The organism is Nocardia sp. CA-145437, from assembly GCF_050956485.1.
GTDB lineage: Bacteria > Actinomycetota > Actinomycetes > Mycobacteriales > Mycobacteriaceae > Nocardia.
The window spans coordinates 5,395,411-5,510,753 of sequence record NZ_CP191204.1; the positions used below are offsets into that span (position 1 = coordinate 5,395,411).

Consider the following 115,343-nt stretch of genomic DNA (forward strand, 5'->3'; position numbering starts at 1 on the left):
GGCGGACGCCAGCAGGCTGGGCAACGAGAAGCCGACACCCACACCGATGATCAACCAACCGGGCAGCAGCTGGGTCAGGTAGTCGACCTCGGTCCGGGCGCTCACGGCCAAGGCCACCGCACCCACACCGACCAACGAATTACCCAGAGCCACCAGGTAACCGGCCGACCAGCCGCGCCCGGCCAGGCGCTGCCCCACCGCGGCGAACACCGGCACCATCAGCGGGCCGGGAGCCACCGCCAGACCGGTGGCCAGGGCGCTGTAACCCGCGCCGCCCTCGAGTCGTAGCACGACGCTGGGCAGCACCGCGCCGAAGGCGGTGCAGAACAGCAGGGCGGTCACATTGGCCCAGAAGAAGGTTCGAACCTTCATCAAGCTCGGATCGACGATGGGCGACGCATGGGTGAGCACCCGGGCGATCGCGAGCGCCGCGGCAACGGCGGCCGCCGCGAAGGCGATGAGCGTCGAACTCCCCGACCAACCCCACTCCTGCCCCTTCACCAGCGCGAGCGCCAGCGCGCCGAGACCGATCGCCAGGATCAGCGCTCCGAACAGGTCCGGAATCCGGGTCACCGTCACGTCTTCGGTCTCCGGCAGCAGTGCGACGGCCCCGATCAGCGCGATCACGCCCACCGGCACGTTGACGAGGAACACCCACTGCCACGACAGCTTCACCAGCGCACCGCCGACGACCGGCCCGACCGCGGCGGCCAGAGAGGTCGAGGTGGCCCAGATCTTCACCGCGCCCGCCCGGCGTTCGGCCGGAAGAGCCGTGAGGAGCAGCCCCAGGCTGGTCGGTGTCAGCAGGGCCGCGCCGACCGCCTGCAACACCCGGAATCCGACCAGCCACCACAGCGTCGGACCGACAGCGCACGCCACGCTCGCGAGCGTGAAAACCGTGAGCCCGACCAGGAATCCGCGCTTGCGGCCGAAACGATCGGCCAGCCGGCCGGCCGGAATGAGCAGAGCCGCGTACCCGATGGTGTACGCGTTGAGGATCCAACTCAGATTCGACAGCGTCGAGCCCGGATAGCCCTCACCGATCGCCTTGAAGGCGACGTTGACGATGAATGTGTCGAGCATCGCCATGAACGCCGCCGAGCACAGCACCAACAGGATGAGATTCGAACGGTCGCGTACCTGGGGCTGCGTCTCCGGGGCAGCGGACACGATCTGACTTGATTCCACCATAGTTAGCCACCGTAGGGGCTGACTACCGTGAGATCAAGTCAGACGAAGGCATCGTGCTTGCCGCGCCGGATCAGCTGCAGCGCTGGGGCTTTCGACTGGGATCGAGACCGGGACGGCGGGTTGCGCCATCTCGGACCGATGCGCTGGGCATCCATGTCCTGCCGATTGCGGACACGACGAAGCGCCGGTACATCGCATGCACAGGTTGGCCCATTACTTTTCGGCGGGCACCAGGAAATGCTCGACGACACGGTGGATCTTGCCCTCGACGGTCTGGTCACCGAGGCGCATGGAAGTGTTCGCCGTCCGCAGCACGGCGTCTAGCTGGAACGCGGCGAGATCGGTATCCAGGTGCGCGATTTCGCCTCGTTCGACGGCGCACGCCAATTCCGCGGACAGCACGTCCACCCATTCCTGCTGATACTGCGCGAGCTTGTCGCGCAACACGCCGGGGCGGCTGTCGTACAGAGCGAGATTCGCCGCCTGGAAACAGCCACCCTCGAACAAGGGCTGTTCGGCATAGGCGATCCAGCGTTCGATCAATGCGCGAAAGCGTTCCACGCCACGTGATTTCGCATTCGCCGGGCGAATCACGAAGTCGATGAACATGCGGCGGGCATGCTCGATGGTGGCCAGCTGCAGAGCTTCCTTGGTCCGGAAGAGGGTCTGAATACCGGCCTTGCTGAGCCCCACTTCGGCGGCGAGCCGCCCGAAGCTCAGCGCCTCGAGATTGTCCAGCGATGCCATGTCCACGGCGTGAGCGAGGACGGCCTGCCTGGTCCGAGCGCCGCGCAGGAGTCGCTTGTCGGTGATCTCACCGACAGCGTCCGATGCCGTGGCACCCACGGCCGGCGTCATCGAACTAGACATACATCCGATCGTACGTTACCTACCTGCCCCGCCGGAGCGGTCCCACGCCCAGACCTAGGACGCGGCCTCCACCCGGAACGCCAGTTCGCGCACCATGATCGTCGACAGGATCGCCTGACCCGAGGTCGAGAAGTGAATCTTGTCCTCGCTCAACAGATTCGGGCGATCGTTGAGTGGATGATCCTCGGAATCGGCCAGCACCGCGTCGAACTCGGCGGCCAGCTTCCGGGTGATGTCATTGAGCCTGGTGAGCCGCTCGGTCCAATCCGCGAAGACCGGGATCACGAATGCCCGCCCCAGGGTGAACACCGCGAGCTGAGCGCCGGTGCCCGCGGCGAACCGATACATCTCACGCAGTCCCGCCTCGATCCGCTCCCAGTCGGGACTGCGGCGCACGATGTCGTTCGCACCGCTGTTCACATGCAGCAGGTCGGGCTTGAAGTCCAGGATCCGACGCCCCTGCCCCTCGAGCGCCTGCGCGGTCGTGGCCCCGACGCGGGCCGTATTGAGGTAGGCCAGATCCGGATTCACCATCCGGAGCACGCGTTCGACCCGCGCGGGCCATCCCAGGTTCGCATAACCGGGCGTCGGATCACCCGCACCGACCGACAGGCTGTCTCCGAGCACGGCATAGCGGCGCCACGGTGCGCCGAAGAGCAATGCGGCGAGGTCGGTCGGCGCGAGAACGTGAGGGTCGGTCTCCTCGGTGAGAGGCTGCGCAATCGTCGTCATGAAACTAAGCATACGGTCGACCATTTACATTCTCAACGGATGCGGAGACGCCCCATCCGCGACTTCTCCTGAGCGACACGCGCGGAGTGATACCGCGAAAATCGCACCTTGCGTGGCGGCAACCCGTCCTCCGGACCGGGTGCGTCACGACTCCCCGAGCCCCTGGTGAGGCGCACATAAGCTGGAACCAGGGACACCGAACCGGCCCCGCGGAGTAGCGTGCGGTCCATGAGCGCATGCGAGGTTTGCGGTAACGATTACGCCATGCCGATCGTCGTCGAAGCTCAGGGAGTGCGGCACGTCTTCGACTGCTTCGAATGTGCGATCCACCGCATGGCACCCATCTGCGAGCACTGCAACGTCAAGATCATCGGTCACGGCGTGGAGTCGGAGGGCCGATTCTTCTGCTGCGTGCACTGCGCCGTATCCGAGGGTGCCATAGGCCTGGTCGACCACATCTGAAAGCCGGCACACCAGCGGCCGAACGCCCTTGCGGCGCTTCGGCATTCCGGGCTGCGCACCGCGACTGCGGTGGGGCGGGCGGGGCTCGAACCCGCATGTAGGCCCCGGGCCAAGGTGCCGTTGCACCGCCGCGCACAAGCTTGGGCCGGCCGCGTTCGCGATCCCAATCGCCGATCGGCCGGTCAGCGCAGCATGCGTTCGGCACCGCCGATGAGAAAGGACACCAGGTCCTCATAGAAGTCGATGAGCTCCACATCGCTCATCTTCGGGCTGCTGGACCACAGATCCACGCGGCTGAGCGACTGCAGAAAACTCATCACCGCGATCGGCCAGCGCTGCGCGATCCGTTCGTCGGGCGTATCGGGCAGCGCGCGGCCGAGCTGGGCTCGCAGCCGCTGGGCAAGCTCGTCCTGCGGGGTGTCGGCGATCGCCGGCCGGGTGTAGTCGCGGGACACGTCCACGACGATCTTGGTCCAGCGGATACCCCGAACCCGATGTGCGAGTAGCAATTCCAGGTACGGATCGGTCAGCGCCCGCACGACCGCCTCGAGGTCGGGCGCGGGGCCGGCCTCGAGGCGGTCGATCCGCTGCGAAATCGACTCCACCACCGCGGAACCCAGGTCCAGCAGCACCGCGGACAGCAGGTCTTCCTTGGTGCCGAAGTGGTAGTTCACCGCAGCAGCACCCTGTCCGGCGGCGGCATTGATCGCGCGGACCGACACGGCGTCGACGCCGTAGTCGGCGAAGAGCTTTTCCGCGGTGCGGATCAGGTGCGCCCGGGTGGCATCACCCTGCCGGTTCGGCAGCACGCGATTCATGCCGGCCAGGCTACCCGCCCCGATGGGACGGGCCTGCTCAGAAATGGCGGTCGAGCCATTCGACGATCATCGCGGTCGTGGTGTCCGGATCCTCCAGCTGCGTCCAGTGGCCGGTGTCGATGATCCGGCGCTCGAACGTCTCGAAGTACTGCAGCAGGTTGTTGCTGAGCATCGGGTGGCAGATCGGGTCGCGGCGTGCCGCGATCATCAGCGCGGGCACGTCCACCTGCGGCACGCCGTCCGGGAAACGCTCGGTATGCACTTCCCAGTTCCGGAGGATGCTCCGGTACCAGTTCAGGCCGCCACGGAAACCGCTGCGCGCGTACGCATTCGCGTAGTATTGCAGCTCCTCCGGGCTCATGACGACCTCGCCCGGCCACGTCGACTCGTCGTCGTGCAGCCAGTGGATGTACGACATCGACTCCGGATCGTGCTGTCCCGAGCGCGACAGGTTTGTCCCGTTGCCGGTGTCGCGGCGCATGAAGAACCGGAACGTGGCCGCGGGGTCCTTGTCGAGCAGATCCTCGCACTCCCGTGTCTGGAAGTACGCCACGTAGTTTCGCGGTCCGTACACCTGCTCGTAGAGCTCGATCGGATTGTGCTCCGAGAACCCGAACGGGGTGTTCAGCGTGATCACGCCGGCGACCGAATCGGGCCGCAGGTACGGCATCGACCACGACACCATGCCGCCGAAGTCGTGACCGACCACGACGGCCTTCTCATAACCGGCGTCCTTGATCAGCGCCGCCACATCCGCCGTGGTTTCGGCGATGCTGTACTGACGGGGATCCTCCGGCCCGGTCGACTGACCGTAGCCGCGCATATCGGGTGCCAGGACGTGGAATCCGGCGTCCGCGATGGGCTGCAGCTGGTGCCGCCACGAGGCCGCCAGCTCCGGAAAGCCATGGCAGAGAACGACGCACACGTCGCGGGTGATCTTCTCCGGCACCACCTCGAAGACCGCGAGGCGGGCCCCGTCGGTGTCGACGAACCGCGGTTCCGGGAGGAATACGTCAGACATTTGCAATCGCCTTTGCAGACTCGAGGCCACGTGGGAAACCCACGATTGTGACGGTTCATTTCAGCTTCTTGATCATTCGATCGAGAAGTGACGGCCGGAAGCGACCGTCCCACTCAACGGATGAACTTCCACTCGAGGCCCGGAACGGATGTCCTGTGCGGCCTATGGTGCTGGCATGAGCGCAGCCGTCGATGGGCCGGATCTGATCGCCGCTCTGGGCGACGAGATCCCGAGGGATCGCTTCGTCACCGACCCCGACATCGTCGACCGATACCAGCACGACGAGGCAGCGTGGGCGCCCTACCACGATGCCCTCGCGGTGCTGCGCGCCCGATCGGCGGCCGAGGTCCAGGCGCTGGTGCGGCACTGCCGGCGGCACGGCATCCCCGTCGTACCCCGCGGTGCGGGAACCGGACTCTCGGGCGGCGCCAACGCCGTGCCGGGATGCGTGATCGTGTCGCTGGAGCAGATGACGGCGGTCAAGCGGATCGACCGGCTCGAGCGGATCGCGGTCGTCGAGCCGGGCGTCGTCAACGATGACCTGCGGGCGGAGTGCGCCACCGAGGGGCTCTGGTATCCGCCGGATCCGGCCAGTTCGCCGTGGTCGACCATCGGCGGCAACGTCGCGACCAACGCCGGCGGCATCTGCTGCGTCAAATACGGCGTCACCCGCGACTATGTCCTCGGTGTCGAGGTCGTCACCGGTACCGGCGAGCTGGTTCGGTTGGGTCGGCAGACCGCGAAAGGCGTTGCCGGATATGACCTCGCCGGGCTGATGGTCGGATCCGAGGGCACGCTCGGCATCATCACGGAGATCACCGTGAAGCTGCGTCCGCTACAGCAACAGCAGCGGACGATCGCCGGCTACTTCGACTCCCTGGTCGACGCCGGAAAGGCCATCCGGGCCGTCGCCGACGCGGGATTGACGCCGTCCGCGCTGGAGCTCGTCGACAAAAGGTGCCTGCAGGCCGTCGATGACTGGAAGCAGATGGGCATCTCGGCCGAGGCGAACGTGGTGCTGCTCGGCCGCATCGACACCCCCGGCGCCGTCGGTGACGACGAGGCCGAACGGATGGTGCGGTCCTTCACCGAGGGCGGGGCGACGTGGGCGGCGGCGTCCACCGATCAGACCGAGGCCGACGCGTTGTTCGCAGCGCGACGCCTCGCCTACCCGGCGATGGAGCGCCTCGGCCCGGTGCTGACCGAGGACATCTGCGTACCGAAAAAGCATGTGCCGGACATGCTGGCGAGGATCGAACAGATCGGCGACGCGCATGAGGTGGTCATCGCGAACATAGCGCATGCCGGCGACGGCAACCTGCACCCGCTGCTGATCGTCCCGCCCGACGACGACGCGCAGCGCATCCGCGCGCAGGCTGCGTTCGACGACATCATCACGGCGGGGCTGGAATTCGGCGGCACGGTCACCGGCGAGCACGGCGTTGGGCTGTTGAAGATGCCCGGCCTCCGGCAGGAGCTGTCCCCCGCGGTCCTCGACATGCACCGTGCGGTCAAGACCGCGCTGGACCCCGACGGGATTCTCAACCCCGGCAAAATCTTCCGGTAGGTACGCCGGCGCTGCGCTGCCGTTCCGCCCCCGCGGACCGGTGTTCCGGATTCGCTGACCCCCAACCCTTCTCGAAGCGGCTCCGGGCCTCAGAAGGTGAACTGATCGCCGTAGGCGGTGGTCTGTACAACCCCCCGCACGGTACCCACCGTGGCCGTAACGAAGGGGACGGCCGACACCGGCGAGGCGCATTGGGCGACATTCAACGCGGCGTTGTCGAAAGAGATGCGGTACGGGAACACGGTGGTGTCGTCCAGGGCCGACGTCGCCGTTGTCGCGACGGTGACCTGGCCGGGCCCCAACGTGGCCGTCAAGACCTCTATCAGACCCAGTACTCCACCGACACTGGGTCCGAGGTCGATGCTGGGTGGACTGGCACTGGTTGGGGTGGCAGTGGTCGTGGTTGGGGTGGTGGTGGTGGTCGTGGTGGTCGTAGTGGTCGTGGTTGTCGTGGTTGTAGGGGTCGTCGTGGTGGTTGGGGCAGCGGCTGGGCCGGTAGTGGTTATGGCGAAGCCGACCGGGCGGGTACTGGGTGGGATGGCGCTGGGGGTGATGACGGAAGCGATGGACGTAGTCGGCACGGGAGTGGCCGTCGCGATCGGCGCGCTGACAGGGCTCGCAGGGATCACTGTCGGGGCAAGGGCGCCGACCAAGCCTTGATTGGGCTCAACTCCGACGGTGAAGCCGCCGGCCACAGCGATCCCGCAGCCCAGGATGAACCCTGCGACGGCCTGACCGGACGTGATCGGGCCACCCTCCACATTGACCGAGTAATCGCCGGACAGCTGCGCGGCATGCGCGAACGTCATGAGGAAATTCGGAGTCCGGTTACCGGGCAGATTCACCCCGACGCTGTCGACGGATGCCGTCAGATGAACTCCCGAACCGGTTACCTCCGAGCCGAGCGGCTGGGCTCGGCCCAGGTTGGTACCCCAGACCCACACGCCCAGGGTTGCCACGGCCGTGCCCGCCGCGGCGACGATTAGTAGACGCCGCAAACCTGGATCCTTTCTCGAAGATGTGCGCTAGCGCTTCTTCCAAAGTCCGATATCACAGGAACACCGCTGTTGGCTGGCAATAGAGCCTATCGGAGACATCAGGCTGAGGAGCAGTGCGGCGATAAGGCGTGTCGATCAGGGAATTCCTGCCGACGAGCCGATACCCGCCTATAAATACACTGCCGGAAAACAGACCGGGCTCAATGGATCACGCGCAACCCGCCGACCGGCACGGCGCAATCCGCACCCCTACCAGTGCTTTCGAGTGGTTCGAGTGGCGGACCTTTCGCCATAGCCATGATCTTGGGTGTCCGAATGCTGCGGTAGGCCACACGGCTCGCGCGTTCGTTCGCGACAGCAACGTCTCGATGTATCCGCCGATATGGTCGCGGGTGAGGTCGGACGCTTCGATCGGAAGTGCCTCGGAGAGAAGGTAATCGGCGAAGTCCAGCGAAGCGCTCCCCAGGGTGCGATGGCACGCCCGCAATCTATTTCATGGAAGAGCTCTGTTCTAGGTCGAAACCTCTCCAGAAACAGCAAAACCCCCTGCTCAGAGGGGGTAAGTGGGGCGGGCGGGGCTCGAACCCGCGACCAATGGATTATGAGTCCACGGCTCTAACCGACTGAGCTACCGCCCCAGACCGCTGCAGATCACCGCGGGCTCCGCGAGATGCTACCGCTTCGGTGGGGGCGATGCCCAGTCGGACCTATCAGGCGGCGGTGGGGCCGTCGGCGATCTTGTTGAGTTCGAGTTGGTAGTAGAGGATGCCGAGGCCGAAGACGAAGTTGAGCAGGAAGCCGAGGAGGGGGTTGCAGGTGGGTTCGAGGCCTGCGGCTTGCTGGGACTGGCTGATGCGGGTGCCGGTGCGCCAGAAGCTGATCAGGGCGGCGATGCCGGTCCAGGAGAGCAGGATCATCACCAGGAGGGGGCCGGCGACGGGGGCTTCGGGGTCGCGGCGGAGTTCGGCCATCTCCTTGTGGATCTTGTAGTACCAGACCAGGAAGTAGATGCCGAGGGTCAACAGCGGCCAGACCAGCCACACCAGCACGGGGTTGCGGGGTTTGATCGGTGTGGCGAGGGCTGTGGTCATGGGGTGAATCCTTTTGTTGTCGTGCGATTTTCGTGTCCCGGTAGAAGCCGGCTGCCAGAACGTATCCACAGAATCGTGACCTGATCGTGAAGCGTTAATCTGAGGCGACCACCAACGACAGGGAGGCACAGGATGTCGAGTCTGTTCGGGAACGTGCTGAAGGCGCATCAGTGGATCTACGAGAACAGCCACGGGGCGATCGGGCACAAGTTGCTGTTCGGGAATCCGACGCTGCTGCTGCGGACGGTGGGGCGGAAGACCGGTCAGGAGCGCACGAATGCGCTGACCTATGCCACGGACGGCAAGAACTATCTGGTGACGGCTTCCAACGGCGGGTCGCCGCGGCCGCCGGGCTGGCTGGCGAATGTGAAGGCCCGGCCGGAGTGTGTGATCCAGATCGGGACCTCGCGGATTCCGGTCACGGCCACCGCCATCTATCCGAACAATCCGGACTACGCGCGCCGGTTCCAGCTGGCCGACAAGGTGAACAAGGGCCGCTATACGCAGTATCAGACCATGACATCGCGGCCGATCGCGGTGGTGGTGCTCACACCGCGCTGAAACGCGGAGCAGGTAGACCGACCCGCTAAGGGTCGGCTACCCTGCTGGGCAGAGGGGAGTACTTCCCACGAACCATTCCGGTCAGTACGGGCCGCGCCGTCGCGTCCCCCGGGTGGTTGCCCACGGTATCCGCGGGTGAAGGAGACCTCGGCTGGTTTGCCATGTCCGAGGAGGTCCCATGAGTGCTACCCCCACTCTCCTAGCCGCTACCCCCGTCATCGACAGCATCGGAACCCCCTGGTTGTGGGGTGGAACGATCGCCGCGGTGCTGGCGCTGCTGATTCTCGATTTCACGCTCACCCGCCGCCCGCACGAGGTGTCCATGCGGGAGGCCATCGGCTGGACGGCCTTCTACATCGCTCTGCCGGTCGCCTTCGGCGTGTTCCTGTGGTTCAACAACGGCGGCACCCCCGCGGTCGAGTTCTTCACCGGCTACCTGCTGGAGAAGTCACTGTCGGTGGACAACCTGTTCATCTTCATGCTGCTGCTGTCGGCGTTCGCGGTCCCGGCGGCGCTGGCGCAGCGGGTGCTGCTGTACGGCATCGCGGGCGCGCTGGTGTTGCGCGGCATCTTCATCGCCCTGGGCGCGGCCGCCCTGGCCACCCTGGACTGGGCGTTCCTGCTGTTCGGCCTGATCCTGCTGGTCACCGCGCTGAAGCTGCTGGCCGACGCGGCCGGCGGACACGAGCAGGAACTGGACGTCGCCAACATGAGGTCGGTGCAGCTGCTGCGCCGCATCTGGCCGGTCACCGACGACTACCGCGGCACCAAGATGACGGTGCAGGAAGCCGACCCGGACCGGCCCGGCCGGTTCCGCCGCGTCCTGACCCCGCTCGTTCTGGTCGTGGCCGCCGTCATGGCCACCGACATCGTCTTCGCCGTCGACTCGGTCCCCGCGGTGTACGGCGTCACCGGCGACCCGTTCCTGGTCTTCGCCACCAACGCCTTCGCGCTACTCGGCTTGCGCGCACTGTATTTCGTCCTGCACGCCGCCCTGTCCCGCCTGGTGCACCTGGCCTACGGTCTGGCCGCCATCCTCGCCTTCATCGGCGTGAAGCTGGTCCTGCACTGGGCCCACGGCATCTGGAGCGGCGTTCCGACCATCCCCACCGCCGCCTCGCTGGTGGTGATCGTGGTGGTGCTGACGACGGTCACCCTCACCAGCATCTACGCCACTCGCGGCGAGGAGAGCGAACCCGTAGCCGACCCGCGGTGAGCCAACGCGGCGTCACCCGATGCCGCCGAACCGGCTCCCGCGTCCACTGCTCGATCCAGTCGATCGGGCGGTGGACGCGTGGCTAACCGCCGCCGCCACCGCACCCGCCGCCACCACCGCCGCCGCAACCCCCTCCGCCGCCGCCACCGCCGCAACCTCCGCCGCCGCAGCCGCTGCCACCGCCGCAGCCGCTGTGCCCGCCGCCGCAGCCACCGCCGCTACCGGGGTCCCCGCCCGCGCCGCAGTTGATCACACCGCCGCTGCTGTTGACGGAACCGCCGCTGTAGGCCGAGCCACCGGCCCAGCCTCCCCCAGCACGCCACCTCTCCCTCCGGCGCTTCACCTCGAGATCGGACCGGATGCCCTCTATGAGCCCGTAACTCAGCGCGCTCACGAAGCCGATACACAGGATCACGGAAATTATGATGCCGATCATCGCCGGCCTCCTCCCCCGTCTCGCGGCAGCCGTGACCGCGAGATATAGCCGAAAAATACGCTCGGGGAATCGCTTCGACCAACCTATTTATCAGGCCCTGCCCTGTCACCGGATTCGACGTAGCGTGTAGCCATGTTGCTGAACCGTTCTCGGCGTCCGAGCATCGAACAGGTCAATCGGGTGGTCGACGCGCTGGAGATTCCGGAGGCGGTATTCAAGACCTGCCCGTGGCAGCCCCGGGAGCTGGTGGAGACCGGATTGCGGCAGTGGTTGCGGTGCTGCGGGGCGGCCATGCGCGACGATCGGGTGATCGGGATGCCGTCGCACGCGGTGGACGAGGCGTGGCACGGGCTCATCCTGTGCACGAAACGGTATGCGCGCCTGTGTGATGACGCGTACGGACGATTCCTGCACCACTTCCCGGACGGGGAGGGCACGGGGTCCGGGGACCCGATGGCGGAGCAGTTGGGACGCACCGTCGTCGCGTGGTCGTTCGTGGCGCGACCGGGCGAGGAATGCGTGCTGTGGAACCTGGACAGCGTTGTGGGAGTGGACCATCCGTGGGGAATCCCCACCGAGCGGGTCCACTCGATCGAGGCGGAGTTGCGGGCGGGCTAGTTGCCGCCTCCGCCGCAACCACCGCCGCCACAGCTGCTGCTGGAGCTGCTGCCACCGCCGCAGCCGCTGTGTCCGCCGCCGCAGCCGCTGTGCCCGCCGCCGCAACCGTGGTGGCCGTGGCCGGTGCCGCCGTGGTGATCGTGGCCGCTGCTCCCGTGGTGCCCGTGGCCGCTGCTCCCGACTCCCCAGCGCCTGTCGCGTCTTCCACGTGCTCGATCGCGTTCACCTCGGTTGGTGACCACCGCCACGACGACCAGCGTGAACACGATGAAGACAACAATGAATCCGACAGCGAACATCGTCGGCCTCCTCCCCCGTCCCGCCGCCCCTGTGGCTGCGAGGCTGAGGCGAAAGCTACGCGGGGAGGGGCCGGTGCGACAAGCGCATTTGCCGAGGGGCTCATCACTGATGCGAGCCCCTCGACGGCGGGTACTCCCTATGTCAGCTTCACGCGCGCCGCGAAGAAGCGGGCGACGGCGGGGGCGAAGCGGTTGAAGCGGTACTGCAGCCACGCCTCCGGCGTCACCGGCACCACGTCGCGACCGTTCTCGACGGCCTTGACGATCTGGTCGGCGACCTTCTCGGGGCCGTAGCGACGGGCCGCGTACAGCTTGTCGTAGCGCTGCTGCTTGGCGGCTTCCTCCTCGGCGGAGACGCCCGAGAAGCGGGTGTTGGCAACGATATTGGTGTGCACGATGCCCGGGCAGATGGTCTGCACACCGATCCCCTGGCCCGCCAGTTCGGCGCGCAGGCAGTCGGAGAACATGAAGACCGCGGACTTGGAGGTCGAGTAGGCCGCGAAGCCACGCTGCGGGGTGTACGCGGCCATCGACGAGAGGTTGACGATATTGCCGCCGAGGCCGCGGTCGGCCATGGCCTTGCCGAAGGCGCGGCAGCCGTTGATGACACCGTGCAGGTTGATGTCGAGCACCCGGTTGAATTCGGCCGCGGAGGTGTCGAAGAAGTCGCCCGCGGCGCCGATGCCGGCGTTGTTGATCAGGATGTCGGGCACGCCGTGCGCGGCGATGACCGCGTTCGCGTGCTCGGCGACCGCTTCGGCGTCGGACACGTCGAGCTGGTAGGCGTGCGCGACACCGCCGATCCCGGCGATGAGGTCCGCGGTCTCCTTGGCGGAGTCCAGGTTGATGTCGGACAGCACGACCTCGGCGCCCTTGCGCGCGAAGGCGAGGGCGGTCTCGCGGCCGATGCCGCTGCCGCCGCCGGTGATCACCAGCAGCTGGTGGTCGAAAGGCCGCTGCTCCGAACCGACCTCGGCCCGGCGCAGCGTGCGCGGCGTGTCCCCGGTGCGGAGCGAGTCGATGAGCTCGATGGTGGAGGTGGCCAGCAGTTCGGGGTGCGAGAACGGCAGCCAGTGCCCGCCGCCGACCTCGCGGCGGTACAGGTTGGGCGCGTACTCCTTGGTGTCGGCGTAGCCCGCGGGCCGCACCGCCACATCGCGGCGCGCGATGACCAGCTGCACCGGCACCTCGGTGCGGCGTTCGCGCGGATCACCCAGGCGCTGCAGGATATTGGCGCGGTAGATGCGCATGCCGTCGAAGAAGTCGCGCCGGAATTCCGGTCCCAGCTTGATGTTCTCCGGCGAGGTCTGGTTCATCAGGCCGACGAAGCGCGACCACATCTTCTCGGTGCCCAGCGGCTTGAGCACCACCCGCGGCACGCCCGGCGTCATGAACAGACCGGTGTACAGCGAGGACAGCAGCTGGGTGAACGGACCCCACACCTTGCCCTGCGACATGCGCGAGCGCACCCACGCGCCCAGGTGGTCGAGGTTGGGCCCGGACACCGAGGTGAAGGACGCGACCCGGCCGACCGCCTGCGGCTCGCACACGGCCTCCCACATCTGCACCGAACCCCAGTCGTGGGCCAGGATGTGCACGGGCGCATCGGGACTCACCGCGTCGGCGACGGCGAAGAAGTCGGCCGCGAAGTGTTCGAGCCGGAAGTCCTCGGTGCGGTCGGTGCGGGTGGAGCGGCCGTGGCCGCGGGTGTCGTAGGTGACGACGTGGAAGCGGTCGGCGAGCAGCGGCACGACCCGGTCCCACAGGTGGTTGTCGTCGGGCCAACCGTGCACCAGCACAATGGTTTCTTTCACTGTCCCAGCGGCGGACGGCTCACCGTATTCGTAGACGGCGATATCGAATTCGCCCGAGCGCACCAGGCGCTCGGCGGCGGGGACGACGGTGGCTTCGGTCACGATCTTCTCCTCGTTGAGACGGTGCTAGAGGTCCAGCACCAAACGGTCCCCGCCGCAACGGGATACACAGATGAGCATGTCGCCGGCCGCGCGCTCGGCGTCGGTGAGCACGGTGTCGCGGTGGTCGACCTCGCCGGAGCGCACCCGCACCACGCAGGTGCGGCAGAAGCCCTGGCGGCACGAGTACGAGCTGTCCGGACGGGCTTTGAGCACTTCCTCGAGCACCGACTTGTCGGCGGGCACGTCGAGCACCTCGCCGGTGCGGGCCAGTTCCACCTGGAAGGCGGTGCCGTTCACCACCGGCGGCGGCGAGAACCGTTCGGAATACAGTTCCACGCCGGGCATGCCACGCACGGTGTCGGCGATGACCTGGGTCATGACGACCGGTCCGCAGCAGTAGACGGAGGTGTCGGGACCGACGCCGGGCAGCAGGTCCGCGGCGGTGGGGATGCCGTGCTCATCATCGGTGCGCACGGTGACCCGCGACCCGAACGACTCCACCTCGGACAAGAACGGAATGGTGTCGCGGGACCGCCCGGCATACACCATGGTCCAGTCGACGCCGAGCCGATCGGCCATCCGGATCATCGGCAGGATCGGCGTGATCCCGATGCCGCCCGCCACGAAATGCACTCGCGCGGCGGAGGATCCGTAGCCGGGCAGTACGAACGGGAAGGCGTTGCGCGGCCCGCGCACGGTGATCGTGGTGCCGACCCGCACCTCGTCGTGCACCTCGAGGGAGCCGCCGTTGCCGTCCGGAATGCGCCGCACCGCAACGCGATACGCGTGCCGGTCGGCGGGGTCCCCGCACAGCGAGTACTGCCGCACCTTGCCCGAGGGCAGTTCCAGATCCAGGTGCGCGCCGGGCCGCCAGGCGGGCAGTTCCCGCCCGTCGGGGGCGGTCATCAGCAGGCTGATCACGTCGGTGTCGTGCGCCTCGACGCGGCGTTCGACGACGACCAGCGGAATCCGCCAGGCGTCGACCCGCACATCGGGTTCGTACCGGTTGACGAAAGTGCTCCAGCGCAAACGACTCTCGGCGATGAAGTCCAGGACCCGGGTGGTGCGGTCGGCGCGCCCCTTGCCGAACAGGTCCTGTGGTGGTGTGACGGGGACGGGCCGGATAGCCGCGCTCACGATGCCATCACACGCGCTGCCGGGGACTGCGCCAGATAGGCCACGGCCTGCGCGGTGGACCCGACGCCTTCGGGGCTGTAGCCGGGCTTGAAGGTGGACAGCGCGCTGATCAGCAGCGACGGGATGCCGGGCACCGAGCCGCGCCACATGCCCGCGAAGATCCGGGCGACCAGCATCGGATAGCGGTGGTTGGGCAGCGTGGGGTCGGCGTGCACCAGGTACTTGGTGCCGCGCAGCAGCAGCGCGATGAAGATCGGGAACACGATCAGCATGAGCGCTCCGCGGCGCACGTAGCCGATCTCGAAGTACTCGGCCACGTCGTGGGCGACCATGCGGTGCTCGACCTCTTCGGCCCCGTGCCAGCGGAACAGGTCCAGCATCTGCGGGTCGGCGTCGAACTGCTCGAGGTCGGCGTTGATCACCCAGTCGCCGAGGAAGGCGAAGAAGTGCTCGAGCGCGGCGATGACACCGAGCCGCTCGACGAGCTGTTGCTGCTGGGCGGCCGTGGTGCCGAGCCGGCGCGGGCCCAGCGTCTTGCGGAACAGGAACTCGGCCTGTCGCACGTACGGCTCGACATCGATGCCGTGGGCGGCCAGCACCTCTTCGAGGGCCCCATGGTGGCTCTCGGCGTGCATGGACTCCTGGCCGATGAACCCGATCATGGCCTCGCGCAGCTTCTCGTCCTTGACCAGTTCGAGGGCTTCGCCGAAGGTCACCAGGAACATGCGCTCGCCTTCGGGCAGCAGCATGCTCAGGGCATTGAGGACGTGCGAGGCGATCGGTTCCTGCTTCATCCAGACCGGTTCGGTCTGCGACCAATCGAACCGGACATTGCGGGCGTGCAGGGCTACCTCTCCGGGTTCGGTCACCTCTCGGCGGCCCAGCTTCGGAAGTAGCTTCATCGGTACTCCTGGTCTCGTAGCGATTTGCTGCGTGAGCGTAGCAACATTCTACCTATGTATGAAACCAGGAGTTACACCTAGATTTTTCGGCCCCGATCAGCTATCGACGTGCACGTGCGGGCGCTGCGACCGGCGCGGGATGGCCCGGCGCAGGATCTCCCGGGTCACCGGCGCGACCTCGCCCTCACCGAAGAACATGAACCGCACCAGATTGACGAGCGGGTTCCCCTCGGTCCATTCGAAGTAGACGTGCGGGCACTCCCCGGTCCGGTCCCGGATGGCGATCAGGATGGACGCGATGCAGTTCGGCACGGCCGCGGCCTCGACGGTGAGGATGTGATAGTCCTCCACATCCACCTCGGTCACGTGCAGCGTGGTGCTGAACTCCGAGGGGTCCTTCACGATGACCTCGAGGAAGAGGATGGGCTCACTGTCGGGAATGTGGCTCTCCCGGCGCTGGTCGGCTTCCTTCTCCGCGTACTCCTGCGGCGAGCGCCCGTCGGTGATGTCGTGGGTGACGATGCGGATCTCGCCGCGCTCGGCCAGCTGGTCGATCACCGCGCAGGCCTTCTCGTCGAAGATCACCTCGACGGCCCGCAGCTCGAACGCCCGGCGGATGCGCGAGGCGAACGACACCACCAGGGTCGCCAGCACGAACAGGATCGCGAGGTGCAGACCTTCCGGCTTCTCGATGATGTTGTCGATGGTGGTGTAGACGAAGATCAGCGACACCAGCCCGAAGCCCAGCACCCGCGAATACTGCTGCTTGCGCCAGGCCGAAATGGACACCGCCACCGCCGCGGAGGTGATCAGCACCAGCACACCGGTCGCGTACGCGGCGCCCTGCTGGTCCACGCTGGCATCGAAGTACCAGGTGATCCCGAAGGCGATGAGCGCGAAAACCAGGGTCAGCGGCCGGATCTGACGCGCCCACTCGGGAGCCATACCGAAGCGCGGGAGGTAGCGCGGGACCAGGTTCAGCAGGCCCGCCATGGCCGACGCGCCCGCGAACCACAGGATCGCGATGGTGCTGATGTCGTAGACGGTGCCGAACGCGTTGCCCAGATGCTCATGCGCCAGATATGCGAGCGCTCGCCCGTTGGCCTGCCCGCCCTCCTGGAACTCCTGCTCCGGAATCAGGATGGTGGTGATGAAGCTGGTGACGATCAGGAAGCCGCTCATGATGAGCGCGGCCGTGGTCAGCAGCTTGCGGGTGCCGATGATGCGGCTGCGCGGAAAGTCCTTGGGGTCGGCCGGATTGCCCTTGATCTGCGGCATGACCGCGACACCGGTCTCGAAGCCGGACAGACCCAGCGCCAGCTTCGGGAACACCAGCAGCGCGACGCCGATCATCGCGAAGATATTGCCGTGCTCGGCCGTCAGCAGATGCGTCCAGTTGGTCACCAGATGCGGGGCCTCCAGCACCTTGACGATGCCGACCACGGCCACCACCAGGTTCAGCGACAGGTACACGCCGACCAGTCCGACCGCGATGCCGATGGCCTCGCTGAACCCCTTGAGGAACACCGCCGCCAGCAGCGCCAGCAGGACCAGGGTGATGGTCATGTTCTGGTCGGCCAGCCACTCGGGCACGTACGGGTTCTCGACGATGTGCGCCGCGCCGTCCGCGGCCGACAGCGTCATGGTGATGGTGAAGTCGGTGGCCGCGAAGCCCAGCAGCACCAGGATGAAGACCTTGCCCCACCAGTTGGGCAGGAAATTGGCGAACATGGCGATGGACCCGCCGCCCTCGTGGCTCTCCGTGGCCACCCGCCGGTACACCGGTAGTGCGCCCAGCAGGGTCAGCGCGACCAGCACGATGGTCGCGAGCGGGGACAGCACGCCCGCGGCCAGCGCGGCGATGCCCGGCTGATATCCGAGTGTCGAGAAGTAGTCGACACCGGTCAGGCACATCACCTTCCACCAGGAGTGCTGATGCTCCTTGGGCGGCTTCTTCACCATCGGGCCCTGGATCTGCGAGTGGTGCTCCCCCGCGTCTTCCAGTAGCCAGTTCGCGAAGCGCGAGCGCGGCCGTACATCGGTCGTGGTCAAGGAGTCCTCCCCGGATCGCTGCGGTCCGGTTTCCCGTAAATCTTCCGAAATGACGTGATGAATGTACTCACGGCAAACCGGGCACGGTCCGAGCCCGCGCCGTGAGTCGATCAGGGGAATGTGCTAGCCGAGATAGGCCGCGATGGCGTCGGTGATGGCCCGCGCGAATCGGGCACGGCCGTCCGGGGATTCGATGAGGGCGGCATCGCCGGGATCCCGCATATTGCCGCATTCGACCAGAGCCGTCGGCCGCTCGGAGAAGTTCAGCCCGGCCAGGTCGGGCCGCGGGTTCATGCCGTCGGAGCCGACGTAGGTCGAGGGCGTGAAGCCCGCCCCGGACAGGGTGTCGCGCAGCCGGGTGGCCAGCTGCACCGACGGCCCGGACTGAGCGTCGTTGAGGGCGGGCGAGGAGTAGGCGACGTGGAAGCCGTGCGCCCCGGCGGGCGCGCCGTCGGCGTGGATCGACACCACGGCGGCCGCCCCGACCCGATTGCCGAGGGTGCCGCGGTCGTTCACGCAGGGGCCGACGCCGGTGTCACTGTCGCGGCTCATGATCACCTGGAAGCCGCGGGCGGCGAGCTGATCGCGCACCAGCTGGGCCACCGCCCAATTGAATTCGTGCTCGGTGTAGCCGTCGTCACCGCTGGTGCCGGTGGTGTTGCAGGGCTTCATGCCGCCGCGCCCGTCGGGCACCTTGGCATTGATCTCATCGGCGTGGGCAGCGCCGCCGCCATTGTGGCCGGGATCGATCACCACGGTCCGGTTGGCGATCGGAAAGATCGGGAGGGCAGGCAGATCCGCTTTCGCGGGGGCGTCCTGCGCCGGGCGCGACTGCGAGACCGGGACGGCTTGGCTCTGCACGCAGCCCGCGAGCAGCAGCGCGCCGCAGAGTGCCGCCATGGACTTCCAGTGTCGGTGTCGCACGCCTCGACGATAACGGTTGAATCACGAAGAGGTAAGTCAGTGTTCGAGTTTGCGCAGGATCTCGTGGAGGGTGCGCAGGTCGGCCGGGGTGAGGTCGGCCAATTCCGCGGGCGCGGGGTCGGGTGTGGCGAGCGCGTCGGCCACCACCCGCTCGCCGGCGTCGGTGAGCGAGATCAGCTTGCTGCGCCGGTTGGTCGGGTCGATCTCGCGGGTCACCAGTCCGCGCTCCTCGAGGTCGTTGACCACCACCGTGGTGGCGGGCGCGTCCATGGCGGCCGCCCGTGCCAGATCCTTGGCGCTGAGCGGTCCGGGCCGCAGTCGCCGCAGCACCCGGATCCGGCTGAACGGCATGCCGGTTCGCTCGGTCACCGCGCGTTTCCAGCCGTCGCGGGTGTCCATCACCAGGTGGGTGAGCTGCCGCCAGACCTGGTCGGTGGTGGGCGTGTCATCCGGCATGAACGGGGACCTTCTGTTCCAGCAGGGGCGCGATCCGGTCTCGCGAACGGTACGCCCAGTCGGTATTGGCGGCGACGCCGAGCGCGGTGACGGCCACGGCGAATCCGCTGATGGTCCACCACAATCCCGCGCCGGTGAGCGCACCACACAGTGCCACACCGAGACTCACCCCGACCTGGCGGCTGGTGGAGGCCACCGCCGCGGCCGCCCCGGCCCGATCGAGCGGCATCCCGCTGACCGCGGTGGTGGTGATGGGCGCGTTGACCATGCCGAATCCGATGCCGAACAGCACGAAGGTGACGATCAGCTGCCAGATCGGGGTGTCGGCGCGCAGCAGGGTGAGCAGGACCGCGGCCACGCCCATCAGCGAACCGGAGGCCAGCAGCGACGGCCGGGTGCCGTAGCGGCCCACCAGTCGTCCCGACAGCGGCGAGAAGAACAGCATGCCCAGCGCCATCGGCAGGTACAGCAGTCCGGTGTGAACGGCCGAGAAGTGCCGTGTCCCTTGTAGATACATCGACATGCTGAACAGGAACGCGCCGAGCCCGGCGAACGAGCAGACCGCGATGACGGTGGCCGAGGAGAACGGGAAGCTGCGGAAGAAGCGCAGGTCGATGAACGGCGACCGGTGCCGCGACTCGTGCCACACGAATCCGGCCAGCGCGGCCGCCGCGATGACGAAGACCGCGGGCTCGGCTTCGATGAGCCCGAACACCAGCGTGAACAGCACCACGATGGCCAGCAGCTGTCCGATCGGGTCCATGCCGCGCGGATTGGCCGACTTCGATTCCGGCACGAAGATCGTGGTGAGCGCGAACGCGACCGCCACGATGGGCAGATTGATCCAGAACACCGACTGCCAGCCCAGACTGTCGATGAGCACACCGCCGACCATGGGCCCCAGCGCCGTCGAGATGCCGACCACCGCACCCCACACCCCGACCGCGCGCGCCCGCTCCACGCGCCCGGTGAAGGTCGTCGTAATGATCGACATGGCAACGGGATTCAGCATGGACCCGCCGATGGCCTGCACGAACCGCGCCCCGATCAGGATCTCGATGCTCGGCGCGAGGCTGCACAACAGCGATCCGGCAGCGAAGGTGAGCAGCCCGATCCGGAACACCCGCTTGCGCCCGAACCGGTCCGCCGCCGCACCCGACAGCATGAGCAGGCTGGCCAGCGTCAGCGTGTACACGTCGACGATCCACTGCAACCGCGACAGCGGCGCGCCGAGATCGTCGCGAATGGCCGGGATGGCGACGTTCACGATGGTCGCGTCCATGGACGAGATCAGCAGGCTCAGGCAGCAGGTGACCAGGATGATCTTCTTACGCCGCGCGTCGAGCCCCTCAACAGTTGTAAGCACACAATCATTGTGTGTTCACAACTGTTCCGGACGCAAGGTCTCGCACTGTGGCCCCGATCACACCCCGATCACCCGCACCGAGAGGACACTCGACACCCATGACGGGAAACGTGAAGCGGCGATCGGTCATCGCCGCGATGCTCACCGCCGGACTGGTCACCGCGACACCGGCCGCGGCGCAGCCCGCGCCCGTCGCTGCCACCGAGTACCCGTGGCGTCAGCTCATGGTCGACACCGGGCGCGAGTACTTCCCGATCGACTGGCTCGAGGCGCGGGTGCGGGAGCTGTCGGCGCTGGGGATGAACACGCTGCATCTGCACCTGTCCGACAATCAGGGCTTCCGGCTGCGCAGCGACACCCATCCGGAGGTGAACTCGGCGCAGACCTATTCCAAGGACGAGATCCGCGCGCTGGTGTCCTACGCCGAGGGCTACGGCATCACGGTGGTGCCGGAGATCGACATGCCCAGCCACATGGGGCAGATCCTCGCCCATCATCCGGAACTCCAGCTGGTGCCGGCGCACACCACACCGGCCGAGGCCCAGCAGGATTCGCTGCTCGGCGGACCCGAGACCAAGATCGATCTGTCCAACCCGGCGGCCTATCAGCTCATGGGTGATCTGCTGCGCGAATTCCTGCCGCTGTTCCCCGGCCCGTACTGGCACCTCGGCGCGGACGAGTACGTCAGCGACTTCGATCGCTATCCGCAATTGAGCCCGTACGCGGTGCGCGACTACATCACCTGGGCGTCAAGCATTCTGGCCGAGACGGGCAAGACGCCGATCGTCTGGAACGACGGGCTCCAGTGGCCAGGCGCACTCGGCCTCGACCCGTCGATCATCATCGACTACTGGTCCGCGGGCACCGCGCCGTGGATCCGCACCGGCCGCGGCCCCGCCGAGCTCGCGGCGAATGGAAACCGCTTGGTCAACGCCGGTTTCACCCCCACCTACTTCGTCACCGGCGGACCCGCATCGGGCCTGAACACCCCGCCCGCCCTGCTGAAACTGTGGAATCCCGGCATCTTCGTCGACCTCAGCACCCTGCCTGCCGCGAGCCGATCACAACTGATCGGCTCGGGCGTCTTCGTGTGGTGCGACGACCCCACGGCCATGACCCCGGACGAGATCTCCGGTCCCCTGTCGGAACGGCTGGTCATCATGGCCGACAAGCTGCGCGGGCGGTAGCACCGAGTCCCGGTGTCAGTGCTTGGGATTCACCTCGGGCATCAAGGCCGACCACGCCGCGAGCACGTCCTCGGTCTGCTGATCGGGGGTGCCGTAGGTGTGGGCGGCGACCGTGAAGCCCGGGCCGAAGGAGACCGACGACACCTCCGGGTCGCCGACATCGGCCCAGCCCCACTTGGTTCCGTACACCAGCGGCAGTCGAGCGGTGCCCCAGTCCTGGCGGGTGCCGTCGGCGGCTCGGTCGGCGGGCTGTTCCATCCACGCCAGGATGGGGCTGTCGGGTTCGTCGCGGATCTTGGCGGCGAGGAAGTCGGCCACGTCGGCGGTGCTGGTGGTCGAGAATTCCCAGTCGCCGTGGCTGTGGGTGGAGCGCAGGTGGTACTCGGCGGCCTCGGCGTCGATGGCGTACGCGTATTTGGCCTCGATGCGGTCGGCGGCGCCGTCGTCGGATTTGCGGATCATGCGTTCGCTCAGGTCGCGGTCCTCGGCGGAGCCGTCGCCGTGTTCGAGGGCGTAGTCGGCGAGGTAGAGCTTGGCGAGGGACAGGGCCGCGCGCTCCTCGTGCTGGTTGGCGGTGCCCCAGCCCGCGCCGGGGACCAGGGTGCGCACCGAGAGCGCGGTGCGGGGCGGGACGCGGGACAGGTCGAAGGCGCCGGGGTCGAGCGCGGGTTGTGCGCTCGCGGCTCCGCCGGCGCAGACGCCCAGTGCCAGTCCGACTCCGGTCGCCACAATCTCGACCACACCCGCCCGCCTGCCCATCGCCCACCTCCGTGTCGCGTTGTACCCGGTGTCACCTTGCTCCGCGGCGCCGGGCGCACGCTCACGACACGCCGATGACGGTCAGACCGTGAGCAGGGTGCGACCCAGTGCGGCACGCGATCCGATGGCGGTGTGCGCTGCGGCCGCCTGGTCGAGCGGGAAGGTCTGGCCGATCACGACTTCCAGGCGCCCGGCGGCGACTTCGGCGTGCGCGCGCTGGTGCAGCGCGAGCCAGTCGGTGTCCGGGGTGGTGAGCTCGAACAGCGTCACGACGGTGACGTCCTGGGCCGCAGCGGATTCCGCGTCCACCGCGGCGAAGCCACCCGCGGCGTTGCCGTAGGCGATGAGCAGACCGCCCGGCGCGACGGCGGCCAGTGCCGCGCGCCCGATCTCGCCGCCCGCGCCGTCGAGGACCACCGCGACGCCGCCGGTGCGTTCGCGCACCCGCGCGGCCCAGCCGGGCTCGGAGTAGTCGATCACCTCGTGCGCGCCGAGTCGTTGCGCCAGCGCGAGTTTCGCCTCGCCGCGGGCGGCGGCGATCACCCGCGCTCCGGCGGTGCGCGCCAATTGGACCAGCAGCGTGCCCAATCCGCCCGCGGCGGCGGTGACCAGCACCCGCTGCCCCGGTTCGATGGCGGCCCGGTCGGCGATGGCGAGCACGGTGCGGCCGTCGTGGACCAGGGCGGCGGCCTGCTCGAAACTCAACTCGGCGGGGATGGCCGCGAGGGTGTCGGCCTTGGCCAGGGCTCGTTCGGCGTAGCCGCCGATGGGCAGGCCGCCGCCGACGCCGCTGGCCGCGGTGGGGGTGGCCACCCGCTTGCCGACCCACGCGGCGTCGACGTCCGGGCCGACGGACTCGACGGTGCCGGTGACCGCGCCGCCGGGGACGAACGGCGGTTCGGCCGGGAAGTAGTCACTCGCCGCGCCGCTGCGCAGCATCGTGTCCAGGAACATGACGTCGGCGGCGGCGACCCGCACCACCACTTCGCCGGGCCCGGCGACGGGGTCGGGAACCTCGCCGACCTTCAGCACCTCGGGTCCGCCGAACTCTTCGACCTGCACCGCACGCATCTCGTTGCCTCCCTGCCGCTTCCGACGACCGCTTCGACCGGCCGTCACTGCATCCAGCATCGAACCTCGACATATGTTGAGGTCAAGGCCGGGCGGCGAACGTTCACTCCGGGCGAACACCAGAGATCCGTTGTCCCAACGGGTGGGACGGATGTTTGCCCGTGGGTACGCGCTCGGGTAGCGCCGCTGACCGGGGGCGCTTATGCTGCGTCCGGCAGAACCGAATCCGCTTGGCGGTCCGCGCATTTGGCACGGTATTCCGCGAAGCGGGCGCGGTCGGGGGCATCGGGGCGTCCGCCCTGGTGGACGTAGTTCGGAAGTGCGGAGCGTGTCGGAATCAGTCAATCCGCCGAACGGGGAACAGCACACCGTTCGGGGTCAACGCCCGCCGTATCTGACGACGGCCGTCTCACTGGTAGCCACCGCGATCCTGGTCGCGGTCGCGGTCCTGCTGTCCCCCAGCGAATTCCGGATACCACTGGCCATCGGGGCGAGTGTGGCGGCGTTGTTGCTGACCGGAGCGCTCAGCGCGGCCGCCTACTACCGGGACCGGGTGCACGCGGTGCGCCGCGAGGCCCTCGCCTACACCGCGCAGGCCGATGCCCATGTGGCCGCGACCATGTCGGCCGCCCAGGCGCGAATCACCGAGTCCGAGGCCCGAGTTCACGACATCCGTGAGCACGCCGCCGAACAGGCCCGCTCCGCCAAGGACAACGAGCACCGCCGGGCCGCGGCCCTGGCCGCGTTCGCCGGGGCCGCGGGCCGCATGCAGGCGATGAGCACCTCCATGCTGGCCGAGCTACGCGAGATGGAACACCGCCACGCCGACCCGAAGGTGCTGGCCGACCTGCTCGAACTCGACCACCGCACCGCCCAGGCCGGACGACTGGCCGACAGCATCGCGGTGCTCAGCGGCGCCCGGTCCGGCCGCCGGTGGGCGAAACCCATTGCCATGGAGTCGATCCTGCGCGGGGCCATGGGCCGCGTCGCCGGATACCAGCGGGTGCGACTGCGCGCGGTCACCGAGATCGCCGTCGCGGGCCACGCCGCCGAGGGCGTCATGCACGCGCTGGCCGAACTGCTCGACAACGCCTGCAACTTCTCCCCGCCCACCACCGAGGTGCACGTCTACGCCGCCGAGGTCCCGGCCGGCGTGGTGATCACCATCGAGGACAGCGGCCTCATCATGAGCGAATCCGCGCTCCGCAGAGCCGAATCCGCGGTGGCGGGCCCCCGCGCCGACACCGACCTGTCCTCCCTCTCCGGTACCCGCCTGGGTCTGGCCGTGGTCGGGCACCTGGCCCGCAAGCACGACCTGACCGTCAGCTACCGGCCCTCCGCCATCGGCGGCACCGCCGTGGTGGTGGTCATCCCCCGCGAACTGACCACCCGCCTGGAACGCCAGTCCGGCACCCTGTCCCGCCTCACCCCGGTGGCCGCCGGCCCCGCGGAACCCCAGCTCACCCGCGTCCCAGCGCGCTCGGATGACTCGGCCGCCGAACCCGCGTGGGCGGGCTCGGCCACCGCACCGGGGCGCGGGACCGAGCTCGCCGGATCGGCCCGCACCGGATCCTTCGACCCGGCGAGCGCGGAACGATCCGAGCCCATCGCGGCCGCGGCCGATTCCACCGCGGCGAACCACGCCGATCCCGCCGGCCCGGCCCGCACCGCCCCGAGCGGTCCGGCGCAGTTCCCCGCGCACGGCAATGACCAGGGTCATCAGCCGGATGAATCCGGCACGCACGCAGCGACTTCCAGCGGGCTGCCCAAGCGGCAGCGCGGCAGCACCCTCGCCGCCGTCCACCCGGAGGGCCTCGCCGTTCCGGCGGCCCCGCCGCCGCCGCGTCCGCCGGCCGCTCCGGCGTCGATGGCCGCCTTCCAGCGTGCCGTCTCCGGTCGGGAGACCCCCGCCGACGCAGGGTCTTCGCCGCTCACCAACCTCGATCCGCCCGCGGGCGGCCGCGTCCCCACCGTCTCGACCCGGCCGGATCCGCTCGGCCTCGACGGCTCGAGCGACGCCTCCTTGCTGCCGAGGTCACTGATGGACGCCGTCCGGCGCGGGATCGATCTGCGCGACAACGCCTCCGCGGCTTCGCCTTCCGCCGGTCGGACCGCACAGCTCCCCGACGGCGAGCCCGGCACCGGCGCTTACCCTGCCCCTGCGAACCCCTGGGAGACCGATCGATGACACCGTCCGCCACACATCTGGGCTGGCTGTTGGAACAGTTGCTGGTGCGCACGCCGCGGGCGCGGCACGCGCTGCTGCTGTCGGGGGACGGTTTGAAGATCTGTCATACGCCCGGGCTGGGGAACGACAGCGCCGATCAGCTGGCGGCGATCGCGGCCGGGATCCAGAGCCTGTCGCACGGGGCCTCGGTGGAGTTCGGGGACGGGCGCGGCGGCGTGCGGCAGTCGATGACCGAGTTCTACGGGGGCATCCTGTTCATCGTGGAGGCCGGGGTGGGCGCGCACATCGCGGTGGTCGCCGCGGAGGACGCCGACGCCGGACTGGTCGGCCACAATATGCGCGAGCTGGTCGAACAGCTCGGCGAGCATCTGGCCGCCGCCCCGCGAGTACCGGGGGCGAGCGTGCCGTGACCAGGCCAGACGAGGATCCGGATCGGCTGTACACGCTGACCGGCGGTCGCAGCCAACCGGATTCGGACGCCTTCGACCTGGTCACCCTGGTGGTCAGCGAGAGCGCTCCGGTGCGCGGCATGCAGTCCGAGCATGCCGCCATCCTCGATATGTGCCGCGCGCCGACCGCGGTGGTGGAGATCGCGGCCGAGCTGCGCCTGCCGGTGGGCATCACCGTGATCCTCCTGTCGGACCTGCTGCACGCGGGCAAGATCACGGTGCGTCATCCGGATCACGCGTCGCGGCAATGGAATTGGCTGCCCACTACCGACACGCTGGAAAAGGTGCTCGTTGGACTCCGCAAACTCTGACCTCCGCCCGTCCCGGGCCGAGGCTCCGCTGCCCGCCGACGCCCGTCAGGGCCTGAAGATCGTCATCGTGGGCGGCTTCGGCGTCGGCAAGACCACCATGGTGCGCTCGATCAGCGAGATCCGCCCGCTCGACACCGAGGCCACCATGACCCAGGTCGGCCAGGGCGTCGACGACCCGGCCGGGATACCCGGAAAGTCCACCACCACGGTGGCTTTCGACTTCGGCCGCATCACCATCGACAACGAGCACGTGCTCTACCTGTTCGGCGCGCCCGGCCAGGAACGCTTCTGGTTCCTGTGGGATCGGCTGTTCACGGGCGCGCTGGGCGCGATCGTGCTGGTGGATCAGCGCCGGATCGCCGACTCCTGGTACGCCATCGACCGGCTCGAACATCAGGGCACGCCGTTCATCGTGGCCTGCAACAGCTTCGGGCCCGGACCGTCCATGGCCGAAGTGCGGGAGGCGCTGGATCTGGGCCCGCACATCCCGCTGGTCGAATGCGATGCCCGCGTGCGCGATTCCTGCAAGAACGTCCTGATCACCCTGGTCGAGTTCCTCTACCACCCGGAGACCGTCTCATGACCTCGCCCGTGCAGGGCGGCTGCCCGGTGCCGCACGCCGCCGCGGCGGCGGTGCCGCTGAGCGGCCCCCGCTTCCACACCGACCGCAACTCCCTCTATCGCGAGATCCGCCGCGACCACGGCCCGGTCGCCGCCGTCGAGCTGATCGGCGGGATCCCGGCCTGGCTGGTGCTCGGCTACCGGGAGATGCATCAGGTCACCAGCTCGCCCGAACTGTTCCCCCGTGATGTGAGCCTGTGGAACCAGTGGCCCAACATCCCCCCGGACTGGCCGCTGCTGCCCATGGTCGGCACTCCGATGCCGTCGATCTACTTCACCGCGGGCGCGGAGCACCGCCGCCACCTGGCCATGGTGGAGCCGGCGCTGGAATCGGTGGACAACTTCGAATTGCGCAGGGTCGCCGAGGGTTTGGCCGATCAGCTGATCGACGCCTTCTGCGGGCGCGGCTCCGCGGACCTGGTCGCCGAATTCGCCGAACCGCTGCCCGTGCTGGTGCTGGCCGCGCTGCTGGGTTTTCCGGAGGTCGAGGGCCCCGGCCTGGCGCGCGCCATGAAGGTGATGGCCGACGGCGGCGCCGACGCCCAGACCGCGCACCTGCAGTTCATGCAGTACATGCAGCACCTGCTGGCCATGAAGAAGGCCGCGCGCGGCGACGACCTGGTCTCGCGCATGCTCGCGCAGCCGGGGCAGTTCACCGACGAGGAGTACGTCAACGACCTGATGGCCGTCACCGCCGCCGGGCATCTGCCCACCGCGGACTGGCTGATCAACTCGGTGCGGCTGATGCTCACCGACGACCGGTTCGCGGCCGCGCTCGGCGGTGGCCGGCGCAGCGTCGACCAGGCCATGAACGAGGTGCTGTGGGAGGACTCCCCCAACTCGATCCTGGCCGGGCGCTGGGCCGCCCGCGACACCCGGCTGGCCGACACCCAGATTCGCGCCGGTGATCTGGTGCTGCTCGGGCTGGCCGCCGCGAACACCGATCCGCATGTGCGCCAATCGGTCGGCGACGGCATCAACAGCGGCAACAACGCCCACTTCGCGTTCAGTCACGGCGAATACCGGTGCCCGTTCCCGGCGCAGCAGATCGCGGAGACCGTGGCGCGCACCGGCATCGAGGTGCTGCTGGACCGGCTGCCCGACATCGATCTGGCGGTGCCCGCGGCGAGCCTGGTGCGCCGGCCCTCCCCGTTCCTGTGCGGAATGACTTCTCTGCCCGTTGTTTTCACACCTGTTCGTGCTCTCGGAGGTTTCCAGTGAGTTCCCCCTGCCCGCATGCCATCGCCATCGATCCGATGGTCGGCGATCTCGCCGGTGAGACCACCCGTCTGCGCGCCGCCGGACCGATCACCCGCATCGACCTGCTGGGCGCGCCCGCCTGGACCATCACCGATCACACCGTGGCGCGGCAGCTGCTCACCGACACCCGGTTGGTCAAGGACATCAACGCCTGGAAGCTGTTCAGCGAGGGCGTGATCACCCGGCAGTGGCCGCTGATCGGCATGATCGACGCCGGGCGGTCCATGTTCACCGTCGACGGCCCCGAACACCGCCGCCTGCGCATCAAGACCACCCAGGCACTGACCCCGCGCCGCCTCGAAGAGCTGCGCCCCACGGTCGAACGGCTCACCAAGGAGCTGCTCGACGACCTCGACGCGGCGGGCGGCGAGGGCGCGGTGGTCGACCTCAAGCAGGTCTTCGCCTACCCGCTGCCCATGCGCGTGATCTCCGAACTGATGGGCGTGCCGCGCGAGGACCACCCCATGCTGCTGGACTGGTACAAGAAGTTCTTCTCCATGATGACCCCGCAGGACGAGCGGCTGCGGGTCATCGACGACATGGACGTCTACTTCACCGAGATGGTCCGCCGCAAGACCGCCACCCCCACCGACGATCTCACCAGCGCCCTCATCCTGGCCGACGAAGGCGGCGAGCCGCTCACCGAGGAAGAGGTGGTCGGCAACCTCAAGGCGCTGGTCGCGGCCGGGCACGAGACCACCGTCAGCCTGATCCTGAACACGGTGCGCGCCTTGCTGACCCGGCCCGAACAGCTGGCCCGGGTGCGGTCGGAGGAAGTGGAGTGGAAGCAGGTCGTCGAGGAGTCGCTGCGCTTCGACGGGCCGGTCACCCATCTGCTGATGCGGTTCGCCACCGAGGACATCACGGTCGGCGACACCGTGATCGAGCAGGGTGAGGGCGTGGTCATGTCGTACCGCGCGATCGGACGCGACACCGGCGTATTCGGTGACGACGCCGACGAATTCGACATCTCCCGGCCGACCGCGCACCGCAATATCTCCTTCGGCTACGGCCCGCACATCTGCCCCGGCGCGGCGCTGGCGCGGCTGGAGGCGGCCATCGCGCTGCCCGCGCTGTTCGACCGCTTCCCGGCGCTGCGGCTGGCCGGCGCGGATGCGGACATCGTGAACCTTCCGGTCATGACGCAGAACGACATCGCGGCGCTGCCGCTGCACCTGGTCTGACCGCTCGCCCACGTGCCGGGACCCCGATTCCGGCGCGTGCGGCCGTGTCCGCCACGGGCGAATTGGGGTGTTTCGGCTCGCTCATCACCGGCCTTCGCCCTGCTACCGTCGATGCAGCGGAACCCAACGACAAGGAGAATGTCATGGGCGGCATCATCACGATGATCATCATCGGCCTGATCGCGGGCGCGATCGCCCGGCTGATCGTCCCCGGCAAGGAGGACTTCGGCATCATCTGGACCGCGGTGCTCGGCATCGTCGGCGGCTATGTCGGCGGAACGCTGGGCAGCCTGCTGTTCTCGCCGCACGAGTTCAGCGTGCATCCGCCGGTCAAGCACGCCTTCCTGGGCGCGATCGTCGGCGCGATCGTGGTGCTGGCGATCTACAAGTGGATCCGCGCACGCGTCTGAGCGCATCGCGTATCGAAGACCACCGCTCGGGGCGGCGCCGCTGGAAGGCGGCCCCGCCCCTTGTGGTTTCGGCGGCGTTGCACGCGATGAGGGGTCCGTACAAGGCCGCCGCCGCCACGACGCCGTCCCCACGGCGCCCCCGGGTCGCAGGTGGTCTACGCCCCAAGCTTTCTACGTACCTACTTAGTAGATACGTAGAAGTTAGCAGAAGGTTGCGGCCGGATCAACGGGCGGATTTCCTTCGCGGGCGGGCTGCGATCAGCCGCAGCCGATCTCGCGGTAGGCGGCCGGAGTAGTGCCCATCTCGACCCGGAAAGCGCGATAGAACTGCCGCTCATTGGTGAAGCCGGAGCTGTGCGCGACCGCTGCCACGGGGAGATCCTTTCGCGCGGTGAGCAATCCGCACGCGTACTCGATCCGCATCCGGCGCAGCAGCGTCGCCGGGCCCTCCTCGAACTCCTCCAGCACCCGGTACAGCGTGCGCCGCGACACCCCGCAGCCCGACGCGATCGACTCCACGGTGAGCGACGCGTCGAGGCAGTGCTTCCGGAGGAAATCCAGCACCTGACGGCGGGTGAGGGTCTCCGACGCATCGCCCGGGATCGAGCGGCCGGCGGTCAGCGCGATCGCGGAGGACAGCAGATCCACCGTCGAACCGGCCAGCACCGCGGCCTGCGCGGGGTCGGTGTTCTGCAATTCGGTCAGCTCACGCAGGAAGCTCGTGACCACACCGGCGGGACTGGTCCCCGCCACCGTGGTCGCGGTCGGGATCTCCGACGGGGCGATGCCGGAGCGCTGCCGCAGCCGGCTCAGCGGCACCTGGACCGCGGACATCTCCCACGCGCCCTCGAACTCCCAGTGGTACGGGCGAGTGCTGTCGTAGAACACCATCTCACCCGGGCCCACCTCCGCGACCCGGCCGTCCTGATGCAGCCGGCCGCGGCCCGCGATCTGAATACTGGTGTGCAGGAACTCGTCATCGGTGCGGGCGATCAGGGTGCGGGTGCGATGAACCCGCTGCTTGCTCGCGCCCAAGGTGGACAGCTCGACCTCGTTGTAGCGGCCGTGCACGATCCAGCCCTGGAAGCTCTCGCTCTCGCCGGGCGATACCGCCAGCGGCACATACGCTTCGCTGAGCCCCGCCTCCCATTGCTCGAACAGCCGGCCCGCATCGGCCCCCTCGCCGCCGCGCACCTCGACTCGCCGGACCCCCTGCACCGCACCTACTCCGATCGATCCTTCACCACGCTTTTCAACATTTTGTCATGGCCGGATTCGAGCCCCGAACAGCGCCAGGCCCTTCGACGCCGTCCGGCTCGCCGCGGGCGCGGCGCTCGTCACGCCGCGGTGTTCTCCTCCGTCACCGCGTGCCGGGTCGCGGCACGGGCCAGGGCCGACCAGTTCTCGGCCTGCTCGGCGGCCAATTCGGCGAGGAAGGCGGCGTGATAGGCCGGGAGATCACCGATCAGCTCGGCCCAGGTCGCGGGATCGGCGGGGATGGTCGCCAGCAGGTCGAGCAACTGCCGGCCGGATTCGGTGCGGTGCAGCGCGGGGTCCGAGGTACGCAGGGCCGACGGCTGATCGGCTCCGGCGGCCGGGACCGAACAGCGTTGGATCGGACGGGAATCGGCCTGCGGGATGCGCTCCGGGCGGCGATGAATCTCGCCCGGCGCGGCGACCGGGGTCGGGCAGGGGCGCGGCTGACAGGTCGGCAGCACAGCGGTTCTGCGCCGCACGGCCGCGATCGTGCGCTCGGACAGACCGAGTGCCATGCCCAGCCGGCGGTCCGACCAGTCCGGGTAGTACATCAGCACCTGTTCGGCGGCGGCCTTGCGATCGGCGGCGGACAACGGCAGGCCGTGCGCGGTGTTCAGCCGGATGGCCAGCAGCAGCGCCTGTCCGTCGTCGCCGTCGAAGTAGACCGCGTCGATCCACTGCGACCCGCTGCACTGCGCGGCCCGTACGCGATGGGCGCCGTCGATGACAGTCATGCTCGGCCGGTGCACCACGATCGGCGGCAGGGCCGCGGCGACCTCCGACAGCGCGGCGACATGCCGGGCGTTCTCCCCGGATTGCCGCAGCGTCGCGCCGATGTGCACGCGGTCCAGGGGGATTCGGACGATCTCGGCGGGATTCGGCTCGAGTCCGCGGACATTCGCGCCCCGATAGGTGCGCAACCCCATCGATCGCACCATTCGAGCCGCCAGCCACTGCCGGATACCGGTGAGAAGACGTAGCCACCACGCATTGTTCGGTCCGAGCACTGTTGCCGCCTCCCTACGCCGAGCAGCCACGACCGCCGGAGCCGCAACAGCGTCTCCGGGCAGGGCCTGTCAACGACGCGCCAGGCGGCCTCACGGGGAGAACCGGCAAGATTCCCGCTCGCGCGGGTGCGTACTGGCGGCAGTGTAGCGATCCGGACATACCGTGATCAATTGAGCAAATCCCCCGCCCACCTGCGTATTTCCCCCTTGATCACGCTGACCTGCCGCAAACCCGCGACGCGCGGCGAACCGCTGTTATATACCCAACAAACATTACTGGTGGTTTGTTTGCTGGCCGGCTAATCCACCAGGTCCGGGTCCCGAACGGTCACCAACGCGGCCGTCGTGTACTGATCCAGCGCCATCAACACCGCCCGCGCCCGCACCACCCGCCACCCACCGTCCAACGCCCGCAACCGCAACACCCCCGACGTCCGCGACTGCGCCAGATCCCGGCTCATGGCCTTCGCGATCCCCAGATCCTCGGGATGAATCCCCGGCTCCGGCTCCCCCGCCAACGACTGCCACGCGATCCCCGGCATCGCCGGCCCCATCCACCGCAACAACCGCAGATTCCGCAAATCCACGATCGCCCGATAATCCCCTTCCGCCGCAGCCGCATCCAACACCCGATGCTCCAGAATGACGGGCGGCGGCGCCGAACTCACCTCGGTCGCGTCCCCGATGTCATGCGTAACACCCCGCATGAAGATCTCCGGCACCTCGGCGGACGTGCGCTCCTCGAGGATCCGGCAGGAGAAGTGCGCCGCCCGCAACGCACCGTCATCCCGCCGCACGGTCCACACCGCCTGATGCTCGGTCCCGGGAGCCGACCGCACAATCTTCGCCAGCGCATCGGATTCGTCGCTATTGGTGATCACGCGGGCGAACACCCCCGCGATGGCATGCTCCCGAGCCCGGTTCTCCGGCGCGACCCCGTACAGCTCGAGCAGATCATCCGACCGCGTGGATTTCGACGTCGAGAGGTTGAAGTACCACGCCCCCACGCGATCTCGCGGCGGCAGTTCCTCCTCGACCGGGCCCGACCACAACAGCACCGCGTGCACTCGTTCCGGTGTGATGTGCAGCGGCACCGTCACCGTGCGCCGCCGCCCGTCCTCGCTCACGACATCCACCGACCCGAGGCGGGCCAAGGTCGCCGCCACCGCGCCACGAATGGCCGAGAGAGTCTCCCGCTGCCGGAACATCTGGGTGAGCGGGACGAATTTCCTTGGCGCACTTCCGAGTCCGACCACCGTCGGCTCGCCGCCGCCGAAGGTCTCGATCAACAGCCACCGTGTACCGCTCACCACATACTCCCCTCTCGTCCCCTGACCATGAGTACACGAGTCTTCCCCAGCGCGGCACCGGCCGGCATTCGTTACTCGAGTCAGGCCTTCCCCCAAGACTTTTCACCGAGCGGTCCGCGTTGAGCCGTTCCCGCCAAGTTTCACGTTCGGCCTGCGAGCGATCGGCGGCGGGGTTAATTTGGTCATGCGTCCAGGTTTTTCGGGGAAAGCAGTACTTCGATGCGAAACATCATTCTGATCACCGCTTCTATCGGTATCTCACTCGCCATCGCGGCCGCGCCGGCGGCCGCCGAACCACTCACAGTTGAAGGCCCCGGGGTTGCCCAGGCCGATCCCACCGCACTGGATCCCGGCATGACCTGCCTCGAGGGATTCCTCAAAGGCTGGGCCAGTTCGGCCGCCACCGGCTCGGTGACGGGTTCCGCGCTCGGGTTCCTCGGCGGTTCCGCCGCAGGCCCCGAGGCCGGTCTCGCCGCAGGTCTGACGAACGGGATCATCACAGCCCTGACCAGCGGCTCCGGCGGCGGACTCGCCACCTGCGCCCTCGACGAACTGGCCAATGGGGGCGGCGACGCCTTCCTCGGCTCGACGACCGGGCCGGGCCGGGGATATCTGACGGGCTCCGCCAGTGGGTCCGCGTCCGGATCCGCCACCAGCGACCTGCCGGGTGCGGTGATATCCAGCATCCTGTCGGGACTGCTCGGCGCGGCGACCAGCGGCTCGAGTTAGCGGGCCAGTCGCACGAAAAGGCCTTCACCGACCGGTCGATCGGTCGAGGAAGGCCTTTTCGGCGCGGTTTGATCAGTAGGTCGGGAGGACGTAGTCCTGGGTCTGGTCCAGCATTTTCATCATGATGGGGCGGAACAGCTTGGTGGTCATCAGCTTTCCGACCTGCTGCATCATCTTCAGGCCGAGTTTCGAGGTGGGGAGCATCATCTGGATGCCGCCGCCGGGGAGCTCCTTGGCCTTCTCCAGGAACGGGGTGACCTGCTCCTCGTAGCGGGCCAGAGCGCCGTCGATATCGGCTGGGGTAGCGGCGATTTCGCCCGCCAGCAGGTAGGCGCCGACGATGGCCATGGCGGTGCCCATGCCGGTCATCGGGGAGCCGCAGAAGCCGGAGTCGCCGAGCAGGGTGACGCGGCCCTTGGAAAGCGTGGGCATGTCGACGCGGACCAGCTCGTCGAAGTAGAAGTCCTCGGTGGTCTCCAGGTGCTCGAGGGCCTCGGGGACCAGCCAGCCCGCGTCCGCCAGCATGTCGCGAATCAGCGTGCGCTGGGCCGGGATATCGCGGCGCAGCGCCGGGTCGGCGTCGGTGCGCAGGGTGATGATGGCCTTCGAGGTGGCCGGGTCGAAATCGGGGCGCAGGCCGAGTGAGGCGCGCGGCACCACGTGCATGGACATCCAGTCCTGCTCCACGCCCGCCGGGGTGGGGATCGTGTAGAAGGACATGTAGCCGCCCAGGTAGGTGGTGAACTCCTCCTCCGGGCCGAACACCAGCTTGCGGGTCCGGGAGTGCACGCCGTCCGCGCCGATCACCAGGTCGTAGCGCTCTTCGCGGCCGGAGGCGAATCCGACCGTGGCCCCGTCGCCATCCTGGTCGATGGTCTCGATCCAGTCGCCGTAGCGGTAGTCGAGTTCGCCTGCGGCACCGGCGAGTTCGGTGAGCAGCACATTGTTGAGGTCGCCGCGGCTGATCTCGATGTCGGCCACCGGACCCTTGCCGTCGAACATCTCCATCGACATCCGGTACACCGACGACCCGTCCGCCTTGACGATCGCCATCCCCTTCTCGTGCAGCAGGCTCTTCTTGATCCCCTCCATCAGCCCCATCCGCTCGGCCACCTCCCGGCTGGGCCCACGCAGGTCGACAGCCTGCCCGCCGGGCCGCGGCGCGTCCGCCCGCTCGACGACGGTGACCGCGATGCCGGCCCGAAGCAGCTGCAGGGCAACAGCATTGCCGGCAATGCCGCCGCCGGCGACCAGGACGCGGAGGGTGTTGGCGGTGGTGCTCATGGGGTGTCTCCCGGTTCGTGGTGAAGAACGTTTGTCTAAGACATATGTCTACACGAGGTCTGACACGTTTGTCTAGAACAAATGTCTAATACGGTGGCGAGCGTAGGCTCGAACACGAATCGACGCCGGTGAGAGGACATGAACGTGACGACCCGTAGGGGACGGATCGAGCTGTCGATCGGGGCAGTCGTGGCGGTGAGCCTCTGGGGCGAGTGGGAGAACTGGCGCGCCTCACGCAGATTCGTGGGGTCCGCTCCCGGCACCACGGAGGCGGTCGTCGTGCTGGGCTACCGCAACGCGGGCACCCGGGCCAATGTGATGAACCGCTGGCGGGTGCGGGCGGGACTGCGGTCCGTCGACCCGGCCGCGGCCAGTAGTCGGCTCGTCCTGTGCGGCGGCGCGTGCGCGGGCCCGACCCCCGAAGCCGCACTGATGGCCGACTACGCCACCACCCACGGCTATCGCGGGCCACTCACGGTCGAACCACAGAGCCGAAGCACCTGGGAGAACATCGCTTTCGCCCTCCCGTACCTGGAGAGCGTCGACCGGATCAAGATCGTCTCGCTCCCCTACCACGCCGAGCGAGGCCGGTCCTACCTCGTCCGCCAACGCCCGGACCTGGCCGAGCGGCTCGTGCGCGGCGCCGAGTACCGGTTCGGCGAATGGATGCCACTGAAACCCCTACTCGCCCTGTACGGCCGAGGAAAACCGGTGTCATGGCCGATCTCGTTCTCACACCGGAGCGGCGCGACCAACTAGCCGCCCTGCTCGGCGACGAACACCAGCCGCGAACGCAATTCCCCCACGTTGCCGAGTATTTGACGACAGCGCCGATTTGCTGTCGGGCACCGGCGACGACGCCGCGGACGCCGCCTTCGACCTTCGCCTGGTGCACTACCTGACCAGCGGCGAGTCCCGGAACCCGTACTGGGACATCGTCGCGGCGTCCGTGGGCGAACGCGACGGTCGCCGAGTGGTGAACGGCGGCAAGACATCCGGCCGCGGACACCTCGCCTACGCGCAGTCGATCCTGCAGGCGACCCACGCGTACGCGATTCCCCCGCCGCGGACGATCGCGTGGGTTCGCGAGTTCTGCGGGACCAGAACGGTGGTGGAGCTCGGCGCGGGACGCGGCTACTGGGCCGCCAGCTCGCCGGCGAGCGATACGAATAGATAAAGCGGTACGCTGAAGTTGCTACAGGTTTGTTGGCGGATAGCGCCGACTCTCGACTGTCTGGCCTGGCTGAATCAACTAGGGCGGGGTACCAGCTCGGGCGGGGGTTGGACCGCAAGCAAGTACACCGTTTGCCAGTCGGGTGGTCACGGGACGGCACAATGGACGACACGTCAGTAGGTGGCAGAGACACCACCTCAGCGGAGGTGTTCGGGCGCTATCGGCTGTTGTCCCTGCTGGGGCAGGGTGGCATGGGCCAGGTGTGGCGGGCGCATGATTCGCTGACCAACCGGGTGGTGGCGGTCAAGGTGTTGCCTGAGCGCTTCGCCGATGACGAGGAGCTGCGCGAACGGTTCCGCCGGGAGTGCCGGGCGGTGGCGCAGCTGACCGAGCCGCATGTGATCCCCATCCACGATTTCGGCGACATCGACGGTCGGCTGTATCTGAATATGCGCTTGATCGAGGGCACCGACCTGCGTGAAGTGATCAGCCGAGAAGGTGCCTTGTCGCCGCGGCGGGCAGTGGCGATCTGCGCACAGGTGGCCGGCGCGCTGCAGGCGGCCCACGACGTCGGGCTGGTCCATCGCGATGTCAAGCCCTCCAACATCCTGCTGGGGGCCGATGAGTTCGCCTACCTGATCGACTTCGGGATCGCCCACGCCGCCGATGACCGTACGCTGACCACGATCGGCGAAACCCTCGGCACCGTCGCCTACATGGCGCCGGAGGAGCTCACCGCGGAGGTCAAGGCCGATGCCCGAGCGGACGTGTACGCGTTGACGTGCGTGCTGTATCAGTGCCTGACCGGCCAACCACCGTTTGCGAGCGCAGCGGGGGTGCAGGGTGTGATCGCCCATCACCTGCATACCCCGCCGCCGCGACCCAGCACCATGACACCCGATGTACCGGCTGCGTTCGATGCGATCATCGCCAAGGGAATGGCCAAAGACCCCGACGATCGTTACCAGACCGCGCGCGAGCTGGCCGCGGCGGCCCGCACCGCGGTGGGCGATTCCGCGGTCAGCAGCACCGGGGGCATGGCTGCGCGCCATGGGCGGCGAATCAGATTGTCGCCCAAGACCGCCGGGCTGCTCGCCGCCGCGGTCGCGGTCACGGTGGTGGCCGCCATCATCGGCGTCCGCCTCGGATCAGGCGGTGGCAACTCGCCCACACCTATCACCTCGGGCTACTCGGCCCAGACTCCGCTGCCGTTCACCGGCGTCAGCTTGCCCACCGATGTGGCTGTCGACGCAGCGGGCAATGTGTACGTCACCGACATGGGTAACGATCGGGTGGTGAAATTGGCGGCGGGCGCATCGACGTCGACCCCGCTGCCGTTCACCGGCCTGAATAATCCCCAGGGTGTGGCGGTCGACGCGGCTGGCAACATTTACGTCACCGACACGAGTAACAATCGGGTGGTGAAATTGGCGGCGGGCGCATCGACGCCGACCCCGCTGCCGTTCACCGGACTCAAGGATCCCCAGGGTGTGGCCGTCGATACGGCGGGCAACGTGTACGTCAGCGACCGGGGTAACGATCGCGTGGTGAAGTTGGCGGCGGGCGCGTCGGCGCCGACCCCGTTGCCGTTCACGGGGCTCCAAGATCCCCAAGGGGTGGCGGTCGACACGGCGGGCAACGTATACGTCACCGAATTGAGTACCGAGCGGGTCGTGAGGTTGGCGGCGGGCGCGTCGACGGCGACCCCGCTGCCGTTCACCGGACTCAAGGATCCCCAGGGTGTGGCCGTCGACACGGCGGGAGACTTGTACGTGGTCGATTGGGGTAATCAATGGGTGGTGAGGTTGGCGGCGGGCGCGTCGACGCCGACCCCGCTGCCGTTCACCGGCCTGAAGAATCCCCAGGGTGTGGCCGTCGACACGGCGGGAAACGTCTACATCACCGACCAGGGCACCGATCCGGTGGTGAAACTCCCGGTCGGCTGAGCCCCCGTTCCGCCGCCTAAGGGTGTCAACCTCCGCGCCGCAGATCTGTTGAAGTCCGAATCTCATTTGCTGTTCGGGTGCGCCGTCGGTCGCCCAGCGCGCGGCGTGGCAGAACGAATACCTGACTGCCAAGGGCGTATTGGCGAATATCCCTGAACCACAACGTGTTTCGGTGCCGGTGATCGACAACCCTATACCTTCCGCAAGTTCATGGCGTTATTGCCCGATGACGCGGGGCTTTCCGCGCGGGTGGTGGCCGATGTTCTCCAGCACGCGGATCCGGCGATGACCCAGCGGAAGTACATGGCGCAGGGCAAAGTTCACCACGGGGCGGCGGCAATCTTGCACGAGGCGGCCGGCTGCACGAATCCGGCGGACCATGATCACGACGGGAATGGATCGATGCCGAGTTTCATGAAACTTTCTTGAGGAATTCGGGCCCGGAAACGGGAAAGGCCCCGACCTTGCGGGGTGAACCGCTGGTCAGGGGCCTTTTCGGCTCCCCCATCTGGACTCGAACCAGAAACCTGCCGATTAACAGTCGGCTGCTCTGCCAATTGAGCTATAGGGGATTGTTTCCCTGGCTGGCCCTTCCGGACCGGCCGGGGAAAACTTTAGCGTATCGGTTGTACAGTTCCCAAATCGTGGCTCTACCTGCGGGAATATGGACGGGGGCGAGATGGGGTGCCGGATCGACAGGGGCGGGGTGGGGGCGGGCAGGGCCGGAGGCGGGATGGTATGTGCGAAGAGTCGCGGGTCCGCTGGAAACGCGTCCGTTCTGTCCTTCTGTTCGCGCTCGGGGCCTGAAGTTGTCGGTGGCCTCATGTATTGACTGGAGTCATGAAGCCCGCTGCGGAGGTCGCTGCGATGAGTTGCCGGTCCTACCGGCTGCCGTCATGCGCGAACGCGGCGAAACTCGCGCGGGTCGCGGCGGTGTTGCCGGTGTGGCAGGCCGGGCTCGGGCGGGCCCAATCGGCGGTGCGGCGACAGTTGTTCACCACCGGTGTACTGCCCCGGTGGGTGGACACCAAAGGCTGGGACGACGGCTTATCGCAACGGCAGTGGGACTCGGTCGGTCAGCAGGCGGTGGCCACGCACCGGTCATGGCTGGGCAGCTGCGAACGCGTGTTTCGCGACCTCGTCACCGGCTCAACTCTGCCCGAGAAGGTCGCCGAGGATCTGCTGTACGTGAACAAGGCCAACGCCTGGTACCGGCAGCCCGGCCTCGGGCAGGACGGGGCCCAGGCCGGGCAGATTCAGATGTCGAAGCACCGTGTGATCGCGGCCGAGATCTTGACCCTGGCCCGCACGATCATGCGCCAGGTCCGCAAGCGTGTCGGGGCTCCGGATCTGCGGCGTGTCCGCACCATGGTGATGGACGGCAAGATCGCCGTCGTCGAATCCCCGAAACACGCTGGCACACACGCTTATTGGGTCCGGATTTCCACCCTGACAAGAAACAAGCCGGTGTGGATCCCACTGCGCACCCAAGCGGCGTTCGAGGCGCGCCTGGCGCGCCCGGGCGCGGTGGTGGCCAACCACTGCCAAGTCATCATCACCGGGGAGGGCCGGGTCGAGTTCCGGCTTGTCGTGAAAACCAGGAAAGCGATACCCGGTGACGAGCGGACCCGCGACCTGGGCGTGGACTGGGGCATGGCGACTTTGTTCGCGACCAGTGCCGGTACCTTGCACGGGCGCGACTTCCTGGACCGGTTGCGCGCCTACGACGCCCGTCTGCAACCGCTGGTCGCGGCGTTGAACCGCCAGCACATCCGGTTGCGGGATTCGCGTCGTTACCGGGCTTTGGTCCAAGACATTCGCGGGTTCGTCACCAACGAGGTCAACCGGTGCTTGAACCGAATCCTGAACCCAGACAAGGGCGGCGCACCCGATGTCGCCCGAGTCATCGTGGAGAAGCTGGACTTCCGCGGTCTGGCCCAGGCCGGCAAACTGTCCAAACGCCTGCGCCGACTGCTCGCGTTCTCGGGCCGGGCCGCGGTCGACACCAAACTCGCTTCCCTGCGTGAGGATCTCGGCATCGAGATCCTCGAAGTCCCTGCCGCGTACTCCAGTCAGGAATGCGGCAGCTGCGGATACACCGCCAGAAGCAACCGTCGAACCCAAGCACGCTTCCGGTGCCGGTTCTGCGGGAGAACCGTCCACGCCGACATTGGCGGAGCCCGAACACTGCTGAGACGTTCTCACCTAGTGGGCTCCGACTCGTCTCGGAATCGTGGACAAGTCCTGAATGCCCTCGACGAACGATTTCAGTCCCGTTGGGGCTGGACGTTCGCCGAGATCGCTCAGCGACAGCGTCACGGGGCGGCGCGAGTCACGCCCACTGCCGATCCTCCGGACACCACCGGAGGACGACAAAAAGACAACGGATTACCATTCGTGTCTGACCCTATGGGAGGAGCTTCTCGGGATGCTGCGGTTGATCATCGGTGTGGCGGCTGGGTATGTGCTGGGCGCCAAGGCCGGGCGGGTTCGGTATGAACAGATCAGCAAGACGACCCGCGCGATCAGTGAGAGTCCTGTCACGCGCAAGGTCGTGTTGATGGGGCGGCAGAAGCTCGCGGACAAGCTGAACACCCAGCCGAAGCTGGAACCGATGGTGCCGCTGGACGAGCGGACCACCATCCTCGTGCCGCAGGATCAGCTGCGGCGGTGAGGGATTGGGGCTTTGCCCCTTGCCCCCTGATGGGGGCTGCGCCCCCACACCCCTGCCCTGGGGCGGCGAGCTTCGCCGCCTGCCGGGTGGGTGCGGTGTGGGCGGCGTCGCTAGACGCCTGCGAAGTCGCCTGAGTTGCCCATGGCCTGGGTGAGGAGGCTCTTGCGGTACTGCTCCAGCGCGACCAGGTCGCCGAACAGGGCCATGTAGGCGTCGGGCTGCTCGGTGGAGGAGATGCGCTGGAGTTTGGACTTCAGTTCGGCGATCTGGCGGCCGACCCAGGATTCCTGGGTGCGGGCCAGGACGCCGGCGACGAAGCGAGGGATGTCGTCGGCGGATTTCACCGGGAGCGGTTCGGCGGCCAGTTCGGAGACCATGGCGCGCAGGGTGAGGTCGTCGGTGTTGTCGGCGACGGCGGTGACCCATTCCGCGCCGGTGAGGCCCGCGGCGGTGCCGCCGGCTTCGGCGATGGCGGCGCGGACGGCGAGGAACGCGGGGTGGGTGAAGGCTTCGGGCTCGAGGGCGTCGAAGACCGCGCCCGCGAAGGCGGGGTATTGCAGGGCGGCGGCGAGGGTTTGACGCTGGGGCAGCAGGGCCGGGTCCGTGGGGTTGGGACGGGCGGCGGGGCCGGGTGAAACCTCGTGGTGGGGTTGACGTTCGGGGATGCCGGGCTTGGCGCCGGTGCGGGCGCCCTTGCGGGCCTCCTCACCGACGCGGCGGACCACCTGCTGGATGTCGTCCCAGCCGACCCAACCGGCCAGTTTGGTGGCGTACGCCTTGCGGAGGGCGAAGTCCTTGATCTGGGAGACCACGGGGACGGCGCGGCGCAGGGCCTCGACCTGGCCTTCGGGGGCGTCGAGGTTGTGTTCGGCGAGCAGGCCGCGGATGACGAACTCGTACAACGGGACTCGGCGGGCGACCAGGTCGCGGACCGCGCCGTCGCCGTTGCGCTGGCGCAGTTCGCACGGGTCGAGGCCGTCGGGGGCCACCGCGATGTAGGTCTGGCCGGCGAGCTTCTGGTCGCCGGAGAAGGCCTTGAGGGCGGCGGCCTGGCCGGCGGCGTCGCCGTCGAAGGTGTAGATGATCTCGCCGCGCCAGAAGTTGTCGTCCATGAGCAGGCGGCGCAGGATCGCGAGGTGGTCGTCGCCGAAGGCGGTGCCGCAGGAGGCGACCGCGGTCTTGACCCCGGCCAGGTGCATGGCCATGACGTCGGTGTAGCCCTCCACGACCACGGCCTGATGCCCCTTGGCGATCTCCCGCTTGGCGTGGTCGAGCCCGAACAGCACCTGGGACTTCTTGTACAGCAACGTTTCCGAGGTGTTGATGTACTTGGCGGTCATGGTGTCGTCGTCGTAGAGGCGGCGGGCGCCGAAGCCGATCACCTCGCCGCCGAGATTGCGGATCGGCCACAGCAGACGGCGGTTGAAACGGTCCATCGGGCCGCGCTGGCCCTGCTTGGACAGGCCCGCGGCCTCCAGCTCCTTGAACTCGAAACCCTTGCGCAGCAGGTGTTTCGTGAGGGTGTCCCAGCCGCCGGGGGCGTAGCCACAGCCGAACTGATGGGCGGCATTGTGGTCGAAATTACGGTCGGTGAGGTACTTGCGGGCCGCCTCGGCCCCGGGCTCGCCGAGCTGTGAGATGTAGAACTCGTGCGCGGCCGCGTTGGCGGCGACCAGCCGGGCGCGGGTGCCGCGGTCGACGCGGACCGAGGTGCCGCCGCCCTCGTAGTTGATCTTGTAGTTGAGCCGGTCGGCCATCTGCTCGACGGCCTCTACGAAACCGACGTGCTCGATCTTCTGCAGGAACGCGAAGACGTCGCCGCCCTCACCGCAGCCGAAGCAGTGGAACACGCCGTGATTGGGCCGCACGTGGAACGACGGCGACTTCTCGTCGTGGAAGGGGCACAGGCCCTTCATGGAGTCGGCGCCGGCTCCGCGGAGGGCGACGTACTCCCCCACGACATCCTCGATCCGGACACGTTCACGAATCGCCGCGATATCGCGGTCCGGAAGTCGGCCAGCCACCCAGCGAGTCTAGCCCCGAGGCCCCGACACGCTCGACCGGGACGCACGGCTGGACGCCGGACCGAATGGCCTTTCCGGCGCATGCCAGGATCGATGCGTGCTCAGCCTCTACCACGACGCCCGGACGCCGGTGCACGTCGTGCCCGCGGGGGTGAAGCTGGCCGGGCTCGCGGTCGCGGGGACGGCCTTGTTCTTCGTGTCGTCGATCACGGTGCTGACCGGCGTGCTCATCGTGGTGCTGGGGTTGTACGCGCTCGCGCGGATTCCGTGGCGGACGACCGGGCGGCAGGTCCTCGCGCTGCTGCCGTTCCTGGGGTTGATCGTGATCGCGCAGGTGATCTTCACCGACGCGCGTACGGCGGTCCTGGTCGGGGAACGCCTGCTCACCCTGGTCCTGCTGGCCAATCTGGTGACCTTGACCACCCGCACCTCGGCCATGGTCGACACCATCGAACGCGCACTCACCCCGCTGCGCCCGCTCGGCGTCCGCCCCGAACGGGTGGGCCTGCTGGTCGCCATGACCATCCGATTCATCCCGGTCATCCGTGAGCAGGCCGAACTCGTGCGCGCCGCCCAGCGGGCTCGCGGCATCGAGCGCAGCACCGTCTTCCTGGTCCCGCTACTGATCCGCACACTGCGCATGGCCGACGGGGTCGGTGAGGCCCTGGACGCTCGGGGACTGGACTGACCGGTCGGTCCAGCAGCCATTTAGGATGCCTCGGGTGCGTAGTAGGGATTTGGCGCAGATCGCGCTGTTCGCGGCAATCATGGTGGTCCTGGGATTCTTCCCGCTGATCCAATTGCCGGGCGCCTTCGCACCATTCACCTCGCAAACTCTGGGCGTCATCCTGGCGGGCTCGATTCTGGGCGCCAAGCGCGGCGCGCTGGCCATGCTGCTCTTCGACGTCATGGTCTTCGCGGGACTGCCGGTGCTGGCGGGCGGGCGCGGCGGCCTGTCGGTGATCATGGGCCCGACGGGTGGTTTCGTGATCGCCTATCCGATCGGCGCGCTGGTGATCGGCCTGCTCACCGAACGAGTGTGGAAGCACTACAACCTGCCGCTGGCCCTGCTGATCAACTTCCTCGGCGGCGCGATCGTGCTGTACGCCATCGGGATCCCGTGGATGGCCGCGGCCGCGCACATCTCGCTGGGCAAGGCGATCACGACCTCGGTGGCGTTCCTGCCGGGCGACGTGGTCAAGACGGTGATCGGGTCGCTGGCCGCGGTGGCGGTGCGCAAGGCGTATCCGATGATTCCGGCCCGGGCATGATCGAACTCGACGGCGTCTCGCACCGATTCGGCGAGCGCGAAGTACTGCGCGACCTGGATCTGCGGTTGAGCGAGCATCGGATCGCCGTCGTCGGCGCGAACGGTTCGGGCAAATCCACCTTCGCGCGGCTGCTCAACGGCCTGCAGGTGCCGACCGCGGGGACGGTCCGAGTGGACGGCCTCGATACCCGCAAACAGGGCCGGGCCGTGCGCAAACTGGTCGGATTCGTGTTCCAGGATCCGGATGTGCAGATCGTCATGCCGACGGTCGCCGAGGACCTCGCCTTCGGGCTCAAGCACCACGGCGTCGCCAAATCCGACATCCCGCAACGGGTCACCGAGACCCTCGCGACCTACGGCCTCACCGAATTCCGCGACCATCCCGCGCATCTGCTCAGCGGCGGCCAGAAGCAACTGCTCGCCATCGCCGCGGTGCTGTCGGTGCGACCGGAGTACGTGGTGTTCGACGAACCGACCACCCTGCTCGACCTCCGCAACACCCGCCGCATCACCCGGATGCTGCGCGACCTCCCGCAGCGATTGGTCGTGGTCTCCCACGATCTGGACCTGCTCGCCGATTTCGACCGCGTGCTGGTGTTCGACGAGGGCCGCGTCGTGGCCGACGGCCCGCCCGCGAAGACCATCCCGCACTACGTGGCCATGCACTCCGACTGAGGCTCAGTCCACGACCTCCGACCGAGGCTCAGTCCACGACCTCCGACCGAAGCTCAGTCCTCGCGCCCGAACAGATGCCTCCGCACGTGCGCGTTCAACCGCTGCCCGGGCCGCGCGTTGAACGCCATGTGCACGCTCACCCGCGGAATCTCACCCTGCACCGGCGTCACCCGGTGCCGGGAGCGCCGCCCGGCGTGCAGCACCAGCGTCCCGGGCACGGTCGGCAGCATCTTCACCATGTGCCGGTGCCGCATCGGCAGCCCGCCCCCGCGCTCGATGAAAGCGCCGGGCAGCGGGATGTATTCGAGTGCTCCGCCCCGCTCCGGCGCGACGATGTGCAGCATCACCGTGTAATCGGACATGTCGTAGTGCCAGTCCTGCATGTCCCCGTTCTCGTGGATCTGCACGGTCATGGCGCCCAGTTCGTCGGCGGACCGGTAGGCCTGCTCCCCCACCAGGTGGGAGACGAACTCCCGCAGGGGTTCCCAGTGGTAGAGCGCCTTCAACGGCGAGGAGTCCGGAATCCGGTCGCAGGCCACGGTGTATTCGAAGCGCATGGCGTCGCCGAGTCCGTCGGAGAGCACGTCGGCCGCCATCTCGGTGACCGCGGCGGGCCGCAGGAATTCGGGCAGCACGGTGACTCCGCTGACCAGGAAGTCCGCCTGCGACCGCTCGATCACCTCGCGCAGCCGTGCCACAGACCGTCGGTCGAGCGGATATCGCTCGAGGTCGACCAGGTCGTCCACCTCGCGTGTCATCGCGCGCCCCCTGCCGCCGGATTCACCGGAATCAGGGTATCGCGGCGGCGATGCGTTCCAGGCGGCTCTCGGTGTAGGAGGCGATCTGGTCGACGATCACCCGCACCCGCGCGGTGTCGTCGGCGGCTTCCTCCCACCACGGCAGCAGTAGCCGGTCCAGCCCGTGCGGGGCGGCGGCGAGCAGCCGGTCGGCGACGAGCAGGATGCGTTCGCGCTGCCCGGCCTGCCGCACCCGGTGAATCGGGTCGGAGAGCACGTACCGCAACGCCATGGTCTTGAGGACCGCGACCTCGGCGGCCACGATGCGCGGCACCTCCAGATCGGCGGCGTAACGCGACAATTGGCGGCCGCCCCACGCGGCGCGGGTAGCCTCGACGGCGGCGGTGGCGAAGCGGCCCACCAGATCGCTGGTCAGCCGTTTGAGCGCGACGGAGGCGAGCAGCGAGCCGTCGTACTCGGCGGCGGCCGCGACCACCGGTAGTTCGGAGAGCCGCTGCGCCGCGGCCACCATGTCGTCCACGGAATGCGCGGCATGCCGTTGCGCGCCGAGTTCGGCGAGCGCCACCTGTTCGACCGGATCGGCCAGGGCGCGCAGGTCGATACGCCCCACGATGACCCCGTCCTCGACATCGTGCACCGAGTAGGCGACATCGTCGGCCCAGTCCATGATCTGCGACTCCAGGCACTGGCGGCGTTCGGGCGTGTCCTTGCGGACCCAGGCCAGGCGGTCCATGTCCACCCCGTAGGCCCCGAACTTCGAGCTGGGACCCGTTCTGCCCCACGGGTATTTGATGACGGCGTCCAGGGCCGCCCGGGTCGGGTTGAGCCCGACACTGACGCCCTGATCGTCGATCACCTTGGGTTCGAGCCGGGTGAGGATGCGCAGGTTCTGCGCGTTGCCCTCGAAACCGCCGTGCGCGTCGGCGAATTGGTCGAGCGCCTTCTCGCCATTGTGCCCGTAGGGCGGGTGCCCGATGTCGTGGGCGAGCCCGGCCAGGTCCACCAGGTCGGGATCGCAGCCCAGGCTGTCGGCGATGCTGCGGCCGATCTGGGCGACCTCCAGCGAATGGGTGAGCCGGGTGCGCGGGGTGTCACCGTCGCGGGGGCCCATGACCTGGGTCTTGTCGGCGAGCCGCCGCAGCGCTGCCGAGTGCAGGACCCGGGCCCGGTCACGCGCGAACTCGCTGCGCCGGGCGGGGCACGGCGACCAGCTCAGTCCGGCCGTGTGCTCGGTCTCGGGAACCATGCGTTCCCGGTCGGCGTCGGTGTAGACCCCGTCATAGTCGATGCGTGCGTTCATTGCTCACTGATCCGCCGTGTATTTGAAGTCCGCCGAGAAATGGGTCAGCTGATACCAGAGCAATGCGAAGGTCTCCCGGAAGATCCCGTGCGCCTGCGATTCCCGCGTGTACACCGCGGGCCCGGTTCTGGTGGGGGCGGTCCACGCCGACAGCGCGGCGTCCCGCGCCATGGTGCGGGTGCGCAGCGAATGCCAGGGGTCGCTGACCAGCACCACCGACGATTTTCCGCGCGCCAGCAGCGCTTTCGACACCGCTTCCACGCTCTGCAGGGTGTCGGAACCGGTTTCGACGGCCAGGATCCGGTCCTCCGGGACGCCCTGGTCCTTCAGGTAGTTCTTGCCCGAGGCCGCCTCGGTGTAGTTGTCGCCGACCTGTTTGCCGCCCACCGTCACGATCATGGGGGCGACCTGCTTGCGGAACAGCTTGTGCGCCTGGTCCAGTCGCGCCTCGAACACCGACGACGGGGTGCCGTCGTACTGGGCCGCGCCCAGCACCACGATGGCGTCGGCGTGGGTGTAGTCGTCGATGCGGGCCACCTGCCACACGTGCAGTGCGGTGCCGCCCACCACGACCAGGCCCATCAGCACCCCGCCGACCAGCAGCCGCCGCACCCAGCGCAGCGTGCCGCCACCGCGTTCGGGGGCGGTGGATGTGGCCATGTCCTGTGCCAACCAGTCCGGTTCGGCTCGGTGGTTGCGGAGTCTCACCAACCGCGTTGCCGCCATTCGGGCAGGTGCGGGCGCTCGGCGCCGAGGGTGGTGTCGTCGCCGTGGCCCGGATACACCGCGGCGTCGTCCGGATAGCGGTCGAACAGTTTGGTCTCGACGTCGCCGAGCAGCGAGGTGAACTGCTCCGGAGACCGGGTCCGGCCCACGCCGCCCGGGAACAGCGAGTCACCGGTGAACAGGTGGACGCCGCCCGCGCCGTCGGTCAGCGCCAGCGCGACCGAGCCGGGGGTGTGCCCGCTCAGGTGGATGGCCTCCAGCACGAGGTCGCCGACGTGGACCTTGTCACCGTCGGCCAGCAGCCGGGCCGGGGGCACCGGTAGCGGCGCGGCGTCCAGCTCGTGCGCGGCGGTCGGAATGTCGATGGCCGCCACCACATCCTGGAGCGCGAACCAGTGGTCCTGGTGCTGATGGGTGGTGACGATGAGCTCCAGCCGGCCCGGGGCCTCCTGGCCGATGAGCTCGAGGATCCGCTCGGCCTCGTTGGCGGCGTCGATCAGCAGGGTCGCGCCGGTGGCGGCGCATTGCACCAGATAGGTGTTGTTGTCCATGCCACCGACCGACATCTTCACGATGCGCGCGCCCGGAACCTCACGCTGCTGCGGATTGGAGCCGGGCGAGACGTGGCCCGTGTAGGGCGAATCGATGGTGATCACGTCACCGATCGTAGTCATGGCTCCCGACACAGTGTGCAGAAGAAACCGACCCTCCGCGTTCCACAGTTAGATTCGATGCATGCGGCCACCGAAGCAGCTGTCCCTCCTCGTGACCGGTCTGCTCGCGGCCTTGGCCCTGGTCGGCGGCCACGCCGCGCCGGCCGCGGCCGAGACGCCCCTGCGACTGCCCGGCTATATCACCGACCAGGCCGGGGCGCTGGACCGCGGACAGGCCGCGGAGCTGCAGCAGGCCATCGACGCGCTGTACTCGCGCGACCACGAGCGGCTGTGGATCGTCTACGTGCGCGACTTCAGCGGAATGGACTCGCACGCCTGGGGTGAGCAGACCGCGAAGCTGTCCGGGTTCGGGGATCGCGACGTGCTGCTGTCGGTCGCCGTCGATGATCGGGCGTACGCGTTCACCGGGACGGTGCCGCAGTCGGTCAGCGACAAGGAACTCGACCGGCTGCTCACCGACAGGGTGGAGCCGAAGCTGCGCGACGGGAACTGGGCCGGGACCGGGCTGGCCACGGCGACCGGGCTCTCGGACGCCATGAGCGGGTCCGGCGGCATCGGACTGTTCCCGATGCTGATCATCGCGCTCCTGGTCGCGCTGGCGGTGCTGGGGATCTGGTGGTGGTCGAAGCGGCGCAAGACGCGGCGGGAACGCTCGGTCATGGATTCGGCGCGCAAGGCCGATCCGACCGACACCCGGACGCTGGAGGCCCTGCCGCTGGTCGTACTGGACGCCCTGTCCAAGGAGACGCTGGTCGACACCGACAACGCCATTCGCACCAGCACCGAGGAATTGCGGCTGGCCACCGACGAATTCGGGGCCACCGCCACCACCCCGTTCACCGCCGCCCTGGAGGGCGCGAAACGGGCGCTGGCCAAGGCGTTCTCCATCCGCCAGCAGCTCGACGACGACATCCCCGAGACCCCGGATCAGCAGCAGCGCATGCTGATCGACCTGGTCAGCAGCTGCGGCAGCGCGAATCGGGACCTCGACGCCAAGGTCGGCGAATTCGACGCCATGCGCAATCTGCTCATCAATGCCGGAGAGCGGCTGGACGCGCTGACCCGCGATCTGATCGAGCTCACCGCGCGGGTACCCGGCGCCCAGGCCACGCTCACGGCGCTGGTGGCCGCGCATCCCGCGTCGGTGCTCGCGCCCATCCACGACAACGTGAGCATGGCGAGCGAGCGAATCGGGTTCGCGGAGAGGACGATCGCGGACGGCCGGACCGCAGCCGCCAAACCGGTCGGGCAGCAGGGCGCGGCGGTATCCGACATTCGCGCCGCCGAATCGGCCGTGGACGCGGCTCGCACGCTGTTGGACGCGGTCGATTCGGCCGCCACCGATATCGAGCAGGCGCGGGCCGGACTGTCGGCCATGATCGAGGAACTGCGCGGTGATCTGGCCACCGCCGGCGGACTGTCGGAGCACGGCGGCACCGATCTGCCCGCCGCGACGGCCGCCGCGCGCACGGCTCTCGATCAGGCCACCGCTGACGGGGCCACCAATCCGCTCGGGGTCTTCCGACAGGCCGTCGCCGCCGACGCCGCGCTGGATCAGGCCATTGCCGCGGCCGGCGATCGCAAGCGGGCAGCCGATGACCTGCGTCGCCGCCTCGACCAGACGCTGACCGCGGCCCGCAGCCAGGTCAATGCGGCCGCCGACTACATCAGTACCCGTCGCGGCGGTGTCGACGCCGAACCGCGTACCCGTCTGGCCGAGGCGCAGCGCAGTCTGGAGCAGGCCGATCAGCTCGCCGCCTCGAATCCCGAGCAGGCTCTCCAATCCGCCCAGCGCGCCGTCGAACTCGGCGATCGCGCACTGCACACCGCGCAGGCCGCGGTGCAGGAATGGCAGGCCCAGCAGCAGCAACGCGTGTCCTCCGGCGGCTCCCAGACCGGGGCCATCCTGGGTGGCATCCTCATCGACGGAATGCTGCGCGGGATGGGCAATGAATACCGCCGCGGCGGTGGCGGATTCGGCGGCGGTTTCGGAGGCGGGGGCGGTGGCCGCAGCTACGGCCCCGGCTCCTTCGGCGGTTCCGACGGCTCCCGGCGGATCAGCCGGGGCGGCCGGTTCTGAGGGTTCGGCTCACCTGAGGTGAGCCGAACCCGGCGCACTCACCAGCCGGAGCCGGTCCCACCCGAACCCGTGTTGGCCACGATGGTGCCGATGACCATCTGCGCGAGCCCCGCGATCAGGCTGAGAATTCCCATGGTGTCCTCCGACTTCCGCTTCCTCACCGACTGTCCGGTGTAGCCGTGAACCTAACCCGGCAAACTTGAGAAAGTGGCTCATTTCAGAACATTTCCCACAATGTGCCACCCGTGGTCATGATTCAGCTAATGCCCCGGGGTGCTAGAGCCAGCCGAGACGCTCGGCCGCCCGGACGGCTTCGGCGCGCGTGCGGGTGCCCGTTTTACCGATGGCGGAGGACAGATGGTTGCGGACCGTGCCCTCGGACAAGTGCAGCAGTTTGGCGATGGCGCCCGCCGTCGCGCCGTCAGCGGCCGCGGCGAGAACCTCGCGTTCCCGGGCGGTGAGGGGTGAGGTTCCGGCCGTGAGGGTTTCGGTGGCCAGGGCCGGGTCGACGACGCGCAGGCCCAGGTGGACACGGCGGACGGCGTCGGCGAGTTCCCGGGCGGGGGTGTCCTTGACGACGAAGCCGGAGGCGCCCGCGTCGATGGCACGGCGCAGGTAGCCCGGGCGGCCGAAGGTGGTGACCATCAGGATGCGGACCGCCGGATGGGCGGCGTGCAGATGGGCGGCGGCCGAGATGCCGTCCAAGCCGGGCATTTCCACGTCCAGCAGGGCCACGTCGGGGGTGGTGCGCTCGACGGCGGCGAGCACCTCGTCGCCGCGGCCGACCTCGGCGACCACGTCGAGGTCGGGTTCCAGGCTCAACAGGGCCGCCAGGGCGCCGCGGACCAGAGCCTGGTCGTCGGCGAGCAGCAGTTTGATCATTCCGGCTCCTTGATCGTCTCCGGGAAGCTTGCCAGCACCCGGAAGCCGCCGTCCGGGCGCGCGCCCAGGGTGAGTTCGCCGCCGGTGGCCCGGACCCGCTCGCGCAGTCCGGACAGGCCGGATCCGGTGCGGGCCGAGTCGCGCGGGCCCACGCCGTCATCGGCGATCTCGATGCTGTTCGGGGTGACCCGGACCCAGCAGTGCGCCGCGCCGCTGTGCCGCACCACATTGGTGACGGCCTCGCGCAGCACCCAGCCGAACACGACGCTGTGCCGCGATGGCAGTTCGCCGGGATCCGGTAGCACGGCCTCGATTTCGGCGGCGTCGAGCGCGGTGCGGGCAGTGGTCAGCTCGCCGGCGAGCGAAACCGCCCGCAGCCCACCGACGGTCGAGCGCACTCCGGCCAGCGCCTCCCGCGCCAGCTGTTCCACATCCGCCATCTCCGTCTTCGCGCGCTCGGGGGCGACGTCGACGAGCCGTTGCGCCAATTCGGTTTTCACGGTGATGACGGTGAGCGAGTGGCCGAGGATGTCGTGCACGTCGCGCCCGACCCGCAGCCGCTCCTCCGCCACGGCCAGTTCGGCGAGCTGCTGCCGGGCGATGTGCAGTTCGTGATTGCGTTGCAGGATCACCCGGATCCCGCCGACCGCGAAGGCCGCCAACACGATCGACTGCATCAGCGAGTACGCGGGCGGCTGCCCGGTGAGCAGTTGCGGCAGCACCGCGAACACCACGATCAACGCGAGTTCGAGGGGGGCCGCCCGCCGCACCGGGAGCGTGAACGCGATGTAGGAGGCCATGTAGACGCCCAGCCCGAGCATCTGCGAGTGCAGGGTGACCGCCGCGGCCGCGATCAGCGCCGCCTGCACGGCCAGGGATCCGGCCACCGCCGGCCAGGGCGGCCGCGGCGGCCAGCCCTGGTCGGACGGGCCGCGCACCAGCAGCCAATAGGACGCGACGTAGGCGACGCCGAAGGCGACGATCACCGCGATCGTGTACGTGCGGGCCACCGGATTCTCGAGCTGCCAGCCCTGTCGCAGCGGGTCGAACAGGTATACCGCCCACACGGCCGCGAGCAGCGTCCCGAACCGTCGCCGTCGCCGAATACCCGCCTCTTCCGCGTCCACACCGCGGGACGCTACCCGAGCCCATACCGATCGTCGCCGGTCAGCGTGCGGTCCTACGGCGGATCGAGACGGCATGACAGCGCTCAGGGACAGCATCGGGGCAGCCGGCGGCACCGGCCCGGGGCAACGCGGCACGAGCCACACAGGGTGAGGTTCACACGAATACCGTCACCCGCCGCGACCTGCCGCGCATCCTCGGTTCGTCACTGTCCGCCCATGACAGATGTCATGGGCGGGGCGAGGATCAGGCCGTGACGGTGACGCTGTGCAGACCGCCCGGGCCGATCGGGAACGGCGGGCGCTCCTCGGCGTCCTGGACCTCGCCGGAGCGGCTGATGGCGCGGGCCTGAATGGTGTGGGTGCCCGGCGGCACATCCACGATGGTGCGCCAGCGCCGCCAGGCGGCGGGAGCCAGTTCGGAGCCGAGTTCCACCGGCAGCCAGTCGGTTTCGCCGATCCGGATCTCCACCCCGGCGACCCCGTGCGGCGGGGCCCAGGCCACGCCCGCGACGGTGAACTTGCCGCCGCCCGCGCCGCCGCCGGAGGCGACGTCGATGCGGGCCTGCGGCCGCACCCACAGCGGTTCGGTGGGCCAGCCGCGCTTCCACCAGTAGTCGACGTGGCTGTCGTCGGTGAGCTCGAGTTCGCCGACCCACTTCGCACCCGAGTACTGGCCGTAGATGCCGGGCACGAAAACCCGTGCGGGAAAGCCGTGTTCGGGCGGCAGCGGCTCCCCGTTCATGCCGATGACCAGGTAGCCGGGCCATTCGCCGGTGCGCAGCGGTTCCAGCGGCAGCGAGATGGTGTAGCCGTCGACGGCGCGGGTGACCAGCCGGGTCGCGCCGGATTCGGGGACGGCGTGGTCGAGCAGCTCGGTCAGCGGGACGCCGAGCCAGCGGGCATTGGCGCAGCGGCCGGAACCGACGGTGTTGTGCACGCACACCATGACGGCGTCGAATTCGACGGCCTGCTCGGCCAGATCGGCCAGCGACAGCCGCAGCCGATGGGCGACCCGGCCGCCGATGGACAGCCGCCAGTCGGCGGGGTCGATGCGCGGCGCTCGCGAATTCACGTCCGCCACATAGAATTTGCTCGCGGGCGTGATCAACGGAGTCAGGCCGGGCTCGCTGCCGATGCCGTCGTCGGGGACCGGGACGTGCGCGCCCATCGGGCCGACCCGGCGGGCCCGTTCCCGGTGCCGCTGATCCTGGCGTCGCACCAGCGTTTCGGCGGCGGCGATCAGGCCGGTTCCCGCTGCGGCCCACAACAATCCGTGCCCGGTGGGCTTGCGCAGTCCGGCCCGCAGGACGGCCGCGGCGGCCACCGCGCCGAGCGCCCCGGGCACCGAGCGGTCGGTGCTGCGCAGGGCCGCGGCCGCCGTGGCGGCGCCGAACACGGCGGCCGCGGGGGTGCGCAGCCGCGGCGGGAGCAGCGCCGTGCCGACGGCCGCGCCCACACCCCACAGCGCGACACCGAGCCGGGTCATCTCCTTGTCGTGGTCCCCGGCCTGCGCCACCATGGTCTCGACCACCGGCACGGGCGCGTAATCGGCGGCCAGCCGCCCGATTCCGTCGAGCATGGAGCCGCCGCGCGCCGCGGCGAGCAGCTCGCCCGCGCCGAGCGCGCCCACCCCCACCGCGACCGCGTGCAGCAGCCCCTTCTCGTCCGCCGTCCCCTTCACCGACACTTCTCCGAACCTTCCGTCGCCGACCGGGTTTCCGGGCCCATTGTTCCCCAGCCGAGCGGATCGCGGCCAGGATCAGCGGCTCAGATACGCCGCGACCAGGGGGCCGATCTCCTCCCACGCCTCCGGGGTGGTGAGCCGGTTGTGCCCGAATTCGACGGGGCGGTGGTCGATCCGGCCCGCGATGTAGGGCTGCCAGGTGCTGACGTTCGGGATGGGGTCCGGGTTGCCCGAGGCGGCGATGAACAGCAGGTCGCCGTCGAAGACCTCGTGCTCGTGGGCGGCGATCTGCCGCAGCAGATGACACATGTCCCCGTAGACGTTCTCCAGTTCGGTTGCGGAGAAACTGATTCCGGCCGACTCCAGCAGTTCGGCGGCGCGGTCGGCCGTGAGGTCGTCGAGTCCGGGCGGGATGTCGATGCCGCCGAATTCGGCCAGCAGCAGCGACAGCGGCGGAATGGCGGTGTCGTCACGTACGGCGACGTCGGCGCGGGAGTCGAGCATGATCAGCGAGGGCACCTCCGCACCCCGGCGGCGCAGTTCGACCGCGGTGGCGTGCGCCAGCGGACCGCCCGCCGAGTAGCCGAGCAGCTGGTAGGGACCCTCGGGCTGCACGCGAAGGATCTCCTCGGCATAGCGCACGGCCAGGTCGCGCACGGTGCGGTCGGTCGTCCCGCCGTCGGTCACACCCGGAGACTGGATGCCGTAGATGGGGTGCGCACCGTCGATGTGGCGGACCAATCCGCCGTAGCACCAGGCCAATCCGATGGCCGGATGCACACAGAACAGCGCGGCACCGTCACCCTGCGGGCGCATCGGCAGCAGCACCCCCATCGACTGCTCCACGCCCGGTTGCGCGGCGGCTTCGCCGAGGCGTCGCGCCAGCGCGGCGGGGGTGGGATCGAGGAACATCCACTGCAGCGCCATCGGAAGGCCGGTCGCCTCCCGCACCTGGGTGACGACGCGGACCGCGCCCATCGAGGTGCCGCCGACATCGAAGAAGTTGTCGTCCACGCCGACTCGCGGAGACTCCAGCACGGCTTCGAAAGCGGCGACGAGGATGCGTTCCTCCTCGGTTCGCGCGGCCCGATAGCCGCGATGGACCGGAGCCTGCGCCACCTGGCTCGGCTTCTCGTGGGGAGTCGCCGTCAGCGCCGGCAGCCCTGCCCCGGCCACCTCGATGGCGCCGACCGCCGCCAGGGGATCGGCTGTCATCGCGTCCAGGATCGCGAGGAAGCCGTCGACCATGGCCACGGCGGTGGAGCGGTCGAACAGGTCGGTGGCGAAGGTGAGGGAGGCGGTCATCCCCGCGGGCTCCTCCGCGGCGCCGAACTGTTCGGCCAGCATCCATTCGAGATCGAACTTGGAACCGGGCGCGGGCGCGTCCAGCGGGCGGACCGCCAAGCCCGGCAGCGCCGTTCGCTCGGTCCGCACGTTCTGGAAGGCCAGCAGCACCTGGAACAGCGGGTGACGGTCGGTGGAGCGGACCGGGGCCAGCGCCTCCACCAGTCGTTCGAACGGCAGGTCCAGATTGCCGTAGACGGCCAGGTCGGCGCGGCGGACCGCGTCGAGGGTGGCGGCGAATCCGGCGGCGGGATCGACCTGCGAGCGCAACACCACGGTGTTGACGAACATGCCCACGAGGTCATCGAATTCGCCGTCGCCGCGACCGGCGACCACCGAACCGAGCGCGATGTCCGGGTGACCGGACATCCGCGCCAGCAGCACCGCGAGGGCGGCGTGCACCACCATGAACGGGGTCGCGCCGTGGGCGCGGGACAGCTGCTGAACTCGGTCTTGAACGGTTGCGGGAACGGTGAATTCGATGCGATCGCCGGTACCGGACGGCAGGGTCGGGCGGGGGCGGTCGGTGGGCAGGGCGTGGACCTCGGGCAGACCGGCCAGGGTGGTGCGCCAGAATTCCAGCTGCCGACTCGCGAGGCTGCCGGGATCGCTCTCCGCGCCCAGCAGTTCGTGCTGCCACAGGGCGTAGTCGGCGTACTGCAGCGGCAGCGGCGTCCATTCGGGCGCGACGCCCGCGGTGCGAGCGGCGAACGCGTACACGACGTCTCGCGCCAAGGGGGCCATCGACCAGCCGTCGGCCGCGATGTGGTGGACCGCCATCGCCAGCACGGTGCGTTCCGGCCCGACGTGGAGGACACACACCCGCAGCGGGGTTTCGCGGGTGATGTCGAAGCCCCGCGACAGCTGGGTGATCAGCGCGGCGTGGATGCCGTCCGCGGTGACATCGAGTTCGGCGATCGGCGTGGAACCCGGGGTCGGCGGCAGAATCCGCTGGTCCGGAAGGCCGTCGGGCCCGGCCGGATAGATCGTCCGCAGCGTCTCGTGCCGGGCCACGACATCGTCGATCGCGGCGCGCAGCGCCGAGACATCGAGCGCGCCATCGATGTCGAAGGCGCCGGGAATGTTGTAGAGCGGCGAGCCCGGGTCGTACTGGTTGAGGAACCACATGCGCTGTTGTGCCGCCGACAACGGGATCCGCGCCGGGCGCGGGCGCGGTCCGGGACGCGGGCGGTCGGACGCGGCGCCCGCCGCCACGAGTGCGGCCAGCTCGGCCACGGTCGGGGCGTCGAAGAGCGCCCGCACCGGCACGGCGGCGTCCAGGGCGGCGCCCACCCGGGCCACGACCCGGGTGGCGATCAGCGAATTGCCGCCGAGCGCGAAGAAGTCGTCGTCGCGCCACACCCGATCGATGCCGAGCACTTCGGCGAAGGCCGCCGCCACCGCGGTCTCCACGGGCCCCTCGGGGGCCAGGTGAGCGCGGGCCTCCTGCCGCGGGGCGGGCAGGGCGTCCAGGTCCAGCTTGCCGTTGGCGGTGCGCGGCAGCTCCGGTAGCACCATGACCGCGGTGGGCACCATGTAGGACGGGAGTCGGTGCGCGGCAGCCTTCTTCAGTTCGGCCGGCACCGGCTCGGCTCCGGGTGCGGCGACCACGTAGGCGGCCAGCAGGCCGCCGTGGCCGTCGTCGCGCACCACCGCGACCGCCCGCGCGACCGACGGGTCGGCGGTCATGGCCGCCTCGACGTCGCCGAGTTCGATGCGCAGGCCGCGCAGTTTGACCTGGGTGTCGGTGCGGCCCAGGTACTCCAGGTTCCCGGCGCGGCGGCGCACCAGGTCGCCGGTGCGGTACATGCGCTCCCCCGGCACGCCGTGCGGGTCGGCGACGAAGCGGGCGGCGGTCAGGTCGTAGCGGCCGAAGTACCCGCGGGCCAGCGGGATTCCGGCCAGATACAGTTCGCCGACCACGCCGTCGGGGACCGGTCGCAGCCGCTCGTCCAGGACGAGGGCGCGCACGCCGGGCGCGGGGATGCCGATGGTGACCGGCTCACCGGAGCGCACGGCCCCGCCGACGGCCCACACGGTCGCCTCGGTCGGGCCGTAGTCGTTGAAGTGACCGCGACCCTCGGCGGCCCATGCCGTCACCAGCTCGGGCGGGCAGGGCTCGCCGCCGGTGACGATCAGGCGCAGGTCGTCCAGGCCCGCGGGGTCCACGGTGGCCAGGGCCGAGGGCGTGAGGGCGATGTGCGAGACGCGTTCGCGGGACAGCAGTTCCCCGAGTTCGAGTCCGGCGAAGACGGTGGGCGGCGCCACGACCAGGGTGGCGGCCGCGCCGACGGCCATGAGCAGCTCCACGACCGAGGCGTCGAAACTGGGCGAGGCGACGTGCAGGACGCGGGAATCGCGGGTGATCTCGTCCCGCTCCCGCTGGGCGGCAGCCAGATTCGCGAGACCCGCGTGGGACACCACCACGCCCTTGGGCGCGCCGGTCGATCCCGAGGTGAAGATCACGTACGCGGGATTGGCGGTGTTCCTGGGGATTCCGGCGAGTTCGGGCGGGTTGTCGTCGGCGTCGGGCTCGTCCAGGCACCACCAGTGCACGCCGCCGGGCAGGCGGGGGCGCTGGTCGGTGACGGTGAGACCGAGGCGCACCCCGGACACGTCGATGATGCGGGCGATGCGATCGGGCGGGTACGCCGGGTCCACGGGGACGAAGGCCGCGCCGGTGCGAGCGACGGCCCAGACCGCCACCACCGATTCGATGGAGCGCGGAATACCCACGGCCACCAGTGTTTCCGGGCGGGCGCCTGCGGCCGCGAGTCGTCGGGCCACCTGGTCGGCGCGGGCATCGAGTTCGCGGTAGGTCAGGCTCCGGCCGCCGCAGACCACGGCGATGCCGTCCGGATTGGCGGCGACGGCGTCGGCCATGATCTCGGCCAGGGTGCGCGGGGGCGTCACCGGGGCGCGGCCGCCGCCGAGCCGGTCCCGCTCCGCCGGGGTGAGCAGGTCCAGATCGCCGACCGGGCGCGGGGATTCGGTCGTGATCTCACCCAGCAGGTGGACCAACCGGTCGGTGAAATCGGTCATGGTGGCGGCGTCGAACAGGTCCGTGGCGTAGCAGCAGCGCAGCTCCAAGCCGTCGGTATCGCCGATCACGGTCAGGCTCAGGTCGAATCGGCTGTTGGTCTGCGGCAGTTCGAGCGGGGCCACGGTCAGGTCGGGCAGCCGCAGTTCGGGCATGGGCAGGTTCTGGAACACCAGCATGACCTGGACCACGGGGTGGCGGGCCTCCGAGCGGGCCGGGGACAGCACCTCGACGAGCCGCTCGAAGGGCACGTCGGCGTGCTCGAACGCCGCCAGATCGGTGTCGCGCACGCGATCCAGCAGGGCTCCGAAACCCTCGGCGGGCCGGACGTCGGTGCGCAGGACCAGCGTGTTCACGAACATGCCGACCAGGTCGTCGAGTTCGCGCACGCCACGGCCCGCCACCGGGGTGCCGACCACGACATCGGCGGTCCCGCCGAGCCGGGCCAGCAGCACGGCCAGGGCCGCGTGCACCACCATGAACGGCGTCGCCCGATGCTCCCGGGCGTACCGGTCGATCGCGTCGCTCACGGTGCGGTCCACGCGCGCGGTGTGTTCGGCCGCCTGATGCGAGGCGCGGGCCGGGCGCGGACGGTCGGTCGGCAGCTCCAGATGATCCGGCACCCCGGCCAGCGTGTCCGACCAGTAGGCGACCTGCCGGGCGGCCGATGAGCGGGCATCCTCCTCATCGCCCAGCCGATCCCGCTGCCACAGGGTGTAATCCGCGTACTGCACCGGCAGCGGCTCCCAGGTGGGGACTTCACCGGCCGCGCGGGTCGCGTAGGCGGCGGCCACATCCCGGGTCAGCGGCGCCATCGAGAATCCGTCGGTCGCGATGTGGTGGGCGACGAGGACGACGACGTGGTCGTTCACGTCACCGGCGGAGGCGTCGATCCGGAACACGCGAACGCGCAGTGGGACAGCGGCAGTGACGTCGAACCCGTCGCCGATGGTTTCCGCGACCACCGTGGGCAGCGCGTCCGGGGTCACCGGAATCGGCTCGAGGTCGAGGGGGACCTCGCCGGCGTCGAGGACGTGCTGCATGCCGACGCCGTCGATGTCGGGGTAGACGGTACGCAGGGTTTCGTGGCGGTCCAGGACGTCGTGGAGTGCGGCGCGCAGAGCGGCATGGTCCAGGCGGCCCGTCAGGCGCAGGGCCACCGGCACGTTATAGGCCGGGGACGCCGGGTCGAAGCGGTTCACGAACCACATGCGCTGCTGCGCCGGGGAGAGGGGAACCAGGGCTGGGCGCTCGGCCCGGGTCAGAGCCGGTGCGGCGGTGTCGGATTCGGTAGCGGTCAGGCGGTCGGCGAGCTCGGCGACCACCGGGGCCTCGAACAGCAGCCGGACGGGGACCGTGCGGTCCAGGTGCGCGGCCAGGCGGGCGGCGACGCGGGTCGCGATGAGCGAATCGCCGCCGAGGGCGAAGAAGTCGTCGCGGGCGCCGACGCGGTCCAAGCCCAGCACCTCGGCGAAAGTCGCGGCGACGGTCGACGCCGTACCCGTCGGCTCGACGTATTCCGCCTGGACCAGTGACGGTTCCGGGAGGGCACGCGCGTCAACCTTGCCGGACACGGTGCGAGGCAGCTCCGGGAGCACCTGCAGGGTCGCGGGCACGAGATAACGCGGCAGCCGGTTCGCCGCCCACGCCAGCAGGTCGGGGACCGGGACCGGGGCGTCGAGGGTGACATACGAGCACAATGTCATCGCCCCGGCCGGATTCCTGCGGGCCACCGTCACCGCGGCCTCCACCTGCGGATGCGTCAGCAGGACGGCATCGACCTCACCCGGCTCCACCCGGATCCCGCGGATCTTGATCTGGAAGTCGGTGCGCCCCGCGTACTCGAAACCCGTTGTGGTGCAGCGCATCAGGTCGCCAGTACGGTACATGCGCTGACCGGCCGCGAACGGGTCGGCGACGAACCGGCTCGCGGACAGCGCAGCGCGGCTCGCATAGCCACGCGCCAACCCGGGGCCACGCACATACAACTCGCCCACCGAGCCGATCGGCACCGGGCGCAGCCACCCGTCGAGCACCTGCAACGTCGTTCCGGGCACCGGCGTGCCCACCAGGGCGGATGTCTCGGGCGTCATCGCGTCGCCGAAGCTCGCGGCCACGGTGGTTTCGGCCGGTCCATACGAATTCACCAGTGCGCGACCGGCACCCAACCGGGTGACGAGGGCGGGCGGGCAGACCTCGCCGCCCATGACGACGCTTCCGATCCCGTCCAGGTCGGCGGCGTCGAGCGTGCCGAGCACGCTCGGTGTGCAGACCAGGTGGGTGGCGGCGCCCGCGCGGATCGCCGCGGCCAGTTCGGCTCCGGCGCTCGCCTCCGGCGGCGCGACGACCAGCGTCGCCCCGGCCGCGAACGCGGACATCCACACCAGCATCGCGGCATCGAAAGCCGGGTTCACGCAATGCAGGACACGCGCATCGGCGGTGATCCCGCCGCGCGCCATCGTGGCTGCCACCATGTCGGCGAGCCCGGCATGCGAGACCACGACACCCTTCGGCGTGCCCGTGGAACCGGAGGTGAACACGACATAGGCCGCGTGCTCCGGACGCAAGGGCGCGGCGCGATCCGCATCGGTGACCGCCTCGCCGGACAGCGCGGCGCACTCGGCGGCGAACCGCGCATCGTCGATCCGCAGCCACTCCACCTCGCCGGGCAGCTCGGCGCCCGCCCCGTCCGATTCCCGGACCGCACCGGTAACTCCCAGTACCGCACCACATTCCGCGGCGATCGCGCTCGTCCGCGCGACGGGCTGGGTGATGTCCACCGGGACGAACGCCGCACCGGTCTTCGCGATCGCCCACACCGCGACCATGGACTCGATCGACCGGGGCAGGGCGACCAGCACGGTCCGCTCCGGCCCGGCTCCTTCCGCGATCATCCTGCGCGCCAATTGATTCGCCGCCGCCTCCAGTTGGCCGTAGGTGAGTTCGTGGACGTTCCGGCCGAGCCGAGCGTCCACCAACCGACCCGTACCCGTCGCGTCGGACTCCACGGCACGGGGTGCGGCGGCATCCACTCCGGCATCGGCGGGCGCGGTGCCGTCCACTCCGGCATCCACGGGCGCGGTGCCGTCCACTCCCGTAGCCACGGGCGCTGCATCGTCCACCCCGGCGGCGAGCGGGGAGGCATCGCGGATCGCGACCGCGTGCGGGGACGCGCCGGAACCCAAGAGGTCCGGTAGCAGGCGAGGCGTGCTCGCGGGCCGGCCGTGGCGGATCGCGGCATCGGCCTCCGGGGCCGCGCCGGTGACCGTGGCGATGCGGTGGGTCGACCGTCCGGTCAGCGCGACGAGGAGGCGGGACAGGGATTCGGCGAGCGAATCGGCTTGGTCGGCATCGAAATAGCGAGGCGAGCGGGTGAGCTCGAGGCGGAGTCCGTCATTGGCGTAGGCGGCCAGCGAGAGCGGGTAGTGGGTGCCGTCCTGGGCGCGCAGGTTGGTGACGGCGAGGTCGGCATGGCGCGTGGCGGCGGCCAGGGTGGCCGCGTCGACCGGGTAGGACTCGAACACGGTGGCGGTGTCGAAGAGCTGACCGAGTCCGGTGGCGGCGTGGATCTCGTCCAAGCCCAGGTGCTGGTGTTCGGCCAGGGCGGCCTGTTCGTGCTGGACGCGGGTGAGCAGGTCGGCGATGGATTCGGCCGGGTTCAGAGTGATCCGGACCGGGACGGTGTTCACCAGCATGCCGACCATGCGGTCGGAGCCGGGGAGTTCCGGCGGGCGGCCGGACACCGTGGCGCCGAAGACGATGTCGGTGGCTCCGGTCCGCTCGGCCAGCAGCAGCGCCCACGCGGCCTGGACCAGCGTGTTGACCGTGACCTGGCAGGCGGCGGCGGTGCGGCGCAGGGCGTCGGGCAGGCCCGCGGGAAGCGGAACCTCGTGGGCGACCGGCGCGGTCGCGGCCGCGGCGCGCGGGGCGGTGGGTGCGATCAAGGTGGGACCGTCGAGACCCGCCAAGGCCCGCGTCCACGCGGTGCGCGCTCGTTCGGCGGGGCGGGCGGCCAGCCATTCGAGGTGGGTGCGGAAGGGGACCGGGGTCGCGAAACCCGCGTCGTCACCCGAGGTTTCGTAGAGGCCGATGAGTTCCGCGAACAGCAGCGGCATGGACCAGCCGTCGAGAATCAGGTGATGGTTGGTGATGACCAGCCGGAACCGGCGCTCGCCCGCCGCGATGCACAGGAAGCGGATGAGCGGCGGGCGGTCCACCGCGAAGGGGACGCGCAGTTCGGCCGCGGCGAGAGCGTCGAGCTCCTCGGGGGTCGCGCCGATCGCCTCGCGATACTCGCACGGCACCGGCACCTCGGCCGGGATCACCTGTACGGCGCCGATATCCGAGTCGATGAACCCCGCGCGGAGCACGTCGTGGCGGCGGACCAGGGCTTCGGCGGCGGCTCGCAGCCGGTCCGGATCGAGGTCGGCTTCCACGTCGATGATCGCCTGCACCGAATAGCCGTCCGAGCGGCCCTCGGCCAAGTGGGCCTGGAACAGCAGGCCGCGCTGCAACGGCGTCAGCGGCCAGGCATCGGCGAGATGGCCGAGAGCCTGTTCCCAAGCGTCGATTTCGGGCTGCGAGACCTTCAGCAGGGGTAGGTCAGCGGGGGTCAGACCACCGGCATCGGGCCGCCGGAGCAGCTCGGCGATCTCGCGGATAGCCGAAAGCCATTCGCGCGACAGCGTTTCCACGTCCTCGGCGGCGATCGCATCGGAGGCGTACTGCCACATCGCGCGAATCCGCGGCCCCGCCGCCGACTCCAGGGTGACGGCATCCACCGACAGCACCGCCGCCAGCGGCATGGACGGGTCGGCGTGCCCGCCCAGCCGGTCGCCGACCGCGATCGGCAGCCAGTCGCCCTCGAGCTCGATATCGGGGATCTGGCCCAGGTAGTTGAAACCGAGCTGCGGCTCCGGGAAGGCGGCGAGCTCGGACGCGGTCTCGGGATTCAGATAGCGCAGCAGGCCGTAGCCGAGGCCACTGCGCGGCACGGCACGCAGCTGCTCCTTGACGTTCTTCAGCACCGATTCCACCGCGTCGGAGCCCGAATCACCGTTCATGGCAACGGGTCCCAGCCGGACCGGCACCTGCGCGGTGAACCAGCCGACCGTCCGCGACAGGTCCGCTCCCGCGACAGCGGTCTCGTCACGGCCGTGGCGCTCGACCATGACCACGGTGCTCGCGGCCCCGGTCTCGCCGCGCCCGGCACGCCGGCGCGCGAGCGCCATGGTCAAGGCGGCCAGCAGGGCGTCCTCGACCCCGCACCGATAGGTTCCGGCGAGCCGGGTGACCAGAATCGACGAGACGTCCTCCGGCACTTCCAGATCGACGCGGGCGGCGGTGCGGTGGGTGTCCACCGCCGGGTCCAGCGCGCGCGATCCGATCGGAGCGGCCTCGGCCAGGACGTCGCGCCAGTACGCGAGTTCTCGCCTCGGCCACGGCAGGTCCACCACCGCACCGTCCGGGTGGTCCGCGCCGCCGGTATCGGCGTTCGCGACCGCGGCCAGCGCGGACGACCACGTGCGCATCGACGTTCCCGTCTCGCGTAGTTCCGGCCGGGTACCGGAGACGGCCTGCGCCCAAGCGGACATCAAGTCGGGCAGCAGGATTCGCCACGACACCGCGTCACAGGCCAGGTGGTGGACGGCGATCGCCAGCCGTCCCGAGCGGCCCGCGCCCGCGTCCAGCCAGGTCAGGGCGAGCATCGACCCCGAGCGCGGATCCAGGCGGTTGACGGCCGACGCCAAGGCGCGATCGATCGCGGCGGCGGTGATCACGACCTCGGCTTCCGGCTCGCCGACTCCGTCGCCCGCGACGCCCCGCACCGCGGCACAGTCGATTCGGGTCAGCAGGTTCGCCGCGTCGACGGTCTCCGGTGGGGCGACATCCAATCGCAGCCCGTCATCGGTGCGGACGACGCGGGCCCGCAGCATGTCGTGGCGGTCGAGCACCGCCTGCACGGCGGCGAGCACCATCGCGGGTTGGGCCCCGACCGGGACCTGGACCACCATCGACTGCGCGAAATGCCGCCAGCCGGGACGACTCAACAGCCAGGACGCGACCGGTGTCAGCGGCAGCCGGCCGACGCCGCCGCCCGGAAGTTCGGCGAGCCGCTCGTGGCGATCCTCCAGATGCGTGACCACGGCGGCCAGACCCGCCGGAGTGCGATGCTCGAAGACCTCGCGGGCGGAGAAGACCAGACCCGCCGCGCGGGCGCGCGAGACCAGGGTGATGGCCATGATCGAGTCGCCGCCCAAGGCGAAGAACGAGGTGCCCGGGCCGACCCCGGGGATGCCGAGGACCTCGGCGAACAGGGTGCACAGTGCGCGTTCGGTCTCGGTGGCCGCCGCCCCGGCATCGATCGGTTGCGCCACAACGGGTTCCGGGAGCGCGCGCCGATCCACCTTGCCGTTGGCGGTGAGCGGCAGCGCGCCCAGCACGGTGACGGTCGCGGGCACCATGTACGGCGGCAGCCGGTGCGTGGCGTGGTCCAGCAGCTCGGCCTCGGTGATCGCGTGCCCGGCGTGCGGCACCACGTACGCGGCCAGCACGGTGCCACCGCCGGCGCCCGGACGCGCCACGGTCACCGCGATCTCCACCCCGGCGTGCGCGTTCAGGGCGGCGTCGATCTCCCCCAGCTCGACCCGCATACCGCGCAACTTGACCTGGAAGTCACCACGACCCACGTACTCGAGCACGCCGTGCTCGGTCCAGCGCACCAGATCTCCGGTGCGGTACATACGCGCCCCGGCCGCACCGTCCGGCGCGGGCAGGAACCGTTCCGCGGTCAGACCGGGACGGCCCGCGTACCCGCGCGCCACCCCCGGACCGCTCACGTACAGCTCCCCCGCCACGCCGATCGGCACCGGGCGCAGCCAGCGGTCCAGCACCAGCATCCCCGCGCCCGGAATCGGATCGCCGAGACCGGACTGGACGCCCGCGACCAGGCCACCGGTGTAGGTGACCGCCACCGTGGTCTCGCTGGGCCCGTACGAATTCAGCAGATCCCGCCCGGCCCCGAAGCGCGCCACGATATCCGGCGGCGTCGGCTCACCGCCCGAGGACACCGCGCGCACACCGTCGAGCGCGTTCGACTCCAGCGTGGACAGCACCGCGGGGGTGGAACACACCTGCGTGATGCCGTAATCCCGGACCAGTCCGGCCAATTCGGCGCCGAGCACCGGATCCGGTTCGGCCACCACCAGCGTCGCGCCCGCGGCGAACGCCATCAGCCACTCCAGCACCGCCGCGTCGAAGCTCGGGTTCAAGCACTGGAGGACACGGGAACCCGGATCCACCCGGTACGCGGACACGATGGCCGCGGCCAGACCGGCCAGACCGGAGTGGGTCACCACCACGCCCTTCGGCACGCCCGTCGACCCGGAGGTGAAGACCAGGTAGGCCGGATTCTCGACCCGGGGACGGCCACGAAGCTCGTGGTCGGTCAACGGCAGATCCGACAGCGCGGCGTCGTCGGAGGCCGCGCCACCGCCTCGCACGAGATCATCCAGGGCGATCCACGGCATCGAATCCGGCAGTTTCGCAGACGATTCCGTAAAGGCGAGACCGACCGTCGCGCCCGCTTCGGCGGCGATATCGGCCAGCCGGGCCGCGGGCAGGGCCGTGCCCACGGGCACGAACGCCGCACCGGTCTTGGCCACCGCCCACAAGGCGACCACCGCCTCGATCGAGCGCGGCAGGGCGAGCAGGACCGTCGACTCCGGGCCCAGAACGGGCGCGTCCGAGCCGGACCCGGCGGCGCGCGATATCCGGCGCGCCAGCCGATTCGAGAGCGCGTCCAACTCGCCGTATGTCAGTCGCCGATCGGCGGCCATGACCGCGATCGCGTCGGGCCCCGCCCGATGCAGACCGGCGGCCAGGATCTCCGGCAGCAGCCGCGGTTCGGGTGCGGTCATCCCGTGCGCGCCCGCCAGCAGCGGCTTCTCGTCCGCCACCGTGTAATCCAGCGCGGCCACGGGAGTCCCGGCCTCCGCCGACAGCAGCGAATCCAGCAGCGCCAGGAACCGGCGGTGATGCCGGGCCAGCGAATCCTCGTCGTACAACCGCGGATTCGCCGCGAAGTCGACATGGATCGGCGCACCCGCCCCGTGCTGATAGAAGTTGACGAACAGGTCCTCGATCGGCCCCGACGTCACCACGTGCAGGCTCGATTCGACGCCCTCGAAATCGATCCCGGCCGGGAACAACATGATGTTGATGACCGGCCCGGTCATCCCCCGCCCGAACTCGGCCTGGCGTCCCCCGTCATTCCCGGCCGCGGCCCGGTCGCCGTCCTCCTCTCGCGAACCGTCCTGGCGCATGTCCTCGTGGCGGAAGCGTTGGTGGCGTAGGGCTCCCGACGCCGCGACCCGGACCGCGTCCAGGACCTCGCCGACCCGCCCGGTGCGCGGCACCGGCACGCGCAGCGGCACCACATTGGCGATCATGCCGCCCGAACGCCGCAGGACCGCGGTGGTGCGGCCGGAGACCGGCAGGCTCAGGACCACGTCCTCCGTCGCGGTCAGGCGGGCGTAGTAGAGCGCGACCGCCGCCATGACCACGGTCGCCGAGCTGGTGTCGAAGCGGCGGGCGGCGGCTTCCAGCCGGGCGGCGGTGCCGTCACCGAGCTGGGCGCGGGCCTCACGTCCCAGCGCACACGCCGGGGCGGTGGCCGCGACCAGGCTGCAACGGTCGGGCATGCCCGCGGTGGCCTCGCGCCAGTAGTGCTCGTCGGTGACGTACCGGGAGGACTCCCGGTACGCCATCTCCGCCTCGTGCACTGCCAACAGCGAGGCCGCGGTGCCGGGAGGCGCCGATTGCCCGCGCACCGCGGCGTTGTACAGCTCGGCGACCCGATACAGCATGGTCACCGAACCGAATCCATCGATGAGAAGGTGGTGAGCTCTGGTGTACCACAGGTGATGGGACTCCCCGACCCGGATCACCGTTGATACCCCGGCGTTCACACCGAACAGGTCGATCGGCCGCGCCACGTCGGCACGCATCCACTCCAGCGCCTCGGCGACCGGATCGGTGCGATCGGTGAGATCCAGGAACCCGATCTCGCGCTCCATCCCGGCGTCGACCACCTGACACGGCTGGTCCCCGGCCTCGACGAACCGCAGGACACCCGAACCGAACTCACGGCCCGCCAGCACCGCCACCCGCCGCAGCGTCTCGACCTCGAGTGGCCCGCGCATCTCGATGTACTGGGCCTCCGACAACGGCACGGCCGGATCCAGCTGCTGGGCGTAGAACATCCCCAGCTGCGCCGGGGATAGCGGGAAGGTGTGGCCGGAAACTCGCGTCATGCTTACCGCCTAACTGCTGGTCGAGAAGGATTCATCGGTCGGCGCCACCTCGTAGGCGGGCACCTGGGAGGCGTGCCGGGAAGTCAAGCGACTCACCATGACCGAGCGCACGTGCGTGGGCAGCGTCGGCGCGAACTTGCGCACATAGGCGTCCGCCCATTCGGGGTCGTCGAGCAGGAACGGGAAGTCGGTGGTCATCATGGCGCGCACCACCAGCATCGGCATCGGCGCGTCCAGGGGCCGAAACTCCTTGTTCCACAGGCCCGGTTGATCACAGCCCGGATAGAATTGCCCGAGCATCGAGCCGCGCTCCACGAATTTGGTCTTGAATTCCTCATGGATCTCGTCGATCAAGGAATAGTCGGTCAAATTCGGGAATACCGTGATCAATGCGCGCAGCACCGATGAGGAACTACCGTTCCCCGTGGGCAGTTCCGGATACAGCTCCAGGGCGTCGCGAATGATCGCGCGCACCCACATCGGCCGCGGTTCCGCCGCCGGCACCTGCGCCAGCCACAGCAGATCCCGCCGCATCGACGGCCGGACGTACGGACAAACCGGCCCGTCACGGCCCAGTTCGTCACTGGGTTGGGTCAGCATGGAATCCGCCCAGGACCGGAACGCCGCCACCGTCGGCCGGGCGGCCGGGCAGGTTGATCCGATGTCCCCCAAAGGGACCCACTGTAGCCCCGAGCGGGGGCCGGTAACACGCTCGCTCATGACTCACCTCGGCTGATCGAGCTTCGGCAGGAGAAGGCGCCGTTGCCCACATACTCAAATAGTGGCCCGGTCATGAGCCGTTAACACGAGTAGTGGGTTACCCAATTTATCTATGACACTCCGAATTTCGCCGAGGAGAAAATAAAGAAAAGACCGGTCAGGCATTGACCGGTCTTTTCTGTGGGACTGGGATCAGGCGCCGATGAGGCGCGCGGCCAGGTAGCCCTCTACCTGATCCAGGGCCACCCGCTCCTGGGCCATCGAGTCACGTTCACGCACCGTGACGGCGTGGTCCTCGAGCGTGTCGAAGTCGACCGTGATGCAGAACGGGGTGCCGATCTCGTCCTGGCGACGGTAGCGGCGGCCGATGGCGCCGGCATCGTCGAAGTCCACGTTCCAGTTCCGGCGCAACTGCGCGGCCAGGTCCTTGGCCTTCGGCGACAGGTCCGCGTTGCGCGACAACGGCAGTACCGCCGCCTTGACCGGAGCGAGCCGCGGATCCAGGCGCAGCGTGGTGCGATCCTCCACGCCGCCCTTGGCGGTCGGCACCTGCTCGACGTGGTACGCGTCGACCAGGAACGCCATCAGCGAACGGGTCAGACCGGCCGCGGGCTCGATGACGAAGGGGGTGTAGCGCTCACCGGTCTGCTGGTCGAAGTAGACCAGCTCCTTGCCCGAGTGCTCCGAATGCGTCTTCAGGTCGAAGTCGGTGCGGTTGGCGACACCCTCGAGCTCGCCCCACTCGCTGCCCGCGAAGCGGAAGCGGTACTCGATGTCCACCGTGCGGGTGGAGTAGTGGGACAGCTTCTCCTTCGGATGCTCGAACAGCCGCAGGTTCTCCGGGTCGATACCGAGGTCGGTGTACCAGGCCATGCGGGTGTCGATCCAGTACTGGTGCCACTGCTCGTCCTCGCCCGGCTTGACGAAGAACTCCATCTCCATCTGCTCGAACTCGCGGGTGCGGAAGATGAAGTTGCCCGGGGTGATCTCGTTGCGGAACGACTTGCCGATCTGTGCGATGCCGAACGGCGGCTTCTTGCGCGCGGTGGTGGCGACATTGTCGTAGTTGACGAAGATGCCCTGCGCGGTCTCCGGACGCAGGTAGTGCATGCCCTCTTCGGACTCGACCGGGCCCAGGTAGGTCTTCAGCATCATGTTGAAGTCCTTGGGCTCGGTCCACTTGCCCACGGTGCCGCAATCCGGGCACACGATGAGCTCCATGGACACCGAGTCCGGGTCGTCGAGCTTGTTCTTCTCGGCGTACGCCTCCTGCAGGTGGTCCTGCCGGTGCCGCTTGTGGCAGTTGAGGCATTCCACCAGCGGGTCGTTGAACACCGCGACGTGACCCGAGGCCACCCACACCTGACGCGGCAGGATGATCGAGGAGTCCAGACCGACGACGTCGTCGCGGCTGGTCACCATGGACCGCCACCACTGCCGCTTGATGTTCTCCTTGAGCTCCACGCCCAGCGGACCGTAATCCCAGGCCGACCTCGTTCCGCCGTAGATCTCACCGCTCGGGTACACGAGACCCCGACGCTTGGCGAGATTGGCGACGGTGTCCACCTTCGACTTGGGTGCCACTGAACAGTTCTCCATCCGTGTCCGGAAGATTGCAAAGGATTAGGTCCAGACTATCTGCCGCGAGCAACCCACTTTGCACCCACTGCCCCCACAAGCAGGGGATGCAGCCCTGATCACAACCGGCCATATTGGAACGAGGACACTGGTCGGCACGCGGGGGTGCGCGATCCACAACAGCACAGGGGTGGGCCATGCGAACGTATGGGAGCAAGTACACGGTGGCGCTCGCGATCGTGGCGGTGACACTGCTCGGCAGCGCCGTTCTGCTCAATCGTATCCAGGCCCGCCCGGCGGACGATGCGGGTTCGACGATCGCCACGACCGCGCCCGTGGACCTGGGCCACCCGTTCGCCAACACCCCGACCGCCACCTGGTCCGAAGGCGCGGCCGGAATCCAGCCGCCCGCCGCCGCCCCGATCGGGCGCTACTCGGCCGCGACCGTGACCGCGGCCACCGATCGCGTCAAACAGTTGATCGTCGCCGCCCGGCTGGATCAGCACGTCCTCGAAACCCAGGACGCCGAACCGGTGCTGGCCCTGCTGGCCACCCACCAGGTCGAGGACATCCGGCCGAAACTGAAGTCCGGGAACGCGGCGGACACCTGGTGGCTGACCGAGAAGCTGGCACCCGGATATCGGCTGCTGCCGGTCTCGCCGCGGGTCGAAGGGTCCATGACGGTGGGGCTGAACAGCAAGGGCGAGTTGGCGATTCGCACCGATTACTCGGTGGCGTACGCGTTCACGCCGCCGGACCGCACCGGGTACGGGGCCTTCGACATCGTCGCGATGGTGCGGCGGGTGGTCGAGTACGACTGGGTCGAGGACCCGGCCTACGACGGCGGATCGCAGGGGATGTGGATCGGCGACGTCCAGGGCTTCGCGTATCCGGTCAACTGCTTCCTGGGGAAGAAGGGCTATCTGGCCCCCAACTACGGCAATCCGCCGTCGTTCGGCGGCGCGCCGGACAAGCATCGGCCCGAGTACTACTTCGATCGGTCGATGCCGATGCCCCAGGACGGCAACTGCTGAGGCGACGCGCCGACTTCATGTTTGACATGCGTACCCGTGCATATAAGAATGGCATCGGTTTCCAATAAGGAGTTGGTTCGATGACCACGGACAGCGGCGCGCCCCTGCGGCGCTCGCACGTCGCGACCGAGGCTCCGGCCGCGATCCCCCACGACGAGTATCCGTACCGGTCGCCGCAGCCGCCGGTGGTGCCGTCACGCACCATTCTCGACTCCGCCGGGGAACTGCTGCGCGCCCTCGCGGCGCCGGTGCGCATCGCCATCGTGCTGCAACTGCGGGAGTCGCCGCGCTGTGTGCACGAGCTCGTCGATACCCTCGGAGTGACCCAGCCGCTGATCAGTCAGCACCTGCGGATCCTGAAGTCCGCGGGCGTGGTGCGTGGTGAGCGCACCGGGCGCGAGGTCATCTACGAGCTGGTCGACGAGCATCTCGCGCACATCGTCATCGACGCGGTCGCGCACGCAGAGGAAGGGTGACCCGTGGGAACAACCGAGAAGACGGTCGGAGTTCGCAGCACCCGTCAGCGCAGCGCCATCGCCGCACTGCTGGCCGACATCGACGAATTCCGCTCCGCGCAGGAACTGCACGACGAACTCCGCAAACGCGGTGAGGGCATCGGCCTGACCACGGTCTACCGGACCCTGCAATCACTGGCCGACGCCGGCATGGTCGACGTGCTGCGCACCGACACCGGCGAATCGGTGTACCGGCAGTGCTCGAGCGGACACCACCATCACCTGGTCTGCCGCCGCTGCGGCAGCACCGTCGAGGTGGAGGGACCGACCGTGGAAGCGTGGGCCGACTCGATCGCCGCCGAGCACGGATTCACCGATATCAGCCACACCATGGAAATTTTCGGCACCTGCCGCGAATGCTGCGCCGCGAAGGGCTGACCAGCCGGAATCCCGCGTGGCCCACACAAATTCGCAACAGATGGGACAGGGCTGACATGGCAGTGTCAGCTTGTTGAGAACGGATATTCGTTTTAATTTGGGCGCATGCCCAGAGTCAGCGATGCACACCTGGAACGCCGCAGACAACAGATTCTCGACGCCGCACAGACCTGCTTCGCCCGCACAGGCCTGCACGCCACCACCATGCAGGACGTCTTCGCCGAATCCGGGCTCTCCGCCGGAGCGGTCTACCGCTACTTCAAATCCAAGAACGACATCATCGAGGCCCTCGCCACCGAAGCCACCGTCGACCTGCGCGCCACCCTCAGCGAAGCCGTCTACAGCGACCCGCTACCCACGCCGCCCGCACTGGTCCGGCTGATGAGCGAGGACATCGTCAAGCTCAGCGCCCCCGGCGGGCCCGTGCGGGTCATCCCCCAGTCCTGGGCGCTGGCCCTCACCGACGCCAATATCGCCGATTACGTGCGCACCAATATTCTCGGCTTCCGCCGCCTGTGGTTCGACTACGCCAACCGCATGCGCGACGCGGGCTGGTTCCCCCCGGACGCCGACACCGACGCCATCGCCAAGATCTTCCTCGGGCTGCTGCCCGGGATCATCCTGCAGCACCTCATTCTCGGCGACGCCGATCCCGACACCTTCGCGCGCGGCATCACCGAGATCCTGCCCGGCTATCGCGACGCCGCCGGGGAACCCGAAACCGCCCGGGCCTGAACCGATCCCGGGCGGCGAGCCCCGTCAGGGCAGCAGGCCCTGGCGGGCGCGGCCCGCGCCGGACAGCGTCAACAGCAGCAGGGTGGCCAGCGGCTCGTCCTCCAGCCCGGCGGCCGGGAAGGTGTAGCGCAGGATCACGTCCGCCAGCTTGTCGCGCGACACCACGGTCAGCGTGCCGAACTGGAGCGCGGCATTGCGCTCGGCGACCCGCTTGTGCAGCTGCGGCTTCACCGGGCGGTCCCAGGCCAGAATGCACATGAGCGCCAGCACATCCAGGCCCGGCGACAGGTTGACCCCGCGCAGCGAGCACAGCGCGCCCTCGTATTCGAAACCGAGGGCGCCCTCCTCCTCGCGAACCTCCACGCCGTAGCGCAGCAGCAGGGCGCGGGCGCGGTCCTGCAGCGCCTCCGCGGGAGTGAGCTGATCGGTCACTTCACACCTCCGAAACGGCGGTCGCGCTTGGCGTACTCCAGGCAGGCGTCCCAGAGATTGCGGCGATCGAAATCAGGGAAAAGCGTTTCCTGGAACACGAATTCGGCGTACGCGGCCTGCCAGATCAGGAAGTTGGAGCTGCGCAGCTCACCGGACGGGCGCAGGAACAGGTCCACGTCCGGCATATCGGGCTCGTCCAGGTACTGGGCGACGGTGGCTTCGGTGACCTTCTCCGGATCCAGCTCCCCCGCGGCCACCCGGCGCGCGATTTCCCGTGCGGCGTCGGCGATCTCGGCGCGGCCGCCGTAGTTGACGCACATGGTCAGGGTCATCACCGTATTGTCCTTGGTGAGCTCCTGCGCGACTTCCAATTCCTTGATCACGCTGCGCCACAGGCGCGGTCGCCGCCCGGCCCACCGCACCCGCACACCCATCTCGTGCATCTCGTCGCGGCGGCGGCGGATCACATCGCGGTTGAAGCCCATCAGGAAGCGGACCTCGTCCGGGCTGCGCCGCCAGTTCTCGGTGGAGAACGCGTACGCCGACAGCCACTTCACACCCATCTCGATGCAGCCCTCGACGGTGTCCATGAGCACCGCCTCGCCGCGCTCGTGTCCCGCAGTGCGCGGCAGCCCGCGCTCCTGCGCCCACCGCCCGTTCCCGTCCATCACCAGCGCCACATGCCTGGGCACGAACTCCGCCGGAATCGCCGGCGGCTTCGCCCCCGACGGATGCGGCGACGGCGGCCGCACAACACGCTGCTCAGTCGATGACTTCCGGTTCCCGATCACGCCCCCATCCTGCCCGACGCGCCGGAGCGCCGGACGCCGCCCACTGGATTCACACCGGACCTCCACACCACCGACACTCGTTCCGCGAATTCCGGCGCCGGACCGGCGGGTGGTCGACCGGTCAGCCGATGGCGGCTTCGGTCCGGTCGACGGCCTCGTGAGGGCGGGTGCGCTCGATGAGCGGGAGGGTGCGGAGCTGACGCTCCAGATGCCATTGCAGGTGCGCGGCGATGAGGCCGCTGGCCTGGCGGCGCATGGCGTCGGTGACGGCGTCGACGCCGGACCAGTCGCCGCGCTCGAGGGCGCTCATGTGGTCGAGGACGCCGAGCATCGGGGTGGCCGCGCCGGGCGGGCGGCAGTGCACGCAGACCGCGCCGCCGGCGGCCACGTGGAAGGCCCGGTGCGGGCCGGGGGTGGCGCAGCGGGCGCAGTCGTCCAGTGCGGGAGCCCAGCCCGCGAAACCCATGGCGCGCAACAGGAACGCGTCGAGGATCAGTTCGTGCGGGCGATGACCCAGGGCGATGGCGCGCAGGGCGCCCGCGGTGAGGGTGTGCAGGCGAGCGGCGGGTGCGCCCTCCTCGCCCGCGAGGCGTTCGGCGGTTTCGAGGACCGCGCACGCGGTGGTGTAGCGGCCGTAGTCGGCGACGATGTCGGCGGCGAAGGTCTCGACCGTGTGCACCTGGGTGACGGTGTCGAGATTGCGGCCGGGATGGAGCTGGATGTCGACGTAGGCGAACGGTTCCAGGCGGGCGCCGAACTTGGAGCGCGTGCGCCGCACACCCCGGGCTACCGCGCGCACCAGACCGTGCTGGCGGGTCAGGAGCGTGACGATACGGTCCGCCTCGCCCAGCTTGTGCTGGCGCAACACCACCGCATGATCCCGATACAACCGCACCGCAACAGTCTCGCACGCGGGACCGACCGGGCGGTGACGAGTCGCGGCGTGTAGCGCGGCGGGGCGCGGTTAGAAGTTCGTTGGCCCGCGATTGGCGACTGAAACCAGGCTGAAACCCGCAAGGCAGAGCATTCGGACGCACCCATCGGAGGACTCCATGACGCGCCAGACTCCCGCCGCCGGATCCCGCTGGGCGGCCGTGCCGTCCGCGCCCCGATCGCTGCGCGCCGCCCGGCGGATGGTCGCGGCGACCCATATCTGTACTGCCGTCCGGCCCTGGAGGGGTGGGCCGGACGGCGGTACGCCCTCGAACGATCGGCGCGGGGATAGGTAGGGCCGGAGGTCGTCTTTCACAACCGCCACCTGTTGGACGTGTGACCAAAGTCGCGCTATGTTACTCCCGAGTACAAACGAGACGGGATTCACATGACTTTGGCGTCTGTCGGCGAACTGGGCCTGACGGAACTCGCGGCGGCCCTGGCGGCGGGCACGATCACATCGGTCGAGGCGACCACGGCCGTACTCGATCGCATCGAGGCCAGCCAGGGGGCATTGAACGCCTTCCGGATCGTGCGCCGGGCCGAGGCCCTCGCCGAGGCCGCCGAGGCGGACCGCAAACTCGCCGCCGGACAACGGGAACCGCTGCTCGGGGTGCCGCTCGCCATCAAGGACGACACCGACCTGACCGGCACGCCAACGGCTTTCGGCTGCGGCGGTGACTTCCCCGCCGCGACCGAGGACGCCGAAGCGGTGCGCCGATTGCGCGCGGCGGGCGCGGTGATCGTCGGCAAGACCAATACCTGTGAGCTCGGCCAGCTCCCGTTCACCAGCGGAGACGCCTTCGGCCACACCACGAATCCGTGGAGCGCGGGCCACACCCCCGGCGGTTCGTCGGGTGGTTCCGCGGCGGCGGTCGCGGCCGGATTGGTCCCCGCCGCACTGGGTTCCGACGGCGCCGGCTCGGTGCGGATCCCCGCCGCCTGGAACAACCTGTTCGGCATCAAGCCCCAGCGCGGTCGCATCTCGACCTGGCCGCTGCCCGAAGCCTTCCACGGGCTCACCGTGAACGGCCCGCTCGCCCGCACCGTCGCCGACGCCGCGCTGCTGCTCGACGCCGCCGCCGGCCCGCACCCCGGCGACCTGCACACCCCGCCCGCGCTGCGCGTCTCCGACGCGGTCGGCCGGGATCCGGGCCGCCTGCGCATCGCGCTCTCGCTGCGAATCCCGTTCACCGCCACCAAGACCGCGCTCGATCGCGAGGTCGAGGCCGGTGTGCACGCCACCGCCGCGACCCTGCGCCGTCTCGGCCACCAGGTCACCATCGCCGACGTGCACTACGGCGTGCTGATGGGCGCGACCTTCCTGCCGCGGTCCATGGTCGGCATCCGCGAGGCCCTCGACCGGCTGCCCGGTGCGCAGGTCGACCCGCGCACCCACCACAACGCCACCGTCGGCCGCCTGCTGTCCCCGCTACTGTTCGCCGCCCGCGCCGCGGAACCGTTGCTGCGCAAGCAGACCGGCCGCATCTTCGACGACTTCGACCTGGTGCTGGCCCCCACCACCGCCACCCCGCCCCCGGGTGTCCGCGAGATCGACGGCATCGGCTCCTGGGCCACCGACGAACTCATCACCGCCGCCTGCCCCTACACCTGGCCGTGGAACGTGCTGGGCTGGCCGGCGGTCAACATCCCCTCCGGTTTCACCGGGGACGGGCTCCCGGTCGGCTCCCAGCTGATGGGCCCCGCCAACTCCGAGGAACTCCTGGTTTCGGTCGCGGCCCAGCTGGAATCGGAACTCCAGTGGTACAAGGCCCGCCCGACCCCGTGGTGGCCGCAGTCCTAGAAACGACGAATGGCACACCGGCGAGGGAACATTCCCTCACCGGTGTGCCATTCGCATGACGCGGGTCAGAAGCCGAGCTTGCCCAGCTGCTTCGGGTCGCGCTGCCAGTCCTTGGCCACCTTCACGTGCAGGTGCAGGTAGATGCGGGTGCCGAGGATGTGCTCGATCTGCTTGCGGGCGTTGGTGCCGACCTCTTTGAGGCGGGCGCCGCCCTTGCCGATGATGATGGCCTTCTGGCTGGGGCGCTCCACGTACAGCAGGGCGTGCACATCGAGCATGCCCTCCGCGGAGCGACGGCCGTCGGTCTCGGTGTCGTCGTTCTCCTCGCGTTCGAGGACCTCCTCGATGACCACCGCGAGCGAGTGCGGGAGCTCGTCGCGCACGCCCTCCAGCGCGGCCTCGCGAATGAGCTCGGCCATCAGGACTTCCTCGGGCTCGTCGGTGAGCTCGCCGTCCGGGTAGAAGGCCGGGCCCTCGGGCATCTGCGAGGCGATGACGTCGATGAGCACCTCGACCTGTTCGCCCTTGACCGCGGACACCGGAACCACCTCGGCCTCGGGACCCAGCAGCTGGGAGACCGCCATCAACTGGTGCGCGACCTGGTCGCGGCTCACCTTGTCGATCTTGGTGACCACACCCAGCAGGGTGGTCTTGGGCGCCATGGTCTTGATCTGCTCGACGATCCAGCGGTCACCGGGACCGATCTTCTCGTCCGCCGGAATGCAGACCGCGATCACGTCGACTTCCGAATACGTATCGCGCACCAGGTCGTTGAGCCGCTGCCCGAGCAGGGTGCGCGGCCGGTGCAGACCGGGGGTGTCGACCAGGATCAGCTGCGCGTGGTCGCGGTGCACGATGCCGCGGATGGTGTGCCGGGTGGTCTGCGGCCGCGAGGAGGTGATGGCGATCTTCTGCCCCACCATGGCATTGGTCAGCGTGGACTTGCCGGTGTTCGGCCGCCCCACGAAACACACGAAGCCGGAACGGAATTCGCCCTTGCCGTCGCCCTTGCCGCTCATTCGAAGACCTCCGATTCGGTGTCCAGGTCGAAACCCGCCGGGACCTGACGCGCACCCGCGGCATCGTCCTCGGGGCGTTGCGCCGCGATGGGGTTCTCCACGCCGTAGTGGTCGTCGGCGTCCAGCACGTCGAACACCGCGCCCTTGACGTCGCTGAAAATGATTCGCGCCGTGGGCGATACCTCACGCACCGCCGCGACACCGGGATCGGACAGCTTGCCCGCCACCACCACGGCCGCCTCGAAACCGGTCGCGCCGCTGGAGATCGCGGCCGCCACCGCGGCCTGCAGGGCGGTCAGCGGGAGCGCGGTCAGCTCCACCGTCCCGGCCGCGTAGGTGCGGCCGTCGGTGTCGCGCACGGCCGCGCCGCCGCGGCCGCCGGTGCGGCCCATCGCGCCGCGGGCGAGCACCCGCAGCTTGCCGTCCTCGGCGTCGAGCTCAATCATCGGCGTTCATCTCGGTCATCGGCCTCTCCATCGTCGTGTGCGCCGCCCGGTTCCTGTTCCGCCGGTTCGGTTCTCGTCTTCTCCTGGGCCCTGCGCACCACCACCGTGTGGATCCGCATGCGGCCGCGCGCGTCGGCCCCGCCCTCCCCCTTCAATTGCAAGCCCTGGACGACGGCCTTGGAGCCGGGCAGCGGGACGCGGCCCAGGGCGTGCGCGAGCAGGCCGCCGACGGTGTCGACGTCCTCCTCCTCGATCTCGATGTCGAACAGCTCGCCCAGGTCGTCGACGGGCAGCCGGGCCGAGACCCGGAACTTGCCGGCGCCGATCTGCTCGATCGGCGCGATCTCGTCCTTGTCGTACTCGTCGGCGATCTCGCCCACGATCTCCTCGAGAATGTCCTCGATGGTGACCAGGCCCGCGATGCCGCCGTACTCGTCGACCAGCACCGCCATGTGGTTGCGGTGGCGCTGCATCTCGTCGAGCAGCGCGTCGAGGGGCTTGGAGTCGGGGATGAAGACGGCGGGCCGCATGACCTGGCGCACCTTCACCTTCCGGCTCCGATCCGCGTACGGGACAAGGTCTTTCAGGTAGACGACGCCGAGAATGTCGTCGACGTTCTCCCCGATCACCGGAATCCGCGAATGCCCCGACCGCACCGCCAGCGACATGGCCTGCGCCGCGGTCTTGTCCGCCTCGATCCACACCATCTCGGTGCGCGGCACCATGACCTCTCGCGCCGGGGTGGAATCGAGTTCGAACACCGACTGGATCATGCGCGCCTCGTCGGCGTCCACCACGCCGCGCTCACCCGCCAGATCCACCACTTCGCGCAGTTCGATCTCGGAGGCGAAGGGGCCGTTGCGGAATCCCTTACCGGGGGTGATCGCATTACCGATCAGGATCAGCAGGCGGCTGATCGGGCCGAGCAGCGAGCCGATGGCCTGCAAGGGCAGCGACGCGCCCAGCGCCAGCGAGTAGGCGTGCTGACGGCCCAGCGTACGCGGGCCGACACCGATCACCACGTAGTCGACGAGCACCATGACCGCCGCGGTGATCAGCAGCGCGGGCGCCTCGCCCAGCGAGTCCAGGAGCACGGCCGCCAGCAACACCGTTGCGGTGATCTCGCACGTAAGGCGCAGCAGCACCATGAGATTCACATACCGCGGCCGATCCGCGATGATGCGCGCCAGCCGCGCCGCCCCGGTCCGCTCCGCGCGCACCAGATCCTCGACGCGCGCGGGCGAAATGGTGTTCAGCGCCGAATCCAGCGCCGCGAACACCCCGCCGGCCGGGACCAGGACGATCGCCAGCAGCAGCAGAACGAATGAATTCACGCCGGGCCCAGCGGATCACCGGTGGTGTCGGTGAATCCGGTCTTGCCCAGCAGCCGCTGGTCGCGCTCGGCCAGCTCGGCGCGGCGCATCTCCTGGCGCACGTTCTCGTACCAGCCCTCCAGCAGGGAGGCCTGCAACGCGAACATCTCCTTCTCCTCCTCCGGCTCGGCGTGGTCGTAGCCGAGGAGGTGCAGGACGCCGTGCACGGTCAGCAGCGCCAGCTCGTGATCCATGGAGTGCCCGGCCTTCTCGGCCTGCTGGGCCGCGAACTCCGGGCAGAGCACGATGTCGCCGAGCATGGAGGGGCCGGGCTCGGCGGCATCGGGCCGCCCGCCCGGCTCCAGCTCGTCCATGGGGAACGACATGACGTCGGTCGGACCCGGTAGGTCCATCCAGCGCATGTGCAGATCCGCCATGGTGTCGAGATCGACCAGCACCATCGACAGCTCGGCCGCCGGATGGACGTCCATCTGACCGATGACGAACCGCGCGACACTGACCAGTTCTTCTTCGGATACCTCGATACCCGATTCGTTGGCGATCTCGATACTCACCCGATCAGCGTAGTGGTCGAGTTCAGTGCCGGTCTCCCCGGCTCGCGGCACGTCGCTGCGCCCGATTGCCCGGATAGTGCACCGCCGCCGGCGGGCGCGTGTCCGACTCGTAGCGGTCGTAGGCGTCCACGATCGCCCCGACCAGGCGGTGACGGACCACATCGGCGCTGGTGAGCTCGGCGATGTGGATGTCCTCGATGCCGTGCAGGATCTCCGTGGCCGCGCGCAGACCCGACCGCGCGTTGTTCGGCAGGTCGACCTGGGTGATGTCACCGGTCACCACGATCTTGGAACCGAAGCCCAGACGGGTGAGGAACATCTTCATCTGCTCGGCCGTCGTGTTCTGCGCCTCGTCCAGAATGATGAACGAGTCGTTGAGCGTGCGACCACGCATGTAGGCCAGCGGCGCGACCTCGATGACCCCGGCCTGCATGAGCTTCGGGATCGCCTCGGGATCCATCATGTCGTGCAGGGCGTCGTAGAGCGGGCGCAGGTACGGGTCGATCTTCTCGTTGAGCGTGCCCGGCAGGAAGCCCAGCCGCTCGCCCGCCTCGACCGCGGGCCGGGTCAGGATGATGCGGTTGACCTGCTTGGTCTGCAACGCCTGCACGGCCTTGGCCATGGCGAGGTAGGTCTTGCCGGTACCGGCCGGGCCGACGCCGAAGACGATGGTGTGCGCGTCGATGGCGTCGACGTAGCGCTTCTGGTTCAGCGTCTTGGGCCGGATGGTCCTGCCGCGCCGGGACAGGATGTCCAGGCTGAGCACCTCGGCCGGGGAGTCCGAGGAACCCTCGGTGAGCATGGAGTAGGTGTGCCGCACCGCCTCGGGCGTGACCACCCGGTTGCGCGCGGTCAACGCGACGAGCTGGGCCACCACGCGCTCGGCCAGCGCCACATCGGCCGGTTTGCCGGTCAGAGTGACGGAGTTGCCGCGGACGTGGATGTCGGCATCGAGGAGGCGCTCGAGTTCACGCAGGTTCTCATCAGCCGAACCCAGGAATCCGAACACCGACTCCGGTGCCAATTCGATGCTCGAACGAACGGTCCGCCCCGCCGGTCCGGAACCGTCGACACCGCCGATGCGGGCAGTGGTTGTGCTCTGATCGCCGATTTCGCCTGGTGTTCTCAAAAGTGGCTATGGCCTGCTTTCCGGTCTCGAAGCCGTCGTCGTTGACAGAAGTTTACCGCCGCCCACCGACACCGCCCAGTGAATAAGCGGCTACCAGCAGGCATAACGCCCCGCTGACACGCAACTGCCGCTGGGCCGAATCCATTCCGTGGCGAACCCCGCGGAATCGATCCGCCGATCCGCGGGCGAGGGCTACCAGCGCGGGGTGAGAGCGCCCAGCGCGCCGAGCGCGACGGCCGCGGCGGTGGAGGTACGCAGCACCGTGGGGCCGAGCAGGACGATCTCGGCTCCGGCTTCGGCGAGGGCCTTCAGCTCGGAGTCGTCCAGGCCGCCCTCGGGGCCGACGATGAGAATGATCTCGGGCACCCCGGCGAAAGACATTTCGGTCAAACGGGATTCACCGGACTCGTGCAGGGCGGTCACCAGCGCGCCCTGGGCCTTGGCCGAGCGCACCAGCTCCAGCAGATCCTTGGTGCCGTGCAGCTCCGCCACATCCGGGATGTAGGCGCGCCGCGACTGCCGGGCGGCCTGCTTGGCGGCGGCGCGCCACTTCTCGACGCCCTTGCGGGCCTTGGACTCCCAGTTGGAGACACAGCGCAGCGCCTGCCACGGGACGATGGCGTCGGCGCCCGCCTCGGTCATCAGCTCGACCGCCAGTTCCGAACGGTCGGACTTGGGCAGCGCCTGGACCACCGTCACCTGCGGGGTCCAGGGCGCGGCCGCGCGCTTGGACAGGACCTTCAGCTCGAGGCGATCCTTCTGGGCCGCAACCACTTCCGAATCGGCGAGGATCCCGTGCCCGTCGGACAGCGTGATCGGCTCCCCCACCCGGATGCGGCGCACCGTGGCGGCGTGGCGGCCCTCGGGGCCGTCCAGCACCGCGGTCGCGCCCGGTTCGGGGATCTCGTCGAGGTAGAAGACGGTGGCGGCCAAGGGATCAGCGTCCGCTGAACGAGGCGCGCAGACGGGCGAACAGGCCCGAGTTGTGCTCGGACTGCGCCGACAGCACCTCGGTGTGCTCGTTGGCCCGCATGCCCTTGTACTTGCGCAGCAGGTCCGACTGCTTGGCGTCGAGCTTGGTCGGCACCACGATGTCGAGGTGCGCGATCAGGTCGCCGCGAGAGTTGGCGCGCAGCTTCGGCATTCCGTGGCCGCGCAGCACCGACGCCTCGCCGGGCTGGGTGCCCGCCGGGATGGTCAGCTCGACCGGGCCGTCGAGGATGGTGTCGATGACGACCGTGGTGCCCAGCGCCGCGTCCACCATGGGAACCCGGATGGTGCAGTGCAGGTCGTCGCCGTCGCGCACGAAGGTGTCGTGCGGCTGCTCCACGATCTCCACGTACAGGTCGCCGGCGGGACCGCCGCCCGGGCCGACCTCGCCCTGGGCCGCGAGACGCACCCGCATGCCGTTGGCCACACCGGCCGGGATCGGCGCGGCGATCTCGCGGCGCGAACGCACGCGGCCGTCGCCGCCGCACTTGCGGCAGGGGTCCGGAATCGTCTCGCCCGCGCCCCGGCAGGTGGGGCAGGGACGCGAGGTCATGACCTGGCCGAGGAAGGACCGCTGCACGGTCTGCACCTCGCCCGCGCCGCCACAGGTCTCACAGCGCACCGGCTTGGAGTTGCCGTTGGTGCCCGAACCCTGGCACAGGTCGCAGAGGATGGCGGTGTCGACGGTCAGGTGCTTGGTGACGCCCACCGCGCACTCCTGCAGCGAAAGCCGGGTCCGCAGCAGCGAATCCGCGCCCGGCTGCACCCGGCCGCGCGGCTTGCGGGTGCCGCCGGAGGCGTTCATGCCGCCGAAGAACGCCTCGAAGACGTCGCCGAGGCCGCCGAAGCCCGCGCCCGAGAAGCCGCCGCCCATGCCGCCGCCGGATTCCATCGGATCGCCGCCGAGGTCGACGATGCGACGCTTCTCCGGGTCCGACAGCACCTCGTAGGCCGTGGAGACCTCGCGGAACTTCTCCTGGGCCTCCGGCTCCGGATTCACGTCGGGATGCAGTTCGCGGGCCAGCTTCCGGTAGGCGCGCTTGATCTCCTGGTCGGTCGCACCCCGTGCGACTCCGAGCAGTGCGTAATAGTCCCGTGCCACGTGCGTCTCTAGTCCTGTTTCGTCTCGTGCTTGCTCACCGTTCGGCGAGCACCTCACCGATGTACCGGGCGACGGCCGCCACCGAGGCAATGGTCCCCGGATAGTCCATGCGGGTCGGCCCCAGCACCCCCATACCTCCGAGCACCGTACCGGTCAGCCCGTAACCGGTGGACACCACGGCCGTCCCGCGCATCTGCTCGACCTTGGTCTCCTCACCGATCTGCACCGTCACGGTACCCGGCTGCTGCGCCGCGGCCAGCAGCTTCAATACGATCACCTGCTCCTCGAGCGCCTCCAGAACGGTGCGCAGGGAACCGGGGAAACCGTTGCCCGGGAAGTCGGAGGCATTGCGGGTGAGGTTGGCGGTGCCGCCCAGCACGAGGCGTTCCTCCGCGTGCTCGACGAGGGTCTCGACCAGCACCGTGGACACCCGCACCAGCACGTCGCGCAGCTTGGCCGGGGAGTGCTCGGGCAGTTCGGCCACCGCCGCGGAGGCCGCGGCCAGTCGCTTGCCCTCCATCGCCTTGCCGAGCATGCCGCGCAGCGCGGCCAGATCCTCGTCGCTGATCAGATTGCCCAGATCGACCAGGCGCTGATCGACCCGGCCGGTGTCGGTGATCACCACCAGCAGCAGCCGCGCCGGATTGAGCGCGACCACCTCGATGTGCCGGACGGTCGACGCCGACACCGTCGGGTACTGGACCATGGCGACCTGCCGGGTCAGCTGCGCGAGCAGCCGGACCCCGCGGCGCAGCACATCGTCGAGATCGACGCCGCTCTCCAGGAATTCCATGATGGCCCGGCGTTCCGGACCGGACAGCGGCTTCACCTCGGAGATGTGATCGACGAACTGCCGGTAACCCTTGTCGGTGGGGATGCGGCCGGACGAGGTGTGCGGCTGGGCGATGTAGCCCTCGGCCTCCAGCACCGCCATGTCGTTGCGGACGGTCGCGCTGGACACGCCGAGGTTGTGGCGCTCCACCAGGGTCTTGGACCCGATCGGCTCCTTGGTCGCGATGTAGTCCGCGACGATGGCCCGCAGGACCTCGAGCCGTCGCTGCTCAGTGCTCGACATGGTGGCCCCACCTCCTCGCTCGCCTCGGGCACGCCTGGCGCGTCCCCGAGCCTTCCGCGGCGGGACACTGGGCGCCGGCCATACGGAATTCCCGGATTATCCACTCCAGGATAGTGGGCGTCGCGCAGCTCGCCGTATGACCGCCCGCACGCTCACCGCCCGGCGGCGGCCTCCACCATCGCCGCCACGTCGGCCGGGTGCGAGACCAGCCCGGCGTGCGAGGCGTCGATCGACGAGACATGGGCGTTCATGCGCTTGGCCATATCCCATTGGGAGGCGGGCGGAATCACCCGGTCGGCGGCGGACACCAGGTACCAGCTCGGTGTCGAGGCCCACGACGGCGCGCCCGAGGCCTCGAGGTTGGCGGACAGGGCGAGCGAATGCTGGCGGGCGGCCATGTCGGCGGCGGTCGCCGGGTCGACGTCCTGGGCGAAGACCTCGGGGAAGCGGGCCGGGTCGATGTAGGCGTCCAGGTTCCTGCCCGCGATGCCCTGCGCGTCGTCGACGGCCTTCAGTCGCAGCGCGAGCGTGAGCTGCGAACCCGGGTACTGGATCGGATTCAGTTCCAGCAGCGCGGCTTCGCCCTGCACGGGAGCGAAAGCGGCGATGTAGACCAGTGATTCGACCTCGGGGTCGTGCACATTGCTGATCACGGTGCCGCCGTAGGAGTGCCCGACCAGCACGATCGGACCGGTGATGCCGTCGAGGGTGCGCTGGATCGCGGCCGCGTCGTACGCGGGACCGCGCAGTGGGTTGTCCGGCGTCACGACGGGGTAGCCGTCCGCGCGCAGTCGCGCGGCGACGCCGTCCCAGCTGGAGGCGTCGGCGAAGGCGCCGTGCACCAGCACGACCGTCGGCAGGTCCGCGGCGGTGGCCGATCCGGCGGCGAGCGGGCTCGCGGCGAGCGCCACGGCCGCGGCCGCGCTGAACGTCGCGCGAGTGAGGCGTCGGGTACGGAAGCGGTTCGGGACGGGTCGCATCAGTGGCTTCACCATGAGATGTCCTCGGGCCGAAGGTGTCGATCCTGACCGGTGCTGCGCAATCTCCGGTGAACAATTTAGTCCCGACCAGGCGGTTTCACTCGCGGTTGGCCGAATCCGTTCGCCTCAGGTCAGCAGGGTGCGGACGACGCCGTCGGCGAGCAAGCGGCCGCGGTCGGTGAGGATCAGGCGGTCGCCGGCCCGCTCGGCCAGACCGTCCGCGATCACGCGCTCGGCGGCGGCCCGGCCGTCCGCGTCGAGATCGGCCAGCGGGAGGCCGGTGCGCAGCCGCACGGTCAGCATGACGCGCTCGGTGTAGCGCTCCTCGTCGGTGAGCGACTCCCAGCCCGCCGCGGGCAACGCACCCGTGGTGACCCGATCCGCATAGCGCGCCGGGTGTTTCACGTTCCACCAGCGGGTGCCGCCGACGTGACTGTGCGCGCCCGGGCCCGCGCCGAGCCAGTCACCGCCGTCCCAGTAGCCGAGGTTGTGGCGGCAGCGGCCCGCGTCGGAGGCGGCCCAGTTGGAGACCTCGTACCAGTGCAGGCCCGCCGCGGCCAGGCGGGTGTCGATGCGTTCGTAGCGGGCGGCCAGCACGTCGTCGTCGGGGGCGGGCAGTTCGCCACGGCGGACGCGGCGGGCCAGCGCGGTGCCGTCCTCCACGATCAGCGAGTAGGCCGAGACGTGGTCCACGCCCGCGGACAGCACGGCGTCGAGGCTGGCGTCCAGATCGGCGTCGGATTCGCCGGGGGTGCCGTAGATGAGGTCCAGGTTGACGTGGTCGAAGCCCGCCGCGCGGGCTTCCCTCGCGGCCGCCACCGCCCGGCCCGGCGTGTGGGTGCGGTCGAGGATCTTCAGCACGTGCTGGGCCGCCGACTGCATGCCCAGCGAGATCCGGGTGTACCCGGCCGCGCGCAGCCGCTCGAAGAACTCCGGCGAGGTGGATTCCGGATTGGACTCGGTGGTCACCTCCGCGCCGGGCGCGAGGGTGAAGTTGTCGCGGATCGCGTCGAGCACCCCGGCCAGGCCGTCACCACCGAGCAGCGACGGCGTGCCGCCGCCTACGAACACCGTCTCGACCGCGGGCGTCGCCGAGGGCAGCGCGTCGAATTCCCGTGCCGCCGTGGCCAGCTCGCCGCGCAGCGCCTCGAACCAGGACTGCGGCGAGGACGAGGAGCCCAGCTCCCCCGCCGTGTAGGTGTTGAAGTCGCAGTATCCGCAGCGTGTCGCGCAGAACGGCACGTGGATGTAGATCCCGAACGGCCCGCCCCCGAAGTCGCGCAGCACCGGCGCGTCGGCGTCCTGCGCGGAAGCCGTGCCGGTGGTCTGTTCGGGAGCGGTGGAGGTCACCCGTTCAGTGTGACCGGTTGCCCGCATCACAGCGCACCCGGTCACCAACGCCCCACCCCGGGCTCGGGCGGCAACCTGGCCGAAGGCCGCAGGGGGTCCCGAAAACGACAACGCGAAGCCGGGTTGGGCCCGATTGCGGGCGGGACGAATCCGGGCCCGATCGGCCGCGGACGAAGCCAGGCCCCGACCGGGTCGCAGGCTGTCCGGAGGCGTACCTGGCCGTCATGGCCGCTGGCGCCGGGCAAACGCCCGGGCCGACGGCTTCCGGCTCCACCCGGCGGTATTCGGTGAATCCGGGTACATTCCAAGGGATTTCGGCGGGCCGGGTGCGAGCTGGTCCGGGTGCGGACGGGAACGAGCCGATGATCGAGGTGCCGCGGCACGAGATCGACGCCAAGTCGATCAGGGAAGTGGATGAGGGGTCGGTGGCCCCGGTGGTCTACCGGGCGCGGCGGCCGGTGCGGCCGGTCGGGCCGAACTTCTCGCGGTCCATGGACGGGGTGCTGCTGGCCACCATGCTGCTGCCGGATCCGGCGGCGCTGCGGTCGCGGACCTGGTATTTCGCCCATTCGACCGAGCAGACGGTGACCCGCCGGTTCCGGGCGGACGGGATCGAATCCGGCTTCGACCGACACGACAAGGTGGCGGGCTGGCGGGCGGCGTTCTGGTGGACGCTCATCGCCCGCGACGCCGAGGCCATGGCCGAGCTGGTCGACTACCCGATCGACCGGCTGCGCGAGTTCGGCGACGACGCCTTCGACGACTTCCAGTACGAGTGGGTGCGGCTGCTCCAGACCGCGTGGCGGTACGGGCCGAAGAGCGTCTACGAGGCGGCCTGGGCGCTGGACACCACCAGCCGCGTGGGCGCGCAGGGCGTCACCGACCTGCTGTTCCGCCCGGCCGTGGAGGTGTTCATCCGGCTGGCCGACGGCGATTCCGAGGGCTTCGACCGCGAGCTGTCCCACGCGCTGCGGCGGCATCGGGCGTTCTTCGACAACGACGTGTGGCGCAACGATCCCGAGGGCGTGTTCTCGCTGCCGCTGCTGGGCCTGGCCTGCTGGGCCCGGGACCTGGGGTATCGGACGGCCGTCCGCTCGGAGTACCTACCGGCCGGATTCATCGATCGGCCGGATTGGATGTTCTCCCCGGAACTGGGTGACGAGCTGGCCCGCCTCGCGGCCGCGAAGGCCCGCCTGACCGAGGCCGACGCCGATCGCGCGTCCTAGACTCGCACCGAATCGCCGAGGAACTCACACCGAATCGTTCAGGTCAACCGTCCAAGTGGTTTGCCCGGTGTTGATCTATGATGCCCGTCACAAATCGGACAATGTATCCAGGGGATTTCCCGGAAAACTGCGGAAAATTCGATCCGGCAGTCGGAACGACCCTTCTGACGTGGCACAATAAGCCCCATGACTGGACTCGGAGTACGACTCGTGGCGCGTCGCCATGTCGACTTCAAGCGTGTCTGCAGCGCGAGCTGTCTGTCCGGAAGCCTCCGGTAGATCGGCTCCCATTCTCCCGGAATCCGGCGTCTCCCTGACGCCGTATAGAGCCGGTTCTCTGATATCGGAGGCGTGAGCCAGCCCCTCCCGCCTGCCCGCAAGACCTTCAGGAGCGACCCCCATGACGTCGAGCACCGACGCCACCAGTTCCGATACGCCGCAGACTGTGCCCGATCCGGCGCAGCCCGTCCGGCGTGAGCGCACGGCCCGCCCGGTGAAGCGCAAGTCGGAGGGCCAGTGGGCGCTCGGCTACCGCGAGCCGCTCAACGCCAACGAGCAGTCCAAGAAGGACGACAACCCGCTCAACGTGCGCGCCCGCATCGAGAACATCTACTCGAAGCAGGGTTTCGACTCGATCGACAAGAGCGACCTGCGCGGCCGCATGCGCTGGTGGGGTCTCTACACCCAGCGTGAGCAGGGCTACGACGGCACCTACACCGGCGACGAGAACATCGACCTGCTCGAGGCCCGCTACTTCATGATGCGGGTGCGGTGCGACGCGGGCGCCCTGAACCTCGCCCAGCTGCGCACCCTCGCGGGCATCTCCACCGAGTTCGGCCGCGACACCGCCGACCTGTCCGACCGCGAGAACGTCCAGTACCACTGGATCGAGATCGAGAACGTGCCGGAGATCTGGCGTCGCCTCGAAGCGGTCGGCCTGCAGACCACCGAGGCGTGCGGCGACTGCCCGCGTGTCGTGCTGGGCTCGCCGCTGGCCGGTGAGTCGCTCACCGAGATCCTCGACCCGACCCCGGCCATCGACGAGATCGTCGAGCGCTACATCGGCAAGAAGGAATACTCCAACCTGCCGCGCAAGTTCAAGACCGCCATCTCCGGCCAGCAGGACGTGGTGCACGAGATCAACGACGTCGCCTTCGTCGGCGTCGTGCACCCTGAGCACGGGCCCGGCCTGGACCTGTGGGTCGGCGGCGGGCTGTCCACCAACCCGATGCTGGCCCAGCGCCTCGGCGCGTGGGTGCCGCTCGACGAGGTTCCGGACGTGTGGGAAGCGGTCGTCTCGCTGTTCCGCGACTACGGTTACCGCCGCCTGCGCACCAAGGCCCGCCTCAAGTTCCTGGTCAAGGACTGGGGCGTGGAGAAGTTCCGTCAGGTGCTCGAGGACGAGTACCTGAAGCGCAAGCTGATCGACGGCCCCGCGCCGGTGCAGCCGGAGCGCCCGATCGACCACATCGGTGTGCAGAAGCTGCGCAACGGCCTCAACGCCATCGGCTTCTCCCCCATCGCCGGTCGCGTGTCGGGCACCATCCTGACCCAGGTCGCCGACGCCGTCGAGGCGGTCGGTTCGGACCGGGTGCGCTTCACCCCCTACCAGAAGCTCATCGTCCTCGACGTCCCCGACGACAAGGTCGAGCAGCTGATCGACGCGCTGGAACCACTCGGCCTGCACGGCCGTCCGTCCATCTGGCGGCGAAACCTGCTGGCGTGCAGCGGCATCGAGTTCTGCAAGCTGTCGTTCACCGAGACCCGCAAGCGCTCGCAGGTGCTGGCTCCCGAGCTGGAGCAGCGGCTCGCGGACATCAACGCGCAGCTCGACGTGCCGATCACGATCAATATCAACGGCTGCCCCAACTCCTGCGGCCGCTCCCAGATCGCCGACATCGGCTTCAAGGGCCAGCTCGTCGACGACGGTGACGGGAATCAGATCGAGGGCTTCCAGGTTCACCTCGGAGGCAGCCTGGGACTCGACTCCGGCTTCGGCCGGAAGTTGCGCCAGCACAAGGTCACCAGCGAGGAACTGGGCGACTACATCGAGCGCGTGGTGCGCAACTTCGTCAAGAACCGTGACGAGGGTGAGCGTTTCGCGGTGTGGGCTGTCCGTGCCGATGAGGCAGACCTGCGGTAGTTGGGAGAGACATCAATGACCACAACGAAACTCGCCGAGTCCGAGCTGCGCGCCCTGGTCGAGAAGGGCAACGCCGAGCTGGGCCCGAACGCGACCGCGCAGGAACTGCTGCAGTGGACCGAGGACACCTTCGGTTCCAACTACATCGTCGCCTCGAACATGCAGGACGCCGTCCTGGTGCAGCTGGCCTCGCAGGTCCGCTCCGGCGTGGACGTGCTGTTCCTCGACACCGGCTACCACTTCGCCGAGACCATCGGCACCCGTGACGCGGTCGAGCTGGTGTACGGCGTGAACATCGTGAACGTGCAGCCGGAAAACACTGTCGCCGAACAGGATCAGCTGCTGGGCAAGGATCTGTTCGCGCGCGACGCCGCCGAATGCTGCCGCCTGCGCAAGGTGGTCCCCCTGAAGAAGTCCCTCGTCGGATACAACGCCTGGGTGACCGGCATCCGTCGAGTGGAGGCGCCGACTCGCGCCAACGCACCCCTCATCTCCTACGACGAGGGCTTCGGCCTGGTGAAGATCAACCCGATCGCCGCCTGGTCCGATGACGAGATGGCGGCCTACATCGAGGCCAACGGCATTCTCGTCAATCCCCTTGTGGAAGAGGGCTATCCCTCCATCGGTTGCGCTCCGTGCACGCGGAAGCCGGAACCGGGATCCGACGCGCGATCCGGCCGCTGGGCCGGGCTCGCCAAGACCGAATGCGGGTTGCACGCCTCATGACCTCCATCGAGACTGAATTCGACACCCTGGCCGCGCTCGAATCCGAGTCCATCCACATCTTCCGTGAGGTGGCAGGCGAATTCGAGCGGCCGGTGATCCTCTTCTCCGGCGGCAAGGACTCCACCGTCCTGTTGCACCTGGCGATCAAGGCCTTCTGGCCGGCGCCGCTGCCGTTCGCGCTGCTGCACGTGGACACCGGGCACAACCTGCCCGAGGTCCTCGCGTTCCGCGACAAGGTGGTCGAGAAGTACGGCCTGCGACTGCATGTCGCCTCGGTCGAGGACTACCTCGCCGACGGCCGCCTGACCGAGCGCCCCGACGGCATCCGCAACCCGTTGCAGACCGTCCCGCTGCTGGACGCCATCAACGAGAACCGCTTCGACGCGGTCTTCGGCGGCGGCCGCCGCGACGAGGAGCGTTCGCGCGCCAAGGAGCGCATCTTCTCGCTGCGCGACGCCTTCGGCCGCTGGGACCCCAAGCGCCAGCGTCCCGAGCTGTGGAACCTGTACAACGGCCGCCACGCTCCGGGCGAGCACGTGCGTGTGTTCCCCATCTCCAACTGGACCGAGCTCGACATCTGGCGCTACATCGCCCGCGAGGACGTGGAGCTGGCCAGCATCTACTACGCCCACGAGCGCCCGGTGTACCAGCGCGACGGCATGTGGATGACCCCCGGCGTGTGGGGCGGCCCGGCCGAGGGCGAGGAGCTGCTCGTCAAGTCGGTGCGCTACCGCACCGTCGGCGACGGATCCACCACCGGCGCAATCATTTCCGACGCCGCCGACAATGACGCGATCCTCGCCGAGGTCGCCGCGTCCCGGCTCACCGAACGTGGCGCGACCCGCGGCGACGACCGTGTCTCCGAGGCAGCGATGGAAGACCGCAAACGAGAAGGGTACTTCTGATGAGGGCACCGAACGTGGCGCACAGCGTCCAATCCGGGGCGAGCGACGACCGTGTCTCCGAGGCCGCCATGGAAGACCGCAAGCGAGAGGGTTACTTCTGATGTCCGACCTGTTGAGACTGGCCACCGCCGGATCGGTCGACGACGGCAAGTCCACCCTGGTCGGCCGGCTGCTGTACGACACGAAGTCCGTGCTCGCGGACCAGATCGACGCCGTCACCCGCGCGTCGGTCGACAAGGGTCTGTCGACTCCGGACCTGTCGCTGCTGGTGGACGGCCTGCGCGCCGAGCGCGAGCAGGGCATCACCATCGACGTGGCGTACCGCTACTTCGCCACGCCCCAGCGGTCTTTCGTGCTCGCCGACACCCCGGGCCACGTCCAGTACACCCGCAACACCGTGTCGGGCGCGTCGACGGCGCAGCTGGTGATCCTGCTGGTCGACGCCCGCAAGGGTGTCATCGAGCAGACCCGCCGCCACGCCGCCGTCATGGCGCTGCTGGGCGTGCCGAAGCTGGTGCTGGCCGTCAACAAGATCGACCTGGTGGACGATCCGGCCGGCGTCTTCGAGAAGATCACCTCCGAATTCGGTGAGCTGACCGCCAAACTCGGCTGGGCTCCCGAGGACATCCAGGAGATCCCGGTCTCGGCGCTGCACGGCGACAATGTCGCCTCGCGCTCGGAGAACACCCCGTACTACACCGGTCCCTCGCTCATCGAGCACCTGGAGTCGGTGCCGGTGGACGCGGACGTGCACGGCCGCCACGAGATCGGGCTGCGCTTCCCGGTGCAGTACGTGATCCGGCCCCGCACCGCCGAATACCCCGACTACCGTGGCTACGCGGGTCAGGTCGCGGCGGGCCTGGTGTCCAAGGGCGACGAGGTCGTGGTGCTGCCCTCCGGCACCCGCACCACCGTCGAGCGCATCGACACCCCCAATGGTGAACTCGCCTCGGCGCAGCCGGGCCGCAGCGTCACCCTGGTGCTGGCCGACGACGTGGACGTCTCGCGCGGTGACGTGATCGCCGCCGCCGAGGGCGCTCCCGAGCCGATCGACGCCTTCGACGCCACCGTCTGCTGGCTCGGCGACAAGCCGCTGCGCCCGGGCGCGCGCCTGCTGCTCAAGCACGGCACCCGCACCACCCAGGCCATCGTCGGCGCGCTCATCGAGCGGTTCGACGAGCAGCACCTGGCCGCCGACCCCAACCCGGAGTCGCTGTCGCTCAACGACATCGGCCGCATCTCGGTGCGCGTGGCCGACCCGATCGTGGCCGACGACTACAGCGTCAACCGCCACACCGGCTCGTTCCTGCTGATCGATCCCGCGGGCGGCAACACCCTGGCCGCGGGCCTGGTCGGCGACGCGCTGACCGCGGTCGAAGTCGGAGCCTGATATGAATCCGCCCGGCAACGGCGCAGTTCCGGCCGTCTCGCCGGGCGGTTCGGCCCCGCACGACACCCTCGGCCCGGCCCAACGGACCGTGCCCGGCCCGGCCCCGCACACCGGACCCGGTTCGGCGCTCCACACCGTGCCCGGTGCGCCCGGGCCCACAGCCGATGGTCCGGCATCGCGCATCGCGACCGGTTCGGCGGTGGGCGCCATGTTGACCGTGCGCGGCGGGGCGGCTTCGCCTTTCCGCCTCGAGCACGCGCCCGCGCTGATCGCGGTAGCGCACGGGAGCCGTGACCCTCGCTCGGCCGCGACCATGCGGGACGTGGTGGCGCGGATCGCGGCGCAGCGGCCGGATCTCGATGTGCGGCTGGCGTTCCTGGATCTGAGCACGCCGTCGGTGGATCAGGTCATCGATGCCGTTGCGGCCGCTGGGCATGCGCACGCCGTGGTGGTGCCGTTGCTGCTGGGCAACGCGTTTCACGCGCGGGTGGATCTGCCCGGCCTGCTGGACGCCGCCCGCGACCGGCATCCGCAGCTGCGGCTGACCCAGGCCGAGGTGCTGGGTCCAGATCCGCATCTGATCATCGCCCTGCGCGATCGCATCGCGGCGGCTATGGCCGCGGGCACCGGCTTCCGGCCCGCCGCCGTCAGCGACGCCTCGACCGGGCGGCTGCGCCGGACGGCCGGTCCGCGCTGGGGCATCGCCGTCGCCGCCGTCGGCTCGACGTCCGCGATCGCCAACACCCGCACCGGTGACGTGGCGCGACTGCTCACCGCCATGACCGGCTGGGACACCGAAATCTGTTTCGCCACCACGCAACCCACGGTCGACAAGGCCTTCGCCCGCCTGCGGTCACGCGGCGCCGAGCGCATCCTGGTCGCCCCCTGGTTCCTGGCCCCGGGCCTGCTGACCGACCGCCTGCGCGACACGCTACCGCTGGTCCGGCACGCCGAGACGATCGGCGCGCACCCGCTACTGGCCGAAGTGGCGCTGGACCGCTACGCCACCGCCGCCCTGCCGCTCGAACTCACTGCCTGACCGAACCCGCTGTCCCGCACCGTCAGTCGACGGTGGCGCCTTTCTGATTCAACGGGCCTGGTTTCCGGGTTCGGGGAACGGCAGGTACGGGATGAGGGAGTGGGCGAGGTTGGTGATGGTGAGCGATTGCAGCCAGACGCGGCCGGGGCCGGTGAGGGCGGCGAGGAACAGGCCGTCGCCGCCGAAGAGGACGTTGCGGATGCCCTTCATCATGGTGATGTCGAAATCGACCGAGGCGTCGAACAATCCGACGTGGCCGGGGTGGACGCGCAGGGTCTCGCCCGGGGCCAGGTCGTAGGTGATGACCTCGCCGGAGAGCTCCACCCAGGCGTAGCCCTCGCCGCTGAGCCGCTGCAGGGTGAATCCGCTGCCGCCGAAGATGCCCGCGCCCAGGCGCCGCTGGAAACTCAGGGCCACCCGGACATCGCCTGCGGCGCAGAGGAATCCGTGCCGGTGGACCAGGTATTCGCGGTCCTTTCCGATCTGCACGGGCAGGATCTGGCCGGGGAGTTTCGCCGCGAAGGACACGCTGCCCGACCGGCGGTGCGCGGTGTATTCGGTCATGAACAGGCCCGCCCCGGCCATGGCCCGGCGGACCGCGCCGAAGACGCCGCCGGCCGCGGCGCGGGTGGAGGTGTTGAGGCGGATGCTCTCGGTCATCCACGACAGCTGGCCCGCTTCGGCGACGAGGCTGTCGCCGGGGTCGAGGGCGACCTCGAGCACCGGCATGACCGTCCCCCGGATTCTGGCGTCCATCAGGCTTCCCCTCCTGTGCGCACAACTCACCCCAGTGTGCCCGACATCGACCGTGGCGTGATCGTTGTGGACTTGCCACCACGCCGACGGGATCAGTAAATTAGGATTTCCTTACCTAATAGAAGGCTCGATATGCTCCAGATCAGCGGCACCCGGCAGCACACCGGGACGACGGGCATCCCGCACGATTCCTGGGGCATCACCGCCGCGTACGCGCTGCTGGCCACCGGCACGCTGACCGCCGCCCTTTGGATCGCCGCGCACGTCACCGCGAGCCCGGCCGTCCACCACGGCGGCGTGTTCGTCCACCTCGCCTCGCTGGTGGTGGGATTCGGCGGCGTCCTCACCGCCGACTCGTTCGTACTGCGTTGGGCCGCGGGCCGTCTCGACCTCGCGTCGGCGCTGCGCGCGGTGAGCCGTCTGCACGTCCCCATCTGGCTGGGCCTGGCCGGACTGGTGGCCAGCGGCTGCGTGCTGGAACCCGACCTCTCGTCCACCATGACCCGCACCAAGCTGGCGCTGGTCCTGGCGCTGACGCTCAATGGAATTCAGGCCTACTCGCTCAATCACAGACTCACCGCGCGCGGCGACACTCCCCTGACCGCGCGGCTGCTGACGTGGGGCGCGGCCACGGGGATGGCGTCGCAGGTCTGCTGGTGGGGCGCGACCGCCATCGGCTTCCTCAACGCCCGGCGCTGATCCCCCGCCCGATACGCTGGGCGAATGATCAAGGCTGCGGTATTCGATGTGGGCGAGACGCTGATCGACGAGACGCGCATCTGGTGCCGCTGGGCCGACCGGCTCGGCGTGCCCCGCTTCGCGTTCCTCGGCGTCATCGGCGGTATGGCGGCCACCGGACGTCCCCTCACCGACGCCTTCGCCCTGTTCCGGCCCGACCTCGACCTGGACGCCGAACAAGTGGCCTGGGCCGCCGAGGAACCCGCGAGCCTGCGCAACAACTTCGACGCCGACGATCTCTACCCCGACGTGCACCGCGCGCTGCGCGAACTGCGGCGGCGCGGGATCACCGTGATCATCGCGGGAAACCAGCCGCCGCAGGCGAAGTCGGCGATCGAGCGCATGGACCTGCCGGTGGACGCGGTCTACACCTCGGCCGAATGGGAGCTGGAGAAGCCGGATCCCAAGTTCTTCGCCAAGGTCGCCGAGGTGGCGGGGGTCGAGCCCGGCGAGATCTGCTACGTCGGCGACCGCGTCGACAACGATGTGCTGCCGGTGCTGGCGGCGGGCATGCGGCCGGTACTGATCCGCCGCGGGCCGTGGGGCTATCTGACCGCGGAGCTGCCGGACGCGGCCCGGGCGACGGTCATCGACAGCCTCGACGAGCTGCCCGATCTGCTCGCGCCCGCCTGATTTCCCAATACATGACACATCAAGCGTGACGGCCGTTTTCCGCCAGCGGCCGGTCCCCGCGCGGCGTTGACTATGACATGTCAACGAAATCCGCTCTACCGCAAGGAGACGCAGTCATGACCCGGTTCGAATCCAAGGTCGTCCTGATCACCGGTGCCACCTCGGGAGTCGGTGCGGCCGTGGCTCGGCGGATCGCCGCCGAGGGCGGGGCCGTCGTGCTCGGCGCGCGCGGCAAGGAAGCCGGTGACCGCATGGCCGAGGAGATCCGCGCCGGCGGCGGACGGGCGCTGTTCGTGCCCACCGACGTCACCGTCGACGCCGACGTGGAACGGCTCACCGCCGCGGCGATCACCGAATTCGGCCGCCTGGACGGGGCTTTCAACAACGCGGGCGCGGTCAACGCCTTCGGCCCGGTGCAGGACATCGACGAGGCGGGCTGGCGCGCCGACCTCGAACTGAACCTGACCGCCGTCTATCACGGCCTGCGCCACCAGGTTCCGGCGCTCGCGGCCACCGGCGGGGGCGCGATCCTCAACAACGCCTCCAACCTGGGGGTGGTCGGGATGGCACAGGTCGCGCCGTATGTGGCCGCCAAACACGGGGTGGTGGGCCTGACCCGCGCCGTCGCCCTGGAAGCAGCGGACCAGTCCATCCGGGTCAATGCCCTGGTCTCGGGCGCGGTCGACACCCCCGCCTTCCGGAATTCCATGGGCGCCACCCCCGAAGGCGAGGCCGCCATCGCCGCCCTGCACCCACTGGGCCGTATCGCCCGTCCCGACGAGATCGCCGCCTTCTGCGCCTATCTCCTCAGCGACGAGGCGTCGTTCATCACCGGCGCGGCGCTCGCCGTCGACGGCGGCTTCACCGCCCGCTGACCGCCGCGCACGCGACAGGCCCACCACCGCGTCCGGGCACTGGAACGCGTGGTGGGCCGGTCACTCTGGTGTCAAGGCAGCGAAGCCCGCAGATCCCCGCTCCCCTGACACCGGTCCACGGGAGGGATTCCCCTCACTCGACGGGACGAGGCGGGGCGGGCTGGTCGGTCCCGCCCCCGCCTGCGTCACCGTGGGAAGCCGGCGAATGGTGGGACGCCACCGCCCGATCTCCCCCGCCACCCCCACCGGCGCGCGGGACAACGCGCCTGGTGAGAGCCAGACCGAAAGCCAACGCCGCCAACGACGACGATCCGGCGGGCCGTGCCGGACCTCGCGGGCCCGAGGCCCGCGATCGATCCGACGCCCGCGCCGAGCCCTGCCCGAGCGGGCGGGAAGCGCACTGCCGCAAGGGGTCAGTGTTTGCCACCGCCACCACCACCCTTGCCGCCGCCGGCCCCACCGCCGCCGCCCATACCGCCACCGGCTCCGCCGCCCATGCCGCCACCGTGGCTGCCGCCAATCGAAGAACCGCCCGCGCCGCCCTTGGATGAGCCGCCGCCCTGGGAACCGCCACCGATCGCGCCACCCTGAGAGCCGCCGGGTTTCGAGCCGCCGGGAGATGCTGTGCCACCGCCGGTTCCAGCGCCACCATCGGCCCCGCCGGGCTTCGAACCGCCCTGGTCGGAACCACCGGGGTTCGAGCCACCAGCATTGGAGCCACCGGGGTTGGAACCACCCGGGTTCGACCCACCAGGATTGGAACCACCCGAGTTCGAGCCGCCCACGTTGGAACCACCAGGATTGGAACCACCCGGATTCGACCCACCAGGATTGGAACCACCCGAGTTCGAGCCGCCCACGTTGGAACCACCGGGGTTGGAACCGCCCGGATTCGAGCCACCGGGATTCGAGCCTCCACCGTTGGAGCCGGGTGAGGCACCACCGGTGTTCGCGCCTGCGGGGTCGCCGGTCGCGCCGCCCCCGGCCGAGGCACCACCGCCGGATGTCGTACCACCCGTGGTGGTTCCGTCGGTTCCGCCGGGCGTCGAGGCGCCGGGGGTTCCAGTGCCGCCACCGTTGCCGCCCGTGGCGCCGCCGGGAGTCGTGCCGCCGGGCTGGCCCGAACCCGGCTGGCCCGCACCGGGATCGCTCGCGCCGGGCTGGCCATTACCGGGTTGACCTGCGCCGGGCTGGGTTCCGCCGGGCTGTGTCGTGCCCGGCTGGCCGGTGCCCGGCTGTGTCGTCCCGGGTTGGGTTGTGCCGGGTTGGGTTGTGCCGGGTTGGGTTGTGCCGGGTTGGGTTGTGCCGGGGAGGGTTCCGGACGGCGCGCCGGGGATGCTGACTTTGGGGGTCTGGCCGACGTAGCCGCCGACGGTCCAGCCCGCGAGGACGGGGTTCTGGAACGGGAGCGGATTGGTGAACTGGGCCGGGTTCGCGTAGGTGACAGCGGGATTGGTCAGGGTCAGGGCGCGGGTCTCGCAGTGGCTGCCGCCGCCGGTGGTGTCGACGGGGCGGCCGTTGTACCAGGTGGAGGTGACCGTCGGGGCCTGCGGCGCGTAGCTGCGCACGGCGGCGACGGTGGCGACGGCGTGGGAGCGGGTGCCCGCCGGGGCGGCGGCGTCGTCGAGCACCATGACGTCCCCGCCGCCGGGGGCCGAGGCGCCGGCGGGCGGGTCGGTGGGTTCGGGGGCGGCCTGCAGTCCGGGCGGCCCGGCGACGGGTCCGCCGAGCACGGTGGCGGCGGACATGGCCAGCGCGGAAGCGACTGCCGCGCCGGAGATCACGGCGGCGCGAGGGGCGTAGCGCCCGATGGCGGAACCGGTATCGACGCTACGAAAGGCGGCGATGGCCGCGCCGACGGCGGCGGTGTGCGCGGGATCGGGCGACATGACGACCGGGCGGCCCAGATCGGACAGCACGCGCGCCACCTCGGGGGGCCGGGCCGCGCCGCCGATCAGCAGCACCCGGTCGATCTCCTCCATGTGCAGCCCGGCCCGGTGCACGACGGACCGGACCAGGCGTAGCGAATTGCGAATATGCCAGCTGCGCAGCCGGTTCGTGTCGGAGGCGGGCACCACGGCCGACACGGGCTCGGTCGCGCCGGGCGCGATGCTGCGCGCGTACTTGGCCAGCAGCGCGCCCAGCGGCCGCCCGCCGAAGTCGTACGACCGTTCGGCGCGGCCGAGGATGCCGCGCTCCTCCACCTCGGATTCGGTGCGCACCACGGCCAGGTCGAGGCTGTTGCCGCCGAGGTCGTAGACCAGGGTGATCCCGTTCTCGGAGAGGCCGTATTCCTCGTCGAGCCATTCGACGGCGGCGACCGGTTCGGGCATCAGGGTGACGTCCGCCGCGCCGGACCAGTCCAGCGCCCGCCGAATGCGGGTGACGAGTTTGTCCGAATAGCAAGCGGGATACGTGGTTACGGCGGGCGCTTCGGGCGCATGGGATTCGATCAGCCCGTTCACCACCGCCGCGATGAGGTCCGCGGGCGACCAGATACGGCCCCCGATGACCACCGGGTCGGGATCGGCCGTGAGGTCGGCGAAGTCGGTGACCACCGGCGCGAACCGGGGAATCCCCCCGATCTGCGGGCCGCCGGCGCTGTCGAAGGTGACAGCGGTCCGACGAACCCGCACGGCTGGTCGGTTCCTTTCACCGGCCGTGGTGGCCCATACAGAGTTCACTGTACCGATGCTCATGCCAAAGCCAACTGTCATTGCTATCCCGTCAACGCACCGAGACCACGGCCCATCAGGCGTACCAACCATGTGGTCGCGGTCGTTTTCCAAACAGCGCGTTCAGGTTAGCTGGCGTTTGCGGGCATTGAATATCGAATCGGGAGAAAAGATTTCGCGTCCAGTAGCGAAGTTGGCGAATCTACTGGTCAGGAAACCGCCGTAGCAAGATCAAATCCAACGACCCCGCAAAGACAACCGAACAGTCTTTGGCGGTGGCTACACCACAGCGAACATTAAATTCATACCGACCGGTAGGCGAGTAGTGTCCGAAAAACAAAACCGCATCGTCAGTACGGAAGTGCGGATTACCGATCACTGGTCGGTAGCTGACCCCGAATACCCCACGCGGGCCGCCATGCCGTCCGTGATTCACGACGAAATCTTCTCTACTACCGGAGATGTCGCTGCAAGCAAACGCGGTATTACAACTCGCACAACACCATCGGTACAGCGGACTCGACAGCGTCGGCCCGCGTTCACACAGACCCCCGAGATTCGCAGCCGCGCCGACACCGGATACGTTGCCCGGCACAAAAAGTCGCGGTGGACCGCCCGGCGGGCCCGGACATGACGAAGGCCGCCGCACGCACAGGGGTTGCGTACAGCGGCCTTCCAAGGAACGACGCCGACAGGGGTGGGGTCAGCGACGTACCATCAGGGGCAGCTTGCGCCGGGGCCGATTGACCGCGCCGCCACGGATGGCGTGCGGCTGCCGCTCACCGACGAGCCGGTCGAAATCGCCCGCGCCGCGGGCGGGCCGGGTCAGCCGCCCGGCATTGAAGTCGTCCACCAGCTGGCGCACCGTCTGCTGCGCGCAGGACTTGTTGGTCCCGATGAACCCGGTCGGGCCGCGCTTGATCCAGCCGGTCACGTACACGCCGGCCACCACCGCGCCGCCGGACTCCTCGAGCACCCGTCCGTCCAGGTTCGGGATGATCCCGGCCCGCTCGTCGAACGGCACGCCCGGCAGCGCCACACCGCGGTAACCCACCGAGGTCAGCACCAGTCCGGCGTCGAGGGTCTCGAGGTCCTCGGTCGGAACCGCGTGCACCGCACCGTTGTCGCCGGTGACGAGCTCGTTGCGCACCACCTCGACCCCGGTCACCCGGTCCACGCCCGCGATGGTCACCGGCGCCGACAGGTATCGGAACACGATCCGCTTGCGCCCGCCCACCGGCCGATCAGCCAAGCCGTGCAACAGCTTCAGCTTGTGCTCGACCTTCTGCGACATGCCCTCGACGATCGGCGGCAGCTCGCCCTCCACCACGATGCCGACATCGGCGCCCAGCAGGCCCACGAATTCCGGCACGGTGAAGGCGGATTCGGCCGGTCCGCGCCGCCCGAGAATCACGACCTCTTCGATATTGCTGCGCCGCAGCGTGTTCAGCGCCCGCTGCGACACGTCGGTGCCGGCCAGCAGTTCCGGATCGGTGGTCAGGATGCGCGCCACGTCCAGCGCCACATTGCCGTTGCCCACGATCACCGCGCGCCGCGCCGACAGGTCGAAGAACCGGCCCGCCTGGTCGGGGTGGCCGTTGTACCAGGCCACGAAGTCGGTGGCGGAGGTGCTGCCGGGCAGCCCCTCACCCGGGATCCCGAGCTTGCGGTCCGAGGACGCGCCGACGGCGTAGATCACCGCGTGGTGGTGCGCCAGCAGTTCCTCGTGCGAAACGTGCTCGCCCACATTGACGTTCAGGTACGAGCCGAAGCCGGGCTGCGCGGAGATCACGTCGAACAGCTCGCCGACCTGGCGGGTCTTGGTGTGGTCGGGCGCGACGCCGAAGCGGGCCAGACCGTAGGGCGTGGTCACCTTGTCGAACACGGTCACCGACACGCCGGGCTGGGTGAGCAGCTCGTCGGCGGCGTACATGGCCGAGGGTCCGGAGCCGATCACGGCCACCCGCAAGGGTTCCCGGCCGGGCTTGACCTCGGCCGCGGGAATCGGCATGGCCAGCAGCGGCCGCGGCCGTTCCTGCCGGTAGAAGTCGGCGTTGATCTCGATGAACGGCAGCTGCTCCGCGGTCAGCTTCTTCGACGAGGTGATGGCGTCCACCGGGCAGGCGGTCGCGCACGCCCCGCAGTCCACACAGGCCTGCGGGTCGACGTAGAGCATTTCCGCGGTCAGGAAGTCCGGCTCGTCGGGAGTCGGATGGATGCAGTTGACCGGGCAGGCGTAGACGCACGAGGCGTCGCTGCAACAGGATTGAGTGACAACGTACGGCACTGTACGTCCCCTTCCTACGCGACCTTGCCGGAGCGGATGGGCTCCGAGCGGTAGCGCGACGCCGGGCCGGAGATGCCGAGCAGCTTCCAGACCCGCTTGGAGATCGGGTTCATCAGACCGATCTCGTCGGCGAGGGCGCGCACATCGATGAAGTAGTCGGCGAAGACCCGCTTGGCCTCCTTGGAGCCGTAGAACAGCTCCTTGCGGACGTTCTCCGGGATGTCGAACTCCTGGAAGAACTTCTTCGGCGGGGTCGCGATGGACCGGCCCAGGATGAACATGATGACGGGCATGGCGATCGAGAGGATGAAGCGCTCGGCCGCGTTGCGCTCCGGCACGTGGTGCTTGAGGAACTCGTGCGCGAAGGAGATGTGGCGGGCTTCCTCGGCGACGTGGATGCTCATCACGCCGCGCATGATCGGGTGGACTTCCTCGCCCGAGCGCAGGATCTGCTTCTGGATGTGGTCGATCGGCTCCTCGCCGGCGAGCACGGCCATGAAGAACAGGTTCGGGAAGGCGACCGCGACGGGCACGCCGAGCAGGCGCAGCTGGCGGACGAGCGGGCCCATGCCCGGAACGTCCACGCCGATGCGGTTCACCATCTCCTGGAACATCAGGGTGTGGTTGAGTTCCTCGGCCATCTCGTGGGTGCAGTAGCGGAATTCCGCGTCACCGTTGGGCAGCGAGAAGGTGTGGTTGACCATGCCGCTGATCAAGATGGACTCGAACTGCAGGCCGACCTTGGCGATATTGGCCTGGCGGTACTTGCCGACCGCGATCTGCTGCTCCACCGTCAGCGACTGGTACCAGTCGTGGCGGCCCAGCGGGTCCGCGGACTCCGGCAGGATCCAGCGCTCGGGGCGGGCGTTGGAATCGAAGTCCGGGTTGTCCCAGTCGATGTCCTCGTAGGGGTCGAAGTGCTTGTTCACCGACCCTTCCGAGAGCAGCAGCAGCTTGTTGGCGTACTCCTGAGCTTCGGCAACCACGGGGTCGTCAAGGGGGGTCGTGGTCGGAGACATCGTCGTCACCTCTCCAGTCAGTGGCGTTATGTGTACCCAATAGTTACACCAAACTGGAGAGGCGTCAACAACAGTTCGCAAGATGCTTGCACGAGTTAGCACGCCTGCACACGCGGTACCCGGACGAACTCGCGAGTAGCAGGACAAATGATCACTTCAGAGCGCCGCGGACCCCGTCAGAGCGCGGCCACCCGCGTGACACGCCGGAAGAGTCCGGTCAGCGGATGATGGCGATGGCTGGCCGACTCCTGGGCCAGCAACCTCTGACGCGCAGCGATGGCCGCGCCGTCGGCGATGGTCCGTTCCGGGTCGGAGGACACGACCACGGGACGGGCCAGCTCCTTGGCCAGCACCTGGGCCACCTCGGGCGGTCGCGCGGCCCCGCCGACCACCAGGATCCGATCCACATCGGCCATGGTGACGTCCGCGATCCGGAGGCACTTGTAGACCAGGGCGAGCGATCGGCGAATGTGGCCGGCGCGCAGTTCCCCGGAGTCCGCGTCCGACAGCCCGCGCGGCACCACCGGCGAGCCCGCGGTGCGCCGCAGTGTGCGCCCCACCAGGTCGCCGAAGGCCCGGCCGCCGTAGTCGGCCGAGTGCAGCGGCATGCCGACGATCGGGTTGCTGGGCGCGCCCATGCCGACGCGCAGCAGCGTGACGTCCAGCCCCGCCCCGCCGAGGTCGTAGACCAGCGCCAATCCCGGTGTGAGCGGCCCGCGCTCGGCGGCCAGCCAGGACGCGGCCGCGATCGGCTCGGCCACCAGGGCGGCCCGGTCCAGGCCCACCCCGTCCAGGGCGGTGCGCAGTTCGGCGATCAGAGGGGCGGAGTAACCGGCCGGATGGGTCACCGCGATACCGGTCTGCCCGTGGTCCAGCGCCCCCGCCGGGGGTTTGCCCAGCACCTCCGCGACCACGCTGTAGGCCACGGTGGCCACCAGATCCGCGGCCGAGAGCGCCCGGTGCCCGACCCGCGCCATCGGCGCGCCGCGCTGGCCGAGATCGGCGAAGTCCGTGATGACGCGGCCGTGCCGGGGAATGCGACCGACGCGGGCGGTCCCGGAACTGTCGAAGGTGAGGGTGGTGCGCCACGTGGCCGGAGGAATGCCTCGACGGCCGGGCGGCAGCTTTCCGGTTCGATCGGCCGCCGTGGAACAGACCGTGTTGACCGTGCCGATACTCAGCCCCACACCGAACGCCATGATCCACCTCGTTCGACGAGTCCATCGGGCCGAGCCTTCGCACCGGCCGTCGAACTCGACTCGAATTCATGCAACTCCTGCGCCGGATGCTTGCCAACCACCGGACACGCGATTGTCCGCACGTGCGCCGCTGACCGGCGACAACCATGTTGTCCAGGCAGGCGATCACGAAAACCCGCCGCGCACATTCCAATCGCGAGATGTTTGCCCGAACTCACCCATTCGCCGGAAACGCGGCAGCCGAGGCCACCCGGTACGCCTGGTCTCCGTACCCACGAGGATCGCCACCCACGAGAATCGCCCCCGCACCGGAGAATCCGGAGCGAGGGCGAATCCGCGTCGATCTGTTCGACTACTTGGTGGTCGAGCTGAACAGCGTATTGCTGAGCACCGAGACCACGCTGTAGGCCAGGTTGATCAGGTCCGCACCCAGACCCGAGTCACCGGTGAGCATCTTGGCCAGCGGGCCGAAGAACTTCACCGCCATCTGCACCAGCGAGCTCAGGCCCCCCGCGCCCAGACTGTCGGACTTGGAGTTCTTGTCGGTGCCGGGAGCCTGCGCGCCCGGGGTCGACTGCGTCCCGAGGCCGCCCGGCGCCGCCGAATTCCCCTGACCGCCAGGGGTGCTCGGCGATTGCCGCACCGGTGCGCGCAGATCCGCGATCGCCCGCACCGCCGGGGTGGCGGGCTTGGTCTGCGCGGCCGGCGGCTGAGTTCCGTTCTGCGGCTGGGTGGTTCCCGGCTGCGGCACGGTCCGCTGCTGGATACCCGGCTGCGGCGGAGTCTGCGCGTGCTGCCAGTTGTTCAGGAACTGATCGGCGAGCTGCTGGAAGACCTGGAGCCCCTCCTCGAGCACCGCCTCTCCCGGCTGCTGTCCCGGATTCTGTTGCGCCGGAGCGGTACCGGGCGTCCCGGGGTTCTGCGCCGGGAGTGCCGGAGCCTGTCCGGGCTGGGCCTGGCTCGTCCCCGGCTGGGCCTGACTCGTCCCCGGCTGGGCCTGACTCGTCCCCGGCTGGGCCTGACTCGTCCCCGGCTGAGCCTGGCTCGTCCCCGGAGTCGCCGGAGTCGCCGGAGCCGCCGGAGCCGTCGAGTGCGGAGCCTTCGCCGGAATGATGAATGCCGGAACCTGCGGCACTACCGCCACGGGAGCCTGCGGCGCAACGGCTTCGGGAGTCGGCTCCGGGACCGCTGCCGGGGCCTGTGGAGCCACGGCCTCGGGCACGACGGCCGGAGCCTGCGGGACAGTGGCCTCGGGAACCGGAACCGCGGTCTGCGGGACCAGCGACGTCTCGGGAGCCGGAGCCTGCGCCGGAAGCTGTTGCGCCGACTGGGTTCCCGGCTCGGCAGCCCGCTCCGCCGGCTTGTCGGTGGCTGCGGGCACCGGCACGCCGAGCAGATAGGACGCGATCCCGGTGGTGATGGTGACCGCGTGCTTGAGCTGTCCCTCCGGGGTTTCCAGCTGCTGGGCGTCCTCGGCGTTGGCGCCGTTGCCCATTTCGAGGAAGACGTCCGGCACCAGGGTCAGCGCGGGACCCGCGACGTCGGAACGGGTTTGGAGTCCCTCGGCGGCGCCGTTGTAGGTGGCGGCCTGATACCCGCTCTGCAGGTAGGTGTCGCGCATGGCCTTGCTGGCGGCCAGGCCCGCACCGGACTGCACCTCGTTGACCTTGGCGTCGGGGACCGGCAGCTGCGGCACGATGAGATGGAAGCCCTTGCCGTCGGCGGGCCCGCTGTCGGCGTGGATGCTGACGGCGACGTCCGCGCCGGAGTCGTTGGCGGCCTTGGCCCGGTCGTCGATGCAGCCGCCCCAGCCGGTGTCGTCCGGGCGGCTCATGACCACGTGCGCGCCCAGGCCCTCGAGCGAGGTGCGGACCAGCTGCGCGACGTTCCAGGTGATGGTGTGCTCGGCGATGCCGTGCAGCGTGGTCATGCCGGTGGTCTGGCACGCCTTGGTGCCGCCGCGACCGTCACTGACCTGTTTGTTGGTGTCCTGACTGTGATTGGGCCCCTGATGGCCCGGGTCCAGGAAGATGGTCTTCCCGGCCAGCTTCTGGGGTAGTTCGGGCAGCGCCGGCGCGGCCAGCGCGGCGACCGGGACTATCCCGGCCACGGTGGTGATGGCCGCCGCGGTGACGACCGTGCAAATTCCGGACTTGGTGATGCTTCGTTTCATAAGCGGCGGCGCTCGGGCGGAGCGCCCCTCCCTTCCCACTAGTAACACCAGACCCAGCAGTTCACTCTTGCAACACCAGTTACTACCTGGCAAGCGTCGTGACGGAACCGTTACCAGTGGTCAAACGACCGAAATGCCCTGATCCGGAGCACTACCGGGCGCAATGGCAAGCGACCACAGCGCCAACTATCCCCCACCCCGCGTGTCCCGCCCGGACGACGCGCCTGAGCGGCTCGACGCAACCCCTCGGCGTCGAACCGCATGGACGGAAACGGCTGATCAGGCCGAGACGATCTGGTCCCCGTCGACCCGAATGCCGCGGGCGTCCAGCGCCCGCGGCGCGGGCCCGCTCGCGACCGATCCGTCCAGATTGAAGGTGCTGCCGTGGCACGGGCATCGGATCAGGCCGCCGGACACCGAATTCACGTTGCAGCCCAGGTGCGTACAGACCGACGAGAAGCCCAGGAACGACCCCGCGGACGGCTGGGTGATGACGGTGCCGCCGGTGATCAGACCCCCGCCGACCGGCACGTCGGAGGTATTGGCCAGTACGTCCAGCTTCTTCGCGGGTCTCGCATCCGGCCCGCCCGGCTCGGCTTTGGGCGCCGCGGAGGCGGGCCCGTCGGATGTGGTTCCGCAGCCCACCACGGCGAGCGCGGTGGCGGCGACGGCGGTGGTGGCCAGCGCGGTGCGGCGGTCCAGGCGGAATCCGCCGGGGCCGGCGGTGGTGTCGGTCATCGGAAACTCCTCGCTCGGGGCCGGACCGATGCGATTCGGCCGCTGCTTGTTCGACGTATGGGAGGGGTCGGTTGGTTCACCGGCTCACGCGCTGAGCGGTACGCGCCGCAGGGATCGCAGCGCGTAGTGCACCCGGGTCTTCACGGTGCCGACCGGAATGCCCAGGTCGGCGGCCACATCCTGGTAGGCGCGGTCGCACAGGATGACCTGGACGACGGCGTCGCGCTGCGGGGCGGGCAGCTGCGCGAGCAGGTCGGCGACCAGCAGGCCGTCGGTCAGGGCTTCGCTGAAGTCGGGCCGGGCGCATCGGTTCTCGGCCTGTTCGCCGATCTCGTCCCAGCAGGTGTCACCGGGGCGCGCGGCTCGGAAGCGGGCGATGTCGGTGAGCACGTTGCGCTCGATGGTCAGTAGCCAGGTGCGCACGCTGCCCCGGTCGGGGTCATAGCTGGCGCAGGCCCGCCACGCCCGCAGCAGGGTCTCCTGCACGGCGTGTTCGGCCAGACCCGGATCGCCGAGGCGACTCATCGCCCGCCAGTGCAGCAGGCCGCGATCGGCGGCGAGGACAGCCGCCAGTCCGGAGTCGGTACACAGCCGGGCGCACTGTCCGGCGCATCCGGTCATGACCGGGCGAAGTCTTCCCATGACTGAATATCGCGCTGGAGGCCGAAAGAGCATCGCATGTTTGTGAATTCCCCGAAATCGCCCGATTTCCCGAAAACAGACCGGAATTTCTGATAAACCCCTCCCGGGAGATGCGGGGATCGCCCGAACACCGTACGACGGGAACCGTGCGGTGCAGTGAACTGCTCAGGGAGGAACATCGTGCGTGCAGGCGCGCTCGTAGCGACGGGAGCATTCGCTTCCGCGCTGACAATGGCGGCGTCGGGAATTGCGGCGGCCGAACCGGCCACCGATATCACCGTCGACGGCACCTATTTGGTCAATGTGGATATCAAGCCGGGCACCTATATCGGCGACGGGACGATGGACCCGGCCCCCGCGGGCTGCTTCTGGCGGCGGCTGTGGAAGGTCCAGACCCCCGAGGACTACGCGGACCCGAACTTCTACATCATCGCCAGCGACTTCACCCGGCTGCGGTCGATCACGGTGGAGATCAAGGCGACCGACGTGGCCTTCTCGACGCAGAACTGCGGGGCCTGGCACCTGACGCCCGCACGGCCCAACACCGGGTCGTTCGGATAGTCGGGCCCGCGCTCGTGCCAGGTATCGGCTCGTCCCGGTACCCCGCACGGGCGCGGCCGGATCACTAGGGTGAGCGCATGACCAGGCAGAGGATTCTCATCACCGGCGCGAGCTCCGGACTCGGCGCGGGGATGGCCCGCGCGTTCGCGAGCCGCGGGCGCGATCTGGCGCTGTGCGCCCGGCGGGTCTCGAATCTGGAGGCGCTGCGCGCGGAGCTGCTGGCCGCGCACCCGGGCATCACGGTCGCGGTGCGCGGCCTGGACGTGGACGACCACGCGGCCGTCCCGAAGGTGTTCGAGGAGTTGCGCGAGGAGCTCGGCGGGCTGGACCGGATCATCGTCAATGCCGGGATCGGCAAGGGCGCGCGCCTGGGCACCGGCCGCGCCGACGCCAATCTGGCCACCGCCACCACGAACTTCGTGAGCGCCCTGGCCCAGGCCGAGGCCGCCATGGGTATCTTCCGCCGCGAGCACGCCGGTCACCTGGTGCTCATCTCATCGATGAGCGCGGTGCGCGGGCTGCCCGGCAAGAAGGCGGCCTACGCGGCCAGCAAGGCGGGCGTGACCGCGCTGGGCGAGGGGCTGGCCATCGAGCTGCGCGGCACCCCGATCAAGGTCACCACGGTGCAGCCGGGATTCATCGCCACCGACATGTCCGCCAAGGCCGGGGACGCGAAACTGGTTGTGCCGCTGGAGAAGGGCGTGCGATCGATGGTCGCCGCCATCGAGCGCGAGACCGTGCGCGCCTCGGTCCCCGAATGGCCGTGGCGGGTGCTGGGTCTGGTGATGCCGGTGCTGCCGCGCGCGATCATGGCCCGGATGGGCTGACGCCGGGTTCCTGGCCGGGAATGCCGATCGAAGGTCGTGACCCGGCCGCTAGCATCGCGGCCATGGCGAAATTCACCACCTGGGACGGGCTCGAACTCAACTACCGCGTGTGGGAGGGCGAGGGCGTCCCGGTGGTGTTGCAGCACGGCATCGTCGCCGATACCAATGCCAACTGGATGAGCCTGGGCGTGGTCGCGGCGCTGGAACAGGCGGGCCACCACGTGATCTCGCTGGACGCGCGCGGCCACGGGCGCTCGGACAAGCCGCACGACCCGGCCCGCTACTCGTGGCAGGCCATGGCCGACGATATGCGCGCGCTGTTCGACCACCTGGGCCTGGATCGGGTCGCGGTGGTCGGCTACTCGATGGGCGGGATCATCTCGCTGCTGGTGGCGAGCGCCGACGAGCGGGTGGAGCGGCTCGCGATCGGCGGTATCGGGTCGGGCGTGGTGGATTGCGGCGGCATCGACTGGCGGGTGATCGCGGCGCAGGACATCGTGTCCGCCATGTCCGGCGACGCCACGGCGGTCACGGGGCTGCCCAGCATGTTCCGCCTGCTGGCCGACGCGCTGGGCGCGGACCGCGAGGCCATCGCCGCCGTGGCGACCGCCCTGAACGAGGCCCCGATCGAATCCCTCATCGGCATCACCGTTCCGGCCCTGGTGCTGGCGGGCGACGCCGACCCGCTGGCCGCCGAACCCGAACGCCTGGCCGCCGCCCTTCCCCACGCGGAGTGCGTGGTGGTCAAGGGCGACCACCTCGCCGCCGTCGCCGACCCGGCGTTCTCGAAGGCCCTGGTCGACTTCCTGAGCTGACAACGGCCGCGGGCTTATGGGGTTTCAGGGGTTCCCTCGCGCGTCCCCGAGAGTTGGTCAGTGCTGCCTGCGGTGCGGCACGAACTCCAGGGAGAGCAGTGCCAGCGCCGCGATCAGCACCTCACGCCACCGGATCAGCACGTACCGCTGATCGCCGAAAGCGTTGAACTTGCGCAGGAATCGGTACAGCGATTCCAGCCGGATCAGCGGATCCCCCAGGCGCACCGCGAGATACACCGCCTGCATGGTCCGCGACCGGTGCTTCTCGGCGAAGATCTCCGGAAACGCCGCGAACGCCAGCGAGATTCGCTTGATCCCATGGTCGCGCGCGTAGTCCACCAGGTCCACGATCATGCGTTCGTCGAGTCCGTTGGGTGCGTCGCGCCGCCGCCACGGCACGTCCAGGCTGAGGTCTTGGCCGTTGCCGGAGGTCCCGTAGCGCTGGAACCCGACCACCTGTCCGTCGGCGTCGCGGGCCATCACCACCAGCATGCCGGGGTGCCGTCCGTCGAGCAGGTGGTCGAGGATCATGGAGAAGCCACGCGTCTGCCTCCCGGTCCCCCATTCGTCGACGATGGACAGCAGGGTTCGGCGCTGCGGTTCGGTGAGCGCGACCTCGGGCAGGATCTCGGTCGTCACGCCGTAGTTCTTGGTGCGGCTCACGGCCTGGCGCAGATTGCGGAACTTACGACCCACCAGGTCGTAGCGGTCGACGTCGATGACCACGTCGCGGCCCACGGAGATGGCGCGCAGCCCGCGGTGGTCGACGGCCCGCCGCTGCCACAGCTCACTGACCTCGGGACTCGCCCCGAGCACCGCGATGCGCCAGCCGTGGCTGCCCGCGAACAGCGAGAACTCGGTGAGCAGGTCCGGGAACCGCGCGGGGTCGCCGAGCGGGTCGCCGGAGACGACGGCGATGCCGAGCCGGGCCCGGTAGGCCAGCGCCGCGGAGCCCCCGTCGCCGAAGAAGTAGGTCTTGGACGAGTGCAGCGCGAACGGCGCGAGCGGATCCCCTGAGCTGCGCCGAACCAGTTCCGCCACCCGGGGCAGCTGTTCGGGTTGCGGCTTGCTGCCCTGTGGCAGCACCAGGATCGCGCCGCTGACCGAGAGGAACGCGAATCCGACCCCGGGATGCTCGGTGCGGTAGGCGAAGTTGGAGACGACCAGGGTCATGGCCGCGCCGGTGAGGTGGGGCAGCGTGATGGGCCGGCGCAGGTAGAGCCCGCGCGCCACGAACAGCCCGGCGACCGAGACGGCGATGAACCAGCCGTGGTCGTCGCCTTCGCGGGAGGCGCGTTCGGCGGCCCAGACGAGGATGACGCTGCCCAGGACCAGGGCGCCCATCAGCCCGACGCGGGTGCTGGGCCCGGCGACGAAGGTGGTTTCCCGGTATGCGGTCAGCGTCGGATTCGGTACGCGTTCCTCACGCATCTGGACCCCTTTTCTCCCGCGTCTCCCACTCGACACTATGTGTGAGAGACGGTTCGAGGCATCGGGTTATTCCGGCCAGCCCAGTCGCGGCGTGGTGAGCACTGGATCGGTGATGCCATTGTGGCAGGCCAAACCGTCAGAGTCCCAGCCCGCGAGACTCGATCCGGACTCATATGCGGATTGGAAGAAATCCAGCGCGGTGGCGACGGGGTCGGCCGTGGCGCGGACGTCGTCGTAGGACAGGTAGGCGCTGTGCCCGGAACCGGACGCCACCCAGCGGGCCTGTTCGGGTCGTAGTGGTTTGTCGCTGAGCCCGGTGGGTTCGGGCGCGGTGTAGGAGTAGAAGGTGGGGGCCGGGACCTTGTCGTCGCCGAACCAGAATCCGGCGCTGATCACCTCGCGAGAGTAGGCCTCCCGGGTGACCAGGTCGACGGAGTCGGGCATGGGGATCTTGCGGTCGGAGAAGCGCTGCACGGCCAGATCGAAGGTGTGCCAGAAGATCTGGACGGGGCTGATCTTGCCGGAGTAGGTGGCGCTGAACTGTTCCAGGATGCGTCCGACCTGGCTCTGCACGTGGAAGGCGCGTTGCGCGGCGGCGGGGTTGTAGGTGTGGTGTTGCTCGTCCTCGTCGAAGGGCCGCCCGTGGTCGGGCAGGTCGAAGGGGGTCGGGTGGGCGAGCGCCACCTCGACGCCGAGGTTGCGCAGCGCGTTCATGGTCTCGATGTAGAAACTGGCCACCGATTGCCCCGTGAGCGGCACCTCCTCCTCGGTGCCGCGGTCGTTGCAGACCCGCAGCACGTGGTCGAAGAAGTCGAACGAGCAGGTGAAGACGGGGCCTTCGGTGGCGGTACCGAGCGGCACGGTGGTCCAGCCGCGCGCGGTGAGCCGGTAGGTCATGTGCCACCAGTGGTTGCGCCTGATCCCCTTGGCCAGGGCCACTTTGCCCACGATCTGGGCGTAACGGTGCAGGGTTTCCTTGGTGGGCCGCCATGAGTCGAGCGGGATGGCGGGAAGTATGTCCTGAGCCATCCGCTCATGCTACTCAGCTATCAATGCGTTACCGCCCGTCGCCGGTGTGCCCGGCGAGCAGTTCGGCGAACGGCCGGACCGCGCCGACGCCATTGCCGGAGTTGCGGTGCCGGACCGGCTCGTCCTGCAGGAAGCCCTGCACCGCGGTGGGTGCGGCGACGATCTGCTGGGCGAGTTCGGACGCCGCCCGGTGCACGCGTTCGGTGAGTCCGGTGGAGCCGAAGTCCTCGGTGGCGGCGAACACGCCGGTGGGGACGACCACCGCCCGCAGGTAGGTGAACAGCGGCCGCAGCGCGTGATCGAGCACCAGCGAATGCCGGGCGGTGCCCGCGGTGGCGGCGATCAGCACGGGCATGCCGTTGAGCGAGTCGGTGTCCAGGACATCGATGAACATCTTGAACAGCCCGCTGTAGCTGGCCGTGAACACCGGGGTCACCGCGATGATCCCGTCGGCGTCGGAGACCCGCTGCCGGGCCGCGGCCACGGCGGGCGTGGGCAGCCCGCCGGTGGTCAGGGTGGTGGCGAGATCGCCTGCCAGTTCACGCAGTTCGATCACCTCGACGTCGAGGCTCTCCCCGCGCCCGCCCACCGCCGCGGAGACCGCGGCGGCGAGCTGATCGGCGAGCAGCCGGGTGGAGGAGGGCTGCGAGAGCCCGGCGGTCAGGACTACCAGTGTGCGACTCATGCTCGGCCTCAGTTCTTTTCGGCGAGCACGCGCTCGCGGGCGGGCTCGACCAGGTGGTGCGGGGCGTCGGGGCCGGCGGCGACCAGCGACGCGTGGGTGGGCGGATCGCTGGGCACGCGGGCGGGGCGGCGGGCCTCGAACTCCTTGCGCAGCACCGGGACCACCTCCTTGCCGAGGATCTCGATCTGCTGCAGCACCATGTCCAGCGGCAGGCCGGCGTGGTCCATCAGGAACAGCTGGCGCTGGTAGTCGCCGACATTGTCGGCGAAGCCCAGGGTGCGTTCGATGACCTGTTCGGGGGTGCCGACGGTGAGCGGGGTCAGTTCGGTGAAGTCCTCCAGCGACGGGCCGTGTCCGTAGACGGGCGCGTTGTCGAAGTAGGGCCGGAAGATCTTCTTGGCCTCGGCCTCGGTCTCGGCCATGAACACCTGGCCGCCGAGTCCGACGATGGCCTGTTCGGCCGCGCCGTGCCCGTAGTGCTCGAAGCGGCGGCGGTACAGGGTCACCATCTGCTTGGTGTGCTGCATGTCCCAGAAGATGTTGTTGTGGAAGAAGCCGTCACCGTAATAGGCGGCCTGCTCGGCGATCTCGGGCGAGCGGATGGAGCCGTGCCACACGAACGGCGGGGTGCCGTCCAGCGGGGCGGGCGTGGAGGTGTAGCCCTGCAGCGGGGTGCGGAACTTGCCTTCCCAGTCCACGCGCTGTTCGCGCCACAGGCGGCGCAGCAGGTGGTAGTTCTCGATGGCCAGCGGCACCCCGTCGCGGATGTCCTTGCCGAACCACGGGTAGACGGGTCCGGTGTTGCCGCGGCCCATCATGAGGTCGACGCGGCCGCCGGCCAGGTGCTGCAGCATGGCGAAGTCCTCGGCGATCTTCACCGGATCATTGGTGGTGATCAGGGTGGTCGCGGTGGACAGCACCAGCTTGTCGGTCTTGGCGGCGACATAGCCGAGCATGGTGGTCGGCGAGGAGGGCACGAAGGGCGGGTTGTGGTGCTCGCCGGTGGCGAACACGTCGAGTCCGACCTCCTCCGCCTTGAGGGCGATGGAGACCATGGCCTGGATGCGCTCGGCCTCGCTGGGCGTCCGGCCGGTGGTGGGGTCCATCGTCACGTCGCCGACGCTGAAAATTCCGAACTGCACGGGTCCTCCTCGGGTCGCGTCCACATTTGGTGGATATGGCAACCACTTGAACATAGCGGGTCGGGAGGGTATTCCTGAGCGGGACAGGGGCGTGATTCGCGCCACTGCCGCCAATGCGCCACCACACCCGCCACGGGTCCCGAATTCGGGCGGCACCTGCTTCGTTCCGGAACCGAGGACTGACCAGTACCCGCAATCCACTTGCGGGTACAGCGAAACACTCAGTAGTGCAAGATCTTTCGAAGTATCCTGAACATTCCCCGCGCAACGCCGGAGATCTCGAGCATGGACAGGGGGTAGATCCAATGGCGGACAACTCCGTCGGTGCGGCATACGCTGTCGTCGTCACCGCGGTCGCCGATCCGATGCAGGTGGAGGGCCTGGAATGGGATCGTGCGGTGGAATTTCTGCCCAGTATCGATTCGCACATCCTGAAGT

At 69.3% G+C, this 115,343-nt stretch carries 98 protein-coding genes and 2 tRNA genes (2 of these 100 only partly in view); 42 read left to right on the forward strand and 58 right to left on the reverse strand.

Features of this window, described 5'->3' with window-relative positions; all coding sequences use genetic code 11:
- The 3 genes from ACQPYY_RS25145 to ACQPYY_RS25155 form a co-directional block, all read right to left on the reverse strand.
- A protein-coding gene (locus ACQPYY_RS25145) for an MFS transporter (protein WP_433591224.1) crosses the window boundary here: on the reverse strand, positions 1-1,191 show its 5' portion. The gene continues 252 nt to the left of window position 1, outside the view; only the first 1,191 of its 1,443 coding nucleotides appear in the window; it begins with the start codon at positions 1,189-1,191; its stop codon lies off the left edge, out of view.
- A 213-nt stretch (positions 1,192-1,404) separates the two neighbouring features.
- Positions 1,405-2,049 (reverse strand): TetR/AcrR family transcriptional regulator, encoded by a 645-nt coding sequence (locus ACQPYY_RS25150; RefSeq protein WP_433591225.1) that lies wholly within the window; start codon positions 2,047-2,049, stop codon positions 1,405-1,407.
- A gap of 66 nt (positions 2,050-2,115) precedes the next feature.
- A complete protein-coding gene (locus ACQPYY_RS25155; RefSeq protein WP_433591226.1) occupies positions 2,116-2,817 on the reverse strand; it encodes an SGNH/GDSL hydrolase family protein in 702 nt (233 codons plus the stop codon).
- A 204-nt stretch (positions 2,818-3,021) separates the two neighbouring features.
- Here ACQPYY_RS25155 and ACQPYY_RS25160 point away from each other — a divergent pair, with 204 nt between their 5' ends.
- Positions 3,022-3,255, forward strand: a complete 234-nt coding sequence (locus ACQPYY_RS25160; protein ID WP_379095100.1) for a hypothetical protein — start codon at positions 3,022-3,024, stop codon at positions 3,253-3,255.
- A 182-nt stretch (positions 3,256-3,437) separates the two neighbouring features.
- On the opposite strand, the gene ACQPYY_RS25165 is transcribed toward ACQPYY_RS25160, so the two are convergent.
- Positions 3,438-4,073: a TetR family transcriptional regulator gene (locus tag ACQPYY_RS25165; protein ID WP_433591227.1), complete on the reverse strand. Its 636-nt coding sequence runs from the start codon at positions 4,071-4,073 to the stop codon at positions 3,438-3,440.
- A gap of 37 nt (positions 4,074-4,110) precedes the next feature.
- Positions 4,111-5,094 carry an alpha/beta fold hydrolase gene (locus ACQPYY_RS25170; RefSeq protein WP_433591228.1) on the reverse strand — a complete coding sequence of 328 codons (984 nt, stop codon included), beginning with the start codon at positions 5,092-5,094 and terminating at the stop codon, positions 4,111-4,113.
- 175 nt (positions 5,095-5,269) lie between these two features.
- Between ACQPYY_RS25170 and ACQPYY_RS25175 the strand changes: the two genes are divergently transcribed.
- A complete protein-coding gene (locus ACQPYY_RS25175; RefSeq protein ID WP_433591229.1) occupies positions 5,270-6,661 on the forward strand; it encodes an FAD-binding oxidoreductase in 1,392 nt (463 codons plus the stop codon).
- Between the two features lie 89 nt (positions 6,662-6,750).
- Here ACQPYY_RS25175 and ACQPYY_RS25180 read toward each other — a convergent pair whose 3' ends face one another.
- The 3 genes from ACQPYY_RS25180 to ACQPYY_RS25190 all read right to left on the reverse strand — a co-directional run bounded on the left by ACQPYY_RS25180 (position 6,751) and on the right by ACQPYY_RS25190 (position 8,750).
- Positions 6,751-7,470 (reverse strand): MspA family porin, encoded by a 720-nt coding sequence (locus ACQPYY_RS25180; protein ID WP_433594728.1) that lies wholly within the window; start codon positions 7,468-7,470, stop codon positions 6,751-6,753.
- A 753-nt stretch (positions 7,471-8,223) separates the two neighbouring features.
- Positions 8,224-8,297, reverse strand: a tRNA-Ile gene (locus ACQPYY_RS25185).
- A 72-nt stretch (positions 8,298-8,369) separates the two neighbouring features.
- Positions 8,370-8,750 carry a DUF4234 domain-containing protein gene (locus tag ACQPYY_RS25190; RefSeq protein ID WP_379095088.1) on the reverse strand — a complete coding sequence of 127 codons (381 nt, stop codon included), beginning with the start codon at positions 8,748-8,750 and terminating at the stop codon, positions 8,370-8,372.
- Positions 8,751-8,882: 132 nt separating this feature from the next.
- Between ACQPYY_RS25190 and ACQPYY_RS25195 the strand changes: the two genes are divergently transcribed.
- The 3 genes from ACQPYY_RS25195 (at position 8,883) to ACQPYY_RS25205 (ending at position 11,581) form a co-directional block, all read left to right on the forward strand.
- Positions 8,883-9,311, forward strand: coding sequence for a nitroreductase/quinone reductase family protein (locus ACQPYY_RS25195; protein WP_433591230.1), 429 nt, complete (start codon positions 8,883-8,885; stop codon positions 9,309-9,311).
- A gap of 178 nt (positions 9,312-9,489) precedes the next feature.
- Entirely contained in the window at positions 9,490-10,527 is a 1,038-nt protein-coding gene (locus ACQPYY_RS25200; protein ID WP_433591231.1) for a TerC/Alx family metal homeostasis membrane protein, read from the forward strand.
- A 568-nt stretch (positions 10,528-11,095) separates the two neighbouring features.
- Positions 11,096-11,581 (forward strand): hypothetical protein, encoded by a 486-nt coding sequence (locus tag ACQPYY_RS25205; RefSeq protein ID WP_379095080.1) that lies wholly within the window; start codon positions 11,096-11,098, stop codon positions 11,579-11,581.
- 436 nt (positions 11,582-12,017) lie between these two features.
- Here the strand turns inward: ACQPYY_RS25205 and ACQPYY_RS25210 are convergent, their stop codons facing one another.
- The 7 genes from ACQPYY_RS25210 to ACQPYY_RS25240 all read right to left on the reverse strand — a co-directional run bounded on the left by ACQPYY_RS25210 (position 12,018) and on the right by ACQPYY_RS25240 (position 20,633).
- Complete coding sequence (locus ACQPYY_RS25210) at positions 12,018-13,796, reverse strand: SDR family oxidoreductase (RefSeq protein WP_433591232.1); 1,779 nt, start codon at positions 13,794-13,796, stop codon at positions 12,018-12,020.
- 24 nt (positions 13,797-13,820) lie between these two features.
- Positions 13,821-14,933 carry a PDR/VanB family oxidoreductase gene (locus ACQPYY_RS25215; RefSeq protein WP_433591233.1) on the reverse strand — a complete coding sequence of 371 codons (1,113 nt, stop codon included), beginning with the start codon at positions 14,931-14,933 and terminating at the stop codon, positions 13,821-13,823.
- Positions 14,930-15,835, reverse strand: a complete 906-nt coding sequence (locus ACQPYY_RS25220) for a metal-dependent hydrolase (protein ID WP_379095069.1) — start codon at positions 15,833-15,835, stop codon at positions 14,930-14,932. The genes ACQPYY_RS25215 and ACQPYY_RS25220 overlap by 4 nt, the downstream gene beginning before the upstream one ends.
- 96 nt (positions 15,836-15,931) lie before the next feature.
- Positions 15,932-17,887 carry an amino acid transporter gene (locus ACQPYY_RS25225; protein ID WP_433591234.1) on the reverse strand — a complete coding sequence of 652 codons (1,956 nt, stop codon included), beginning with the start codon at positions 17,885-17,887 and terminating at the stop codon, positions 15,932-15,934.
- Positions 17,888-18,010: 123 nt separating this feature from the next.
- On the reverse strand, positions 18,011-18,811 hold the full coding sequence (locus ACQPYY_RS25230) for an N-acetylmuramoyl-L-alanine amidase (protein ID WP_433591235.1): 801 nt from the start codon (positions 18,809-18,811) through the stop codon (positions 18,011-18,013).
- 36 nt (positions 18,812-18,847) lie between these two features.
- Entirely contained in the window at positions 18,848-19,267 is a 420-nt protein-coding gene (locus tag ACQPYY_RS25235) for a MarR family winged helix-turn-helix transcriptional regulator (protein WP_433591236.1), read from the reverse strand.
- The gene (locus ACQPYY_RS25240) at positions 19,257-20,633 is read right to left on the reverse strand and encodes an MFS transporter (RefSeq protein ID WP_433591237.1); all 1,377 of its coding nucleotides are present in this window, start codon (positions 20,631-20,633) and stop codon (positions 19,257-19,259) included. Before ACQPYY_RS25240 ends, ACQPYY_RS25235 begins: the two co-directional genes overlap by 11 nt.
- 98 nt (positions 20,634-20,731) lie before the next feature.
- Here ACQPYY_RS25240 and ACQPYY_RS25245 point away from each other — a divergent pair, with 98 nt between their 5' ends.
- A complete protein-coding gene (locus ACQPYY_RS25245) occupies positions 20,732-21,820 on the forward strand; it encodes a family 20 glycosylhydrolase (RefSeq protein WP_433591238.1) in 1,089 nt (362 codons plus the stop codon).
- A gap of 15 nt (positions 21,821-21,835) precedes the next feature.
- Here ACQPYY_RS25245 and ACQPYY_RS25250 read toward each other — a convergent pair whose 3' ends face one another.
- Together ACQPYY_RS25250 and ACQPYY_RS25255 are read right to left on the reverse strand one after the other, a co-directional pair.
- Entirely contained in the window at positions 21,836-22,579 is a 744-nt protein-coding gene (locus ACQPYY_RS25250; RefSeq protein WP_433591239.1) for a hypothetical protein, read from the reverse strand.
- Between the two features lie 81 nt (positions 22,580-22,660).
- Positions 22,661-23,650, reverse strand: a complete 990-nt coding sequence (locus tag ACQPYY_RS25255) for a zinc-binding dehydrogenase (RefSeq protein WP_433591240.1) — start codon at positions 23,648-23,650, stop codon at positions 22,661-22,663.
- 328 nt (positions 23,651-23,978) lie between these two features.
- On the opposite strand from ACQPYY_RS25255, the gene ACQPYY_RS25260 reads away from it, so the two are divergent.
- From ACQPYY_RS25260 to ACQPYY_RS25290, 7 genes are all read left to right on the forward strand, one after another.
- On the forward strand, positions 23,979-25,838 hold the full coding sequence (locus ACQPYY_RS25260; protein WP_433591241.1) for an ATP-binding protein: 1,860 nt from the start codon (positions 23,979-23,981) through the stop codon (positions 25,836-25,838).
- The gene (locus ACQPYY_RS25265) at positions 25,835-26,248 is read left to right on the forward strand and encodes a roadblock/LC7 domain-containing protein (RefSeq protein ID WP_357086151.1); all 414 of its coding nucleotides are present in this window, start codon (positions 25,835-25,837) and stop codon (positions 26,246-26,248) included. The genes ACQPYY_RS25260 and ACQPYY_RS25265 overlap by 4 nt, the downstream gene beginning before the upstream one ends.
- A complete protein-coding gene (locus tag ACQPYY_RS25270; protein WP_357086153.1) occupies positions 26,245-26,598 on the forward strand; it encodes a DUF742 domain-containing protein in 354 nt (117 codons plus the stop codon). Before ACQPYY_RS25265 ends, ACQPYY_RS25270 begins: the two co-directional genes overlap by 4 nt.
- A complete protein-coding gene (locus ACQPYY_RS25275; RefSeq protein ID WP_433591242.1) occupies positions 26,579-27,181 on the forward strand; it encodes a GTP-binding protein in 603 nt (200 codons plus the stop codon). The genes ACQPYY_RS25270 and ACQPYY_RS25275 overlap by 20 nt, the downstream gene beginning before the upstream one ends.
- A complete protein-coding gene (locus ACQPYY_RS25280; protein WP_433591243.1) occupies positions 27,178-28,440 on the forward strand; it encodes a cytochrome P450 in 1,263 nt (420 codons plus the stop codon). The genes ACQPYY_RS25275 and ACQPYY_RS25280 overlap by 4 nt, the downstream gene beginning before the upstream one ends.
- Positions 28,437-29,663 (forward strand): cytochrome P450 family protein, encoded by a 1,227-nt coding sequence (locus ACQPYY_RS25285; RefSeq protein WP_433591244.1) that lies wholly within the window; start codon positions 28,437-28,439, stop codon positions 29,661-29,663. The genes ACQPYY_RS25280 and ACQPYY_RS25285 overlap by 4 nt, the downstream gene beginning before the upstream one ends.
- 143 nt (positions 29,664-29,806) lie before the next feature.
- A complete protein-coding gene (locus ACQPYY_RS25290; protein WP_357086159.1) occupies positions 29,807-30,073 on the forward strand; it encodes a GlsB/YeaQ/YmgE family stress response membrane protein in 267 nt (88 codons plus the stop codon).
- 258 nt (positions 30,074-30,331) lie between these two features.
- Here ACQPYY_RS25290 and ACQPYY_RS25295 read toward each other — a convergent pair whose 3' ends face one another.
- The 3 genes from ACQPYY_RS25295 to ACQPYY_RS25305 form a co-directional block, all read right to left on the reverse strand.
- Positions 30,332-31,291, reverse strand: coding sequence for a helix-turn-helix domain-containing protein (locus ACQPYY_RS25295; protein ID WP_433591245.1), 960 nt, complete (start codon positions 31,289-31,291; stop codon positions 30,332-30,334).
- 119 nt (positions 31,292-31,410) lie between these two features.
- A complete protein-coding gene (locus ACQPYY_RS25300) occupies positions 31,411-32,256 on the reverse strand; it encodes a ParB N-terminal domain-containing protein (protein WP_379095034.1) in 846 nt (281 codons plus the stop codon).
- 380 nt (positions 32,257-32,636) lie between these two features.
- On the reverse strand, positions 32,637-33,647 hold the full coding sequence (locus tag ACQPYY_RS25305; RefSeq protein WP_433591246.1) for a GAF domain-containing protein: 1,011 nt from the start codon (positions 33,645-33,647) through the stop codon (positions 32,637-32,639).
- Positions 33,648-33,866: 219 nt separating this feature from the next.
- Here ACQPYY_RS25305 and ACQPYY_RS25310 point away from each other — a divergent pair, with 219 nt between their 5' ends.
- Entirely contained in the window at positions 33,867-34,376 is a 510-nt protein-coding gene (locus ACQPYY_RS25310) for a hypothetical protein (protein WP_379095025.1), read from the forward strand.
- 72 nt (positions 34,377-34,448) lie between these two features.
- Here the strand turns inward: ACQPYY_RS25310 and ACQPYY_RS25315 are convergent, their stop codons facing one another.
- Positions 34,449-35,660, reverse strand: a complete 1,212-nt coding sequence (locus ACQPYY_RS25315) for an FAD-dependent monooxygenase (RefSeq protein WP_379095022.1) — start codon at positions 35,658-35,660, stop codon at positions 34,449-34,451.
- Positions 35,661-35,804: 144 nt separating this feature from the next.
- Here ACQPYY_RS25315 and ACQPYY_RS25320 point away from each other — a divergent pair, with 144 nt between their 5' ends.
- From ACQPYY_RS25320 to ACQPYY_RS25335, 4 genes are all read left to right on the forward strand, one after another.
- A complete protein-coding gene (locus tag ACQPYY_RS25320) occupies positions 35,805-36,419 on the forward strand; it encodes a YdcF family protein (protein ID WP_433591247.1) in 615 nt (204 codons plus the stop codon).
- Between the two features lie 76 nt (positions 36,420-36,495).
- Complete coding sequence (locus ACQPYY_RS25325; RefSeq protein ID WP_433591248.1) at positions 36,496-36,837, forward strand: hypothetical protein; 342 nt, start codon at positions 36,496-36,498, stop codon at positions 36,835-36,837.
- A 158-nt stretch (positions 36,838-36,995) separates the two neighbouring features.
- Positions 36,996-38,780, forward strand: a complete 1,785-nt coding sequence (locus ACQPYY_RS25330) for a serine/threonine-protein kinase PknD (protein WP_433591249.1) — start codon at positions 36,996-36,998, stop codon at positions 38,778-38,780.
- A 210-nt stretch (positions 38,781-38,990) separates the two neighbouring features.
- Entirely contained in the window at positions 38,991-39,209 is a 219-nt protein-coding gene (locus tag ACQPYY_RS25335; RefSeq protein WP_433591250.1) for a hypothetical protein, read from the forward strand.
- A 70-nt stretch (positions 39,210-39,279) separates the two neighbouring features.
- On the opposite strand, the gene ACQPYY_RS25340 is transcribed toward ACQPYY_RS25335, so the two are convergent.
- Positions 39,280-39,352, reverse strand: a tRNA-Asn gene (locus ACQPYY_RS25340).
- Positions 39,353-39,620: 268 nt separating this feature from the next.
- Between ACQPYY_RS25340 and ACQPYY_RS25345 the strand changes: the two genes are divergently transcribed.
- Together ACQPYY_RS25345 and ACQPYY_RS25350 are read left to right on the forward strand one after the other, a co-directional pair.
- Positions 39,621-41,279: a zinc ribbon domain-containing protein gene (locus tag ACQPYY_RS25345; protein ID WP_433591251.1), complete on the forward strand. Its 1,659-nt coding sequence runs from the start codon at positions 39,621-39,623 to the stop codon at positions 41,277-41,279.
- Positions 41,209-41,454: a hypothetical protein gene (locus ACQPYY_RS25350; protein WP_213560124.1), complete on the forward strand. Its 246-nt coding sequence runs from the start codon at positions 41,209-41,211 to the stop codon at positions 41,452-41,454. Before ACQPYY_RS25345 ends, ACQPYY_RS25350 begins: the two co-directional genes overlap by 71 nt.
- A gap of 110 nt (positions 41,455-41,564) precedes the next feature.
- On the opposite strand, the gene dnaG is transcribed toward ACQPYY_RS25350, so the two are convergent.
- Positions 41,565-43,478 carry a DNA primase gene (gene dnaG / locus ACQPYY_RS25355; RefSeq protein WP_433591252.1) on the reverse strand — a complete coding sequence of 638 codons (1,914 nt, stop codon included), beginning with the start codon at positions 43,476-43,478 and terminating at the stop codon, positions 41,565-41,567.
- A 97-nt stretch (positions 43,479-43,575) separates the two neighbouring features.
- Between dnaG and ACQPYY_RS25360 the strand changes: the two genes are divergently transcribed.
- Genes ACQPYY_RS25360 through ACQPYY_RS25370 form a run of 3 tightly spaced genes read left to right on the forward strand, consistent with a single transcriptional unit; the run spans position 43,576 to position 45,423 of the window.
- A complete protein-coding gene (locus tag ACQPYY_RS25360) occupies positions 43,576-44,166 on the forward strand; it encodes an energy-coupling factor transporter transmembrane component T family protein (protein ID WP_433591253.1) in 591 nt (196 codons plus the stop codon).
- A gap of 34 nt (positions 44,167-44,200) precedes the next feature.
- The gene (locus ACQPYY_RS25365; RefSeq protein ID WP_387306787.1) at positions 44,201-44,749 is read left to right on the forward strand and encodes a biotin transporter BioY; all 549 of its coding nucleotides are present in this window, start codon (positions 44,201-44,203) and stop codon (positions 44,747-44,749) included.
- Complete coding sequence (locus tag ACQPYY_RS25370; protein ID WP_433591254.1) at positions 44,746-45,423, forward strand: energy-coupling factor ABC transporter ATP-binding protein; 678 nt, start codon at positions 44,746-44,748, stop codon at positions 45,421-45,423. The genes ACQPYY_RS25365 and ACQPYY_RS25370 overlap by 4 nt, the downstream gene beginning before the upstream one ends.
- 53 nt (positions 45,424-45,476) lie before the next feature.
- Here ACQPYY_RS25370 and ACQPYY_RS25375 read toward each other — a convergent pair whose 3' ends face one another.
- From ACQPYY_RS25375 to ACQPYY_RS25390, 4 genes are read right to left on the reverse strand one after another with little or no spacing between them, the layout of a single operon-like run.
- Positions 45,477-46,181, reverse strand: a complete 705-nt coding sequence (locus ACQPYY_RS25375; RefSeq protein ID WP_379094997.1) for a HalD/BesD family halogenase — start codon at positions 46,179-46,181, stop codon at positions 45,477-45,479.
- Positions 46,182-46,212: 31 nt separating this feature from the next.
- Positions 46,213-47,481 (reverse strand): deoxyguanosinetriphosphate triphosphohydrolase, encoded by a 1,269-nt coding sequence (locus tag ACQPYY_RS25380; protein ID WP_433591255.1) that lies wholly within the window; start codon positions 47,479-47,481, stop codon positions 46,213-46,215.
- 3 nt (positions 47,482-47,484) lie between these two features.
- On the reverse strand, positions 47,485-48,141 hold the full coding sequence (locus ACQPYY_RS25385) for a YdcF family protein (RefSeq protein ID WP_433591256.1): 657 nt from the start codon (positions 48,139-48,141) through the stop codon (positions 47,485-47,487).
- 44 nt (positions 48,142-48,185) lie between these two features.
- A complete protein-coding gene (locus ACQPYY_RS25390) occupies positions 48,186-48,881 on the reverse strand; it encodes an MBL fold metallo-hydrolase (RefSeq protein ID WP_379094989.1) in 696 nt (231 codons plus the stop codon).
- 61 nt (positions 48,882-48,942) lie between these two features.
- On the opposite strand from ACQPYY_RS25390, the gene ACQPYY_RS25395 reads away from it, so the two are divergent.
- Positions 48,943-50,961: a TPM domain-containing protein gene (locus tag ACQPYY_RS25395; protein ID WP_433591257.1), complete on the forward strand. Its 2,019-nt coding sequence runs from the start codon at positions 48,943-48,945 to the stop codon at positions 50,959-50,961.
- A gap of 276 nt (positions 50,962-51,237) precedes the next feature.
- Here ACQPYY_RS25395 and ACQPYY_RS25400 read toward each other — a convergent pair whose 3' ends face one another.
- From ACQPYY_RS25400 to ACQPYY_RS25425, 6 genes are all read right to left on the reverse strand, one after another.
- On the reverse strand, positions 51,238-51,843 hold the full coding sequence (locus ACQPYY_RS25400) for a response regulator transcription factor (protein WP_433591258.1): 606 nt from the start codon (positions 51,841-51,843) through the stop codon (positions 51,238-51,240).
- A complete protein-coding gene (locus ACQPYY_RS25405) occupies positions 51,840-52,970 on the reverse strand; it encodes a sensor histidine kinase (protein WP_433591259.1) in 1,131 nt (376 codons plus the stop codon). Before ACQPYY_RS25405 ends, ACQPYY_RS25400 begins: the two co-directional genes overlap by 4 nt.
- Positions 52,971-53,214: 244 nt before the next feature.
- Positions 53,215-54,657 (reverse strand): molybdopterin-dependent oxidoreductase, encoded by a 1,443-nt coding sequence (locus tag ACQPYY_RS25410; RefSeq protein WP_433591260.1) that lies wholly within the window; start codon positions 54,655-54,657, stop codon positions 53,215-53,217.
- Between the two features lie 72 nt (positions 54,658-54,729).
- Positions 54,730-68,352 carry an amino acid adenylation domain-containing protein gene (locus tag ACQPYY_RS25415; RefSeq protein WP_433591261.1) on the reverse strand — a complete coding sequence of 4,541 codons (13,623 nt, stop codon included), beginning with the start codon at positions 68,350-68,352 and terminating at the stop codon, positions 54,730-54,732.
- Positions 68,353-68,361: 9 nt separating this feature from the next.
- On the reverse strand, positions 68,362-69,072 hold the full coding sequence (locus ACQPYY_RS25420; RefSeq protein ID WP_433591262.1) for a DUF6875 domain-containing protein: 711 nt from the start codon (positions 69,070-69,072) through the stop codon (positions 68,362-68,364).
- Positions 69,073-69,264: 192 nt separating this feature from the next.
- A complete protein-coding gene (locus ACQPYY_RS25425) occupies positions 69,265-70,656 on the reverse strand; it encodes a glycine--tRNA ligase (RefSeq protein ID WP_379094968.1) in 1,392 nt (463 codons plus the stop codon).
- Between the two features lie 191 nt (positions 70,657-70,847).
- Between ACQPYY_RS25425 and ACQPYY_RS25430 the strand changes: the two genes are divergently transcribed.
- From ACQPYY_RS25430 to ACQPYY_RS25445, 4 genes are all read left to right on the forward strand, one after another.
- Positions 70,848-71,684, forward strand: a complete 837-nt coding sequence (locus ACQPYY_RS25430) for a hypothetical protein (protein WP_433591263.1) — start codon at positions 70,848-70,850, stop codon at positions 71,682-71,684.
- An 80-nt stretch (positions 71,685-71,764) separates the two neighbouring features.
- Entirely contained in the window at positions 71,765-72,160 is a 396-nt protein-coding gene (locus ACQPYY_RS25435; RefSeq protein ID WP_213560109.1) for an ArsR/SmtB family transcription factor, read from the forward strand.
- Between the two features lie 3 nt (positions 72,161-72,163).
- Complete coding sequence (locus ACQPYY_RS25440) at positions 72,164-72,577, forward strand: Fur family transcriptional regulator (protein ID WP_379094962.1); 414 nt, start codon at positions 72,164-72,166, stop codon at positions 72,575-72,577.
- A gap of 105 nt (positions 72,578-72,682) precedes the next feature.
- The gene (locus ACQPYY_RS25445) at positions 72,683-73,312 is read left to right on the forward strand and encodes a TetR/AcrR family transcriptional regulator (protein ID WP_379094959.1); all 630 of its coding nucleotides are present in this window, start codon (positions 72,683-72,685) and stop codon (positions 73,310-73,312) included.
- A gap of 24 nt (positions 73,313-73,336) precedes the next feature.
- Here the strand turns inward: ACQPYY_RS25445 and ACQPYY_RS25450 are convergent, their stop codons facing one another.
- From ACQPYY_RS25450 to recO, 3 genes are all read right to left on the reverse strand, one after another.
- Entirely contained in the window at positions 73,337-73,744 is a 408-nt protein-coding gene (locus ACQPYY_RS25450) for a hypothetical protein (RefSeq protein WP_379094956.1), read from the reverse strand.
- Positions 73,741-74,535 (reverse strand): isoprenyl transferase, encoded by a 795-nt coding sequence (locus ACQPYY_RS25455; RefSeq protein WP_357086225.1) that lies wholly within the window; start codon positions 74,533-74,535, stop codon positions 73,741-73,743. The genes ACQPYY_RS25450 and ACQPYY_RS25455 overlap by 4 nt, the downstream gene beginning before the upstream one ends.
- Before the next feature lie 121 nt (positions 74,536-74,656).
- Positions 74,657-75,430 carry a DNA repair protein RecO gene (gene recO, locus ACQPYY_RS25460; protein WP_357278594.1) on the reverse strand — a complete coding sequence of 258 codons (774 nt, stop codon included), beginning with the start codon at positions 75,428-75,430 and terminating at the stop codon, positions 74,657-74,659.
- Positions 75,431-75,856: 426 nt separating this feature from the next.
- Here recO and ACQPYY_RS25465 point away from each other — a divergent pair, with 426 nt between their 5' ends.
- Positions 75,857-77,272 (forward strand): amidase, encoded by a 1,416-nt coding sequence (locus ACQPYY_RS25465; RefSeq protein ID WP_433591264.1) that lies wholly within the window; start codon positions 75,857-75,859, stop codon positions 77,270-77,272.
- Positions 77,273-77,337: 65 nt separating this feature from the next.
- On the opposite strand, the gene era is transcribed toward ACQPYY_RS25465, so the two are convergent.
- From era to hemW, 10 genes are all read right to left on the reverse strand, one after another.
- Positions 77,338-78,291 carry a GTPase Era gene (era, locus tag ACQPYY_RS25470; RefSeq protein WP_357086231.1) on the reverse strand — a complete coding sequence of 318 codons (954 nt, stop codon included), beginning with the start codon at positions 78,289-78,291 and terminating at the stop codon, positions 77,338-77,340.
- On the reverse strand, positions 78,288-78,737 hold the full coding sequence (locus ACQPYY_RS25475; protein WP_433591265.1) for a cytidine deaminase: 450 nt from the start codon (positions 78,735-78,737) through the stop codon (positions 78,288-78,290). The genes era and ACQPYY_RS25475 overlap by 4 nt, the downstream gene beginning before the upstream one ends.
- A complete protein-coding gene (locus ACQPYY_RS25480) occupies positions 78,734-80,071 on the reverse strand; it encodes a hemolysin family protein (protein ID WP_433591266.1) in 1,338 nt (445 codons plus the stop codon). The genes ACQPYY_RS25475 and ACQPYY_RS25480 overlap by 4 nt, the downstream gene beginning before the upstream one ends.
- On the reverse strand, positions 80,068-80,625 hold the full coding sequence (ybeY, locus tag ACQPYY_RS25485) for an rRNA maturation RNase YbeY (protein ID WP_357004316.1): 558 nt from the start codon (positions 80,623-80,625) through the stop codon (positions 80,068-80,070). Before ybeY ends, ACQPYY_RS25480 begins: the two co-directional genes overlap by 4 nt.
- A 22-nt stretch (positions 80,626-80,647) precedes the next feature.
- Positions 80,648-81,706 carry a PhoH family protein gene (locus ACQPYY_RS25490; protein ID WP_357279025.1) on the reverse strand — a complete coding sequence of 353 codons (1,059 nt, stop codon included), beginning with the start codon at positions 81,704-81,706 and terminating at the stop codon, positions 80,648-80,650.
- 240 nt (positions 81,707-81,946) lie between these two features.
- Positions 81,947-82,687, reverse strand: coding sequence for a 16S rRNA (uracil(1498)-N(3))-methyltransferase (locus ACQPYY_RS25495; RefSeq protein WP_433591267.1), 741 nt, complete (start codon positions 82,685-82,687; stop codon positions 81,947-81,949).
- A gap of 4 nt (positions 82,688-82,691) precedes the next feature.
- Complete coding sequence (gene dnaJ, locus ACQPYY_RS25500) at positions 82,692-83,846, reverse strand: molecular chaperone DnaJ (protein ID WP_357086237.1); 1,155 nt, start codon at positions 83,844-83,846, stop codon at positions 82,692-82,694.
- Positions 83,847-83,880: 34 nt separating this feature from the next.
- A complete protein-coding gene (gene hrcA / locus ACQPYY_RS25505) occupies positions 83,881-84,921 on the reverse strand; it encodes a heat-inducible transcriptional repressor HrcA (RefSeq protein WP_357278606.1) in 1,041 nt (346 codons plus the stop codon).
- A gap of 152 nt (positions 84,922-85,073) precedes the next feature.
- Positions 85,074-85,916 (reverse strand): alpha/beta fold hydrolase, encoded by an 843-nt coding sequence (locus ACQPYY_RS25510; RefSeq protein ID WP_433591268.1) that lies wholly within the window; start codon positions 85,914-85,916, stop codon positions 85,074-85,076.
- A 111-nt stretch (positions 85,917-86,027) separates the two neighbouring features.
- A complete protein-coding gene (gene hemW, locus ACQPYY_RS25515; RefSeq protein WP_433591269.1) occupies positions 86,028-87,278 on the reverse strand; it encodes a radical SAM family heme chaperone HemW in 1,251 nt (416 codons plus the stop codon).
- Positions 87,279-87,613: 335 nt separating this feature from the next.
- On the opposite strand from hemW, the gene ACQPYY_RS25520 reads away from it, so the two are divergent.
- The 6 genes from ACQPYY_RS25520 (at position 87,614) to ACQPYY_RS25545 (ending at position 94,680) form a co-directional block, all read left to right on the forward strand.
- Entirely contained in the window at positions 87,614-88,477 is an 864-nt protein-coding gene (locus ACQPYY_RS25520; RefSeq protein ID WP_433591270.1) for an immunity 49 family protein, read from the forward strand.
- Between the two features lie 400 nt (positions 88,478-88,877).
- A complete protein-coding gene (locus ACQPYY_RS25525; protein WP_379094927.1) occupies positions 88,878-90,620 on the forward strand; it encodes a nitrite/sulfite reductase in 1,743 nt (580 codons plus the stop codon).
- A 15-nt stretch (positions 90,621-90,635) separates the two neighbouring features.
- A complete protein-coding gene (locus ACQPYY_RS25530) occupies positions 90,636-91,346 on the forward strand; it encodes a phosphoadenylyl-sulfate reductase (protein WP_379262298.1) in 711 nt (236 codons plus the stop codon).
- Positions 91,325-92,251, forward strand: a complete 927-nt coding sequence (gene cysD, locus ACQPYY_RS25535; RefSeq protein WP_433591271.1) for a sulfate adenylyltransferase subunit CysD — start codon at positions 91,325-91,327, stop codon at positions 92,249-92,251. The genes ACQPYY_RS25530 and cysD overlap by 22 nt, the downstream gene beginning before the upstream one ends.
- A gap of 100 nt (positions 92,252-92,351) precedes the next feature.
- Entirely contained in the window at positions 92,352-93,641 is a 1,290-nt protein-coding gene (locus ACQPYY_RS25540) for a sulfate adenylyltransferase subunit 1 (protein WP_357086251.1), read from the forward strand.
- Positions 93,642-93,849: 208 nt separating this feature from the next.
- Positions 93,850-94,680: a sirohydrochlorin chelatase gene (locus tag ACQPYY_RS25545; RefSeq protein ID WP_433594729.1), complete on the forward strand. Its 831-nt coding sequence runs from the start codon at positions 93,850-93,852 to the stop codon at positions 94,678-94,680.
- Positions 94,681-94,728: 48 nt separating this feature from the next.
- Here ACQPYY_RS25545 and ACQPYY_RS25550 read toward each other — a convergent pair whose 3' ends face one another.
- Entirely contained in the window at positions 94,729-95,436 is a 708-nt protein-coding gene (locus tag ACQPYY_RS25550; RefSeq protein WP_379094918.1) for a TIGR00266 family protein, read from the reverse strand.
- A gap of 132 nt (positions 95,437-95,568) precedes the next feature.
- Between ACQPYY_RS25550 and ACQPYY_RS25555 the strand changes: the two genes are divergently transcribed.
- The 3 genes from ACQPYY_RS25555 (at position 95,569) to ACQPYY_RS25565 (ending at position 97,682) form a co-directional block, all read left to right on the forward strand.
- Positions 95,569-96,135 (forward strand): hypothetical protein, encoded by a 567-nt coding sequence (locus ACQPYY_RS25555; protein WP_433591272.1) that lies wholly within the window; start codon positions 95,569-95,571, stop codon positions 96,133-96,135.
- Positions 96,136-96,159: 24 nt separating this feature from the next.
- Complete coding sequence (locus tag ACQPYY_RS25560) at positions 96,160-96,807, forward strand: HAD family hydrolase (RefSeq protein ID WP_379094913.1); 648 nt, start codon at positions 96,160-96,162, stop codon at positions 96,805-96,807.
- A 116-nt stretch (positions 96,808-96,923) separates the two neighbouring features.
- The gene (locus ACQPYY_RS25565) at positions 96,924-97,682 is read left to right on the forward strand and encodes an SDR family NAD(P)-dependent oxidoreductase (RefSeq protein ID WP_433591273.1); all 759 of its coding nucleotides are present in this window, start codon (positions 96,924-96,926) and stop codon (positions 97,680-97,682) included.
- A gap of 413 nt (positions 97,683-98,095) precedes the next feature.
- Here ACQPYY_RS25565 and ACQPYY_RS25570 read toward each other — a convergent pair whose 3' ends face one another.
- The 7 genes from ACQPYY_RS25570 to ACQPYY_RS25600 form a co-directional block, all read right to left on the reverse strand.
- On the reverse strand, positions 98,096-100,318 hold the full coding sequence (locus tag ACQPYY_RS25570) for an Hsp70 family protein (protein ID WP_433591274.1): 2,223 nt from the start codon (positions 100,316-100,318) through the stop codon (positions 98,096-98,098).
- 742 nt (positions 100,319-101,060) lie between these two features.
- A complete protein-coding gene (locus tag ACQPYY_RS25575; protein WP_433591275.1) occupies positions 101,061-102,644 on the reverse strand; it encodes an FAD-dependent oxidoreductase in 1,584 nt (527 codons plus the stop codon).
- Between the two features lie 14 nt (positions 102,645-102,658).
- The gene (locus ACQPYY_RS25580) at positions 102,659-103,663 is read right to left on the reverse strand and encodes an AurF N-oxygenase family protein (protein WP_433591276.1); all 1,005 of its coding nucleotides are present in this window, start codon (positions 103,661-103,663) and stop codon (positions 102,659-102,661) included.
- Positions 103,664-103,839: 176 nt separating this feature from the next.
- Complete coding sequence (locus tag ACQPYY_RS25585) at positions 103,840-104,862, reverse strand: Hsp70 family protein (RefSeq protein ID WP_433591277.1); 1,023 nt, start codon at positions 104,860-104,862, stop codon at positions 103,840-103,842.
- 352 nt (positions 104,863-105,214) lie between these two features.
- The gene (locus ACQPYY_RS25590; protein ID WP_433591278.1) at positions 105,215-107,035 is read right to left on the reverse strand and encodes an N-acetylmuramoyl-L-alanine amidase; all 1,821 of its coding nucleotides are present in this window, start codon (positions 107,033-107,035) and stop codon (positions 105,215-105,217) included.
- 279 nt (positions 107,036-107,314) lie between these two features.
- The gene (locus ACQPYY_RS25595) at positions 107,315-107,773 is read right to left on the reverse strand and encodes a ubiquinol-cytochrome c reductase iron-sulfur subunit (protein ID WP_433591279.1); all 459 of its coding nucleotides are present in this window, start codon (positions 107,771-107,773) and stop codon (positions 107,315-107,317) included.
- Positions 107,774-107,857: 84 nt separating this feature from the next.
- On the reverse strand, positions 107,858-108,394 hold the full coding sequence (locus ACQPYY_RS25600) for a sigma-70 family RNA polymerase sigma factor (RefSeq protein ID WP_433591280.1): 537 nt from the start codon (positions 108,392-108,394) through the stop codon (positions 107,858-107,860).
- 201 nt (positions 108,395-108,595) lie between these two features.
- Here ACQPYY_RS25600 and ACQPYY_RS25605 point away from each other — a divergent pair, with 201 nt between their 5' ends.
- The 3 genes from ACQPYY_RS25605 (at position 108,596) to ACQPYY_RS25615 (ending at position 110,618) form a co-directional block, all read left to right on the forward strand.
- Positions 108,596-108,976: a hypothetical protein gene (locus tag ACQPYY_RS25605; protein ID WP_379094887.1), complete on the forward strand. Its 381-nt coding sequence runs from the start codon at positions 108,596-108,598 to the stop codon at positions 108,974-108,976.
- Positions 108,977-109,053: 77 nt separating this feature from the next.
- A complete protein-coding gene (locus tag ACQPYY_RS25610; RefSeq protein WP_379094884.1) occupies positions 109,054-109,803 on the forward strand; it encodes an SDR family oxidoreductase in 750 nt (249 codons plus the stop codon).
- A gap of 62 nt (positions 109,804-109,865) precedes the next feature.
- Positions 109,866-110,618, forward strand: coding sequence for an alpha/beta fold hydrolase (locus tag ACQPYY_RS25615; protein WP_433591281.1), 753 nt, complete (start codon positions 109,866-109,868; stop codon positions 110,616-110,618).
- Positions 110,619-110,675: 57 nt separating this feature from the next.
- Here ACQPYY_RS25615 and ACQPYY_RS25620 read toward each other — a convergent pair whose 3' ends face one another.
- The 4 genes from ACQPYY_RS25620 to ACQPYY_RS25635 form a co-directional block, all read right to left on the reverse strand.
- The gene (locus ACQPYY_RS25620; protein ID WP_433591282.1) at positions 110,676-112,049 is read right to left on the reverse strand and encodes a bifunctional lysylphosphatidylglycerol flippase/synthetase MprF; all 1,374 of its coding nucleotides are present in this window, start codon (positions 112,047-112,049) and stop codon (positions 110,676-110,678) included.
- Positions 112,050-112,115: 66 nt separating this feature from the next.
- Complete coding sequence (locus tag ACQPYY_RS25625) at positions 112,116-113,078, reverse strand: DUF5996 family protein (protein ID WP_433591283.1); 963 nt, start codon at positions 113,076-113,078, stop codon at positions 112,116-112,118.
- Between the two features lie 28 nt (positions 113,079-113,106).
- Positions 113,107-113,763, reverse strand: a complete 657-nt coding sequence (locus ACQPYY_RS25630) for a CE1759 family FMN reductase (protein WP_357278654.1) — start codon at positions 113,761-113,763, stop codon at positions 113,107-113,109.
- A gap of 8 nt (positions 113,764-113,771) precedes the next feature.
- Positions 113,772-114,905 carry an LLM class flavin-dependent oxidoreductase gene (locus ACQPYY_RS25635; protein ID WP_433591284.1) on the reverse strand — a complete coding sequence of 378 codons (1,134 nt, stop codon included), beginning with the start codon at positions 114,903-114,905 and terminating at the stop codon, positions 113,772-113,774.
- Between the two features lie 305 nt (positions 114,906-115,210).
- Here ACQPYY_RS25635 and ACQPYY_RS25640 point away from each other — a divergent pair, with 305 nt between their 5' ends.
- On the forward strand, positions 115,211-115,343 hold the beginning of the coding sequence (locus ACQPYY_RS25640) for a hypothetical protein (protein WP_433591285.1). The gene runs 230 nt beyond the window's last position; the window shows 133 of its 363 coding nt (coding positions 1-133); its start codon is at positions 115,211-115,213; its stop codon lies beyond the right edge, outside the window.

What these genes read in the sequence shown, in the direction of transcription:
- ACQPYY_RS25150 (WP_433591225.1), bottom strand. Translation starts at nt 2,049, where the DNA reads ATGACGCCGGCCGTGGGTGCCACGGCATCGGACGCTGTCGGTGAGATC.
- ACQPYY_RS25155 (WP_433591226.1), bottom strand. Translation starts at nt 2,817, where the DNA reads ATGGTCGACCGTATGCTTAGTTTCATGACGACGATTGCGCAGCCTCTC.
- ACQPYY_RS25160 (WP_379095100.1), top strand. Translation starts at nt 3,022, where the DNA reads ATGAGCGCATGCGAGGTTTGCGGTAACGATTACGCCATGCCGATCGTC.
- ACQPYY_RS25165 (WP_433591227.1), bottom strand. Translation starts at nt 4,073, where the DNA reads ATGAATCGCGTGCTGCCGAACCGGCAGGGTGATGCCACCCGGGCGCAC.
- ACQPYY_RS25170 (WP_433591228.1), bottom strand. Translation starts at nt 5,094, where the DNA reads ATGTCTGACGTATTCCTCCCGGAACCGCGGTTCGTCGACACCGACGGG.
- ACQPYY_RS25175 (WP_433591229.1), top strand. Translation starts at nt 5,270, where the DNA reads ATGAGCGCAGCCGTCGATGGGCCGGATCTGATCGCCGCTCTGGGCGAC.
- ACQPYY_RS25180 (WP_433594728.1), bottom strand. Translation starts at nt 7,470, where the DNA reads ATGACGTTCGCGCATGCCGCGCAGCTGTCCGGCGATTACTCGGTCAAT.
- ACQPYY_RS25190 (WP_379095088.1), bottom strand. Translation starts at nt 8,750, where the DNA reads ATGACCACAGCCCTCGCCACACCGATCAAACCCCGCAACCCCGTGCTG.
- ACQPYY_RS25195 (WP_433591230.1), top strand. Translation starts at nt 8,883, where the DNA reads ATGTCGAGTCTGTTCGGGAACGTGCTGAAGGCGCATCAGTGGATCTAC.
- ACQPYY_RS25200 (WP_433591231.1), top strand. Translation starts at nt 9,490, where the DNA reads ATGAGTGCTACCCCCACTCTCCTAGCCGCTACCCCCGTCATCGACAGC.
- ACQPYY_RS25205 (WP_379095080.1), top strand. Translation starts at nt 11,096, where the DNA reads ATGTTGCTGAACCGTTCTCGGCGTCCGAGCATCGAACAGGTCAATCGG.
- ACQPYY_RS25220 (WP_379095069.1), bottom strand. Translation starts at nt 15,835, where the DNA reads ATGAAGCTACTTCCGAAGCTGGGCCGCCGAGAGGTGACCGAACCCGGA.
- ACQPYY_RS25235 (WP_433591236.1), bottom strand. Translation starts at nt 19,267, where the DNA reads ATGCCGGATGACACGCCCACCACCGACCAGGTCTGGCGGCAGCTCACC.
- ACQPYY_RS25245 (WP_433591238.1), top strand. Translation starts at nt 20,732, where the DNA reads ATGACGGGAAACGTGAAGCGGCGATCGGTCATCGCCGCGATGCTCACC.
- ACQPYY_RS25250 (WP_433591239.1), bottom strand. Translation starts at nt 22,579, where the DNA reads ATGGGCAGGCGGGCGGGTGTGGTCGAGATTGTGGCGACCGGAGTCGGA.
- ACQPYY_RS25255 (WP_433591240.1), bottom strand. Translation starts at nt 23,650, where the DNA reads ATGCGTGCGGTGCAGGTCGAAGAGTTCGGCGGACCCGAGGTGCTGAAG.
- ACQPYY_RS25265 (WP_357086151.1), top strand. Translation starts at nt 25,835, where the DNA reads ATGACACCGTCCGCCACACATCTGGGCTGGCTGTTGGAACAGTTGCTG.
- ACQPYY_RS25280 (WP_433591243.1), top strand. Translation starts at nt 27,178, where the DNA reads ATGACCTCGCCCGTGCAGGGCGGCTGCCCGGTGCCGCACGCCGCCGCG.
- ACQPYY_RS25290 (WP_357086159.1), top strand. Translation starts at nt 29,807, where the DNA reads ATGGGCGGCATCATCACGATGATCATCATCGGCCTGATCGCGGGCGCG.
- ACQPYY_RS25300 (WP_379095034.1), bottom strand. Translation starts at nt 32,256, where the DNA reads ATGGGGTTGCGCACCTATCGGGGCGCGAATGTCCGCGGACTCGAGCCG.
- ACQPYY_RS25310 (WP_379095025.1), top strand. Translation starts at nt 33,867, where the DNA reads ATGCGAAACATCATTCTGATCACCGCTTCTATCGGTATCTCACTCGCC.
- ACQPYY_RS25315 (WP_379095022.1), bottom strand. Translation starts at nt 35,660, where the DNA reads ATGAGCACCACCGCCAACACCCTCCGCGTCCTGGTCGCCGGCGGCGGC.
- ACQPYY_RS25330 (WP_433591249.1), top strand. Translation starts at nt 36,996, where the DNA reads ATGGACGACACGTCAGTAGGTGGCAGAGACACCACCTCAGCGGAGGTG.
- ACQPYY_RS25335 (WP_433591250.1), top strand. Translation starts at nt 38,991, where the DNA reads ATGGCGTTATTGCCCGATGACGCGGGGCTTTCCGCGCGGGTGGTGGCC.
- ACQPYY_RS25345 (WP_433591251.1), top strand. Translation starts at nt 39,621, where the DNA reads ATGAAGCCCGCTGCGGAGGTCGCTGCGATGAGTTGCCGGTCCTACCGG.
- ACQPYY_RS25350 (WP_213560124.1), top strand. Translation starts at nt 41,209, where the DNA reads ATGCTGCGGTTGATCATCGGTGTGGCGGCTGGGTATGTGCTGGGCGCC.
- ACQPYY_RS25370 (WP_433591254.1), top strand. Translation starts at nt 44,746, where the DNA reads ATGATCGAACTCGACGGCGTCTCGCACCGATTCGGCGAGCGCGAAGTA.
- ACQPYY_RS25375 (WP_379094997.1), bottom strand. Translation starts at nt 46,181, where the DNA reads ATGACACGCGAGGTGGACGACCTGGTCGACCTCGAGCGATATCCGCTC.
- ACQPYY_RS25380 (WP_433591255.1), bottom strand. Translation starts at nt 47,481, where the DNA reads ATGAACGCACGCATCGACTATGACGGGGTCTACACCGACGCCGACCGG.
- ACQPYY_RS25385 (WP_433591256.1), bottom strand. Translation starts at nt 48,141, where the DNA reads ATGGCCACATCCACCGCCCCCGAACGCGGTGGCGGCACGCTGCGCTGG.
- ACQPYY_RS25390 (WP_379094989.1), bottom strand. Translation starts at nt 48,881, where the DNA reads ATGACTACGATCGGTGACGTGATCACCATCGATTCGCCCTACACGGGC.
- ACQPYY_RS25395 (WP_433591257.1), top strand. Translation starts at nt 48,943, where the DNA reads ATGCGGCCACCGAAGCAGCTGTCCCTCCTCGTGACCGGTCTGCTCGCG.
- ACQPYY_RS25400 (WP_433591258.1), bottom strand. Translation starts at nt 51,843, where the DNA reads ATGATCAAACTGCTGCTCGCCGACGACCAGGCTCTGGTCCGCGGCGCC.
- ACQPYY_RS25415 (WP_433591261.1), bottom strand. Translation starts at nt 68,352, where the DNA reads ATGACGCGAGTTTCCGGCCACACCTTCCCGCTATCCCCGGCGCAGCTG.
- ACQPYY_RS25420 (WP_433591262.1), bottom strand. Translation starts at nt 69,072, where the DNA reads ATGAGCGAGCGTGTTACCGGCCCCCGCTCGGGGCTACAGTGGGTCCCT.
- ACQPYY_RS25430 (WP_433591263.1), top strand. Translation starts at nt 70,848, where the DNA reads ATGCGAACGTATGGGAGCAAGTACACGGTGGCGCTCGCGATCGTGGCG.
- ACQPYY_RS25435 (WP_213560109.1), top strand. Translation starts at nt 71,765, where the DNA reads ATGACCACGGACAGCGGCGCGCCCCTGCGGCGCTCGCACGTCGCGACC.
- ACQPYY_RS25445 (WP_379094959.1), top strand. Translation starts at nt 72,683, where the DNA reads ATGCCCAGAGTCAGCGATGCACACCTGGAACGCCGCAGACAACAGATT.
- ACQPYY_RS25465 (WP_433591264.1), top strand. Translation starts at nt 75,857, where the DNA reads ATGACTTTGGCGTCTGTCGGCGAACTGGGCCTGACGGAACTCGCGGCG.
- era (WP_357086231.1), bottom strand. Translation starts at nt 78,291, where the DNA reads ATGAGCGGCAAGGGCGACGGCAAGGGCGAATTCCGTTCCGGCTTCGTG.
- ACQPYY_RS25475 (WP_433591265.1), bottom strand. Translation starts at nt 78,737, where the DNA reads ATGATTGAGCTCGACGCCGAGGACGGCAAGCTGCGGGTGCTCGCCCGC.
- hrcA (WP_357278606.1), bottom strand. Translation starts at nt 84,921, where the DNA reads ATGTCGAGCACTGAGCAGCGACGGCTCGAGGTCCTGCGGGCCATCGTC.
- ACQPYY_RS25510 (WP_433591268.1), bottom strand. Translation starts at nt 85,916, where the DNA reads ATGGTGAAGCCACTGATGCGACCCGTCCCGAACCGCTTCCGTACCCGA.
- hemW (WP_433591269.1), bottom strand. Translation starts at nt 87,278, where the DNA reads ATGCGGGCAACCGGTCACACTGAACGGGTGACCTCCACCGCTCCCGAA.
- ACQPYY_RS25520 (WP_433591270.1), top strand. Translation starts at nt 87,614, where the DNA reads ATGATCGAGGTGCCGCGGCACGAGATCGACGCCAAGTCGATCAGGGAA.
- ACQPYY_RS25525 (WP_379094927.1), top strand. Translation starts at nt 88,878, where the DNA reads ATGACGTCGAGCACCGACGCCACCAGTTCCGATACGCCGCAGACTGTG.
- ACQPYY_RS25530 (WP_379262298.1), top strand. Translation starts at nt 90,636, where the DNA reads ATGACCACAACGAAACTCGCCGAGTCCGAGCTGCGCGCCCTGGTCGAG.
- cysD (WP_433591271.1), top strand. Translation starts at nt 91,325, where the DNA reads ATGCGGGTTGCACGCCTCATGACCTCCATCGAGACTGAATTCGACACC.
- ACQPYY_RS25540 (WP_357086251.1), top strand. Translation starts at nt 92,352, where the DNA reads ATGTCCGACCTGTTGAGACTGGCCACCGCCGGATCGGTCGACGACGGC.
- ACQPYY_RS25545 (WP_433594729.1), top strand. Translation starts at nt 93,850, where the DNA reads ATGTTGACCGTGCGCGGCGGGGCGGCTTCGCCTTTCCGCCTCGAGCAC.
- ACQPYY_RS25550 (WP_379094918.1), bottom strand. Translation starts at nt 95,436, where the DNA reads ATGGACGCCAGAATCCGGGGGACGGTCATGCCGGTGCTCGAGGTCGCC.
- ACQPYY_RS25555 (WP_433591272.1), top strand. Translation starts at nt 95,569, where the DNA reads ATGCTCCAGATCAGCGGCACCCGGCAGCACACCGGGACGACGGGCATC.
- ACQPYY_RS25560 (WP_379094913.1), top strand. Translation starts at nt 96,160, where the DNA reads ATGATCAAGGCTGCGGTATTCGATGTGGGCGAGACGCTGATCGACGAG.
- ACQPYY_RS25565 (WP_433591273.1), top strand. Translation starts at nt 96,924, where the DNA reads ATGACCCGGTTCGAATCCAAGGTCGTCCTGATCACCGGTGCCACCTCG.
- ACQPYY_RS25580 (WP_433591276.1), bottom strand. Translation starts at nt 103,663, where the DNA reads ATGTCTCCGACCACGACCCCCCTTGACGACCCCGTGGTTGCCGAAGCT.
- ACQPYY_RS25585 (WP_433591277.1), bottom strand. Translation starts at nt 104,862, where the DNA reads ATGGCGTTCGGTGTGGGGCTGAGTATCGGCACGGTCAACACGGTCTGT.
- ACQPYY_RS25590 (WP_433591278.1), bottom strand. Translation starts at nt 107,035, where the DNA reads ATGAAACGAAGCATCACCAAGTCCGGAATTTGCACGGTCGTCACCGCG.
- ACQPYY_RS25595 (WP_433591279.1), bottom strand. Translation starts at nt 107,773, where the DNA reads ATGACCGACACCACCGCCGGCCCCGGCGGATTCCGCCTGGACCGCCGC.
- ACQPYY_RS25600 (WP_433591280.1), bottom strand. Translation starts at nt 108,394, where the DNA reads ATGACCGGATGCGCCGGACAGTGCGCCCGGCTGTGTACCGACTCCGGA.
- ACQPYY_RS25610 (WP_379094884.1), top strand. Translation starts at nt 109,054, where the DNA reads ATGACCAGGCAGAGGATTCTCATCACCGGCGCGAGCTCCGGACTCGGC.
- ACQPYY_RS25615 (WP_433591281.1), top strand. Translation starts at nt 109,866, where the DNA reads ATGGCGAAATTCACCACCTGGGACGGGCTCGAACTCAACTACCGCGTG.
- ACQPYY_RS25620 (WP_433591282.1), bottom strand. Translation starts at nt 112,049, where the DNA reads ATGCGTGAGGAACGCGTACCGAATCCGACGCTGACCGCATACCGGGAA.
- ACQPYY_RS25625 (WP_433591283.1), bottom strand. Translation starts at nt 113,078, where the DNA reads ATGGCTCAGGACATACTTCCCGCCATCCCGCTCGACTCATGGCGGCCC.
- ACQPYY_RS25630 (WP_357278654.1), bottom strand. Translation starts at nt 113,763, where the DNA reads ATGAGTCGCACACTGGTAGTCCTGACCGCCGGGCTCTCGCAGCCCTCC.